102 protein-coding genes and 1 tRNA gene (2 of these 103 cut by a window edge) are annotated in these 112,502 nt (G+C 70.5%); 58 read left to right on the forward strand and 45 right to left on the reverse strand.

Features of this window, described 5'->3' with window-relative positions; translation table 11 throughout:
- A protein-coding gene (locus ACN4JJ_RS07245) for a low molecular weight protein-tyrosine-phosphatase (protein WP_440709238.1) crosses the window boundary here: on the reverse strand, window positions 1-54 show its beginning. Its footprint begins 504 nt before the window's first position; the window shows 54 of its 558 coding nt (coding positions 1-54); it begins with the start codon at window positions 52-54; its stop codon lies beyond the left edge, outside the window.
- 30 nt (window positions 55-84) lie between these two features.
- On the reverse strand, window positions 85-486 hold the full coding sequence (locus ACN4JJ_RS07250; protein ID WP_440709239.1) for a phage holin family protein: 402 nt from the start codon (window positions 484-486) through the stop codon (window positions 85-87).
- Between the two features lie 38 nt (window positions 487-524).
- On the opposite strand from ACN4JJ_RS07250, the gene ACN4JJ_RS07255 reads away from it, so the two are divergent.
- On the forward strand, window positions 525-1,151 hold the full coding sequence (locus ACN4JJ_RS07255) for a GNAT family N-acetyltransferase (RefSeq protein WP_440709240.1): 627 nt from the start codon (window positions 525-527) through the stop codon (window positions 1,149-1,151).
- Here the strand turns inward: ACN4JJ_RS07255 and secA2 are convergent.
- Window positions 1,128-3,464 carry an accessory Sec system translocase SecA2 gene (gene secA2, locus ACN4JJ_RS07260; protein ID WP_440709241.1) on the reverse strand — a complete coding sequence of 779 codons (2,337 nt, stop codon included), beginning with the start codon at window positions 3,462-3,464 and terminating at the stop codon, window positions 1,128-1,130. The genes ACN4JJ_RS07255 and secA2 overlap by 24 nt on opposite strands.
- Window positions 3,465-3,512: 48 nt before the next feature.
- Window positions 3,513-4,082, reverse strand: coding sequence for a GIY-YIG nuclease family protein (locus tag ACN4JJ_RS07265; protein ID WP_440709242.1), 570 nt, complete (start codon window positions 4,080-4,082; stop codon window positions 3,513-3,515).
- 147 nt (window positions 4,083-4,229) lie between these two features.
- On the opposite strand from ACN4JJ_RS07265, the gene ACN4JJ_RS07270 reads away from it, so the two are divergent.
- From ACN4JJ_RS07270 to ACN4JJ_RS07310, 9 genes are all read left to right on the forward strand, one after another.
- Window positions 4,230-5,105 (forward strand): putative endonuclease domain-containing protein, encoded by an 876-nt coding sequence (locus tag ACN4JJ_RS07270; RefSeq protein ID WP_440709243.1) that lies wholly within the window; start codon window positions 4,230-4,232, stop codon window positions 5,103-5,105.
- 100 nt (window positions 5,106-5,205) lie between these two features.
- Window positions 5,206-6,303 (forward strand): histidinol-phosphate transaminase, encoded by a 1,098-nt coding sequence (locus ACN4JJ_RS07275; RefSeq protein WP_440709244.1) that lies wholly within the window; start codon window positions 5,206-5,208, stop codon window positions 6,301-6,303.
- 4 nt (window positions 6,304-6,307) lie between these two features.
- Window positions 6,308-7,465 (forward strand): thiamine pyrophosphate-dependent enzyme, encoded by a 1,158-nt coding sequence (locus ACN4JJ_RS07280; RefSeq protein WP_440709245.1) that lies wholly within the window; start codon window positions 6,308-6,310, stop codon window positions 7,463-7,465.
- A gap of 92 nt (window positions 7,466-7,557) precedes the next feature.
- Window positions 7,558-8,517, forward strand: a complete 960-nt coding sequence (locus ACN4JJ_RS07285) for an alpha-ketoacid dehydrogenase subunit beta (RefSeq protein WP_440709565.1) — start codon at window positions 7,558-7,560, stop codon at window positions 8,515-8,517.
- 19 nt (window positions 8,518-8,536) lie between these two features.
- Window positions 8,537-9,967: a dihydrolipoamide acetyltransferase family protein gene (locus ACN4JJ_RS07290; protein ID WP_440709246.1), complete on the forward strand. Its 1,431-nt coding sequence runs from the start codon at window positions 8,537-8,539 to the stop codon at window positions 9,965-9,967.
- Window positions 9,968-10,056: 89 nt separating this feature from the next.
- Window positions 10,057-10,998: a metal ABC transporter solute-binding protein, Zn/Mn family gene (locus ACN4JJ_RS07295; RefSeq protein WP_440709247.1), complete on the forward strand. Its 942-nt coding sequence runs from the start codon at window positions 10,057-10,059 to the stop codon at window positions 10,996-10,998.
- 51 nt (window positions 10,999-11,049) lie between these two features.
- Window positions 11,050-11,934 (forward strand): metal ABC transporter ATP-binding protein, encoded by an 885-nt coding sequence (locus tag ACN4JJ_RS07300; RefSeq protein ID WP_440709566.1) that lies wholly within the window; start codon window positions 11,050-11,052, stop codon window positions 11,932-11,934.
- Complete coding sequence (locus ACN4JJ_RS07305) at window positions 11,931-12,809, forward strand: metal ABC transporter permease (protein ID WP_440709248.1); 879 nt, start codon at window positions 11,931-11,933, stop codon at window positions 12,807-12,809. The genes ACN4JJ_RS07300 and ACN4JJ_RS07305 overlap by 4 nt, the downstream gene beginning before the upstream one ends.
- 58 nt (window positions 12,810-12,867) lie before the next feature.
- Complete coding sequence (locus ACN4JJ_RS07310; RefSeq protein WP_440709249.1) at window positions 12,868-13,260, forward strand: Fur family transcriptional regulator; 393 nt, start codon at window positions 12,868-12,870, stop codon at window positions 13,258-13,260.
- Window positions 13,261-13,269: 9 nt separating this feature from the next.
- On the opposite strand, the gene ACN4JJ_RS07315 is transcribed toward ACN4JJ_RS07310, so the two are convergent.
- Together ACN4JJ_RS07315 and ACN4JJ_RS07320 are read right to left on the reverse strand one after the other, a co-directional pair.
- Window positions 13,270-14,550, reverse strand: coding sequence for a type II toxin-antitoxin system HipA family toxin (locus ACN4JJ_RS07315; protein WP_440709250.1), 1,281 nt, complete (start codon window positions 14,548-14,550; stop codon window positions 13,270-13,272).
- Complete coding sequence (locus ACN4JJ_RS07320) at window positions 14,547-14,810, reverse strand: helix-turn-helix domain-containing protein (RefSeq protein ID WP_440709251.1); 264 nt, start codon at window positions 14,808-14,810, stop codon at window positions 14,547-14,549. Before ACN4JJ_RS07320 ends, ACN4JJ_RS07315 begins: the two co-directional genes overlap by 4 nt.
- A gap of 255 nt (window positions 14,811-15,065) precedes the next feature.
- Between ACN4JJ_RS07320 and rpmB the strand changes: the two genes are divergently transcribed.
- The 13 genes from rpmB to ACN4JJ_RS07385 all read left to right on the forward strand — a co-directional run bounded on the left by rpmB (window position 15,066) and on the right by ACN4JJ_RS07385 (window position 26,576).
- Window positions 15,066-15,302 (forward strand): 50S ribosomal protein L28, encoded by a 237-nt coding sequence (rpmB, locus tag ACN4JJ_RS07325; RefSeq protein WP_259525652.1) that lies wholly within the window; start codon window positions 15,066-15,068, stop codon window positions 15,300-15,302.
- Window positions 15,302-15,469 (forward strand): 50S ribosomal protein L33, encoded by a 168-nt coding sequence (gene rpmG, locus ACN4JJ_RS07330; RefSeq protein WP_022897487.1) that lies wholly within the window; start codon window positions 15,302-15,304, stop codon window positions 15,467-15,469. Before rpmB ends, rpmG begins: the two co-directional genes overlap by 1 nt.
- A gap of 3 nt (window positions 15,470-15,472) precedes the next feature.
- Entirely contained in the window at window positions 15,473-15,778 is a 306-nt protein-coding gene (gene rpsN / locus ACN4JJ_RS07335; protein WP_440709252.1) for a 30S ribosomal protein S14, read from the forward strand.
- A gap of 104 nt (window positions 15,779-15,882) precedes the next feature.
- On the forward strand, window positions 15,883-16,170 hold the full coding sequence (locus ACN4JJ_RS07340) for an HU family DNA-binding protein (protein ID WP_066039861.1): 288 nt from the start codon (window positions 15,883-15,885) through the stop codon (window positions 16,168-16,170).
- Between the two features lie 119 nt (window positions 16,171-16,289).
- Window positions 16,290-18,275, forward strand: a complete 1,986-nt coding sequence (locus tag ACN4JJ_RS07345) for a bifunctional copper resistance protein CopD/cytochrome c oxidase assembly protein (protein WP_440709253.1) — start codon at window positions 16,290-16,292, stop codon at window positions 18,273-18,275.
- A 115-nt stretch (window positions 18,276-18,390) separates the two neighbouring features.
- Window positions 18,391-19,548, forward strand: a complete 1,158-nt coding sequence (locus tag ACN4JJ_RS07350) for an NAD-dependent epimerase/dehydratase family protein (RefSeq protein ID WP_440709254.1) — start codon at window positions 18,391-18,393, stop codon at window positions 19,546-19,548.
- On the forward strand, window positions 19,545-20,264 hold the full coding sequence (locus ACN4JJ_RS07355) for a glycosyltransferase family 2 protein (protein WP_440709255.1): 720 nt from the start codon (window positions 19,545-19,547) through the stop codon (window positions 20,262-20,264). Before ACN4JJ_RS07350 ends, ACN4JJ_RS07355 begins: the two co-directional genes overlap by 4 nt.
- Before the next feature lie 85 nt (window positions 20,265-20,349).
- On the forward strand, window positions 20,350-20,994 hold the full coding sequence (locus ACN4JJ_RS07360) for a TIGR04282 family arsenosugar biosynthesis glycosyltransferase (protein ID WP_440709256.1): 645 nt from the start codon (window positions 20,350-20,352) through the stop codon (window positions 20,992-20,994).
- 14 nt (window positions 20,995-21,008) lie between these two features.
- Entirely contained in the window at window positions 21,009-22,379 is a 1,371-nt protein-coding gene (locus ACN4JJ_RS07365; RefSeq protein WP_440709257.1) for a molybdopterin-dependent oxidoreductase, read from the forward strand.
- Window positions 22,379-22,843: a hypothetical protein gene (locus ACN4JJ_RS07370; RefSeq protein ID WP_440709258.1), complete on the forward strand. Its 465-nt coding sequence runs from the start codon at window positions 22,379-22,381 to the stop codon at window positions 22,841-22,843. The genes ACN4JJ_RS07365 and ACN4JJ_RS07370 overlap by 1 nt, the downstream gene beginning before the upstream one ends.
- Before the next feature lie 2 nt (window positions 22,844-22,845).
- Window positions 22,846-24,249, forward strand: a complete 1,404-nt coding sequence (locus tag ACN4JJ_RS07375) for a glycosyltransferase family 87 protein (protein ID WP_440709259.1) — start codon at window positions 22,846-22,848, stop codon at window positions 24,247-24,249.
- Window positions 24,250-24,328: 79 nt separating this feature from the next.
- Window positions 24,329-25,006 (forward strand): hypothetical protein, encoded by a 678-nt coding sequence (locus tag ACN4JJ_RS07380; protein WP_440709260.1) that lies wholly within the window; start codon window positions 24,329-24,331, stop codon window positions 25,004-25,006.
- A 130-nt stretch (window positions 25,007-25,136) separates the two neighbouring features.
- Window positions 25,137-26,576 (forward strand): anthranilate synthase component I family protein, encoded by a 1,440-nt coding sequence (locus ACN4JJ_RS07385; protein WP_440709261.1) that lies wholly within the window; start codon window positions 25,137-25,139, stop codon window positions 26,574-26,576.
- Here the strand turns inward: ACN4JJ_RS07385 and ACN4JJ_RS07390 are convergent.
- Entirely contained in the window at window positions 26,554-27,582 is a 1,029-nt protein-coding gene (locus ACN4JJ_RS07390; RefSeq protein ID WP_440709262.1) for a hypothetical protein, read from the reverse strand. The two genes, ACN4JJ_RS07385 and ACN4JJ_RS07390, sit on opposite strands and share 23 nt — an antisense overlap.
- A 58-nt stretch (window positions 27,583-27,640) precedes the next feature.
- On the opposite strand from ACN4JJ_RS07390, the gene ACN4JJ_RS07395 reads away from it, so the two are divergent.
- The 3 genes from ACN4JJ_RS07395 to ACN4JJ_RS07405 all read left to right on the forward strand — a co-directional run bounded on the left by ACN4JJ_RS07395 (window position 27,641) and on the right by ACN4JJ_RS07405 (window position 34,112).
- Window positions 27,641-28,930, forward strand: a complete 1,290-nt coding sequence (locus ACN4JJ_RS07395) for an ATP-dependent DNA helicase (RefSeq protein ID WP_440709263.1) — start codon at window positions 27,641-27,643, stop codon at window positions 28,928-28,930.
- Window positions 28,931-28,995: 65 nt separating this feature from the next.
- Window positions 28,996-32,058 (forward strand): MMPL family transporter, encoded by a 3,063-nt coding sequence (locus tag ACN4JJ_RS07400; protein WP_440709264.1) that lies wholly within the window; start codon window positions 28,996-28,998, stop codon window positions 32,056-32,058.
- Window positions 32,055-34,112, forward strand: coding sequence for a YhgE/Pip family protein (locus tag ACN4JJ_RS07405; protein WP_440709265.1), 2,058 nt, complete (start codon window positions 32,055-32,057; stop codon window positions 34,110-34,112). The genes ACN4JJ_RS07400 and ACN4JJ_RS07405 overlap by 4 nt, the downstream gene beginning before the upstream one ends.
- Window positions 34,113-34,114: 2 nt before the next feature.
- On the opposite strand, the gene ACN4JJ_RS07410 is transcribed toward ACN4JJ_RS07405, so the two are convergent.
- The 4 genes from ACN4JJ_RS07410 to hxlB all read right to left on the reverse strand — a co-directional run bounded on the left by ACN4JJ_RS07410 (window position 34,115) and on the right by hxlB (window position 36,458).
- Window positions 34,115-34,774, reverse strand: a complete 660-nt coding sequence (locus ACN4JJ_RS07410) for a biliverdin-producing heme oxygenase (RefSeq protein ID WP_440709266.1) — start codon at window positions 34,772-34,774, stop codon at window positions 34,115-34,117.
- Window positions 34,775-34,852: 78 nt separating this feature from the next.
- Window positions 34,853-35,155: a DUF2470 domain-containing protein gene (locus ACN4JJ_RS07415; RefSeq protein ID WP_440709267.1), complete on the reverse strand. Its 303-nt coding sequence runs from the start codon at window positions 35,153-35,155 to the stop codon at window positions 34,853-34,855.
- 18 nt (window positions 35,156-35,173) lie between these two features.
- Window positions 35,174-35,797 carry a 3-hexulose-6-phosphate synthase gene (gene hxlA / locus ACN4JJ_RS07420; protein ID WP_440709268.1) on the reverse strand — a complete coding sequence of 208 codons (624 nt, stop codon included), beginning with the start codon at window positions 35,795-35,797 and terminating at the stop codon, window positions 35,174-35,176.
- A gap of 82 nt (window positions 35,798-35,879) precedes the next feature.
- Window positions 35,880-36,458 (reverse strand): 6-phospho-3-hexuloisomerase, encoded by a 579-nt coding sequence (gene hxlB, locus ACN4JJ_RS07425; protein WP_440709269.1) that lies wholly within the window; start codon window positions 36,456-36,458, stop codon window positions 35,880-35,882.
- A 100-nt stretch (window positions 36,459-36,558) separates the two neighbouring features.
- Between hxlB and ACN4JJ_RS07430 the strand changes: the two genes are divergently transcribed.
- Complete coding sequence (locus ACN4JJ_RS07430; protein WP_440709270.1) at window positions 36,559-37,386, forward strand: helix-turn-helix transcriptional regulator; 828 nt, start codon at window positions 36,559-36,561, stop codon at window positions 37,384-37,386.
- A gap of 13 nt (window positions 37,387-37,399) precedes the next feature.
- Here ACN4JJ_RS07430 and ACN4JJ_RS07435 read toward each other — a convergent pair whose 3' ends face one another.
- The 5 genes from ACN4JJ_RS07435 to ACN4JJ_RS07455 form a co-directional block, all read right to left on the reverse strand.
- Window positions 37,400-38,047: a dienelactone hydrolase family protein gene (locus tag ACN4JJ_RS07435; protein WP_440709271.1), complete on the reverse strand. Its 648-nt coding sequence runs from the start codon at window positions 38,045-38,047 to the stop codon at window positions 37,400-37,402.
- Window positions 38,048-38,143: 96 nt separating this feature from the next.
- On the reverse strand, window positions 38,144-39,292 hold the full coding sequence (locus tag ACN4JJ_RS07440) for an MBL fold metallo-hydrolase (RefSeq protein WP_440709272.1): 1,149 nt from the start codon (window positions 39,290-39,292) through the stop codon (window positions 38,144-38,146).
- Window positions 39,289-40,293 carry a nucleoside hydrolase gene (locus tag ACN4JJ_RS07445; protein ID WP_440709273.1) on the reverse strand — a complete coding sequence of 335 codons (1,005 nt, stop codon included), beginning with the start codon at window positions 40,291-40,293 and terminating at the stop codon, window positions 39,289-39,291. The genes ACN4JJ_RS07440 and ACN4JJ_RS07445 overlap by 4 nt, the downstream gene beginning before the upstream one ends.
- A gap of 51 nt (window positions 40,294-40,344) precedes the next feature.
- Window positions 40,345-40,743, reverse strand: coding sequence for a DoxX family protein (locus ACN4JJ_RS07450; RefSeq protein ID WP_440709274.1), 399 nt, complete (start codon window positions 40,741-40,743; stop codon window positions 40,345-40,347).
- Between the two features lie 385 nt (window positions 40,744-41,128).
- A tRNA-Gly gene (locus ACN4JJ_RS07455) sits at window positions 41,129-41,202 on the reverse strand.
- A gap of 74 nt (window positions 41,203-41,276) precedes the next feature.
- Here ACN4JJ_RS07455 and dcd point away from each other — a divergent pair.
- Window positions 41,277-41,882: a dCTP deaminase gene (dcd, locus tag ACN4JJ_RS07460; protein ID WP_440709275.1), complete on the forward strand. Its 606-nt coding sequence runs from the start codon at window positions 41,277-41,279 to the stop codon at window positions 41,880-41,882.
- Between the two features lie 22 nt (window positions 41,883-41,904).
- On the opposite strand, the gene ACN4JJ_RS07465 is transcribed toward dcd, so the two are convergent.
- The 3 genes from ACN4JJ_RS07465 to idi form a co-directional block, all read right to left on the reverse strand.
- Complete coding sequence (locus ACN4JJ_RS07465) at window positions 41,905-43,335, reverse strand: alanine--tRNA ligase-related protein (protein ID WP_440709276.1); 1,431 nt, start codon at window positions 43,333-43,335, stop codon at window positions 41,905-41,907.
- 72 nt (window positions 43,336-43,407) lie between these two features.
- Window positions 43,408-44,595: a DUF8462 domain-containing protein gene (locus ACN4JJ_RS07470; protein WP_440709277.1), complete on the reverse strand. Its 1,188-nt coding sequence runs from the start codon at window positions 44,593-44,595 to the stop codon at window positions 43,408-43,410.
- 64 nt (window positions 44,596-44,659) lie between these two features.
- Window positions 44,660-45,208 (reverse strand): isopentenyl-diphosphate Delta-isomerase, encoded by a 549-nt coding sequence (idi, locus tag ACN4JJ_RS07475; protein WP_440709278.1) that lies wholly within the window; start codon window positions 45,206-45,208, stop codon window positions 44,660-44,662.
- A 45-nt stretch (window positions 45,209-45,253) separates the two neighbouring features.
- Between idi and ACN4JJ_RS07480 the strand changes: the two genes are divergently transcribed.
- From ACN4JJ_RS07480 to ACN4JJ_RS07505, 6 genes are all read left to right on the forward strand, one after another.
- The gene (locus tag ACN4JJ_RS07480) at window positions 45,254-46,324 is read left to right on the forward strand and encodes a polyprenyl synthetase family protein (protein WP_440709279.1); all 1,071 of its coding nucleotides are present in this window, start codon (window positions 45,254-45,256) and stop codon (window positions 46,322-46,324) included.
- Entirely contained in the window at window positions 46,321-47,202 is an 882-nt protein-coding gene (locus ACN4JJ_RS07485; RefSeq protein ID WP_440709280.1) for a phytoene/squalene synthase family protein, read from the forward strand. Before ACN4JJ_RS07480 ends, ACN4JJ_RS07485 begins: the two co-directional genes overlap by 4 nt.
- Before the next feature lie 85 nt (window positions 47,203-47,287).
- Window positions 47,288-49,123, forward strand: coding sequence for a phytoene desaturase family protein (crtI, locus tag ACN4JJ_RS07490; protein WP_440709281.1), 1,836 nt, complete (start codon window positions 47,288-47,290; stop codon window positions 49,121-49,123).
- Window positions 49,124-49,137: 14 nt separating this feature from the next.
- A complete protein-coding gene (locus tag ACN4JJ_RS07495; RefSeq protein ID WP_440709282.1) occupies window positions 49,138-49,470 on the forward strand; it encodes a lycopene cyclase domain-containing protein in 333 nt (110 codons plus the stop codon).
- On the forward strand, window positions 49,467-49,808 hold the full coding sequence (locus tag ACN4JJ_RS07500) for a lycopene cyclase domain-containing protein (protein ID WP_440709283.1): 342 nt from the start codon (window positions 49,467-49,469) through the stop codon (window positions 49,806-49,808). Before ACN4JJ_RS07495 ends, ACN4JJ_RS07500 begins: the two co-directional genes overlap by 4 nt.
- Complete coding sequence (locus tag ACN4JJ_RS07505) at window positions 49,805-50,665, forward strand: prenyltransferase (RefSeq protein ID WP_440709284.1); 861 nt, start codon at window positions 49,805-49,807, stop codon at window positions 50,663-50,665. Before ACN4JJ_RS07500 ends, ACN4JJ_RS07505 begins: the two co-directional genes overlap by 4 nt.
- Window positions 50,666-50,690: 25 nt before the next feature.
- On the opposite strand, the gene ACN4JJ_RS07510 is transcribed toward ACN4JJ_RS07505, so the two are convergent.
- From ACN4JJ_RS07510 to ACN4JJ_RS07540, 7 genes are all read right to left on the reverse strand, one after another.
- The gene (locus tag ACN4JJ_RS07510; protein ID WP_440709285.1) at window positions 50,691-52,592 is read right to left on the reverse strand and encodes a cell wall-binding repeat-containing protein; all 1,902 of its coding nucleotides are present in this window, start codon (window positions 52,590-52,592) and stop codon (window positions 50,691-50,693) included.
- Window positions 52,593-52,802: 210 nt separating this feature from the next.
- Entirely contained in the window at window positions 52,803-54,764 is a 1,962-nt protein-coding gene (locus tag ACN4JJ_RS07515; protein WP_440709286.1) for a cell wall-binding repeat-containing protein, read from the reverse strand.
- 88 nt (window positions 54,765-54,852) lie between these two features.
- Complete coding sequence (locus tag ACN4JJ_RS07520) at window positions 54,853-55,923, reverse strand: ATP-dependent DNA ligase (RefSeq protein ID WP_440709287.1); 1,071 nt, start codon at window positions 55,921-55,923, stop codon at window positions 54,853-54,855.
- An 18-nt stretch (window positions 55,924-55,941) separates the two neighbouring features.
- Complete coding sequence (locus ACN4JJ_RS07525) at window positions 55,942-57,333, reverse strand: DUF2252 domain-containing protein (protein WP_440709288.1); 1,392 nt, start codon at window positions 57,331-57,333, stop codon at window positions 55,942-55,944.
- A 203-nt stretch (window positions 57,334-57,536) separates the two neighbouring features.
- A complete protein-coding gene (locus ACN4JJ_RS07530) occupies window positions 57,537-59,717 on the reverse strand; it encodes a beta strand repeat-containing protein (RefSeq protein WP_440709289.1) in 2,181 nt (726 codons plus the stop codon).
- A 97-nt stretch (window positions 59,718-59,814) separates the two neighbouring features.
- Window positions 59,815-61,086 (reverse strand): hypothetical protein, encoded by a 1,272-nt coding sequence (locus tag ACN4JJ_RS07535; protein ID WP_440709290.1) that lies wholly within the window; start codon window positions 61,084-61,086, stop codon window positions 59,815-59,817.
- Between the two features lie 139 nt (window positions 61,087-61,225).
- Window positions 61,226-62,218, reverse strand: a complete 993-nt coding sequence (locus ACN4JJ_RS07540; RefSeq protein ID WP_440709291.1) for a sigma-70 family RNA polymerase sigma factor — start codon at window positions 62,216-62,218, stop codon at window positions 61,226-61,228.
- Between the two features lie 216 nt (window positions 62,219-62,434).
- Here ACN4JJ_RS07540 and ACN4JJ_RS07545 point away from each other — a divergent pair, with 216 nt between their 5' ends.
- The 5 genes from ACN4JJ_RS07545 to crcB all read left to right on the forward strand — a co-directional run bounded on the left by ACN4JJ_RS07545 (window position 62,435) and on the right by crcB (window position 66,198).
- The gene (locus ACN4JJ_RS07545) at window positions 62,435-63,283 is read left to right on the forward strand and encodes a hypothetical protein (protein ID WP_440709292.1); all 849 of its coding nucleotides are present in this window, start codon (window positions 62,435-62,437) and stop codon (window positions 63,281-63,283) included.
- Between the two features lie 116 nt (window positions 63,284-63,399).
- Window positions 63,400-64,278 (forward strand): YcnI family copper-binding membrane protein, encoded by an 879-nt coding sequence (locus ACN4JJ_RS07550; protein WP_440709293.1) that lies wholly within the window; start codon window positions 63,400-63,402, stop codon window positions 64,276-64,278.
- Window positions 64,275-64,934, forward strand: a complete 660-nt coding sequence (locus ACN4JJ_RS07555; protein WP_440709294.1) for a copper resistance CopC family protein — start codon at window positions 64,275-64,277, stop codon at window positions 64,932-64,934. Before ACN4JJ_RS07550 ends, ACN4JJ_RS07555 begins: the two co-directional genes overlap by 4 nt.
- 305 nt (window positions 64,935-65,239) lie before the next feature.
- A complete protein-coding gene (locus tag ACN4JJ_RS07560; RefSeq protein WP_440709295.1) occupies window positions 65,240-65,824 on the forward strand; it encodes a fluoride efflux transporter FluC in 585 nt (194 codons plus the stop codon).
- A complete protein-coding gene (gene crcB, locus ACN4JJ_RS07565; RefSeq protein ID WP_440709296.1) occupies window positions 65,821-66,198 on the forward strand; it encodes a fluoride efflux transporter CrcB in 378 nt (125 codons plus the stop codon). The genes ACN4JJ_RS07560 and crcB overlap by 4 nt, the downstream gene beginning before the upstream one ends.
- Before the next feature lie 10 nt (window positions 66,199-66,208).
- Here the strand turns inward: crcB and ACN4JJ_RS07570 are convergent, their stop codons facing one another.
- Window positions 66,209-67,618: an MFS transporter gene (locus tag ACN4JJ_RS07570; RefSeq protein ID WP_440709297.1), complete on the reverse strand. Its 1,410-nt coding sequence runs from the start codon at window positions 67,616-67,618 to the stop codon at window positions 66,209-66,211.
- Between the two features lie 151 nt (window positions 67,619-67,769).
- Between ACN4JJ_RS07570 and ACN4JJ_RS07575 the strand changes: the two genes are divergently transcribed.
- Complete coding sequence (locus tag ACN4JJ_RS07575; RefSeq protein WP_440709298.1) at window positions 67,770-69,077, forward strand: S1C family serine protease; 1,308 nt, start codon at window positions 67,770-67,772, stop codon at window positions 69,075-69,077.
- A gap of 24 nt (window positions 69,078-69,101) precedes the next feature.
- Here ACN4JJ_RS07575 and ACN4JJ_RS07580 read toward each other — a convergent pair whose 3' ends face one another.
- Window positions 69,102-69,695 (reverse strand): hypothetical protein, encoded by a 594-nt coding sequence (locus ACN4JJ_RS07580; RefSeq protein WP_440709299.1) that lies wholly within the window; start codon window positions 69,693-69,695, stop codon window positions 69,102-69,104.
- 183 nt (window positions 69,696-69,878) lie between these two features.
- Between ACN4JJ_RS07580 and dnaK the strand changes: the two genes are divergently transcribed.
- The 7 genes from dnaK to ACN4JJ_RS07615 all read left to right on the forward strand — a co-directional run bounded on the left by dnaK (window position 69,879) and on the right by ACN4JJ_RS07615 (window position 79,967).
- Window positions 69,879-71,750, forward strand: coding sequence for a molecular chaperone DnaK (gene dnaK, locus ACN4JJ_RS07585; protein WP_440709300.1), 1,872 nt, complete (start codon window positions 69,879-69,881; stop codon window positions 71,748-71,750).
- Between the two features lie 3 nt (window positions 71,751-71,753).
- Entirely contained in the window at window positions 71,754-72,356 is a 603-nt protein-coding gene (locus tag ACN4JJ_RS07590; protein WP_440709301.1) for a nucleotide exchange factor GrpE, read from the forward strand.
- A complete protein-coding gene (locus ACN4JJ_RS07595; RefSeq protein WP_440709302.1) occupies window positions 72,349-73,344 on the forward strand; it encodes a DnaJ C-terminal domain-containing protein in 996 nt (331 codons plus the stop codon). The genes ACN4JJ_RS07590 and ACN4JJ_RS07595 overlap by 8 nt, the downstream gene beginning before the upstream one ends.
- A gap of 181 nt (window positions 73,345-73,525) precedes the next feature.
- The gene (locus ACN4JJ_RS07600) at window positions 73,526-73,951 is read left to right on the forward strand and encodes a heat shock protein transcriptional repressor HspR (protein ID WP_440709303.1); all 426 of its coding nucleotides are present in this window, start codon (window positions 73,526-73,528) and stop codon (window positions 73,949-73,951) included.
- 103 nt (window positions 73,952-74,054) lie between these two features.
- The gene (locus tag ACN4JJ_RS07605) at window positions 74,055-74,708 is read left to right on the forward strand and encodes a hypothetical protein (protein WP_440709304.1); all 654 of its coding nucleotides are present in this window, start codon (window positions 74,055-74,057) and stop codon (window positions 74,706-74,708) included.
- A 29-nt stretch (window positions 74,709-74,737) separates the two neighbouring features.
- On the forward strand, window positions 74,738-75,943 hold the full coding sequence (locus tag ACN4JJ_RS07610) for a class I SAM-dependent methyltransferase (protein WP_440709305.1): 1,206 nt from the start codon (window positions 74,738-74,740) through the stop codon (window positions 75,941-75,943).
- 247 nt (window positions 75,944-76,190) lie between these two features.
- Window positions 76,191-79,967: a putative Ig domain-containing protein gene (locus ACN4JJ_RS07615; protein ID WP_440709306.1), complete on the forward strand. Its 3,777-nt coding sequence runs from the start codon at window positions 76,191-76,193 to the stop codon at window positions 79,965-79,967.
- A gap of 34 nt (window positions 79,968-80,001) precedes the next feature.
- Here ACN4JJ_RS07615 and mptB read toward each other — a convergent pair whose 3' ends face one another.
- Complete coding sequence (mptB, locus tag ACN4JJ_RS07620) at window positions 80,002-81,477, reverse strand: polyprenol phosphomannose-dependent alpha 1,6 mannosyltransferase MptB (RefSeq protein WP_440709307.1); 1,476 nt, start codon at window positions 81,475-81,477, stop codon at window positions 80,002-80,004.
- A 217-nt stretch (window positions 81,478-81,694) separates the two neighbouring features.
- Between mptB and ACN4JJ_RS07625 the strand changes: the two genes are divergently transcribed.
- Together ACN4JJ_RS07625 and ACN4JJ_RS07630 are read left to right on the forward strand one after the other, a co-directional pair.
- Window positions 81,695-83,845 (forward strand): ATP-dependent Clp protease ATP-binding subunit, encoded by a 2,151-nt coding sequence (locus ACN4JJ_RS07625; RefSeq protein WP_440709308.1) that lies wholly within the window; start codon window positions 81,695-81,697, stop codon window positions 83,843-83,845.
- A 137-nt stretch (window positions 83,846-83,982) separates the two neighbouring features.
- The gene (locus tag ACN4JJ_RS07630; protein ID WP_440709309.1) at window positions 83,983-85,953 is read left to right on the forward strand and encodes a cell wall-binding repeat-containing protein; all 1,971 of its coding nucleotides are present in this window, start codon (window positions 83,983-83,985) and stop codon (window positions 85,951-85,953) included.
- 6 nt (window positions 85,954-85,959) lie between these two features.
- On the opposite strand, the gene ACN4JJ_RS07635 is transcribed toward ACN4JJ_RS07630, so the two are convergent.
- Window positions 85,960-86,565, reverse strand: coding sequence for a nitroreductase family protein (locus ACN4JJ_RS07635; protein ID WP_440709310.1), 606 nt, complete (start codon window positions 86,563-86,565; stop codon window positions 85,960-85,962).
- A gap of 141 nt (window positions 86,566-86,706) precedes the next feature.
- Window positions 86,707-87,468 carry a DedA family protein gene (locus ACN4JJ_RS07640; protein ID WP_440709311.1) on the reverse strand — a complete coding sequence of 254 codons (762 nt, stop codon included), beginning with the start codon at window positions 87,466-87,468 and terminating at the stop codon, window positions 86,707-86,709.
- An 85-nt stretch (window positions 87,469-87,553) separates the two neighbouring features.
- On the opposite strand from ACN4JJ_RS07640, the gene ACN4JJ_RS07645 reads away from it, so the two are divergent.
- Entirely contained in the window at window positions 87,554-89,518 is a 1,965-nt protein-coding gene (locus ACN4JJ_RS07645; protein WP_440709312.1) for a cell wall-binding repeat-containing protein, read from the forward strand.
- 32 nt (window positions 89,519-89,550) lie between these two features.
- Here ACN4JJ_RS07645 and ACN4JJ_RS07650 read toward each other — a convergent pair whose 3' ends face one another.
- Window positions 89,551-91,863: an HAD-IC family P-type ATPase gene (locus ACN4JJ_RS07650; RefSeq protein WP_440709313.1), complete on the reverse strand. Its 2,313-nt coding sequence runs from the start codon at window positions 91,861-91,863 to the stop codon at window positions 89,551-89,553.
- A gap of 78 nt (window positions 91,864-91,941) precedes the next feature.
- Here ACN4JJ_RS07650 and ACN4JJ_RS07655 point away from each other — a divergent pair, with 78 nt between their 5' ends.
- A complete protein-coding gene (locus ACN4JJ_RS07655; RefSeq protein ID WP_440709314.1) occupies window positions 91,942-92,535 on the forward strand; it encodes a hypothetical protein in 594 nt (197 codons plus the stop codon).
- Here ACN4JJ_RS07655 and ACN4JJ_RS07660 read toward each other — a convergent pair.
- The 6 genes from ACN4JJ_RS07660 to ACN4JJ_RS07685 all read right to left on the reverse strand — a co-directional run bounded on the left by ACN4JJ_RS07660 (window position 92,532) and on the right by ACN4JJ_RS07685 (window position 98,477).
- A complete protein-coding gene (locus ACN4JJ_RS07660; RefSeq protein ID WP_440709315.1) occupies window positions 92,532-93,608 on the reverse strand; it encodes a threonine aldolase family protein in 1,077 nt (358 codons plus the stop codon). The genes ACN4JJ_RS07655 and ACN4JJ_RS07660 overlap by 4 nt on opposite strands.
- A gap of 91 nt (window positions 93,609-93,699) precedes the next feature.
- A complete protein-coding gene (locus tag ACN4JJ_RS07665; RefSeq protein ID WP_440709316.1) occupies window positions 93,700-94,785 on the reverse strand; it encodes an ABC transporter permease in 1,086 nt (361 codons plus the stop codon).
- Window positions 94,782-95,678 carry an ABC transporter ATP-binding protein gene (locus tag ACN4JJ_RS07670; RefSeq protein ID WP_440709317.1) on the reverse strand — a complete coding sequence of 299 codons (897 nt, stop codon included), beginning with the start codon at window positions 95,676-95,678 and terminating at the stop codon, window positions 94,782-94,784. The genes ACN4JJ_RS07665 and ACN4JJ_RS07670 overlap by 4 nt, the downstream gene beginning before the upstream one ends.
- Window positions 95,679-95,856: 178 nt before the next feature.
- On the reverse strand, window positions 95,857-96,450 hold the full coding sequence (locus tag ACN4JJ_RS07675; RefSeq protein WP_440709318.1) for an alpha/beta hydrolase: 594 nt from the start codon (window positions 96,448-96,450) through the stop codon (window positions 95,857-95,859).
- A complete protein-coding gene (locus ACN4JJ_RS07680; protein WP_440709319.1) occupies window positions 96,447-97,400 on the reverse strand; it encodes a dioxygenase family protein in 954 nt (317 codons plus the stop codon). Before ACN4JJ_RS07680 ends, ACN4JJ_RS07675 begins: the two co-directional genes overlap by 4 nt.
- A 3-nt stretch (window positions 97,401-97,403) precedes the next feature.
- Window positions 97,404-98,477: a maleylacetate reductase gene (locus ACN4JJ_RS07685; RefSeq protein WP_440709320.1), complete on the reverse strand. Its 1,074-nt coding sequence runs from the start codon at window positions 98,475-98,477 to the stop codon at window positions 97,404-97,406.
- 141 nt (window positions 98,478-98,618) lie between these two features.
- On the opposite strand from ACN4JJ_RS07685, the gene ACN4JJ_RS07690 reads away from it, so the two are divergent.
- Both ACN4JJ_RS07690 and ACN4JJ_RS07695 read left to right on the forward strand, forming a co-directional pair.
- Entirely contained in the window at window positions 98,619-99,572 is a 954-nt protein-coding gene (locus ACN4JJ_RS07690; RefSeq protein WP_291052931.1) for a VOC family protein, read from the forward strand.
- Between the two features lie 133 nt (window positions 99,573-99,705).
- On the forward strand, window positions 99,706-99,840 hold the full coding sequence (locus ACN4JJ_RS07695) for a hypothetical protein (RefSeq protein WP_440709321.1): 135 nt from the start codon (window positions 99,706-99,708) through the stop codon (window positions 99,838-99,840).
- A gap of 81 nt (window positions 99,841-99,921) precedes the next feature.
- Here the strand turns inward: ACN4JJ_RS07695 and ACN4JJ_RS07700 are convergent, their stop codons facing one another.
- The 4 genes from ACN4JJ_RS07700 to ACN4JJ_RS07715 form a co-directional block, all read right to left on the reverse strand.
- A complete protein-coding gene (locus ACN4JJ_RS07700; protein WP_440709322.1) occupies window positions 99,922-100,731 on the reverse strand; it encodes a response regulator in 810 nt (269 codons plus the stop codon).
- Window positions 100,728-102,101 carry a sensor histidine kinase gene (locus ACN4JJ_RS07705; protein WP_440709323.1) on the reverse strand — a complete coding sequence of 458 codons (1,374 nt, stop codon included), beginning with the start codon at window positions 102,099-102,101 and terminating at the stop codon, window positions 100,728-100,730. The genes ACN4JJ_RS07700 and ACN4JJ_RS07705 overlap by 4 nt, the downstream gene beginning before the upstream one ends.
- A 122-nt stretch (window positions 102,102-102,223) precedes the next feature.
- The gene (locus tag ACN4JJ_RS07710) at window positions 102,224-103,060 is read right to left on the reverse strand and encodes an SDR family NAD(P)-dependent oxidoreductase (RefSeq protein ID WP_440709324.1); all 837 of its coding nucleotides are present in this window, start codon (window positions 103,058-103,060) and stop codon (window positions 102,224-102,226) included.
- Window positions 103,053-104,555 (reverse strand): DUF6421 family protein, encoded by a 1,503-nt coding sequence (locus ACN4JJ_RS07715; protein WP_440709325.1) that lies wholly within the window; start codon window positions 104,553-104,555, stop codon window positions 103,053-103,055. Before ACN4JJ_RS07715 ends, ACN4JJ_RS07710 begins: the two co-directional genes overlap by 8 nt.
- 197 nt (window positions 104,556-104,752) lie before the next feature.
- Here ACN4JJ_RS07715 and ACN4JJ_RS07720 point away from each other — a divergent pair, with 197 nt between their 5' ends.
- The 3 genes from ACN4JJ_RS07720 to ACN4JJ_RS07730 all read left to right on the forward strand — a co-directional run bounded on the left by ACN4JJ_RS07720 (window position 104,753) and on the right by ACN4JJ_RS07730 (window position 109,234).
- Window positions 104,753-106,093, forward strand: a complete 1,341-nt coding sequence (locus ACN4JJ_RS07720; RefSeq protein ID WP_440709326.1) for a cell wall-binding repeat-containing protein — start codon at window positions 104,753-104,755, stop codon at window positions 106,091-106,093.
- Between the two features lie 74 nt (window positions 106,094-106,167).
- The gene (locus tag ACN4JJ_RS07725; RefSeq protein WP_440709327.1) at window positions 106,168-108,273 is read left to right on the forward strand and encodes an acyltransferase family protein; all 2,106 of its coding nucleotides are present in this window, start codon (window positions 106,168-106,170) and stop codon (window positions 108,271-108,273) included.
- Between the two features lie 37 nt (window positions 108,274-108,310).
- Window positions 108,311-109,234, forward strand: a complete 924-nt coding sequence (locus ACN4JJ_RS07730; protein WP_440709328.1) for an AEC family transporter — start codon at window positions 108,311-108,313, stop codon at window positions 109,232-109,234.
- A 31-nt stretch (window positions 109,235-109,265) separates the two neighbouring features.
- On the opposite strand, the gene ACN4JJ_RS07735 is transcribed toward ACN4JJ_RS07730, so the two are convergent.
- Window positions 109,266-110,255, reverse strand: coding sequence for a hypothetical protein (locus ACN4JJ_RS07735; protein ID WP_440709329.1), 990 nt, complete (start codon window positions 110,253-110,255; stop codon window positions 109,266-109,268).
- 180 nt (window positions 110,256-110,435) lie between these two features.
- On the opposite strand from ACN4JJ_RS07735, the gene ACN4JJ_RS07740 reads away from it, so the two are divergent.
- Entirely contained in the window at window positions 110,436-110,969 is a 534-nt protein-coding gene (locus ACN4JJ_RS07740; protein WP_440709330.1) for a DUF6328 family protein, read from the forward strand.
- Here the strand turns inward: ACN4JJ_RS07740 and ACN4JJ_RS07745 are convergent.
- Complete coding sequence (locus ACN4JJ_RS07745; RefSeq protein ID WP_440709331.1) at window positions 110,946-111,554, reverse strand: TetR/AcrR family transcriptional regulator; 609 nt, start codon at window positions 111,552-111,554, stop codon at window positions 110,946-110,948. The two genes, ACN4JJ_RS07740 and ACN4JJ_RS07745, sit on opposite strands and share 24 nt — an antisense overlap.
- A 102-nt stretch (window positions 111,555-111,656) precedes the next feature.
- Here ACN4JJ_RS07745 and ACN4JJ_RS07750 point away from each other — a divergent pair, with 102 nt between their 5' ends.
- Window positions 111,657-112,232, forward strand: a complete 576-nt coding sequence (locus tag ACN4JJ_RS07750; RefSeq protein ID WP_440709332.1) for an NAD(P)H-dependent oxidoreductase — start codon at window positions 111,657-111,659, stop codon at window positions 112,230-112,232.
- Between the two features lie 161 nt (window positions 112,233-112,393).
- On the opposite strand, the gene trxA is transcribed toward ACN4JJ_RS07750, so the two are convergent.
- Window positions 112,394-112,502, reverse strand: partial view of a thioredoxin gene (gene trxA, locus ACN4JJ_RS07755; RefSeq protein ID WP_440709333.1) — the 3' end only. 317 nt of this gene lie beyond the right edge of the window; only the last 109 of its 426 coding nucleotides appear in the window; its start codon lies off the right edge, out of view; it ends in the stop codon at window positions 112,394-112,396.

Raw genomic sequence — 112,502 nt, forward strand, 5'->3', positions numbered from 1 at the left:
GAAGTCGTCGTCAGTGGATTCCTCCGGAGTGGATTCCGCGGCGTGTCGGGGCATGCTGCCTATTCTCGCATCCGGTACCGCGGGTCAGCGGTTGCGGCGGCCGGCCAGCGGGCGCAGGATGGCGCCGATGATGGCCGAGAGGATGGCGAGCACCAGCGCGCCGAGCACGGTCCACCAGAAGCTCTCCAGCGTGAGGCCGAAGCCGAACCAGCCGGTGACCACCGAGACCAGCCACAGCAGCAGGGCGTTCACGAACAGCGAGATGATGCCGAGCGTGAGGATGTACAGCGGGAACGCCACCACCCGGATGACGGAGCCGACGAAGCCGTTGATGATGCCGAACACCAGCGCCACCAGCAGGTAGGTGATGACGGTCTCGAACGCTCCGCCGTCGCCGATCGGGTCGATCTTCACCCCGGCGACGATCAGCGTGGTGAGCCACAGGGCGATCGCATTGGCGATGAGGGAGACCAGGAATCTGCGCATGCCACCACTATCCCATCCGGATGCGGCAGAGTCGATGCATGGTCACCGTTCCCTGGGCTCCCGCGTACCCCGTCGTCACGCCGCGTCTGCGCCTGCGACCGCACCGGCTCGACGACCTCGACGACCTGCTGCGGTTCCACTGCGATCCGGAGGTGGTGCGGTACATCCCGTGGCCGGCGCGCACCCGTTCGCAGACCCAGGCGGCGCTCGAGGCGCGCACCCGGCAGGGCGTGGTGTTCGAGCCGGGGCAGTGGCTCGTGCTGGCGATGGAGCTGCCGGACGGCGGGTCGGGTGAGCACAGCGGGGAGGATGCCGGCGGCCGGGTGATCGGCGAGATGCTGCTGAAGTACGACAGCGAGACGGATGCCCGGGGAGAGCTCGGCTACGCGATGGCTGCCGACGTGGAGGGTCACGGCTACGCCACCGAGGCCGCCCGTGCGATGCTCGACCTCGCCTTCGGCCCGTTCGGCCTGCACCGCGTGGTGGCCCGCCTGGACGCCCGGAACGGGGCATCCGCTCGCCTCCTGACCCGCCTCGGGATGCGTCAGGAGGCGCACCTGCGCGAGGACGAGTACTTCAAGGGCGAGTGGACCGACACCCTCGTGTTCGGCATCCTGGCCGCGGAGTGGCCCACGCGCCCCTCAGCGCAGGAACCGCCGGAGTGAGGTCGACGCGCGGCGCCAGAGGCGCTTCTCCGGGGAGCCGAACGGGTCTTCGGTGACCATGTACGTCCAGGTGGAGCCGGGGCGGAGGAAGGCCGGCGGATCGCGGCGGATGTCGTGATCGGCGACCGCCCGGCCGATGGCCGCCTCCACCGCGCCGGCGACCTCGGGCAGGAACGACTCGAATTCCCGCTGGGCGATCTTGGTGTACTCGTCGAGCGGGTTGTCGCGTGCCAGGGACCGCAGGTGGATGCCCTCGCGGGCGTCGGCGAGGACGGCGGCGTGCCGGCACCAGGTCTCGTCGAGATGGAAGAGTGCGGTGCGGGTGGCGAAACGGTCCGCCGCCGCGGCGCCGAACTCCCCCTCGAGCTCGGCGAGGTGACGTGAGGCCGCGGCGCTCAGCAGCGGTTCGGCACCGGACGCGTGCCTCAGGCCTTGCTCGAGCACCGCGGTGCGCAGCCGCAGAACGGCGGCGCGCTGGCGGGCCGGCGCCTCGGAGAACCGCAGGGTGCTGGCGCGCAGCTGCTCGCGGGAGGCCTCGCCGATCCGCTGGGCGTGGTTCAGGATGCCGGCCGCGCGGTCGAGCCCGCCGGCCTCGAGCGCGGTCGAGTACTCGTCCGACACGAGGTCGAGCTGGGTGGTGACCACGGCATCCTCGAGGCTGGCGAAGAAGACGCTGGAGCCCGGATCACCCTGCCGGGAGGCCCGACCGCGCAGCTGGGCGTCGAGCCGTGCGTTGTCGTAGCGTTCGGCGCCGATGACGCTGAGGCCGCCGAGCGCGGCGACCCGCTCGCGATCGCTCTCGTCGGGACCGCCCAGACGGATGTCGGTTCCCCGGCCCGCCATCTGGGTCGAGATGGTGACCCGGCCGTATTCACCCGCCCGGGCGATGATGGCGGCCTCCTCGGCATCGTTCTTGGCGTTCAAGACCGCGGCCTCGATGCCCGAGGCGGAAAGGGCTTGTGCCAGCTGCTCCGACGCCGCGACGCTGGCGGTGCCGACGAGGATCGGCCGGCCGGTCGCGTGCTCGGTGCGGATGCGGTCGAGAAGGGCGGTGTGCTTCTCGGCGGGGGTGCGGAACAGGCGGTCGGGACGGTCGATTCGCCGCGAGGGCACGCGGGAGGCGACCTCGCCCGTGGTGAAGCCGTAGCCCTCGGCCAGCAGCGGGGCGACGGCCAGGGCCGTGCCGCTCATCCCGCAGACCGTGGCGTGCGACGACATCAGCGCGCGGACGGTGAGGGAGTCGAGCACCTCGCTGACGACGCTGGGGTGCAAGCCCTCCTTGACCTCGATCGCCTCCTGCAGGCCGTCGGGCCAGCGCTGGGCGGTGGTGACACGGCCGCGGGCGGCGCTGATCAGCTCGAGCCGGCCCTCGCGCACGAGGTAGTCGACGTCACGATGCACCAGGGTGCGTGCGTGCAGAGCGAGGTTGACCGCCGTGAGGTGGTCGTGGGATCCGGAGTCGAAGAGGTTGGCGATGCCGAGGTTCTGCTCGACGGCCGAGGTGCCCCGCTCGGTGAGGGAGACGTTGAGTCGATCGGCGTCGATCTCGAAGTGCTCGTGCTCTCTCAGGGTGGCCACCGCCGCGGCGATGCAGCGGGCGTCGGTGCCGTGCGAGCCCTCGGCGCTCGCCGAAGCGAGCACCAGCGGTGTGCTGGCCTCGTCGATCAGCACGGCGTCGACCTCGTCGACGAGGGCCACATCGGGTCGGACCATCGGGCCCGGCTCGGCCTCCACGTGGAAGCGGTCGCGCAGAACGTCGAAGCCGAGTTCGGAGGCCGAGACGTACACGACGTCGGCGGCGTAGGAGCGCCGCCGCTCATCCGGGGCCTGGTTCGCCGCGATCCAGCCGACCGCGACTCCGAAGGCCTCGAACAGCGGGCTCATCCACTCGGCGTCGCGCCGGGCGAGGTAGTCGTTCACCGAGATGACGTGGACGCGGCGGCCGTGGAGGGCGAAGGCGATCGCGGCGATCGCTCCGGCCAGCGTCTTTCCTTCGCCGGTGGCCAGTTGTACACCGTGACCGCGGAACAGCGCCAGAGCGGTGACCAGCTGCCCCGGGAAGGGACGCTGACCGAGGGTGCGGGTGGCGGCCGCGTGCGCGGTGACGCAGAAGGTACGAAGGTCGTCGTCGGTCCACGAGCGGCTGGCGGCCGAAAGACGGAGGTCGTCGATCGCGGCGAGCTCAGCGGCCACGGCGGCCGGGGTCGTCGGCCGCAACGGCGTCGAGGCGACCAGCCGCTCGAGGCGGTGGAAGCTCGCGAGACCGCCGATCCCCAAGAAGGCGCGCAGGCGGGTGAGCGGGCTACCTGACACTGCGTTTCCTTTCCTCCACCGTTTAGCGCAATATGAACTTTGTTCATCTTATCGGCCGCGGAGGGCCTCGGCCTCGCTGCGCCAGCGGGCGAGGAGCTGCCAGGGGTCGTCTCCGGATGCCGTGAGAGCGGCGACGTGGTCGGCCAAGTCGCCGGTGAGGGCGAACCATTCGCCGGTGAGGCGGTGCTCGGCGAACTGGGCATGGCGGGACTGCTCGCGGGCGCGGCCACCGCGTTCGAAGGCGAGAAGCTCTTCGTAGCGCAGCTGGGCGAGGCGGCTCCGCGGGTTCCCCGAGGTGCCGATCTTCAGCCGGTCGCCGAAGCGCAAGTAGTAGACGACCTCCACGAGCACCGGCGCCGATCCATCTTCCGGATGCTCGCCGTGCTGCCAGTCGCAGCGCGCGCAGAGCCAGCCGGAGGGGTAGCGCACGCCGAGCCGGGAGCCGCACGCGACGCAGGGCGAGGGCAGCACGTCGGTGACGCCCACCTCGCCCGCCATCCACTCGTAGGCCTCCTGCAGATGGCCCCGGCAGAGGGCGAGCGGCGACCCGGCCGGGCGGCCGTCGGCGCTGCACGGCGAGGCGGGATCGGCACCGGCCAGGGCGCAGGAGGTCGGCATGCTCGCACGCTACTCGTGGCGTCCGACATCCGGGGCGCTGGTCCGGAAGCGGGGCGCTCGGGAGGGATGTCGGAGGTGGTGGTTAGCGTCTCAGGAGACGGTCCGTGCCGAGTGGGGAAGTGCGTCCTGCGCGAGGAAGGAGGAGGGGTGCCCGAGAACGTGACCGCGTGGTGGGAGCGGCGGCAGCGGTCGAAAGGGTGCGAGACCCCCTACCCGGTGGGGCGCTACCGGGAGGCCTGGCGGCGGTACCCCGTGCTGGTGCGGCAGTACCATCCGGAGTTCAACGCCGGGCGCACCCTCAGCCAGATCCCGCCGGCGGCCGACGTGTACCTCACCTGGCAGTGCGACGCCGGGCACCTGTTCGTGGCGACGCCGAGCGAGCAGCGCAGCCGGCCGAGCGGAGGGAGGCGCCGGCGTTCGGTGTGGTGCCCGGTGTGCGCCGAGCTGGCCGTGCCGACCCGCGTGGTGGCCCAGCGCGGGCATCCGCTCGGCCAAGAGCCCGAGCGCGTCACGCCCAGCGCCGCGGTCGAACCGCCGGCGCCCACGCGCCGGGCCTCCGCCCAGGGCACCCTCGACGTGCGCCGTCCACCGGGGACGGCGTTCTGGAGTGCGCGGGCACCTCGACCGGCCTCCGCCGTCGAGGCCGGCCTGCGGCAGCGGCTCGGCGAGCACTTCGCCTTCGACCTCACCCCCAACGCGGTGGCGGTCGGCCGGCCGTTCTTCGGGCGCCACGAGGTGTGGCCCGACATCGTGATCGACGAACTGCGGATCGCGCTCGAGTACGACACCGTCGGCCGGTTCGGCCTCGAGCACGTCGGCCCGAGGGAGGACACCGATCGTCGCAAGGACCGCCTGCTGCGCGAAGCGGGCTGGGAGGTCGTGCGCATCCGGTGCCGCCCGCTGCTCGCGCTCGGGCCGCACGACCTGGTCGTGTCGGGGGTCACCGCGAAGCTCGTCGACGAGCTCGCAGCCGTGCTCGGAGCGCTTCGCGGCGAGCTCTTCGTCGAGGCGTACCGGCGCTGACCGGCCCGGCGTCCGGTGCGTTTCCACAGGCCGCTTCCCGGGTTGTCCACAGGCGAACATATTCCCGGGCCGCTTTCGCAGCGCGAACTAAGATGAACGAATGAGTTCCGGCCCCCTGGAAGCGCGTTCCGACGCTGCGTCGCCCCCCGTGAAGCTCCGCCCTGAGATCCTGGCGTTGCCCTCCTACAAGCAGGGCAAGGCGGCCGTGGGCGGTTTCAAGCTCTCCTCCAACGAGAACCCCTTCGATCCGCTGCCCGGCGTGCTCGAGGTGGTGGATGCCGCCGCCCGTCAGCTGCACCGCTACCCGAACGCCGGCGCCCCCGAGATCACCGCCCGGCTCGCCGCCGACTGGGGTGTCGAGCCCGAGGAGGTCATCGTGGCCGCCGGCTCGGTGGCCCTGCTCACCCACTTCACCCAGGCCGCCGCCGGCCCGGGCGACGAGGTCGTCTACTCCTGGCGTTCGTTCGAGGCCTACCCGTGGATGACGGTCATCCCGGGCGCCGTGCAGGTGCCGGTGCCCAACACCGCCGACCACCGCCACGACCTCGACGCGATGGCCGCCGCGATCACCGACCGCACGCGGCTCGTGATCGTCTGCACCCCCAACAACCCCACCTCCACGATCGTCACGAAGGCCGAGTTCGAGACCTTCATGGCGAAGGTTCCGAGCGACGTGCTGGTCATCCTCGACGAGGCCTACGCCGAGTTCGTCACCGATCCGGCCGCCGTGAACGGCCGGGAGCTGACCCACCGCTACCCGAACCTCGTCGTGCTGCGCACCTTCTCCAAGGCCTACGGGCTCGCCGGGCTGCGGATCGGCTACGGAATCGGCCCGGCCGCCGTGCTCGCCGCGGCCCGCACCACGATCATCCCGCTCAGCCTCACCGACCAGGCCCAGGTGGCCGCCGTCGCCTCGCTCGACCGCAGCGAGGAGCTGCGCGCGCGCGTCGCCGACATCACCGCCCGCCGCGACGCCGTCTACGACGCGCTGGTGGAGCTCGGGCACACCGACATCCCCCGACCGCACGGCAACTTCGTCTGGTTCCCCACGGGCGAGCGCAGCCAGGAGGCCGCCGAGACCTTCCTCCGGCACGGCATCGTCGCCCGTGCCTACCTGCCCGACGGTGTGCGGCTCACCATCGGCGAGCAGGAGTCGGTCGAGAACGTCCTGTCCGCCGCCGAAGAGATTGCGAGGTAACCGGATGGCCGACACCATCATCGCGAACCCCACCGCCGGGCCCGCCACCGAGGCCACGGTGCAGTTCCTGACCCCGGAAGGCGAGTTCGCGCCGAGCGAGAGCGCGGAGGAGTACGCCTCCTACCTCGATCGCCTCAGCCACGACGACCTGAGGCGGTTCTACCGCCACATGGCCGTGGTGCGCCGCTTCGATCACGAGGGCACCAACCTGCAGCGCCAGGGCCAGATGGCGCTCTGGGTGCCGAGCCACGGCCAGGAGGCCGCCCAGGTGGGCTCCGCCTTCGCCGCGAAGCCGCAAGACCACATCTTCCCCTCCTACCGCGAGCACGCGGTGGCCCATGTGCGCGGCATCGACCTGCTCTCGATCGTCGAGCTGCTGCGCGGCAACACGCACGGCGGCTGGGACCCGACCGACCCGGCCAACGGCAACTTCCACGGCTATTGCCTCGTCATCGGCTCGCACACGCTGCACGCCACCGGCTACGCCATGGGCATGCAGCGCGACGGCGTGGTGGGCACGGGCGACGACTCCGTGGATGCCGCCGTGCTCGCCTACTTCGGAGACGGCTCCACCTCGCAGGGCGACGTGAGCGAGGCCTTCGTGTTCTCGGCCTCGGCGCAGAGCCCGAACGTGTTCTTCCTGCAGAACAACCACTGGGCCATCTCGGTGCCGGTGTCGGTGCAGTCGCGCATCCCGCTCTACCTGCGCTCGCGCGGTTTCGGGGTGCCCAGCGTGCAGATCGACGGCAACGACGTGCTCGCGAGCTTCGCCGTCACCGCGAAGCACCTCGACGAGGCGCGCGCCGGGAACGGCCCGCAGTTCATCGAGGCGCTCACCTACCGCATCGGCGCGCACACCTCGTCCGACGACCCCAGCAAGTACCAGGATCAGGCGCTGTACGACTACTGGGTGGCGCGCGACCCCATCATCCGGTTCGAGAAGTACCTCCGTTCGCTCGGCGAGGGCGACGCGTTCTTCGCCGCGACCGCCGAGGAGGCCGACGACTTCGCGGCCGACATCCGGCACCGCACCCTGGCGCTCACCCCGCCGCCGGCCTCGATCATGTTCGACCACGTGTACTCCGAGCCGCACCCCGTGATGCAGGAGCAGAAGCTCTGGCTCGAACGGTACGAGGCTTCGTTCGAAGGGGACCAGGCATGAGCGTCACCGATCTGACCGGCACGGCCACGGCATCCGGGGCCGGCGCGCCCACGGCAGGCTCCTCCGGCTCCTCACGCGTGGAGGAGCTGCCGATGGCCAAGGCGCTGAACGCCGGGCTGCGCCAGGCGCTCGCCGACGACCCCAAGGTGCTGCTGATGGGAGAGGACATCGGCCGGCTCGGCGGCGTCTTCCGCGTCACCGAGGGCCTGCAGGCCGAGTTCGGCACGGATCGCGTCGTCGACACGCCCCTGGCGGAGTCCGGCATCGTCGGAACCGCGATCGGCCTCGCGCTCCGCGGCTACCGGCCGGTGTGCGAGATCCAGTTCGACGGCTTCATCTACCCGGGCTTCGACCAGATCACCAGCCAGCTGGCCAAGCTGACGAACCGCGGATCGGGCGCCTTCTCGATGCCGGTGGTCATCCGGGTGCCCTACGGCGGGCACATCGGAGCCGTCGAGCACCACCAGGAGAGCCCGGAGACGTACTTCGCGCACACCGCCGGCCTCCGCGTGGTGAGCCCGTCCACGCCGAACGACGCGTACTGGATGATCCAAGAGGCGATCGCCTCGAACGACCCGGTGATGTTCTTCGAGCCCAAGAGCCGCTACTGGCCCAAGGGGCCGGTCGACTTCGCCGGCACCGCGGCGCCGTTGCACGCCTCGCGCGTGGTGCGCACGGGAACGGATGTCACGCTGCTGGCCCACGGAGCCATGGTGAGCGTGCTGATGGCCGCCGCCGAGATCGCCGCCGAGGAGGGGGTGAGCGCCGAGGTCATCGACCTGCGCTCGCTCAGCCCGATCGACTACGGGCCGATCATCGAGTCGGTCACCAAGACCGGCCGTCTGGTCGTGGCGCAGGAGGCCCCCGGCTTCGTGAGCCTCGGCTCCGAGATCGCCGCCACCGTCTCGGAGCGCGCCTTCTACTCGCTGCAGGCTCCCGTGCTGCGGGTCTCCGGCTTCGACACCCCGTTCCCGCCCGCCAAGCTCGAGACGCTCTACCTCCCTGACGCCGACCGCGTCATGGAGGCCGTCGACCGGGTGATGGCCCACTAGGGCCAGGAGGAGACCTGCCATGACCAGCTCCCAGTTCCACCTCCCGGATGTCGGCGAGGGCCTCACCGAGGCCGAGATCGTCTCGTGGAAGGTCGCGCCCGGCGACACCATCGCGATCAATCAGGTGATCGTCGAGATCGAGACCGCCAAGTCACTCGTCGAGCTGCCCTCGCCCTTCGCAGGCACCGTCGAGGGCCTGCTCGTGGAGGAGGGCGCCACGGTCGACGTGGGCACGCCGATCATCACGGTGACGGCCACCGACGGCCAGGAGGCGCCGCCGGCGCCGGAGCCCGTCGACCGGCACGAGGCCGCCGCGTCCGGCGGTGCGGGTGTGGGCGGCGCGGCCGCTGCCGCATCCGTCTCCCCCGATCCCACCGCGGCCGCGACGCTCGCCGCCTCGGCGCAGTCGACGGCCGCCGCCGAAGAGAAGCCCGGAGCGGTTCTGGTCGGTTACGGCATCAAGGGGCATGTCTCGAGCCGGCGCACCGGCCGCAGCGGCGCCCGCGCCGCCATCCCGGCCATCGGTGAAGCGCCCGGCGCCGCCCGCCCGTCCACCCGTCCCGCGCGGGTGCCGCAGCCGATCGCGGGGCTGCCCGTCATCGCCAAGCCGCCCATCCGCAAGCTCGCCAAAGACCTGGGCGTCGATCTCAACGAGGTGGTCCCCACGGGCCTGATCGGCGACATCACGCGGGAGGACGTCATCCGGCACGCCGACCAGGCGAAGGTCTTCCACAACATCGAGACACCCCAGTGGGCGCCGGTGCGGGAGGAGCGGATCCCGGTCAAGGGCATGCGCAAGCAGATCGCCAAGGCGATGGTGGCGTCGAAGTTCACGGCGCCGCACGTCTCGCTCTTCGTCGACGTCGATGCCACGCGCACGATGGAGTACGTGAAGCGGCTGAAGACCTCGCCCGACTTCGTGGGCGTGAAGATCTCCCCGCTGCTCATCATGGCCAAGGCCATGATCTGGGCGGTGCGCCGGAACCCCATGGTCAACTCGGCCTGGACCGACAAAGAGATCGTCGTGCGCAACTACGTGAACCTCGGCATCGCCGCGGCCACGCCGCGCGGCCTGATCGTGCCGAACATCAAGGATGCGCAGGACATGTCGCTGCGCGAGCTCGCCGGCGCCCTGGAGCAGCTCACCATCACGGCGCGCGAGGGCCGCACCTCCCCCGCCGACATGGCCGACGGCACGATCACGGTCACCAACATCGGCGTGTTCGGGATGGACACCGGAACCCCCATCCTGAACCCCGGTGAGGTGGGGATCGTCGCGCTCGGAACCATCAAGCAGAAGCCCTGGGTGGTCGACGGCGAGGTGCGCCCCCGCTTCGTCACCACCATCGGCGCGAGCTTCGACCACCGCGTCGTCGACGGCGATGTGGCCAGCCGCTTCGTGGCCGACGTCGCCTCGATCATCGAGGAGCCCGCCCTCCTGCTCGACTGAGCCTCATTTCGCGGCGGTGCCGCACTGATTTTGAAAATCATTATCAATTAGCTACGGTGGAGCCGTCCCCGAAATAGACAGGCTCTTTCGTGAAATCACGCATTCTCCTCTCCGCCGCCGCCCTCGCCGCCTCGGCGCTCGTGCTGAGCGGCTGCGCGTCCGGCTCCTCGGCCGACGGTGCCGGCAGCAGCACCGGCGCGGCCTCCGCCAGCGGTGACGGCGTGCGCGTCGTCGCCTCCACCAACGTGTACGGCAGCCTCGCCGAGCTCGTGGGCGGCGACTTCGTCGACGTGACGAGCATCATCGACAGCCCCGACAAGGATCCGCACGAGTACCAGGCCGACGCGCAGAACCAGCTCGCGCTCTCGAAGGCGCAGATCGTGATCGAGAACGGCGGCGGCTACGACGACTTCATCGACACCATGCTCTCCGCCGCCGGCAACCCCGACGCGGTGGTGCTGAACGCCTCCGACCTCTCCGGCTACGACCAGGAGCCGGCCGAGGGGGAGTTCAACGAGCACGTCTGGTACGACTTCCCCACCGTGTCGAAGGTCGTCGACCAGCTGGTGGCCGAGCTCTCGGCGGCCGACCCGGCCGAAGCATCCGTGTTCCAGGCCAACGGCGAGAGCGTGCAGGCGCAGCTGGCGACCCTCGAGAGCACCGAGGCCGAGCTCAAGACCACCGCGGCCGGCACCGGAGTGGCCATCACCGAGCCGGTTCCGCTCTACCTGCTCGAGGCGATCGGTCTCGACAACAAGACTCCGGATGCCTTCAGCGAGGCCATCGAGGAAGACACCGACGTTCCCGCCATCGTGCTGCAGGACACGCTCGCCCTCTTCGACTCGAAGCAGGTCTCCCTGCTGGTCTACAACGCCCAGACCGGTGGCCCTCAGACCGACGCCCTGGTCGAGGCGGCCGACCAGAACGGCATCCCGGTCGTCGCCGTCACCGAGACCCTGCCCGACGGCGACGACTACTTCAGCTGGATGACGGCCAACCTGGATGCCATAGCCGAAGCGCTCGCCCAGTAGGGTTTCCCCGTGACCCGCAGCCCTCGACCCGAGTCGGCCGGTGCCCCCGTGGTGCCGGCCGATCCGGTGTTGTCGCTGCGCGGCGCCTCGCTCGCCTTCGGGGAGCGCACACTCTGGTCGGGGCTGGATCTCGACGTGCGGCCGGGCGAGTTCATCGCCGTGCTCGGGGCCAACGGATCGGGCAAATCGAGCCTCCTGAAGGTGATCCTCGGCCAGCAGCGGCTCTCCGGCGGCAGCATCCGGTTCCTCGGCGAACCGGGGCGGCGCGGCGACCGGCGGATCGGCTACGTGCCGCAGCAGAAGCTCGCCGACGACGGCACTCCGCTGCGCGCCCGCGACCTGGTCGCGCTCGGCCTGAGCGGCCATCGCTGGGGTATCCCCGTGCCCTCCACCGCCCGTCGTCGCGAGGTCGACGAGCTGCTCGCCGCGGTCGGCGCCACCGCCTACGCGAACGTCGGCGTCTCCACGCTCTCCGGCGGCGAGCAGCAGCGCATCCGGATCGGCCAGGCCCTGGCCGGATCGCCCCGCCTGCTGCTCTGCGACGAACCGCTGCTCTCTCTCGACCTCACGCATCAGCGTGCGGTGAGCGAGCTGATCGACCGGCAGCGCCGGGAGCGCGCGTTCGGCGTGCTGTTCGTGACGCACGACGTCAACCCGATCCTGAACATGGTCGACCGGGTGCTCTACCTGGCCGGCGGCGGTTTCCGCATCGGCACCCCCGACGAGGTGCTGCGCACCGAGGTGCTCAGCGAGCTCTACGGGTCGCGCGTCGACGTCATCCGCACCCACGGCCGCGTGATCGTGGTGGGCGCACCCGACCACGCGCACGTGCACGAAGACGAGCACGGGCCCGCGCACGGCCACGGCCTCTCCCACGAAAACGGCCACTCCTACGGGCTCGCCCCCGGCGCAGCCTCCGACGGGCGCCCCTCGTGAGCGGCGACTTCTGGTCGCAGATCTTCGACTTCACCGACTACGGCGAACTGCTCGTGCTGCTGCAGAACTCCATCATCGCGGGTGCCGTGCTCGGCGTCGTCGGCGGCCTGATCGGCGTCTTCGTGATGTCGCGGGACATGGCGTTCGCGGTGCACGGCATCAGCGAGCTCTCCTTCGCGGGCGCCGCGGCGGGCCTGCTTTTCGGCGTCGGCGTGGTGCAGGGTTCGATCATCGGATCGCTCGTGGCCGCGTCGATCATCGGCGTGCTGGGCTCCCGGGCGCGCGACCGCAACTCGATCATCGCCGTGCTGATGCCCTTCGGGCTGGGGCTCGGCATCCTGTGCCTGTCGCTGTATCCGGGGCGCTCGGCCAACAGGTTCGGCCTGCTGACCGGCCAGATCGTGGCCGTCGACGACCCCAAGCTCAACTCGCTGATCGCCATCTCGATCGTCGTGGTGCTGGGCCTGCTGCTGATCTGGCGGCCTCTCACCTTCGCGAGCGTGGATGCCGACGTCGCGTCCGCGCGCGGGGTGCCGGTGCGCGCCCTCTCCATCGTGTTCATGCTGTTGCTGGGGCTCGCGGTGGCGGTGTCGGTGCAGATCGTCGGATCGCTGCTGGTGCTGTCGATCCTCGTCACGCCGGCGGCGGCGGCGCTGCGCATCTCCTCGTCGCCGATCGCGGTACCGCTGCTCAGCACGCTGTTCGCGGTGGTGTCACTGGTGGGCGGCATCCTGCTGGCGCTCGGCGCCTCGGTGCCGATCAGCCCCTACGTCACCACCATCTCGTTCCTCATCTACCTCGTCTGCCGGCTGGTGTCGGCGGGCCGGCGTCGTCGCGGTCTCTCCGGACGGCGAGCGGATGCGGTGACCGCATGATCCCGGGCGGCATCCAGCCGTGCGGGCTAGCGTTGTACCGTTCGGGAAAGGGGTCGGCATGGTCGTGAAGCGCAACACCTGGCAGCGGGAGGCCGTGCGCTCGGCCCTCGGCACGCAGATGGGCTTCGTGAGCGCGCAGGGTCTGCACGCCTCGCTGGCGCAGGCCGGTTCGCATATCGGCCTGGCGACGGTCTACCGCGCGCTCGCCGACCTGGCGAACGAGGGCGAGGCCGACTCGCTGCAGTCGCCCGAGGGCGAGGCGCTCTACCGCGCCTGCTCGCTGGCGCACCACCACCACCTGATCTGCCGCAGCTGCGGCCTCACGGTCGAGATCGAGGCCGACGAGGTGGAGGAGTGGGCCCACCGCACCGCCACCCAGCACGGCTTCAGCCGCCCCGAGCACGTGGTCGACGTCTTCGGCTTCTGCTCGGCCTGCGTCCCCCCGCAGTAGTCCTGGCTCCTAAGCCAGCCGAGTGAGGCTCGGAAGCTTCGCGACGGCGTCGACGACTTCGTCGGCGATGCGTCGAGTGTCGGCATCGACATCCCCGAGTTCATCTCTGGCCTGTTCGAAAGCGCCCATCGCGTCATCGCGGATGCGTTCCAGTACTGCTTCTGCGTAGTCCGAATCGATGCCCAGCGTGCCCGCTGCCTTGACGATCTGCGTCAGTCCGATCGCCGAGAACCTGTACTCACCGCCGACCTGCATCGCCGAATAGGTCGTAGCCCCCGTGCGGTAGGGCGCGAACGTGAGCAGATCATAAAGCGGCGCCAGCAGTACTCGATCGCCCAGCAGGATGACCGAGTAGTTCTTGGCGTGAGCATCCGTGCACTCGAGTACGGTGTTGAAAACGAGCGCGTCGAAGAACGACCGAGCGGCCGCGGTGCGATCCGCGCTCACCGGAAGCGATCGGAACAGCGATGCGATCGCTCCGACCCCCGGGCCGCCATCGGATCGTTGGTACTTCTTCTGCGGAGGCACCGCCAGCGACTGGCACAGATCCTCTTGATGGATTCGCAGCCACCGGCCGTCGATGTACCTCCGATCGTATCGAGTGGTGACGAATGCGCGGCGCTCGCCGAAGGTGGCGAGCTCAGAGGTCGCGACTGTGAGCCCGAGGGCGGCTGCAGCTCTCATCGTGACGTGCTCGACGACATCGATACGCCGGAAGGACCCGGCCGCCGGCTTCAGAATGTGTGTGGTGGGCGTCGATCCGGATGGTCGCGCCCAGGATCCGTCGGGCATCCTGTGCAGTGCGATCTTGGGTTGGGCGCCTGCGAGGCTGAAGCGCTGGGTCAGTTCAGGCGACGGCAGTCCATCGCGATACTCCGAGACGACCGCATCGAGTTCCGCCTCGATCGCGGTTTCGTCCATCGGTTCGACCCCGCCGCGCGGCAGCACGGCGTCGGGGGCCGCTTCCCCCTCGGGCACCAGCTGAATCGCCCCGGCTACGTCGAGCCCGACGTTGCGCACCAGAGCGAACGGATTCTCGGGCGAGACGTCGAATTGCCGTCCGATCGCAGCCAGCGCTTCGTCGTTGTCGGGCAGCAGCCCGGAGAGGTAGGGGCGGATCGCGGAATTGCGGTGGTGAGCACGAGAGAGGGGCATCGAGAGCGATAGCGGCGTCGACGCGGTGTCATGACGATACGCCTCGTCGTAGTCGAAGCTCAGACCTCCACGTGCGGTCTGCTCGACCACTCCGCAGAACCGGCCATCCATGTAGACATCGAGTCGTTCGCTCATTCCGCACCCTCCTCGAAGAGGCGCCGCAGGAGGTCGTCGTTCGCGCCATCGCGCGCATCCGGGATGATGTCGATCGTCATGTCGAGCGCCGCCAAGACATCTAGCACACGGGCGAGGTCAACGTTCGGCTTTCCCTTCTCGAAGGCGACGAGCCACTCCCGCGATACGCCGGATCGTGCGGAGAGTTCGGCCTGGGTGAGTTCGCGCTCCAATCGGAGCTCGCGCACATAGCCACCGACTTGCCGGGCGGATTTGAACATGGGGCTCCTGTGGACGTTCGTGCACATCCGCGTATGTGGATGATCGTCCACATCGTAGCGTGTGGATGATCGTCCACACAAGAGCCCGCGCCCGACCTCGAGTTGCTGCAGGCGGCTGTCTGTCCTAAGCTACTCAGGTTGGGTGGAATCCTCCGCCCATTGCGAGCCTGCCCGGTTCGAGAGAATCGGTGGCGGGCTTGTCGACAAGTCATCTTGGGTGAGGCACTCGTCTCACGGTAACCAATGGAGGAAACAATGGCAGCAGTGTGCCAGGTGACTGGAGCCGTTCCCGGCTTCGGTCACAACATCTCGCACTCGCACCGTCGCACCAAGCGGCGCTTCGACCCGAACGTGCAGAAGAAGACGTACTACGTGCCGTCGCTTCGCCGTAACGTCACCCTGACCCTGTCCGCCAAGGGCATCAAGGTCATCGACGCTCGCGGCATCGAGTCCGTGGTCAAGGACATCCAGGCACGGGGGATCAAGCTCTAATGGCAAAGCAGCAGGACGTCCGTCCCATCATCAAGCTCCGCTCGACGGCGGGCACCGGTTACACCTACGTGACCAAGAAGAACCGTCGCAACGACCCCGACCGCCTCGTGCTGAAGAAGTACGACCCGGTCATCCGCAAGCACGTCGACTTCCGAGAGGAGCGGTAACACATGGCTAAGAAGAGCAAGATCGCCCGTAACGAACAGCGCAAGGTCATCGTGGAGCGCTACGCCGCGAAGCGCCTCGAGCTGAAGAAGGCTCTCGTGAGCCCCACGTCGACCGACGAGGAGCGCGAGACCGCTCGCCTCGGTCTGCAGAAGCTCCCCCGCAACGCCTCGCCGATCCGCGTGCGCAGCCGCGACGCCGTCGACGGACGCCCCCGCGGTGTGCTGACGAAGTTCGGAATCAGCCGTGTTCGCTTCCGCGACATGGCGCACCGTGGCGAATTGCCGGGCATTACGAAGTCCAGCTGGTAAATTACCCACGGTCGTACGACCAACAGCACTGGCCCTGGTGGCCGGGACCGTTCCTAGTAAACAGCTACAACTCGTAGCGAAAAGGTCCGAGGAGGACACCTTAAATGGCTGACAAGTCACTCAACAAGACCGAGCTCGTCGCAGCCGTCGCCGCCGCTTCCGGCCAGACGCAGGCTTCCGTCAACGAGGTTCTTGACGCTCTCTTCTCCACGCTGGCCGACTCGGTCGCTTCCGACACGAAGGTCACGATCCCGGGCTGGCTCGCTGTCGAGCGCACCTCGCGTGCCGCTCGTACCGGCCGCAACCCCCAGACCGGTGCCACCATCGAGATCCCCGCGGGCCACTCCGTGAAGATCTCGGCCGGCTCCAAGCTGAAGGCTGCCGCCAAGTAGTACTGCATTTCCGGAAGGGCGTCGACTTCGGTCGGCGCCCTTTCTGCATGCCGGGTGATGCCCGGGGCGACTTGCCGGCACCGGGCGGGGGTTCAGGATGCGGCGCGTAAAGTGGACGGGTGCTGAGAGTCGTGCGTGTCGCCGGGCCCGCCACCCTGGTGGCGGTGTCGGTCGTGGCACTGCTGGTGGCGCTGGCCATCGGCGGGGGCGCCGCACCCCAGCTGCTGGAAGACCCGGGTGCCGTCGTGCGCTTCGGACTGCCCATCTCGAGCATGCTCGTGAACATCTCGGCGGCCGGCATGATCGGCGCTCTCGGCCTGGTGCTGTTCGCGATCCCGCCGGGAAGCACGGCCTACGGTCGCGCGCTGGACGTGGCCGCCGGATCCGCGGCGCTGTTCACGGTGGCCGCCGCCCTCACCGGCTTCTTCAACTACCTCAGCGTCACCGCCCGCGCGCTCAGCTTCGACGACGCCTTCAGCCAGGGCCTCGGGCAGTTCCTCACCCAGATCGCGCTCGGCCAGGCCTGGCTGCAGACCACCCTGATCGGCGCGGTGCTCACCGTTCTCTGCTTCGCGGTGCGCAACCAGACGGCGCTCTTCTTCGTGGGCCTGCTCTCGGTGGTGGCGCTGATCCCGATGGCCCAGCAGGGCCACGCGGCCGGCGTCGACGGTCACGACGTGGCCATCACCGCCCTCGGCCTGCACCTCATCTTCGCCGCCGCCTGGCTCGGCGGCCTGCTCGTGATCGTGCTGCTCAGCCGTCAGCTCGACACCCCCCGCCTCGTAGATGTGGTGGCCCGCTATTCCAGCGTGGCGATCGTGTGCTTCGTGGTGGTCGCCGCATCCGGGTACGTCAGCGCCGAACTGCGGGTGGGCTCGCTCGACCGACTGACCACGCCCTACGGGCTGCTCGTGCTCGTCAAGGTGGGCGCGCTGATCGCGCTCGGCGTGTTCGGGGCGTTCCACCGGCGCTTCGTGATCCGGCGTCTGGAAGGCACCGGCAACCGTCGCCACTTCTGGTGGCTGGTCGTGGCCGAACTCGGCTTCATGGGCATCGCCACCGGTTTCGCGGCGGCGCTCGCCCGCACCGCGACGCCGGTGCCCGAGACCGTCGCCACCACGCAGACGGCCGCGCAGATCCTGACCGGATCGGTGCTGCCGCCCGAGCTGACGCCCGAGACGTTCCTGACGCAGTGGAACTTCGACCTGATCTGGGTGCTGGTGTGCGCCTTCGCGATCTTCTTCTACCTGGCCGGCGTCATCCGTCTGCACCGGCGTGGCGACCGGTGGCCGTGGTACCGCACGGTGCTCTGGATCGCAGGCATCCTGCTGCTGTTCTACGTGACCAACGGCGGCCTCAACGTCTACGAGAAGTTCCTGTTCAGCGTGCACATGGCCGGGCACATGACGCTCAGCATGATGGTGCCGCTGCTGCTCGTGCCCGCCGGGCCGGTGACGCTGGCTCTGCGGGCCGTCCGCAAGCGGAACGACGGCACGCGGGGCATCCGGGAGTGGATCTTGCTCGGGGTGCACTCGAAGGTGGCCACCGTGATCGCGAACCCGATCGTGGCCGGGGTGCTCTTCGCCACGAGCCTGGTGGCGTTCTACTACACGCCGCTGTTCCGCTGGGCGACCGAGAACCACATCGGGCACGAGTGGATGATCGTGCACTTCTTGATCGTCGGTTACCTGTTCGTGCAGGCGCTGATCGGCATCGATCCGGTGCCGTACAAGCTGCCGTATCCGTTCCGGTTGCTGCTGCTGCTGATCACGATGGCCTTCCACGCCTTCTTCGGGCTCGCGCTGATGGGCGGCAACGGGTTGCTGCTGGCCGACTGGTTCGGCGCCACCGGGCGCGACTGGGGACCGAGCGCGATCGTCGACCAGCAGAACGGCGGCGGGATCGCCTGGAGCATCGGCGAGGTGCCGACCTTCATCCTGGCGCTGATCGTCGCCGTGCAGTGGAGTCGCAGCGACAAGAAGGAGACCAAGCGCCGCGACCGCAACGCCGATCGCACGAACGAGGCCGAGCTCGGCGAGTACAACGCGATGCTCGAGCGCCTGGCCTCCCGCGACAGCACTGGAGCGCCCCCCGCCTCCCGCTGATCCCGGCTCGAGCCCGCCTCCCGGCAGGGCGGGGGTGCGGGCAGTCGGATGCGCGCGGCGCTCCGAATGCTCTGTGCCGGGCCCGCTTTCGGGCGGGCGGGAGGAGACTGGCGTCATGGGTTCTGAGGGAAAGACGGGCGCGCAGGCCGAATCGGTTCCGGATGCCCGGCCGGGCCGGCTCCTCGTGACGGGCGGCGCCGGTTTCATCGGATCCGAGATCGTGCGGCAGGCGCTCGACGCCGGCTGGGATGTGCGGGTGCTCGACAGCTTCCGCGACGACGTGCACGCCGACTGGGCGGACGCTTCTGCGATCGACCCGCGGGTGGACGTGGTGCGCGCCGACGTGCGCGACGCCGCGGCCGTGGCATCCGCTCTGCAGGGCGTCGACGCGGTGAGCCACCAGGCCGGCAAGGTGGGGCTCGGGGTCGACTTCTCGGATGCGCCCGACTACGTGGGGTCGAACGAGCTCGGCACGGCGGTGCTGCTGAACGAGATGGCCCGAGCCGGCGTCGACCGCCTTGTCTTCGCCTCGTCGATGGTGGTCTACGGCGAGGGACGCTACGTGAGTTCGCGTGGGGCCACCCGTCCGGCTCCGCGGCGACGGGCCGACCTCGACGCCGGGCGTTTCGATCCCCGTGACGAGCTCACCGGTGAGGCCCTCTATCCCGAGCTGATCGACGAGGGCTCGTCGCTGGATCCGCGCAACGTCTACGCCACCAGCAAGCTGGCGCAGGAGTTCCACTCCGCCGCCTGGGCCCGCAGCACGGGGGGCCGGGTGGTGGGGCTCCGGTACCACAACGTCTACGGCCCGGGGATGCCGCAGAACACCCCCTACGCCGGTGTGGCGTCCCTGTTCCGCTCGGCGCTCGAGCGTGGCGAAGCGCCGCGCGTGTTCGAGGACGGGCGCCAGCGCCGCGATTTCGTGCACGTGCGCGACGTGGCCTCGGCCAACCTCGCCGCGCTGGCCTGGACGGCCGATGCGTCGCCCGAACGCGTCGAGATGCTCAATGTGGGCAGCGGCGTCGTGCACACGATCGGCGACATGGCCGAAGCGCTCAGCCGGGCGTTCGGCGGGCTGGATCCCGTGGTGACGGGCGAATACCGCCTGGGCGACGTGCGGCACATCACCGCCTCGTCGGCGCGCATCCGTGAGCTGCTCGGCTGGTCGGCCACGGTCGACTTCGAGGCCGGTGTGCGCGGGTTCGCGGCCGCTCCCCTTCGGGCCGCGGTGTCGCCATCGCCCGAGGCTCTGCGAAGCCCGGTGCCGGCATGAGCGCGCCGCTGGTGGACGTGGTGCTGCCCTGCCTGAACGAAGAGGGCGCCCTGCCGTGGGTGATCGGGCGCCTGCCCGAGGGCTACCGGGCGATCGTGGTCGACAACGGATCGACCGATCGTTCGGCCGAGATCGCGCGCGCGGCCGGCGCGCTGGTGGTGACCGAGCCGACACGGGGGTTCGGCTCGGCCGCCCACGCGGGACTGCTGGCCGCGACCGCGCCGATCGTGGCGTTCTGCGACGCCGACGCCTCGATGGACCCCGCTGAACTCCCCCGTCTGGTGGCGCCGATCACCGCGGGCACCGCCGGGCTCGTGCTCGGCCGTCGCCGCCCCACCGCCCGCGGCGCCTGGCCGCTGCACGCCCGCTTCGCCAACCGGGCGCTGGCCTTCCTCATCCGCCGCCGCGCCGGCATCCGGGTGCACGATCTCGGCCCCATGCGCGCGGCACGACGCGAAGACCTGCTCGCTCTCGACCTGCAGGACCGCCGCAGCGGCTACCCGCTCGAGATGCTGCTCAAGGCGCACGCCGACGGCTGGACGGTGCGCGAGTACGACACCGCCTACAACCCGCGGGTGGGCCGCTCGAAGGTGACCGGCACCATCCGGGGCACCATCACGGCCGTGACGGACATGTCACGCCTGCTGCGCGACGTGCAGCGCCAGGACGGTTCCTCTGCGGCCGCAGAAGCGGTACGTTCGCTGAACGTCGTCTGAACAGAGCGATCCGATCCGACTCCCGCGCCGAATGCCCGGTACGACCTCGAAGTCGCACACAGCAGCACCGAACGAGGGACCCATCATGCTCACCATCGTCGTCATCGCCAAGGAATGCATCCCGGGCAAGGTCAAGACGCGTCTGCACCCGCCGTTGAGCTACGAGGAGGCCGCCGAGGTGGCATCCGCCAGCCTGACCGACACCCTCGAGACGGTGCGCTCGCTGCCCTTCACCCGCCTGGTGCTCGCTTTCGACGGCGAGAACGTGCCCGTCGAGGCCCACGGCTTCGAGGTGCTGCCGCAGATCGCCGGAACCCTCGACCAGCGGCTCGCCGCCATCTTCGACACGATCGAGGGACCGATGGTGCTGATCGGCATGGACACCCCGCAGGTGAGCCGTGCCTCGCTGGAGAGCGTGCTCACCGGATGGCGCCCGGATGTCGACGCCTGGATGGGCCCGGCCTCCGACGGCGGCTTCTGGGCCCTCGGGATGCGCGACCCCGACGGCTCGCTCATCCGGGGCGTCCCGATGTCGCGTGACGACACCGGCGCGCTGCAGCTCGAGCGCCTGCACTCCGCGGGCCTGACTGTGCGGCTGCTGCCCACGATCAACGACATCGACACGATCGACGACGCCCTGGACGTGGCCGAACTCGTGCCGACGAGCCGCTTCGGCCGCGCCTTCCGCGCGATCAGCCGCCGCCTCGTGGCCGAACACGCCACGAGCTGAGGCGGGGCTCGCTCATGCGGCGCCTGCTCTCGGAACTGCAGCGGGTCGTCGCCGCGCCCTCCCGCAACCCGCGGATGGCGGTGGTGCTCGGCCGGCTGCTGGCCATCGCCTTCCTGCTCTGCTTCGGCACCGGCCTGTACAGCCACTTCCTGCAGGAGCCGCTGCCCTGGATGCGGTTCCCCACCCGGCCCGAGGGGCTCTACCAGCTCACCCAGGGCATCCACATCACGGCCGGGATCGCCTGCTTCCCATTGATCCTGGGAAAGCTCTACACCGTCTTCCCGGAGCTGTTCCAGACGCCGCCGCTGAAGGGCTTCGCGCATCTGCTGGAGCGCGCCTCGATCGCAATCTTCGTGGGCGCCTCGCTCGTGCAGATCACGATCGGCCTGCTCAACACCTACCAGTGGTACCCGTGGCCGTTCGGCTTCCGCGAGGTTCACTTCGCGCTCTCGTTCGTGGTGATCGGCTCGCTCGCCATCCACATCGCGGTGAAGCTACCGGTGATCGCGCGGTTCTGGACGAAGCGCCGGGCCGAGTTCGCCTTCGCGGAGGATGCCGCCGGAGCCGGAGCCGGAGCCGGAGCCGGAGCCGGAGCCGGAGCCGGAGCCGGAGCCGGAGCCGGAGCCGGAGCCGGAGCCGGAGCCGGAGCCGGAGCCGGAGCCGGAGCCGGAGCCGAGACCGAGCCTGAGCCCGGGGCGCTCGCGGACAAGACGGCGACGGATGCCCGCCCCGTCGGGGGTGTGACCGGCCGCGTGCTGCGCTGGATCGACGACACCCCCGCCCCGGAGCCCGTCGCCTCACGCCGTGGCTTCCTCGGGGTGATCGGCTTCTCGACTCTGGCCGTGGTCGTGCTGACCGCCGGCCAGTCCTTCGCCTTCCTGCGCCCGTCGAACCTGTTCGCGCCCCGCGCCCAGGGCGTCGGCCCGCAGAACCTGCCGGTGAACCGCACGGCCGAGGCCGCCCAGGTGACCGTGTCGGCCGTCGCGCCGAACTGGCGGCTCTCGGTGCGCAACGGCGAGATGCAGCTCACCCTCACCCGCGACGAGCTGCTCGCCCTGCCGCAGACCGCGGTCGACCTGCCGATCGCCTGCGTGGAGGGCTGGAGCCAGACGGCGTCGTGGCGGGGCGTGCGGGTCAAGGATCTCGCGGCCGCCGTCGGGGCCTCCCAGGATCGCGCCCTGCGCATCACGAGCCTGGAGAAGGAGGGCGGCTACCGCGTGACCACGATGGGGCCCGAGTACGTCGGTGACGACAGCACCCTCGTGGCCCTCGAGCTGAACGGGGAGACCTTGGACCTCGACCACGGCTATCCGGCGCGCATCATCGCGCCCGGGCGCCCCGGGGTGCTGCAGACCAAGTGGCTGAGCTCGCTGGAGGTGCTGTGATGAGGATCATCCGCATCGTCCTGCTGGTCGTCGGCGTTCTCGGCCTGCTGCTCGGCGCGCTGGTGCTGCTGATGAAGCAGGATCCGGCGCAGATCGTGGGCGTGGGCGTCTGGATGATCGGTGCCATCGTGCTGCACGACGCCATCCTGTCGCCGCTCGTGGTGGGGGCCGGCATCCTCGTGCGCAAGACGGGGCGGCGGCTTCCCTACGGTCTCCTCGCGATCGTGCAGGCCGGAGTCGTGCTGGCCGCCATCCTGGGCCTGATCGTGGCCCCCGAGATCTACGCCAAGACGCTCGGCGTGGCGAACCCCACCGTGCTCCCGCTCGACTACACGCTCAACCTCGTGCTGACCTGGGCCGCGGTGGCGGTGCTCACGGTGGCCTGCTGCGTGCTGTACCTGGCCCGCGCACGGCGCCGGGCATCCGCAACCGCTCCCGCGCAGGCCGTGACGCGCGAGGATTAGGCGTGCGCATCATCCTCACCGCCGTGCTGCTGGCGGCGCTCGCCGTGCTGACCTGGCTCGGCGTGACCACGGTCGGCTTTCTCGACCCGTCCGACTCCGGCGGCCTGGTGTGGTTCGCCCTCGCCTCCTGGGCCGTGTTCGCGGCAGCGTTCCTCGCGCTGCGGGGGGTGCGCAGCGGCCGCTCCGCCGTGGTGCTCGTGCTGGCCGGCTCCCTAGCCCTGGGCGCCGCAGCCCTCGCAGGCCCGCCCACCACCAGCACCGACTCCGCCCGCTACGCCTGGGACGGCATCGTGCAGAGCGCGGGCCACTCCCCCTACGACCACACCCCCGCCGACCAGGCCTACGAGAGCCTGCGCCCCGACTGGCTCTACCCGGCGACGATCCCGGATGCCGAGGGCCGCCCCCAGTGCGCCGACGAGGGCGACCGCATCTCCCGCACCCTGAACGTGCCCGGCTTCACGGTGCTGTGCACCACCATCAACCGCCCTCAGGTGCCCACCATCTATCCGCCGGCCGCCGAGCTGTACTTCGCGGGCGTGCGCGCGGTCGTGCCGGCCGAGGCCGCGTACTGGCCCCTCCAGGCGTCGGGCCTCGTGCTCTCGCTGGGCGTGACCGGCCTGCTGCTGCTCGCCCTGCGCCGGCGCGGCCTGGATCCGCGGTGGGCCGCCCTCTGGGGCTGGTGCCCGTTCGTGCTCTCGGAGGCGGTCACCAACTCGCACGTCGACGTGCTGGCGGCCCTCCTGGTGCTCGCGGCGAGCATCCTGGTCGCCACCGGGCGCCGGCTGCGCGGCGGCATCGCCCTCGGCGCCGCCATCGCCGTGAAGCTGATCCCGGTGATCGCCGCGCCCGCTCTGCTGCGCAAACAGCCGTGGAAGGTCGTGGTCGGCGCCGTGCTCACCTTCGCCGTGCTTTACGTGCCGTACGTGCTGCTGAGCGGGGTCGGCGTGATCGGCTATCTGCCCGGCTACCTCTCCGAAGAGGGCTACGACGACGGATCGCGCTTCGCGCTCGTGTCGCTGCTGTTCCCGGGCGGCGCCGCACTCTGGGCGTCGGCGGTGCTGCTTCTCGCCGTGGCCGTCGTGGTGTGGCGGCGCACCGATCCGGAGTCGCCGTGGCGCGGGCAGCTGCTGATGATCGGGGCGACCCTGCTGATCGTCACCCCGCACTACTCCTGGTACGCGCTGCTGCTCGTACCCTTCGTGGTGATGACCGGGCGCTGGGAGTGGCTCGCCGTGCCGCTGGCCCTCACCCTGGGGCTGCTGCTGCCGGAATTGTGGATCGCGCGGCTCAGCCTGGTGGGCGCGATCGTCGTCATCGCGGGGTTCTGGATCGTGCGTCACCGCCTGCAGATCCGCGGAACCACGCGGAACGACCGGCGAAACCTGAGTTTCTCCTGGCAGCCGTGAAAATCGCACCCACCCAATTGCGGGGGTGCGCCGAACTCTTAGTGTCCAGCAAGCACACCAAACACTAAGGATCACGACCATGCGCAAGATCACGAAAGCAACCCTCGGCCTCGCCACTGCTGGCCTCCTCGCCTTCGGCCTCGGGGCCTGCGCGTCGGGCAGCAGCGACAGCGGTTCGTCCAGCTCCGAAACCTCCTCGTCGGCCAGCGCCACGCCCGAGCCCATCGCCTCGATCGCCAGCCTGACCGGCGTCGACACCGAGGTCACCGTCGACGCGGGCTTCCTCGACGCCCTCACCTCGCTCGGCCTCACCCCCGGCGTGGTCGGCACCGCCACCCTGACCGACGGCGTTCTGGCCTTCCCGATCACCGGCGGCAACGTCGACTACTACGACCCCGAGCAGAGCTACCGCCCGTACGTGCAGGGCAGCATCGAGCACGAGGGTTCCGGCCTGTCGCTGACCGCCGGCGGCACCACCGTCGAGCTGACCAACTTCACCATCGACCCCGGAACCTCCAAGCTCTACGGTGACGTCGCCGCCAACGGCGAGTCGGTCGTGAAGCAGGCCTTCCTGTTCGACCTCGACGGCTCGACCCTGAAGCCGCTGCAGACCGAGGGCGACACCGCCATCCTCGAGGGCACCACGGTTCACGTCTCGGCCGACGCCGCCGACCTGCTGAACGCCACCTACAAGACCGACGCGGTCAAGGAAGGCCTCCTCGTGGGCGTCGCCAAGATCACGGTCAACACCAAGTAACACCGGTACCCTGCAACACCGCTTCACCTGAAGCGCAGAAGGCCCGGCATCCTCGTGATGCCGGGCCTTCGCTGTGCCCGGCGCCGTGCCCCGGTGCGGCGGGCGGCGAGGCTGCGGCTACCATCGAGGGATGTCGTCGAGGCTGCTGTCGCTCCGGGTCGAGACGGACCTCACGGCGTCGGACGCGTTCGCGGCTCTCTACGGCGATCGCGGAGACGTGTTCTGGCTCGACGACCCGAGCGGCTGGAGCTACATCGGGTCGGGGGCGCCGTGGTCGCCCGAGGGGCCCGTCCTGCCGGCGCTGCGGGCAGAGCTCGAACGGCAGGCGTGGGGCGAGGGGTACGCGACCGGCGGCATCGGTGAGTCCGGTGACTCCGGTGATTCCGACGACCCCGCGCGGTCCGGGATGCCGGGCTTCCAGCTGGGGCTGATCGGCTGGCTGGGGTACGGCCTCGCCGCCGAGACGATGGGTCTTCCGGGGATGCCCCGGTCGCGGCATCCGGAGGCCGCCTTCCTGCGGGTCGACCGGGCCGTGGCGTTCGCACCCGACGGATCCGCGGTGCTCCTGGCCACCGGCGGCCCCCAGGCCACGAAGGAGCGCTGGGGCGCCGAGCCCGCGGCCTGGCGTGCGCACGTGCTCCGGGTGCTCGGCGGGCGGGCTCCCACGATCACCGTGCCGACCGAGGATGCACCACTCGCGGCCCGATGGCTCGACGACCGCGGCTCCTACCTCGCCAAGGTGCGCGCCTGCCAGGAGGCGATCGCCCGCGGTGACGCCTACGTGCTGAACCTCTCGACCGAGATCGCGGTGGACGCGGCTCCGGATGCGCTGGATCCGCTCGCGGTGCACCGGCGGTTGCGTGCGCTCTCGCCCAGCCATCACGCGGCCTACCTGCGGATCGGCGACGTGGCGCTGATCAGCTCCTCCCCCGAGACCTTCCTCGAGGTCGACCCGGCGGAGCGCGTCGCCCGCACGCACCCGGTGAAGGGCACCCGTCGGCGCTCGGCCGATCCGCTCACCGACGACCGGCTGCGCGACGAGCTGCTCGCCAGCGAGAAGGAGCGGGCCGAGAACGTGATGATCGTCGACCTGATGCGCAACGACCTGGCGCGGGTGGCCGAGCCGGGCGGCGTGGAGGTGGAGCGCTTGCTCTTCACCGAGACCTACCCGCAGGTGCATCAGCTCGTCAGTAGTGTGCGGGCGCGGCTGCGGCCGGAGACGGATGCGGCAGACCTGCTCGAGGCCGTGTTCCCGGCCGGCTCGATGACCGGGGCGCCCAAGCGGAGCGCGGTCGGCATCCTGAACGGGCTGGAGCAGCGCCCGCGCGGTCTCTATGCAGGCGCTTTCGGCACGTTCGGCCGGGACGGCCGGATCGACCTGGCGATGTCGATCCGCTCGATCGTGGTCGACGCCCAGGGCGCCACGATCGGCGTCGGCGGGGGGATCACGGCGCTGTCCATTCCCGAAGAGGAATACGACGAGGTGCAGCTGAAGGCCGGCGCCCTGCTCCGGGCGCTGGGCGCCGCATCCGCCCCGGTCGCCGACGCTACGTGCGCGGAGCGAATGTGATCGATCCGTCGGGCTGGATCGTGACGGTGAAGGTGACCGCGTAGGGGATCGATTCGTCGCGGGCCGAGACCGTGCCGTCGAAGAGCGAGCGCACCTGCACCGAGACATGGGCGCTGCCCGAGGCGTTCGGCACCACCCAGCTGTCCTGCCCGGCGATCAGGGTGAGCTGCGGGTAGCTCTCGATCGACCACTGCGGTTCGGTGGTGATGCGGTCGTTCACATCGAGACCGAAGGGGCAGCCGGGCGGGTACAGCAGCGGCTGGGCGGCGCAGTCGTCGAGGAAGCCGTCGACGGCATCCTGGACCGCCTGGAGGAACCCGGTGGTGGGCTGCACGTCGACGATGGCCGTGATCGAACTCGAGGCGGTGGTGGCGGTGAGGCTCACCGGCACGGCACCGAGGTACTCCGAGGAGTGTGAGAGCTCGGTGAGGCTCGGCACGAGCACCGTGTACGCCCCGCCCGAATGGAACGCCGAGGGGTCGTCGAGGGCGATCTGCGAGTCGCCGGCCGTGAACGAGGCCGCGTGCGACACCGTCACCGTGGCGGTCGCCGTGGGCGAGCGCTGGAACGACCACTGCGGGAAGACCAGCCAGCTGGAGCCGGTCTGCACCACGTCGAACTCGGACTGCGCGGGCACCTTGAGCCCGTTCGCGCCCTCGAGGAGGTAGGAGTAGACGATCCGGTGCCGGTCCGACGCGATCTCGGTGTCGCTGACCAGCTGGATGTCACGCAGGTCGCTCATCGCGGCCGTCGAGATCAGCGACGCGGATCCGGTGCCGGCCTCGTCGGGACCGATGTCCAGACCCGGTGTCGCCAGCACCGCGCCCAGATCGCGCTGCGCGAGCGCATCCAGGTAGATGCGCACGAAGGCCTGGGCGCTGTAGACCTCGCGGTTCAGGATGCCCACGGCCGAGATGAGGGCGGCGACCGTCAGCAGGAACAGGCCCGTCCAGATCACGATCGAACGATGCAGCGCCGTGCGCCTCTCGTCGTCGGCCGAGCTCATGTGCACAGTTTAGGCGGGAGGCCCGGGAAGGCCCCTGGCCGCCGGGTACATTGGGGTGGTGTCCCGTCCTCCGCTCTCCGCCGAACAGCAGCGGGTGTTCGAGCTGATCGAGGGCACGCGCAAGCACGTGTTCGTCACGGGTCGGGCCGGAACGGGCAAGTCGACCCTGCTGAACCACCTCTCCTGGAACACCGAGAAGCAGCTCGTGATCTCGGCTCCCACCGGCGTCGCCGCGCTGAACGTGGGCGGGCAGACCATCCACTCCCTCTTCCGGTTGCCGATCGGAGTGATCGCCGACCACGACATCGAGCAGAACGCCGAGGTGCGGAAGCTGCTCAACACCATCGACACGCTGGTGATCGACGAGGTCTCGATGGTGAACGCCGACCTGATGGACGCGATCGACCGCTCGCTGCGCAAGGCGAGGCAGCGGCGGGCCGAGCCCTTCGGCGGCGTGCAGGTGGTGCTGTTCGGCGATCCGTACCAGCTGGCGCCGGTTCCGGGCGACGGCGAGGAGCGGGCCTACTTCGCCGACCACTACCGCTCGATGTGGTTCTTCGACGCGAAGGTGTGGGAGGAGGCGGAGCTCAACATCGTCGAGCTCACCGAGATCCACCGGCAGAGTGACGACCAGTTCAAGTTCATGCTCAACGCGGTGCGCTTCGGCATGGTCACCAAGGAGATCGCCGACGTGCTGAACAGCACGGGTGCCCGTACGCCGCCGGACGACGGGCCGATCACGCTCGCCACCCGCAACGACGCCGTCAACCGCATCAACCAGACGGCCCTCAAGAAGCTCCCGGGCCGGATGCTCAGCGCCAAGGCCGAGATCAGCGGCGATTTCGGAGGGCGGGCCTATCCGGCCGACCTGAACCTCGAGCTGAAGGTGGGCGCGCAGGTGATGTTCCTGCGCAACGACGCCGACCAGCGCTGGGTGAACGGCACCGTCGGCACGGTCACGAAGATCGACTCCACGGTGTTCGTGGAGGTCGACGGCGAGGTGCACGAAGTGGATCCGGTGGCCTGGGAGAAGCACCGCTACTCCTACGCGCCCGAGTCGAAGCAGCTCTCCAAAGAGGTGATCGGCGAGTTCACGCAGTTCCCGCTGCGGCTGGCCTGGGCGGTCACCATCCACAAGTCGCAAGGTCAGACGTACGACTCGGCCGTGGTCGACCTCGGCGCGCGGGTGTTCAGCCCCGGCCAGACCTACGTGGCGCTCAGCCGGCTGACCTCCCTCGAAGGCCTCTACCTCACGCGCCCGCTGCGGCCCTCCGACATGATCGTCGACCAAGACGTGCTGAAGTTCATGAGTTCCAGGGCCCGCCGGCCCGCTCCGCCTGCCCCTTAAGGGGGGAACGCGCAGCCGGATCTCAGGGCTGGCCAGCCGATACCCTTCAACAGGGAAGGGGAGTCATGGCTACGCTGCTGTACCGGATCGGGCGGTTCGCCGCGCGGCGGAGCATCGCCGTCATCGTCGGCTGGATCGTGCTGATGGGCCTCGCCGTCACCGGCGCGGGCGCCCTGGGCGGCGTGATGACCTCGTCGTTCGCCATCCCCGGCACCGAGTCGCAGCAGGCGATCGACATGCTCGACCAGCGCTTCGCGGCGGCGTCCGGCGGCTCCGCCAAGGTGATCTACGTCGCGCCCGAGGGCACGACGGTCGACGACTTCCAGAGCCAGATCGCGGCATCCGTCACCGCCCTCACGCCGCTGGACCACGTCTCGGGCGTCACCAGCCCGTTCTCCTCCGACGCCACCGCGCAGATCAACGACGACCGCAGCATGGCCTACGCGACCCTGCAGTACGACGTGCCCACCACGACGCTCACCCAGGCCGAGAACGAGGAGGTCGTCACGGCCGGCGACACCGCGGCATCCGGGGGCCTGACGGTGTACTTCTCCGGCGTCACCGACGCACCCGAGGCGGCCGTCGACTACACCGAGGCCATCGGCCTGATCGTGGCGTTCATCGTGCTGCTGATCACCTTCGGCTCGCTGCTCGCGGCCGGCATGCCGCTGGTCACCTCGGTGATCGGCGTGGTCGTCACCTCCACGCTCATCACGATCGTCTCCGGCTTCGTCACGATCTCCTCCACCGCTCCCCTGCTGGCCACCATGCTGGGGCTCGCCGTCGGCATCGACTACGCGCTGTTCATCGTGGCCAGGCACCGCTCGCAGCTGATCCACGGCATGGATCCGAAGGAGTCGGCCGCCACCGCCGTGGCCACCGCCGGCAGCGCCGTGGTGTTCGCCGGGCTCACCGTCATCATCGCGCTGCTCGGGCTCTCGGTGGTGCAGATCCCGTTCCTCACCGTGATGGGCATCGGGGCCGCGATCTCCGTGGTGATCGCCGTTCTGGTGGCGCTCACGCTCGTGCCCGCCGTGCTGGGGCTGTTCGGGCGCGCGCTCATCCCGAAGCCCCGTTCGCGCGCCGCCCGCCGCGAGCTCGCCTCGGCCGATCCCACCTCCACCCGCCGCACGCTCGGGGCGCGTTGGGTGGCGCTCGCAACCGCAAAGCCCGTGATCACCGTGGCGGTGGTGGTGATCGGCCTGATCGTGGTGGCGCTGCCCGCGACGTCCCTTCGCCTGACGCTGCCGGATGCCGGCTACAACCCGCCGGGATCGATGTCGCGCGAGGGCTACGAGCAGCTCACCGACGGCTTCGGGCCCGGGTTCAACGGGCCGCTGCTGGTGACGGCCGATATCTCGACGATCACCGATCTGACCCCGGCACTCACCGCTCTGAAGAACCAGTTCGAGGGGCTCGACGACGTGGCCAGCGTGAGCCAGGTCATCCCGAACCCCACGCTGGACATGGCGATCGTGTCGATCATCCCCTCGAGCGCACCCGACAGCGTGCAGACCGAGAACCTCGTGCACACCATCCGCGACGCCGCGCCCGCCTTCGAGACGGCGAACGGGTTCACGTATCAGGTCACCGGGCAGACCGCGCTCGGTATCGACGTCTCGGCGCGACTGGCGGATGCGCTGCTGCCGTTCGCCGTGGTGGTGGTGGGGCTCTGCATCATCCTGCTGACGATCGTGTTCCGCTCGCTCGCGGTACCCATCTCGGCCACGATCGGCTACCTGCTCTCGGTGGGTGCCTCGTTCGGCATCGTCACCGCCGTGTTCGAGTGGGGGTGGCTGGCCGACGTGTTCGGGGTGGCGAAGGTGGGGCCGGTGATCAGCTTCTTCCCCATCCTGCTGATGGCCGTGCTGTTCGGTCTCGCCATGGACTACCAGGTGTTCCTGGTGTCGCGGATGCGCGAGGAGTTCGTGAAGACCGGCGACCCGCACTACGCGGTGAAACACGGCTTCATCGGTGCGGCGCGCGTGGTGACCGCGGCCGCCTGCATCATGTTCGCGGTCTTCGCGTCGTTCGTGCCGGGCGGCAACGCGGTGCTGCAGCCGATCGCACTGGGGCTCGCGGCGGGCGTGTTCATCGACGCCTTCCTGGTGCGGATGACGTTCATCCCGGCCGTCATGACGCTGCTCGGGCGGCTCGGCTGGGCGATGCCGCGCCAGCTCGGACGGGCGCTGCCGGACGTCGATCTCGAGGGCGAGGGCGTGCGCGAGATGCTCGACGCGGTGGCCTGGCGGCCGCTGCGGGGCGAGGCTCCGGCCGCTCTGGATGCCGTCGACGCTCCGGATGCCGCCCCTGCGGTCTCCCTGCCGAATGCGGACGCCCGTCCCTACGCCGTCGCCGCCGAGCACGCGATCGTGGAGTCCGCCGCCTCGGGCGGATTGGTGGCGCCGTTCTCGGTGCGGGCCGAGGCGGGATCGCTGGTGCTCGTCACGGGCGCCGCCGACACGCATCCGGAAGCCGTCGTGGCCGCCATCGCCGGCCGCCAGCGCCTGCTCGACGGGCACCTGCGCGTGCTCGACCAGCCGCTGCCCGTGCACGGCGCGGCGCTGCGCCGCCACACCCTGCTCGTGGCCCGCCCGGTGGAGGCCGACCTTCTGGCCGACCGCCTGCCGTTCGGAAAGCTGCCGCCCGGCGCGCTCAGCGTGCAGGAGCGCCTGCAGCGCGAGCTCGGCGAGGAGCTCGCGGAGCTGTGGGGCGGTGAGCTGGCCACGGAGTGGATCCGTCAGGTCGCCATCGCCACGGCGACCGCCGGGATCGTCTCGGGTCGGGGGTCGCGCGCGCATCCGCGGGTACGGCTGATCGCGCTCGACGGCACCGGCATCCCCACCGCGCACCTGCAGCACGCGCTCGGCGTGATCGACGCCGCACTGCCCCTGGAGACCACGCTCGTGGTGGCACACCACGGCGCCCGGCTCGAGGCCGGCGCCCGTGCGGTCAGCGTGATCGCGCTCGCCGCGGTCGAGCCGACCCCGCCCACTCCCCCGTCGCCGCCGGGGGTGACCACGGCACCGGACGACCCGGGCGCCTCCGATGGCCCTGAGGGGCCCGACGAACCGGACACTCCCGACAACCCGACCGCCCCGAATCCCCGAGAGGACGTGACCGCATGAGCAGCCTCCGCTCCCTCGTCCGCCGCGGTGACAGCGGCGGCCTCTCGCCGCTGGCCCGGCGAGTGGCCATCGTGCTGGCCGTGCTCACGCCCCTGCTGATCGCGGGCGTCGCGGTGACGGCGCTCCGGGCGAACGCTGATCCGGTCGCCTCCGGAGCCGGCGGTGGTGACTCCTCGGCCTCGGCGCCCGTGCTGCCGGCGGCCGTGGTGAACCTCGACCGGATCGTCTACCTGCAGGACGACGGCACCGTGGTGCCGGCCGATCCGTCGACGCCGAACCAGGCCGGCACACCCGTCGCCGCCGGCAAGCTGCTGGTGAGCGAACTGACCTCGGGCGACTCGGGTCAGGGCTTCTCCTGGACGGTGACGGATGCCGACACGGCCTCCGACGGCCTGACCGGCGGGCAGTACTCGGCCGTCGTCACGATTCCCGAGGACTTCTCGGCCGCGTACGTCTCCACCGCGACCAGCGCTCCCGTGCAGGCTCAGCTGCAGGTGCAGACCAACGGCGCCAACAGCTACGTCACCGAACTGCTGGCCAGCGCCCTGTCGGCGAATCTGCAGGCCGCTCTCTCGGACAAGGCCACGCAGGGCTTCGTCACCAACACCCTGGGTGCGTTCACGACGCTGAACACCAACCTCGCCAAGGCCGCCGACGGAGCGGGCAAGCTCGCCACGGGTGCGACGACCCTCGCCGGGTACCAGGGAGAACTCGCGAACGGGCTCGCCAAGGCCGCGCAGGGCGGGACGGATCTCGACACCTCCGTGCAGGCTCTGGCGGTGGGGATGCGGGCGATCGCCGACGGCACCGCCGATCTGCCCGACTACGCCGACAAGCTGTCGCAGGGTTCGGATCTGGTCAGCAAAGGCTCTGCGTACATCGGCACGGAGCTCGGCGCCCGCACCACCGAGAGCCAGGGCCTCACCGACGCCCAGGCCGCACTCGCGCAGAAGCTCACCGCGATCTACGACGGGATGCCCGACGATGATCCGAACAAGCAGGCCCTGGGCGATGCGGCGGCGGACGCGGGCGTGATCGCCGCCGGCCAGCAGGTGTTCACCGTCGCCCTCGGCATCAACTACGCCGAGGTCGACCGGCTGCTCGCTCCCGGTGCCGATCTCGTCAGCCGGGGCAACGCCGCGTTCGCGGAAGACCTGCCGCTGCTCACCACCACGCTCTCCGGGGTCGCCGACGGCACCGCGAAGCTGGCGGTGGGCACGAGCGGCTTGGCCAAGGGTCTCGGCGACCTCTCGACCGGCGCCTCGGGCATCGCCACGGGATCGAACGACCTCGCGACGAACATGGGTGGACTGGCCACCGGTCTCGGCGAGATCGTCGCCAACATCCCCACCTACACGACCGACCAGCAGAACACAATGGCGACCGTGGTGGCGCAGCCCGTCGTCACCACGCAGAGCGATGTCGACGCGCTCCCCTCCCCCGCCGCCGCCATCGCCGCGGTGGCCGTGCCGCTGGCGCTGTGGATCGGCGCCTTCGCCATCTACCTGCTGCTGCTGCCGTTCGGCCGCCGCGAGCTGGCGTCGACGGCGTCCACCTTCCGGGTCGTGGTCGGCTCGCTGGTGCCGGCGGCGATCCTCGGAGTGGTGCAGGCCGCCATCGTGGCGATCGTGCTGTTCGCGGTGGGCGCCCAGCCCGCCCTCGTGGCGGGCGGCATCCTGTTCTCGCTGGTGATGTCGCTGTCGTTCGTGATGCTGCACCAGGGGCTGGTGGCCCTGTTCGGTCAGGCGGGACGCCTGATCTCGCTCGCGCTGGTGGTCGTGCAGATCGCCGCGGCGGCCGTGATCGTGCCGAACGGGCTCAGTTCGCCGTTCTACACGGGCCTCGCGTCGTTGCTGCCGCTGTCGCATGCCATCACCGGCATGCAAGCCCTGATCGGGGGCGGATCGGCCGCGGTGGCGGCCCAGGAGGGGGCGCTGCTGATCGTCTTCGCCCTGATCGGGCTGGCACTCACGGTGATCGCGGTCGCCCGTGCGCGCTCCCGGAGCACCGTGGTGGTGCTGCCGATCGCAGCATCCGCGCCCAGACCGGCCTGAGGCTAGGCGACCTGCGTGGCCGAGGCCTTCGCGTCGGCGAGGTCGAGGAACAGCTCCGTGTTGAAGCGGTAGGCGACGAGCACCTCGTCGATCACGCGCTCACGCTCCGCGTCGTCCCAGCCGACGGCGTCGAGCTGGGTGCGGTAGGTCTCCTTGAACTCCTTGGGCTTCGCGATGTCGCCGAAGAGGTAGAAGCCGACGCCGTTGGTCTCGAAGCCGAACTGGCGCTGCATCAGCGTGCGGATGATCTGGCCGCCCGACAGGTCGCCGAGGTAGCGGGTGTAGTGGTGGGCGATGAAGCCGCCGTTCCAGGTGGCCGCGACCTCGTTGATCCGCTTCACGTAGCGTTCGGTGGTGGGCAACGGGGTGATCTGGTCTTTCCAGTCCTCGCCGATCAGGAAGCGCAGGTCTTCTTCGATGGCCGGCAGCCGGGTGAGCTTGGGCGAGATGAACTCGGCCGCCACCGGGTCGTTCTTCATCCGCTCGGCCGCGGCCTCGATGGCCTCGTAGATGAAGTAGTGCTGGGCGACGAGGGCGATGTAGTCGTCCTTCGTGCCCTTGCCGCTCATCAGGTCGGTCATGAAGCCGGCGCCTTCGCTGTCGCTGTGTCCGGTCCAGGTGCGCTCACGGAGCGCCTGCGAGAAGGGGATTACGGCAGCCATAGTCATTCCAAGCGGTCGAGTCGAGGTAAGTGTTACCTAACTTTAGCGGAGGAAGGGGCCCGGAAACCTAGGAATTCTTCAGGAATGAGGCCGCGGTTCGACGCCGAGGGCCGCGCACGCGCCGTCGTAGAGGGCCACGATCTCGCGTCGCACCTCGGCCCGCTCGGTTATCGGGCCGGCGGGCCAGGCGACCGTGGCGGTACTCGTCGCACCCGCCACGGTCACGTCCCACTGCCCGCCGTCGCCGTCGAGCCCGGTCATCACGGAGGCCTCCGCGGACGGATCCACGAAGGCCCGCGCGATGAGCAGGTTGTCGTCGGTGTGGTCGCCGTTCATGTGGCGCAGGATGGCGTCGGTGATGTCGGGGGAGAAAGTCGTCACGGCCCCCACGCTAACGGATCAGACGATCGCGGCGCGGAGTTCGGCCGCGGCGGCTCCCACGTCGGGGGCGCCGTAGATCGCGCCGCCGGCGACGGCGACCTGGGCGCCGGACTGCTGCACCGAGGCGATGGTGGAGGCGTTGATGCCGCCGGCGACCGAGAACGGTACTCCGGATGCTTCGCCGTCGCGCAGCAGGGTCGCGAACGTGAAGCCCTCCTCGGCCTGTTCGTCCAGGCCCGCGTGCATCTCGACGAAGTCGACACCGAGAGCCACGACCTCCTTGGCGCGCCCCGGCTTGTCGGCGACGCCGATCAGGTCGGCGACCACGCCCTTGCCGTGCTTCCGGGCGGCCTTGACGGCGCCGGCGATGGTGCTGTCGCCGGCCGAGCCGAGCACGGTCACCAGGTCGGCTCCGGCGGTGAAGGCGATGTCGGCCTCGAGCTCGCCGGCATCCATGGTCTTGAGGTCGGCGAAGACGATCTTGTCGGGGTGGGCGGCCTTGACGGCGGTGACGGCGGAGAGGCCGGCGCTCTTGATCAACGGAGTGCCGAGCTCGAGGATGTCGACGTGCGGCGCCGCAGCGGCGGCGAGCTCGAGGGCGGCTTCGGTGGTGAGGGTGTCCATGGCGAATTGCAGTTTCATCGGGTGTTCTCTCTGTTCGGGGTGGTTCGGGATCGTGCGGGGTGGTTCGGGATCGTGCGGGGTGCGGGGGAGGGGTGAGGCGTCATTCGATGTTCGCGTGACGCGGCCAGAGCTCGTCGGCGCTGGCGCCCGAACGCTGCCACAGGGCGTGGAAGAGGGCGTCGCCGAGCAGCACGACGGTCTGTTCGAAGAGGCTGCCGGCGTACTGCGCGGAGGCGGCGCCCGAGCGGTCGAGCTTGCCGGCGGCGGGCACCACGATGGTCGCGGCGGCGAGCTGGGCCAGGGGCGAGGTGGGGGCGGTGGTGATCGCGGCCACCCGGGCTCCCACCGAGACGGCGGTCTGCGCGGCCCGCACGATACCGCCGGTGGTGCCGGATCCGCTGGCGGTGAGCAGCAGGTCACCCGATCCGATGGCCGGCGCCGTCACCTCGCCGACCACGTGCACGTCGAGCCCCAGGTGCATCAGGCGCATGGCGGTCATCCGCAGCGCGAGCCCCGAGCGCCCGGCACCGAGCACGAACACGCGGGGCGCTTCGCCGATCAGGTCGGCGAAGACGGCGAGGGCCAGCGGGTCCTCGTGCACCAGCTGCTCGAGAACGGCGTCGAGCTCGCGGCCGATGCGGGTGAGCGAGTAGCCCACCCCGGTGTCCAGAACATCCATGCCTCCATGCTGGGCGAACGGATGCGGAGGAGCACCCACCCGACCGGCCGGTTCCACCCCTCCCAATGGGTAGCATCCGACGGGAGGGTAGGTTGGGCGCATGAGCATCGACGCCGAACTCCCGTCACCCGCCTCCCGCCGGCTGCTGGTGGAGCACGCCCGCACCGTCGCCGAGCAGGCCGACGGGCATGCGGTCACCCTCGAGTCGATGCTCGCGGTGCTGCGTTCGCCGCGGCTCGACGACCGGGCGGCCCGCACGATGGCGATCGACATCGCCGCCTCGGCTCTGGTGGGGCTGCGGATGGTGACCGACCAGCAGCGCAGCAGCATGCTCGAGCCGGTCGTCGGCGCGTTCGCGCGGCTGCGCACCGATCTGAGGCCGCTCGTGCGTTTCGGCGACCTCGATGTGCAGTTCGTCGAGCCACCCGCCACGGGGCGGGCCTTGCCGGGGGAAGTGGCGCACGCGGCCCGGGCCATCGTGCGGAGCGCCGTGCTCGCCTTCGTCGACGCGGGGGAGACCCGGCGGGTGCGCATCCAGTGGGACTGCGACGGGCTGAACCTGCTGATCGCCATCCGCGACGACGGCAAGGGGGATCTCACCGCCCACGACGACTCGCTGCGGCCGATCGCCGAGCGGGTCTCGGCGCTGGACGGGGCGCTCGCCGTGGAGTCGACGCCGGGCTGGGGCACGTCGCTGGACATCAGGCTCCCGCTGGATCCGCCGGCGGAGCCCGAACCGCTGGCCGACGCCGTTCCGCTGTCGCAGCGCGAGCGCGAGGTGCTGCGGCTGGTGGTGTCGGGGGCGCGCAACCACGCCATCGCCCAGCAGCTGGGCATCAGTGACAACACGGTGAAGTTCCACGTGTCGAACCTGCTGCGGAAGGCGGGCGCGAGCAGTCGCGCCGAGCTGGCGGCGCTCGCCCGGTGACCCCGGGTCGCGCTCAGTCCAGCAGCTGCGCCTGCAGGAAGTAGGTCGAGCGCGCGAAGGCCAGCGCGGCGGCGTTCTTGTCGAGCAGATCGAGCACCGTGGCGTTGGCGAAGCCGCCGGAGGCGCTCGCGTAGCTGTACTGGGTGACGGGGGTGCCGTGTTCCTTCAGGCGCCCGACGAACCCGTCCACGTCGATTCCGCCCGCCCAGGCCTGATCGTGCGCCCGGTGCAGCAGAACGGGGCAGGGGATGACCCCGCCGTCCTCGTCGCCGAGCACGGCGTAGTAGGCGACCACGGCATCCGCGGAGCCGCTCTGGGCGAGCTTCAGGGCGAGCCGGCCCCCGATGCCCAGGCCGATCACGCCCACCCGCGGGGCGCCGTGCCCGCGGCCGGTCGCCACGGCGTCGTCGAGCGTGGCGAGCGCGAATCCTTCGTCCATGCGGTCGACCAGCTCGGCGGCGCCCTCGGCCTGCACCGTGGCGAGGCCGTCGAACAGATCGGGCACCACCACGTGGAAACCCTGGTTCGCCAGCGCCGTGGCGTAGGCCTCGAGGTAGGGCAGACGGCCGTGGTCGTCGTGCACGATCACGATGGCCGGGCGGCCGGGCTCACCGAACTCCAGGGGCCATCCCGGAGACGGGATGTCGACGAATTCGGCCACATCACCCTCCGGTCGCTCGGCTCAATTCAACCACGGCGTCCGGCATCCGCCCGGTGCGCGCCCCGCACGGGTGCCGCGTCGTCAACCCGCGGCGGCTCACAAGTACTGCACGTGCATCTCGGTCTGGGCCAGCGCGGAGAAGAGGTAGAGACCGCTGAGATTCTGCCAGCCGGCGGTCCAGGTGACCTCGGAGGCGATCTGCCAGACCGTGGCCGCCGGATGCGTGCCGATGATCGCGGCGATCTCGTCGCTGCGGCGGAGATGGTGGCGCCGGGTCGTCGCGATCCGGCCGGGCAGGTCGGCGAAGCGGTAGCCGTGGCCGGGGTACACCTCGTGCCCGGCGAACCGCTCGAGCAGCTCGAGGGAGCGCAGGTAGTCGCCGATCGGATCGGCGGAGGGGCCGCCCAGCCCGATGCCGGGGAACATGGCGGGCAGCAGGGTGTCGCCGGTGAAGACGACCCGCTGCTCTTCGTGCACGACGCAGACGTGACCCCGGGTGTGGCCGGGGGTCAGCAGCACGCGCAGCGTGTGACCGGGTAGGTCGAGCAGCTGGTCGTGCTCGAGCAGCACGTCGGCGTGCACCAGGGGAGTGGATGCCGCGGACTCGCCGTTCAGGCGGGCGGCGGCGGTCTCGAGCTCGTCGATCCTCTCGGCCGGCACGCCCCACTCGGCGAAGCGGGTCGCCCGGGCGGCAGCGGCATCCATCACGGTCCGACCCGCGTCGTCGCCCGGGCTGTGGCTCGGCTCTCGCTCCCGCACGCGCTCGAGGAGCGCCTCCTGCTCGAGGCGGTGCATCGCGATCCAGGCTCCCGAGTCGCGCCGGAGCCGCTCGGCCATCCCGAGGTGATCGGGGTGCAGGTGGGTCACGACGATCGTGGCGAGGTCGGTGACGTCCGCGCCGATCTCGGCGAGCAGCCCGCCGAGGCGCGCACGGTTCTCGTCGGAGTCCCAGCCGGGATCGATGAGGTGCAGGGCCCCCTCGGTGTCGTGCAGCAGGTAGCTGAGGGTGAAGTGCGGCGGGTGCGCGGCCGGCATCGGCTGGGGGAGCACCCAGATACCGGGGCGGACCTGCGCCGGGCCGGGGAGGATGGCCTCGGCGCCGTCCGCCCCTCCGAGCGTGGCGCCGGCGCCGGCCAGTTCGGCGCGGTACTCGGCGAGGTCGAGGGGCTCGGGGAAGCCGGCGGGGAGCGGCGGCTCGAGCGGGATGCGGTCTGCCGGCGTCGCGGGGCCCGGCGCGGAACTCATGGCAGCGCGGCGATCGTGTCGAGGAACAGCCGGGCGTACCGGGGTGCGTCCACGTCGAGCGCCACGTCGATCGGCACCGCCGCGGGCAGGCCGCCCGCGCCGCCGCCCGCCGTCCCCCCGGCCGTGCCGTGCACGGTGTCCTCACCCACGCGGCCGCGCCGATCCACGATCGTCTGCCCGCGCCCGGAGCCGGCCAGGTCGACGCGCACCGGACGGTGCTCGATCCGCAGGGCGCCGGGGTCGACCAGCGCGCAGAGGGCACCCGCGTCGCCGATGTGGCCGCCGTAGGCCTGCGGATCGGGCTCCGTCCCCGGATGCTCCGCCTCGTCGGCCATCTGGTGCTGCAGCAGGGCGCCGGCCAGCCGCCCGGACGCCGAGGGTCCGGCCCGCAGCGCCACGGCATCCGCTTCGTCGATGCTCACCTGGTTGAACACATCGAGTCCGTACATGAAGGCGGGCACGCCCGAGTCGAGCACGATCGCGGCGGCCTCGGGGTCGTGCCACACGTTGAACTCGGCCACCGGTGTGGCGTTGCCGCCGCTCGCCGATCCGCCCATGAACAGGACGCGCTCGATCTTCGGAGCCACCTCGGGGTACTGCCGCAGCAGCAGGGCGAGGTTGGTCTGCGGGGCCAGCGCCACGATCGTCACCGGCTCGTCGGAGGCGAGCAGGATGTCTCGGGCGAAGTCGACGGCGTGGCGCGGGTCGACCTGACGGCCGCTCGTCGGCAGCCCGGTGTCGCCCAGACCGTCGGCGCCGTGCACATGGGAGGAGCGCACCGGCTCGATCAACGGACGCCGCGCCCCGGCGGCGACCGGCACCGGGGGAGCGCCGGCGGTGTCGAGCACCTTCAGCGTGTTGGCGACCACGTTCTCGAGAGACGTATTCCCGGCGACGCATGTGATGCCCGCGAGCTCGATCTGCGGATGCGCCACCGCGAACAGGATGGCGAGGGCGTCGTCCACCCCGGTGTCGACGTCGAGCAGCACGCGATAGGTCATCGCTTCAATCTACCGGCGGCGAAAGGAGGTCACGCGGCCCGGGACGCCCGCCTACTTCTTGGGCCGGGTCGACCAGAGGGCCCAGGCCACGAGCAGGGGCTGGAACAGCAGCCGCACGGCGCGCTTGCGGTCGGTGTCGAGCCCGAAGGCGTCGCGCTCGTGCAGCCACTGCGAGATGTTGCCGGGGAAGATCGCCGTGAAGAACGCCGCGGCGAGTCCGCCGACGGCCTTCTGCCTGCCGGGGAGCGCGATCAGCGCGGCGCCGAGCGTGATCTCGGCCACACCGGAGGCGAGCACCACGGTGTCGTCGTCCAGCGGCACCCAGTCGGGCACCTGGGCCTGGAAGTCCTTGCGGGCGAAGGTGAGGTGCGAGGTCCCGGCGAACACGAGTGCGGCACCGAGGGCGACCCGGCCGATCGTGCGGGCGAGGGAACGAGAGGAATCAGCCATCCCGCCATCCTCTCCCGGATGCGCACCGCGCGGAAGAGCGGCCTGCATGCGGGGCCGCATCTGGCAAGCCCCTGGGCAAGCCCTAGCTGGGAGCGATCCGTCACCGTAGGTTCAGTGGGTCGGACCCGATGACGTCTACGGTTTGATGGCCCTCGACCCGACATGCGGTACCCCAATACCGCGGGAAGACCGGTCTCGGGCTTCCCGTCAGTCCGGCCCCAAACGGGCTGACGGGGAGTCGCCGGCGACCAGGCCGGACGCGATAAGGCCGAGGGGAGCTGCCGGCCCCAACCAGCGTCTCGACCCTCGGCCCGAACGGGACAGCGGTGACGGTGCCCCGTTGAGTCGATCCTCGCACCCCGCGGCTCGGATCGCATCGCCTGACTGGAGCGGATGACGGGAATCGAACCCGCGCTATCAGCTTGGGAAGCTGAAGTTCTACCATTGAACTACATCCGCGCATCCGGAAACCGGACGTCTCGAGGATAGCAGGCCCGCCCTCGACGGGGGTGTCGCGCCGTTACACTGACTGCGTGCTCCTCTCCGACCGCGACATCCGCACCCAGATCCGTGAGAACCGCGTCAGCCTCGAGCCCTACGAGCCGGCGATGCTGCAGCCCTCGTCCATCGACGTGCGGCTCGACCGGTACTTCCGGTTGTTCGACAACCACAAGTACCCGTTCATCGATCCGGCCGAAGACCAGCCCGAGCTCACCCGGCTGATCGAGACCAAGCCCGACGAGCCGTTCATCCTGCACCCCGGCGAGTTTGTGCTGGGCAGCACCTTCGAGCGGGTCAGCCTGCCCGACGACATCGCAGCCCGCCTCGAAGGCAAGAGCTCGCTCGGCCGCCTGGGGCTGCTGACGCATTCCACCGCCGGATTCATCGACCCCGGGTTCTCGGGGCACGTCACCCTCGAACTGTCGAACGTGGCGACGCTGCCGATCAAGCTCTGGCCGGGGATGAAGATCGGGCAGATGTGCTTCTTCCAGCTCTCCAGCCCCGCGGAGCGGCCCTACGGATCGAGCGAGTACTCCTCGCGCTACCAGGGTCAGCGCGGCCCGACGGCCTCGCGCTCGCACCTCAACTTCCACCGGAGCGACGTCTCCGCCGTCACCGACGGCAGCCTCGGCGGCTGATCACCGCGCCCCGCCGGGCCGGTCAGGCGGTGGCGCCGCCCGGCAGGCCGGCCGCGCCCAGGCGCGTGGCGCCGCGCGAACGGGCGCGCTGCTCCTCGAGCGCCTCGGCGAACTCCGCCTCCCAGTCGGCGGCCACCTCGATGCCGAGGCGTCGTGCCTCCTCCACCGAGAGCTCCTTCGGGAACCCGTGCGTGTCCGACAGGCGGAACACGTCCACCCCCGTCAGCGTGCGCCCCTCGTACTCGGCCAGTGCCACCAGTCCGCCCTCGAGCGTGCGGCGGAACGAGTTCTCCTCCTTCACCAGCACGGCGATCACCTCGTCGCGCGAGGCGGCCACCTCGGGGTAGTCGTTCGCGTACAGGTCGGCGATCACGGGCACGACCGACGAGAAGAAGTTCTCGGTGAGCCCGAGCGACAGTGCCAGTCGGATCGCGCGCCGCAGCAGCCGCCGCATCACGTAACCCTGCTCCTTGTTGGAAGGCCGCACACCGTCGACGGCCAGGAAGGTCGCGCCGCGCAGGTGGTCGGCGATGATCCGCATCGCCTCGGTCTCGTCGTCGTAGGAGCGGCCGGTCAGCGACTGCAGCGCCTCGATGATCGGCCAGAGCAGGGAGATGCGGAAGACGTCGTCCGAGCCGATCGAGGCGGCCGCGATCCGCTCCAGTCCGCCGCCGAAGTCGACGTTCCGGCGGGCGAGCTCCTCGAAGCTCCCGTCCTCCAGGCGCCGGTACTGCATGAACACCTGGTTGCCGATCTCCATGAACTGGCCGCCGTCGCTGGCCGGATGCGCGAGCCCGTAGGCGGCATCCTGATGCGCGGGACCGAAGTCGTAGAACACCTCGCTGTCGGGACCGCACGGGTCACCGATCGGCGTCGCCTCCAGCGATCCGCCGCGCGACCACCAGTTCTCGCCGCCGTCGTAGAAGAAGATGCGCTCGCCCTCGCGGATGCCGCGGGCGTCGCCGTCCGCCTGCGACCCGATCTCGGCGATGCCGTTCGACACCCCGCGCTCGGCGAACACGGCGGCCCAGATCGAGGCGGCCTCGTCGTCGCGCGGGATGCCGTTGGCCGGGTCGCCGATGAAGCAGGTCACGTAGATGTGGTTCGGGTCGAGCCCCACGACGTCGACCAGGAAGCCGAAGAACTGCCGGATCTGCGCGTCTTTGAAGTAGTCGCCGAGCGACCAGTTGCCGAGCATCTCGAAGAAGGTGGTGTGCCGGTTGTCGCCCACGTCGTCGATGTCCTGCGCGCGCACGCAGGGCTGGCTGTCGGTGAGGCGCTTGCCCGCGGGGTGCTCCTCGCCCAGCAGGTACGGGAGCAGCGACTGCATCCCGCTCCCGTTGAACAGCGTGCTCGTGTCGCCGCGCGGCACCAAGGGCGCTCGCGGGATGACCGCGTGGCCGTTCGCTTCGAGCAGGGCGAGGTACGAATTGCGGATCTCGTGGGCGTCCATGCACTCAGCATGCCAGAGCACAGCGCGCCGGTGGAGCCCCGTTCGGGGCGGGAGCGTGCGAGCTGCACTTCGCTAGTCCGTTGCGTCGTCCGAATCCATCTGACGAAGAATGAACGCATCCATGTTCGGAACGGTGAAGCTCACGAACCCGCGGCGCTCGGCGAAGATGATCCCCTTATCGATCAGTGACTGGCGCGCCGGACTGAGCGCGGCCGGGGCGACGCCGAGCCGGTCGGCGATATCCGACGTGCTGGCAGTACTTCCGCCGACCGAGACGATCGTCTGCAGGTAGAGGCGTTCAGACGGAGTTGTCCGATCCCACCGAGCCGGGAAGAACCCCTGGTCCAAATCGGCGTTGCCCTCTGCGATGCCTGACTCCGCGACGAGGGCGTCGATATAGCGGTCAGGGGCGATATCCCAGACGGCCTTTCCATAGGTCTGCAAGAAGAATGGGTAGCCGTTGGCTGCGTCGATGATCATTTCTATCGCGGCATCGTCGAATCGGGCACCAAGGTCCGTCGCCGGCTTGAGGATGGCTTCCATGGCTGCTTCCCGAGGAAGAGCACCGACTTCGCGGAGTCGGAAGCGTTCTGAGTAGGAGCGGGACTCAGCCAGCATCCGTCGGAGCGTCGACAGGCCGGCGCCGATCACATAAAAGGGCCATTCGTTCTGAGAGGCGCGATGCTGGACGGCGAGGAGTGCCGTCAGGAGATCGGGATCCAGGTCTTGCATCTCATCCACGAAGATCGCCAGTGCGCTCTGATTTCTCCGCAATGGCTCCGCGAGATCTGCGACGAGTTCTTCCAGGTCGACCTCGAGAATTCCGGAATTGGCCCGATGATCGGATGGCTTGATGCCGACGCTGACGCCGGAACCGGCGATCGTCAGCGAGAAGGACGCGACCGAGCTGAGCGCCGCCAGCATTTCAGCCGGTGCCTGTCGGAATCCGCGCATCTTGCGCGCCGCCATGGCGATGCCGCGGGCCAAAGATTGACGCGATGCACGCACGCCGGCCTCGCCTGGTCGGGCTTCGAGTTGAACGGTGACCCATCCGGCGCGCTCGACGACGTTCTGAAGCCGTGACAGCAGCACGGTCTTTCCGACCCCCCGGAGCCCGTACAGGACAAGTCCACCGTCGTTACGATTGCGACGACTGTGAGCGACGATCAGGTCCATCAGGTCGATCTCTGCCTGACGCCCTACGAGCTCGGGGGGACGAACGCCGGCGCCCGGCCGAAACGGATTGATGATCGGATCCATCGACCCATTCTACAGAAATCTAAGGCTATCTAATATTTTTGATAGATTGGAATGAACTGCTTGATCAGGCCGGCTGCAGCGGCTGCAGCTGCGGCAGTTGCAGGGCCAGCCAGGGGCTGAACGCCCAGGGCGTCAGCGACACCGCGAGCTGCAGTTCGGCGGCCTCGGCCCAGCGCCATTCGGCCACCTCGTCGGGGTTCGGCTCCACCGGTCCCGCCGCGCGCGCGGTGTACACGGGGCAGATCTCGTTCTCCACGATCCCGGAGGCGTCGATCGCGAGATAGCGGAAGTCGGGCAGGGCCAACGCCAGGTCGGCCAGCTCGAGCCCCAGCTCGGTCCGGGCGCGCCGTCGTACGGCATCCTGCAGGTCTTCCCCGGGAGCCGGGTGACCGCAGAACGAGTTCGTCCACACCCCCGGCCAGGTGAGCTTCGAGAGCGCCCGCCGGGTCACCAGGATGCGGCCGGCCTCGTCGAACACATGGCACGAGAACGCGAGATGCAGGGGGGTGTCGTCGGTGTGGACCGTGCGCTTGTCGGCCACCCCGATGGGCTCCCCCTCGTCGGACAGCAGGATCACCTGTTCGCTCGGGAGGGGCTCGGTGCGGACGGTCATTTCACTATTGTCCTTTATTACTTGGTAACCATGTAAATTGAGTTCATGGACACGCACGATCTGGTCGCGGTGTCGGAGCGCCGACAGAAGCACGTCGAGCGGGTGCTCTCGGGGTTCTTCAGTGACTCCCACTATCGTGCGAAAGCTCTCGGCGCGCCCTATGTCACCCTCTGGGAGACGCTCGAGCGCAACACCGTCGGCGGAAAGCGGTTCCGCCCCCGGATGGTGATGGCGGCCTACGAGGCGCTCGGCGGGGCCGATCTCGATGCGGCCGCCCACGTCGGCGCCGCCTTCGAGCTGCTGCACACGGCGCTGATCGTGCACGACGACGTGATCGACCGCGACTTCGTGCGCCGTGGCGGCCCGAATGTCTCGGGCAGCTACCGCGACATCGCCACCACGGCGGGAATCCCGCTGCCCGTGGCCGAGCACCGTGGCATGTCGGTGGCGATCATCGCGGGCGACCTGGCCCTGTTCAACTCCTACCGCCTGATCGACCGTTCGGGCGTCGACGGCATCCTGCGCACGCGGCTGCACGACATCCTCGACGAGTCGATGTTCACGGCCGCGGCGGGCGAGCTCTACGACGTCGACTTCTCCATCCGCACCGAGCTGCCGACGGTCGACGAGATCGTCGAGATGGAGCGGCTGAAGACCGCCGGCTACTCGTTCGAGGGCCCACTGATCGCCGGTGCCGTGCTGGCGGGTGCCAGCCAGGCGGCGACGGATGCCCTGGGGACGTTCGGCCGTGACATCGGCATCGCCTACCAGATCGTCGACGATCTGCTGGGGGTGTTCGGCGACGAGGACGCCACCGGCAAGACCACGCTCGGCGACCTGCGCGAGGGCAAGCGCACGGTGCTGCTGGCGCACGCGGTCACGCAGCCGCAGTGGAGCGAGGTCAGCGCTCTCTTCGGCTCGCCCACCCTCGACGCCGAGGAGGCCGAGCGCATCCGTGCCGTGCTGGAGACCGCCGGATCGCGCCGTTTCGCCGAGGCCCTCGCCCGCGATTTCGCGAACCGCGCCTGGGAGGCGCTCACCGACGACGCCCTTCCGGATGCCGTCCGCGACGAGTTCCGCCCGATCGTCGCCACCGTGCTGGGGCGGGTGCGATGAGCGACCCCGCCGTGGCCACGAGCCTCTACGACCGGGTGGCGATGGAGGCGGCATCCGTCGTCATCCGCCGGTACTCGACCTCGTTCGGGCTCGCGTCGCGCCTGCTCGAGAAAGAGGTGCGGCAGGACGTCGAGAACATCTACGCGCTCGTGCGGCTGGCCGACGAGGTGGTGGACGGCGTGGCGGCTGACGCCCAGCTGCCCGAGGCCGCCATCCGCGACCGGATCGACGCCCTCGAGCGGGAGACGTGCGCGGCGATGGAGTGCGGCTACAGCACCAACCTGATCGTGCACGCCTTCGGCTGGACGGCCCGGCGGGTGGGCATCACCGACGAGCTGACCGCTCCCTTCTTCCGCTCGATGCGCGCCGACCTCTCGGCCACGCAGCACACGCCCGAGTCGTTCGACGACTACGTCTACGGATCGGCCGAGGTGGTGGGCCTGATGTGCCTGGCAGCCTTCCTGCACGGCACGCAGACGAGCGAGCGCGCCCGCGACGGCCTCACCGACGGCGCCCGGCACCTCGGGGCGGCGTTCCAGAAGATCAACTTCCTGCGCGATCTGGCCGCCGACTTCGGCACCCTCGGCCGCAGCTACTTCCCCGGCATCGAGGTGAGCACCTTCACCGAGGCCGAGAAGGAGCGCATCATCGCCGACATCGACGACGACCTGCGGATCGCCCGGGCCAGCCTTCCGGGCCTGCCCGCCTCCAGCCGCCGGGCCGTCGCCCTGGCCCAGGGACTGTTCGAAGAGCTGACGGATCGGCTACGCGTCACCCCCGCATCCGTTCTCGCCACGGCGCGCGTCCGCGTTCCGAACCCGGTCAAGGCGAGAATAGCTGCGGGGGCCGCGCTCGGGCGGCTGCCCAGGGCCCGATGACGGCCCGCGCGCTCGCAACGCCCCGTACGCCCCGAAAGCCCCGCACGCCCCGCACGCCCCGCACCAACAAGGGAGACCCGATCCAGTGACGGCAGACGCAGCACAGACGCCCGCCAACAAGGCGATCGTGATCGGCGGTGGCATCAGCGGACTGGCCAGTGCCGCGCTGCTCGCGCACGAGGGCTGGTCGGTGACGCTGCTGGAGAAGAACGCGCAGCTCGGCGGCCGGGCGGGATCGTGGGAGCACTTCGGCTTCCGCTTCGACACCGGTCCCTCCTGGTACCTCATGCCCGAGGTCTTCGACCACTTCTTCCGGCTGCTGGGCACGAGCGCCGAGGCCGAGCTCGACCTCGTGAAGCTCGACCCGGGCTATCGCGTGTACTTCGAGGGCGAGTTCGCCCCGGTCGACCTGGCCGACAACCGCGAGGACAACCTCGAGCTGTTCGAGTCGCTCGAGCCGGGATCCGGCGTGCGGATGGCCGGCTACCTCGATTCCGCGGCCGAGACCTACGAGCTGGCCAAGGAGTACTTCCTCTACTCGACCTTCGAGAAGATCAGCCCGCTGCTCGCCGGCCCGGTGCTGAAGCGCCTGCCGCGCCTCGTGCGGCTCTTGACCGAGCCGCTGGCCGGCTTCGCAGCGCGCACGGTGAAGGATCCGCGGCTCGCGCAGGTACTCGGCTACCCGGCGGTCTTCCTCGGTTCCTCGCCATATTCCGCTCCGAGCATGTATCACCTGATGAGTCACCTCGACCTCGACGAGGGCGTGCTCTACCCGCGCGGCGGCTTCACCTCCGTCATCGCCGCGATCGAGCGCCTGGCGCGCGATGCGGGGGTCGAGATCGTCACCGGGGCGGATGTGGCGCGCATCACCGTGGAGGTCGAGGGGGCCGCGCTCGTGGTGCCCGAGCCGGTCGACGTGTACGACTATGAGACCACCGAGTTCGACACCAACGTGATCGACCGCGACGAGTTGCGACGGGTGCTGGCGGGCGAGGTGTCGACGGCACCGGTTCCCGAGCCGGAGGCCGTGCAGGCCCCCTCGAAGGTCAAGCCGCGGGTCGGCGGCGTGCACTACACCGACCCGGAGGGGCGGGCGCACTCCCTCGAGGGAGAGCTGGTCGTCTCGACGGCCGACCTGTGGCACACCGAGACCTCCCTGCTGCTCCCGGAGCTGCAGACCTATCCCGAGAGCTACTGGGAGAAGAAGGTCGCCGGCCCGAGCGCGCTGCTGATCATGCTGGGCGTGCGCGGTGAGCTGCCCGAGCTGGAGCACCACACGCTGTTCTTCGCGAAGGACTGGAAGACCAACTTCGGCGACATCTTCGGGGCCGCCCCGCGCATCCCGGAGCCCGCCTCGCTCTACGTCTGCAAGCCCAGCGCCACGGATGACGGTGTCGCTCCCGAGGGGCACGAGAACCTCTTCGTGCTCGTGCCCATCCCGGCCGACCCGGGCATCGGCGCCGGGGGCATCGACGGCGCCGGAGACCAGCGGGTCGAAGAACTCGCCGACACCGTGATCGCGCAGATCTCGGAGTGGGCCGGTATCCCGGATCTCGCCGAGCGGATCGTGCTGCGCCGCACCGTGGGGCCCGCCGACTTCGCCTCCGACCTCAACTCGTGGAAGGGCAGTGCGCTCGGGCCGGCGCACACCCTCCGGCAGAGCGCGATGTTCCGCGCGCGCAACGTGAGCGCCAAGGTCGACGGTCTGTACTACGCGGGCGGGTCGACGACACCCGGCATCGGGCTTCCGATGTGCCTGATCAGCGCGGAGCTCGTCGTGAAGCGGCTGCGCGGAGACACGAGCACGACCGCGCTGCCCGAGCCGCTGTTGGCAGTGCCTGCAGCGCCCGCGGCGCCCGCTGCGGATGCCGTGCCGGACGCGGGAGCGGATGCGTCGCGCGCTCTCGGCGACGCGGACTGACCTCGAACCCGGTCATGGGCATCCTGTACCTTCTCGCACTGCTGGTGTCGCTCGGCGGCATGGTGATGCTCGACCGTCGGTTCCGGCTGTTCTTCTTCGACCGGGCGGGTCGGGCATCCGTCGTTCTCGTGGTGGGGGTGCTGTTCTTCCTGGTGTGGGATCTGGCGGGGATCGGGCTGGGGATCTTCTTCCGGGGCGAGACGGCCTTCATGACGGGCATCCTGATCGCTCCCGAGCTGCCACTGGAGGAAGTGTTCTTCTTGACGCTGCTCTGCTACCTCACGATGAACGTCTTCCGGGGCGCCGTGAAGATTCTCCAGCGAGGGCGACGGGAGCCGGTGTCGTGAGCTACTGGGCGTTGAACGCGATCTTCCTCGTGGCGGTTGCGGTGGTGCTCGTCGTCGCCGCGCTCGTGGTGGTGCGGCGCACGCGGGCCTCCGGATCGGCGGGAGCGGGCCGGCGACGGCACCTCCTCGGCGCCCTCGGCATCACGATGGCGCTGCTGCTGGTGCTGACGGCCGTGTTCGACAACGTGATGATCGCCGTCGGACTCGTCGGGTACGATCCCGGCCTGATCTCGGGAGCGTTCGTGGGCATCGCGCCCTTGGAGGACTTCGCCTACGCGATCGCCGCGGCACTGCTGCTGCCCTCGCTCTGGCTGCTGTTCGAACGGAGGGAATCGTGATCCGCCAGCTGCTGCTGTCGTCCCGCCCGCTGTCGTGGGTGAACACCGCGTTCCCGTTCGCGGCCGGGTACCTCATGACCACGCGCGAGGTCGACCTCGTGTTCGTGCTCGGCACGCTGTACTTCCTGATCCCGTACAACCTGGCGATGTACGGCATCAACGACGTCTTCGACTACGAGTCGGACCTGCGCAACCCCCGCAAGGGCGGCGTGGAAGGTGCGGTGCTCGACCGCTCGCTGCACCGGCCGACGATCATCGCGGTGCTCGTCACGAACATCCCGTTCCTGGTGTATCTCGTGGCGGTGGGCTCGCCGCTGTCGTGGCTGGTGCTCGCGATCAGCGTCTTCGCGGTGATCGCCTACAGCGCCCCGAAGCTCCGCTTCAAGGAGCGGCCGTTCATCGACTCGCTCACCTCCAGCACGCACTTCGTCAGCCCTGCGGTCTACGGCCTGGTTCTGGCCGGGGCGGTGTTCACGCCGGGCTTGTGGGCGCTGCTCGGCGCCTTCTTCCTCTGGGGGATCGCGAGCCACGCCTTCGGTGCGGTTCAGGACATCGTGGCCGACCGCGAGGGCGGCATCGGTTCGATCGCCACCGTGATCGGCGGCCCGGCCACCGTGCGGTTCTCGTTCGCGGCCTACCTTCTGGCCGGCGTGCTGCTGCTGTTCACGCCCTGGCCGGGCCCGCTCGCCGCCGTGCTCGCCCTGCCCTACGCCGTGAGCATCCTGCCGTTCTGGTCGGTGAGCGATGCCGATGCCGAGGGCGCGAACGCCGGCTGGCGCCGGTTCCTCTGGCTCAACTTCTTCGCCGGCTTCCTGATCACCCTCCTCCTCATCTGGACCTGGATCCTGACCCCGTAGTGGGCAGCAGGCAGCAGGCAGCAGGTCAGGGACAGCGGGTCAGGTTCTCCACGGCGGGGCTCAACGTTGCGGTCCCGCCGAGCAGGGTCACCCGCCCCACCGACGGTGCGAGGGCACCCTGGGCGACTCCGGCGGGGATGCAGGTCTGCCGGGACAGGTACATCGGAACCTGCGCGATGCCGGCGGCGACCGCTCCGGACAGAGCATCGGCGAACGCGCCCCCGCTGGCGAGATAGACCCGGGACGGGCGATGGAACACCTTGGCGTTGAGATTCTGCGACACCTCGAAGCGGTCTGCGCCGCCGTTCCGGACGACCTTCCGGACGGTCTCGATCTGCGCTTCGATCGCTGCGCTCACCGAGTTCGGGCCGCCGACGAGTTCGACCATGCCGTTCGTGGTCACGAGGCTCCGGATGAGGACGAGCTCGTCGGGTGACAGCGCCGTCGCAGCCCCGTTCACGAGAAGCACGCCGCCTCCGTCGATGGCAGCCGCCGGGCCGCTGGACAGGGCGTCGGGGAAGTCGGAGCCGTTCGCGATGAAGAGGGTCGAGGTGGAACGGGGAGCGAAGCTGCCGGAGAGGAGGGCGCGGGATACCGCGTACCGGTCCGGACCATCGGTGCGGCTGATCACAGCCCGGGGTGCGATCGCCCTGATCGCGGTCTCGACGTCTGCTCCCACCGAGTTCAGCCCGCCGACGATCTGCACGCGACCGGGAGCCAGACGGGTCAGTTCGGCCGCGACCGAGGAGGGCAATGCGCCGCGGGACGTCAGAAGCAGAGGTGCATCGGCCTGCGCCGCGAGCGGGGCGACGCTGAGGGCGTCGGCGAACCCCTCACCGCTGGCGATGAACACAGTCGAAGCTCCCTCGGGGAACGTCGAGGCGGATACCCGAGCGGACACCTCGAACCTGTCTGCACCGCCGACGCGCTCGACGGTGCGCTGCGCCTGCAGATCGAGCCTGTTCAGCATGGACGTGCCGACACCTCCCGTCCAGACGTACCGCCCCTCGGTGATCGCCACGCCTGAGAGGCCTCCTCCCAGGCGTGGTGCGGCGTACTCCCGGAGGTCGCCGTTCTTGTAGAACAGGAGCGAGCCCGTGCCGGAGTCCGTCACCCAGACTCCTCCGTCGTACGCCTCCATGGCGGTGAGTGACTTTCGACCGCTGACCAGCTCCACCGGAGCCGTCGCTGTCATCTGACTGAAGTACAGGAGCGAGGTCTTGGTCGACGCGATGCCCTCCACACCGCCGCCGACTGAGGCCAGGAGCTGGATGTCGGTGATCCCGAACGACTCACTGCTGGTGACGAGAGTGCCGTCGGTGCCCAGAACCCAGATGCGACCGGCTCCGGGATCGGTGACCCAGATGGTGTGGTGCGAGCCGTCCGCGTCAGCGATCCCCGTGATGGCGGTGGGCGCAACGGCCCCGGGAATCGGGAAGTCGATGATGCCTCCCGTGACCTGATCGATACGGCCGAGTCGACCCGCGGACTTTTCCACGAAGTACACATAGCCGCCGCTGTCGTAGGCGGCGACGGGCGAGCTGTCGGCGGTCGGTGCCGTCCAGGTCTGGGTGGTGTCGTCGCGGTCGATGTGCATCACCTCGTTCGACGTGGGCATCGTCACCCACACGCCGCCTTCGCCGTCGCCGGCGAGCGCGTTCGGGATCCCGGTCGCGTGGGCGAGGTCCTTCCCCCCTCCCCGGTGATCGACCGTTCCGGGGCCGAGGCCGCCGACCGAGGCGATCCAGATCGACCCGCCATCGCCCTCGGTGACGTCGACCGGAACGCCCCGGGTCGCCGTCTGCGTCAGCGCGAATCCGGGATCGATGACCACCGGAGGCACGGTCACGGCGTGGGCGGACCCACCAGGAACCACTCCGACGGAGACGGCGATCCCTGCCACCAGCGTCGCCGCCAATCCCGCCACCCATGCACCTGGTCGCCGGTGCGGATGGTGGCCGTGAGCGAACGAGATCACCGTCGGTCGTTGTGGCATGGCACCCTCTTTTCGTCGCGGGAGTCCTCATTGTCTCGTCGTCAAGGTCGGGGCCTGACCAGGTAATTTCTACTCAGATCGTGACGTCGCCGAGTCGGGGCGGTCGTACGGCGCCGCCGATGTGCGCGACACGCGCTGCTCTCACGCGCAGACGGTGAGATTCTCCACCGCCGTACTCAGGGTGGCCGGGCCACCGAGCAGCGTGACCTTCCCTACGGGCGGTGCCAGCACGCCGCCGGTCACCACTCGCGGGATGCAACCCGGCCGCGACAGGTAGAGCGGTGCGCGGGTGACACCGGCGGCCACCCCGCCGGCCAAGGCGTCGGCGAAGGCGGAGCCGCTGGCCACGAAAGCGGTCGAGGGGCGGGTGAAGACCTCGGCATTGATTGCGCTCGAGACCTCGTAGCGGTCGGCGCCGCCGATGCGCTCCACACCTCGGACGGCGCGGATCTGCCTCTCGATGGCGGCGCTCACCGAGTTCGGGCCCCCCGCGATCCGCACGGTCCCGCCGGCGCCGACGAAGCCGCGGATCACCTCCAGCTCGTGCGGGGAGAGAGTGGGTGCCGTTCCATTCACCAGCAGCACTCCGGTCGATGCGTAAGTCGCGGCCGGACCGCTGGAGAGCGCATCCGGGAAGTTCGCTCCGTTCGCGACATAGAGAACTCGAGCGGATGACGGAGCGTAGGAGCTCGACAGGAGGGCTTGCGAGACGGCATAGCGGTCTGCGCCGTCGATCCGCTGGATGCGGGCGCCCGGCGCGCTCGCGGCGATGGCCGCCTCGGTCGCCTTCGAGACCGAGGCCACTCCGCCCACGATGACCACCTGTCCCGGACCGAGGCGTTTCAACTCGCTCGCGACAGACGGCGGCAGGGTGTCGCGGGCGGTGAGCAGCAGCGGCGATTTCGCACGCGCGGCCAGTGGCCCGACGCTCAGGGCGTCGGCGAACCCCTCACCGCTGGCGATGAACACGGTGTCCGCACCGCCCGAGAACGACTTCGCCGACACGTTGGCGGAGACCTCGAACCGATCGGTGCCCCCGATGCGGTCGACCGACCGTTCCGCCTGCAGATCGAGGCGGATCAGCCGTTCACCGCTCGAATTCGTGCCCCACACATACCGGCCTCCCGAGATGGCGAACCCGGAGAAGCTCGGCGCGTCGGGCGAGTGGTACTCGGTGAGGGAGCCGTCTTTGAAGAACAGGAACGAGCCCGTGCCGGAATCCGTCGCCCAGACACCCCCTTGGTACGCCTCGATCGCCGACAGCGCGACGCGACCGCCCATCAACTCGACGACCGGCGTCACTCCCGGCTTCTGTTTGAAGTAGACGACGGAGGTGCTGGTCGACGCTATGCCCTCGACCAGCCCACCGGACGACGCGAGCAACTGGATGTCTTTCACGGTGCCCAGCGCCTCGATGCTTCCGAGCAGAGCGCCGTCGGTGCCGAGGACCCAGACGCGGGCGGCGCCGGGATCGGTGACCCAGACGGTGTGGTGACCACCATCCGGATCGGCGATCCCGTCGATCGCGCTCGGCGACACCGCTCCTGGGATGGGATAGTCGGTGATCGCCCCTGTGACCTGATCGATCCGGCCCAGCTTGTGAGCGTCCCGTTCCAGGAAGTACACGTATCCGCCACTGTCGTAGGCCGCGTCGGGGTAGCTGTTCGCCGTCGGCGCATCCCAGACCCGGGATTGACCCTCACGATCGATGTGCTGAACTTGGTTTGTTTCGGGCATCGTTGCCCAGACCCCGCCTTCGTCGTCGCTCACGAGCGCATTGGGTATCGCCGTGGAGAGGCCCGATCCAACGCCCGTGGGTTTCAGGTGGTAGATCGTCCCATCAGGACCTGTCGTGTCGCGCGAGGCGACCCAGATCGATTCGTCATCCCCGGCGACCACGTCGACCGGAACTCCGTTGACGTCCAGCTGCGTCAGGGCGAAACCGGGATCGATCACTGCGGTGCTGGCGGCGGCGGCCGAAGCTGCGGCGCCGGAGCCGACCACGCCGCCCAGAGCGAGCGCGAACACAACGGCGGATGCAGAAGCCGCACGCCGACGAAACCGGGATCGCGCGCGGCCGGTGAGCAGCGATTCTCGCTTCATGGGGCCTTCTTCCGGGGCAGGAGACTCCGATTGTCTCCTCCCCGCACTCAGCAGGCGCCTGGGTACTTTCTACTCAGCGACGCAACGCTCAGAGCAGCACGTCGCCGAGGTCGTAGGCGGCGGGGACGTCGAGCTGCTCGAAGGTGCAGGAGAGCGGGTCGCGGTCGGGGCGCCAGCGCTCGAACTGGGCCGTGTGGCGGAAGCGCGATCCCTCCATCTGGTCGTAGCGCACCTCGGCCACGCGCTCGGGCCGCAGCCGCACGAACGAGACGTCCTTCGACGACGAGAAGCGGTTGCGCTCGCCCTCGCCGCGCACGGCGTCGCCCGCGTCGTCGCGCTCCACCAGCGGCGCGAGCTCGTCGACCAGTTCTCGCCGGCGCACGTCGCTGAACGCCGAGATGCCGCCGACGCCGCGCAGCTCGGGTGCGGCATCCGCGTCGCCAGAGCCGTCGGAGTCGTAGAGCCCCACCAGCAGCGAGCCCACCCCGGTTCCGCTCTTGTGCACGCGGTAGCCGAGCAGCACCACGTCGGCCGTGCGGTGGTGCTTGATCTTGAACAGGGTGCGCTTGCCCGGCGCGTACGGCGCCGCGAGGGGCTTCGCCACGACCCCGTCGAGCCCCGCGCCCTCGAACTCGTCGAGCCAGCGCCGCGCCTGCCCGACGTCACGCGTGGTGCGGGTGATCTGCAGCGCTCCCCCCAGCCCTCCCGCGAACTCCTCGAGCGCGGCACGCCGCGCCTCGAACGGCTCGTCGAGCAGGTCGCGCTCACCCAAGCGCAGCAGGTCGAAGGCCACGAACAGCGCGGGTGTCTCCTCGGCCAGCTTCCGGATGCGCGAGTCGGCCGGGTGGATGCGCTGGGAGAGCGCCTCCCAGTCCAGCCGGCGGCGCCCGTCGATCTCCCGCGGCACCACGACCTCGCCGTCCAGCACGCAGGGGCCGGGGAGCAGGCCGGCCAGAGCATCCGTCAGCTCGGGGAAGTAGCGGGTGAGGGGTTTCGCGCCGCGACTGCCGATCTCGACCGTCTCGCCGTCGTACGACACGATGCCGCGGAAGCCGTCCCACTTGGGCTCGTACAGCAGTCCACCCTCGACCTTCCCGGGGTCGGGCACGGCGTCGAGCGCCTTGGCGAGCATCGGGGCGGGCAGGTCGGGGTGCGTCATGACTCGATCATCCTCCGGCTATGCGGTCGCCGCGCCCCCCGGGCTCGCTCGGAGGGCCTCGAAATCGGCCAGCGACTGCTCGGCGTAGGCGAACGACCAGTCCACAACGGCCTCGTCGAACTCGCTCGAGCGGCCGAGGTAGCCGCTGATCGCGGGTGCCTCGAAGCTCTGCGCGTGCGCCCGGGCGAGGACCGTGCCGCAGGCCGATCCGTAGCTCGCGAACGCCGTGAAGGAGAGCGCCGCCGTCTCGATCGAGCCCTTCATGTCGCGGAACTGACGCACGTAGAAGTCACGGCCGCCGAACTGCAGGTGCCCGAGGAAGGGGTCGGAGACGGCCTGCAGGATGCGCTGCTTGTCGACCACGCGCTGCCCCTCCGAGACGTACGGCCGGGCCGCCGAGGGTGTGCTGCCGGCCCCCATCGGCACCACGCCGCCGAACGTCTCGTACACGGAGGGCTGCGCCTCCTTCACCTGCAGCACCAGTGGCTCGCCCGAGGGTCCGGTGAGGATGAGGATGTAGCAGCGTGTGCCGACGCTGCCTACCCCGACCACGCGCATGGCCACGTCGGTGAGGGTGAAGTGCGAGAGCAGCTCCGCGATGTCGGCGGGAACCGTGCCGCGGTAGAGCTCGAACAGCTCCTCGATCTCGTCTTCCTGCGAGGTGGCGAGGTGGGTGAGCACCGGCGGATCCTCGACGATCAGCAGCGTGCCGTCGGCGGCCCGGGTGCTGACCTTCTCGACGAACGCCGCGGAGGTGCGCCGGCGGGCCTGACGCACCGCCTTGTCGAGCACTTTCTGGGCGGCACTGCCGAGCTCGGCGCGGGGGGCATCCGTGTCGATGCGCGCGAAGTAGCGGCCGAGGGCGTCGAGCCGCATCATCTCGCGCAGGCCCTCGCGGTAGGCGGCAGCGGTCGTCAGGGCCAGAGAACGGATGCGCGGCTCGTCGAATCCCGCCTCGCGCGCGCCGATCACCACGCTCGTCACGAGCCGCTTCACGTCCCACTCCCAGGGGCCGGTGGCGGCCTCGTCGAAGTCGTTGAGGTCGAACACGAGCGTGCGCTGGGGCGAGGCGAACAGGCCGAAGTTCGAGAGGTGGGCGTCGCCGCAGCCGACCACCTGGAGGCCCGTCACCGGTTCGCGCTCGAGATCGGCGGCCATGATGCCGGCGGTGCCGCGGTAGAAGGTGAAGGGGGTGGCGAGCATCCGCTCGGTGCGCAGGGGCACGAGGTGGGGGAGGCGGGTCTCGTTCTGCGCCTCGAGGACGGCGAGTGGATCGCGCGGCCCGCCGCTGCGCTCGCGGTGGGCGGTGCGCGGCAGCTCGCGGCGCAGGGCCTTGCCGGCACGGCGGGACTCGTCGAGCGTGGGATGCGGCGCGCGGCTGTGCTGCAGGCGGCTGAGGTGGGTGGGCACGGCACCACGCTAGTGCCCGGAAGCCTGCGCCCATCCGAATTCGGCGGGCGCCGCTGCGGCTGCGGCTGCGGCGCGGGTGGAACGGGCGCGGTGGGCAGTGCGCAGCGCGGGTGCGGCTCCGGGTGCCGCCGGGCAGGGGTGTGTGGGGCGCCGCACGGTGGCGGCGCCCCACGGATGTGGTCGTCAGGGACGACCGGCGCGGGTCACTCGGCGGAACGGTTCCGTCGGGCGATCAGCAGCATCAGTGTGCCGAGCATCAGCAGCAGGGCGAGACCGCCCAGCAGCAGTCCGGGGGTCGCGCCGGTGAGGGCGAGGCTTCCGGATCCGCCGACGGCTCCCGCCGCCTGCGAGTGCCCACCGAGACCGGCCGTCACCGAGGTGCCCGTGCCCGGGCCTGTGCCCGTCCCGGGCACCGCGGGGGTGCCGGGCGTGACCGGCGTTCCGGGGTCACCGGGGGTAGTCGGCGTGACGGGGTTCGTCGGCGAGGTGGGGTCGATCGGGTCCGTAGGATCGGTCGGATCGGTGGGGTCCGTGGGATCGGTGGGATCGGTCGGATCGGTGGGGTCCGTGGGATCGGTCGGATCCGTCGGAGTCACCGTGGAGCCGCCGGTCGTGCAGTCGCCGATCACGCAGACGGCGTTTCCGCCGACCGTCACGGGCAGCCCGATCACCGGGATGATCTGGTTGCCGCCGAGGATGCCGTCGTCGCCGCCGGTCACCGGATCGCCCGATCCGCCGCCCGTCGAGGTGGTCACCTCGGAGTCGGTGGTTTCGGTGTCGCCGACGACGGAGACGGCGTTGCCGCCGGCGGTGATGGGGAAGCCGATCACGGGGGTGATCTGGTGTCCGCCGCCGATGCCGTCGTCGCCGTTGGTGGTGGCGCCGTCACCGGTACCGCTGCCGCCGCCGGTGGCGGTGGTGACGTCGGAGGCGGTGGTTTCGACGGCGCCGATGACGGAGGCGGCGTTGCCGCCGGCGGTGAGGGGTATGCCGACCACGGGGGTGATCTGGTTTCCGCCGCCGATGCCGTCGTCGCCGCTGGTGGTGGCGCCGTCACCGGTGCCGCTGCCGCCGCCGGTGGCGGTGGTGACGTCGGAGTCGGTGGTTTCGGCGTCGCCGATGACGGCGATGGCGTTGCCTCCGACGGTGGTGGGGAGGCCGATCACGGGGGTAATCTGGTTTCCGCCGCCGATGCCGCCGTCGCCGTTGGTGGTGGCGCCGCCGCCGGTGCCGTTGCCGCCGTCGGTGGTGGTGGTGCCCTCGGAGTCGGTGGTTTCGGTGGCGCCAACGACGGGGGCGGCGTTGTCGCCGGCGGGGATTGGGGTGCCGATCACGGGGGTGATCTGGTGTCCGCCGCCGATGCCGTCGTCGCCGTTGGTGGTGGCGCCGTCGCCGGTGCCGCTGCCGCCGTCGGTGGTGGTGGTGACCTCGGAGTCGGTGGTTTCGGCGTCGCCGATGACGGAGATGGCGTTGCCTCCGACGGTGATGGGGAGGCCGATCACGGGGGTGATCTGGTTTCCGCCGCCGATGCCGTCGTCGCCGCTGGTAGCGACGCCGCCCACACTGCCGCCACCACAGTACACGTTAGTAGTGACCTCGGAGTCGGTGGTTTCGGCGTCGCCGACGACGGAGATGGCGTTGCCGCCGGCGGTGATGGGGAGGCCGATCACGGGGGTGATCTGGTTTCCGCCGAGGATGCCGTCGTCGCCGCTGGTGGCGCCGGGGGCGGCATCGGTCGCGGCACCGGTGGCGCCGGTGGTGCCGGTGGCGGGGGCGCCCGAGGTCACCTCTGACCCGCTGGAGTCGGCGTCGCCGATCACGGCGATGCCGTTGCCGCCGATGGTGATCGGGGCGGCCACGTCGATCGGCAGCTGGTTGCCGCCGGCGATGCTGTCGTCGCCCGAGGTGACGGGAGAGGACGGGGCCGTCGAGCCCTGGTCGGCATCGGCCGATCCGGAGCCCTCCGAGCCGTCGGATGCCCCGATCGAGGAGTCGCTCGACGAGGAGTCGCCGACCACCGAGACGGCGTTGCCGCCGATCGTGATCGGCACATCCACGTCGATCACGGCCTGGCCGCCGCCGAGCAGCGAGTCGTCGCCACCCGTCGACAGCTCGACCGGAGCCGGGGCCGGGGCAGGGGCCGGTGCGGGCTCCTCCGACGGGGCGGCATCGTTCTCGGCCCCCGACGACACCGCGTCGCCGACGACGGCGATCGCGTTGCCCGACACGTCGATTGGCAACTCCACCTGCACGATCGCCTGGTTGCCGGATGCCGCGCCGTCGTCGCCGCTGGTCTCGGCTGCCTGGGCGACACCGGCGCCGAGAACGCACAGGCCCCCGGTGATGAGGACTGTCCACAGTCCCCGTGACACATATCTGTTCATGATGATCTCTCCTGAGAGGTCTAGAGGGTGACCGCTCCGCGGATGCGCGGGGCGGGTGGATCCGTGGGCCCGGCCGGAACGGCGGGCGGGATCCCCTCTAGTCGGGAGAGGTGTCGGTGTCGAACACCGGTGACGAGGGCAGATCCTCGTCGGCCGGTGCACCGGTCGAGCCGATGGAGACGGCGGGCAGGATGCCGGCGCTCGTCGCGTTCGTGATGGCGGCCCCGGCCGAGCCGGAACCGCCGTTGCCGGCGCCCGAGCCGGCGCTGCCGGACGAGGTCGGGAGACCGCCGCCAGCGGGTCCCGCCGGGCCACCGGGGAAGGGGAAGGGAAGGGGGAGACCGCCGTCGGGCGCGCCGCTCCCGGAGCCGGCGCGTGCGGCCGATCCGGAACCGACTGCGTCGGCCCCGCTGTCAGCACCCGGAACGGCACGGTCCGGATCCACCCCCGCGGATCCGGCCGTGCCGCCTGACGCCCCCCGGCTCATGGCTCCGGGAATCACGCCGGCACCGGGTGCGGCCGCGACCAGGGGGGAGGCCGGGTCGTCGGGGGATGCCGCTTCGGTGCCGGCGTGCCCGGGTGCGGTCCCGTCGACGGGACCGTCGGTTCCGGGGATCGCCGGGATCCCGGGAACGTTCGGATGCGTCCCGCCGACGGCTTCGCCGATCGACGTGACGGGGCCGGTGACCTGTTCGGCGACGGACTCGACGGCAGGGAGCACGATGGCGGCTGCACCGCCGATGGCCGAGTCGGCCAGGTCGGCGACCGGGGTGAGAACCGTGCCGACCGGGGAGGACCCGACCACTCCGGTCACCAGGGGGACCTCGGCGGCGATGCCACCCACGATCTCGTCCGCAGCTCCGGCCACCGGATCGACCAGCCCGGCCACGGGCTCGGCCTCCGCGAGGTCGCCCGCGGTCTCGACAGCGCTTCCGACCGCAGCATCCGTGGTCTCGGGAACGGCCTCGACGACCGCACCCACGGCATCCGTCACCGGCGCGGGCAGCGCCTCGGCCACGGGCTCGATCACATCGGCGACCGGCTCGGCCACCTGGCTGTCGACCGCGTCGGCGACCGGCTGCACCGCAGCATCCGAAACCCCGCTGACGACCTCGTCGAGCGTTCCGGTGACCGCGTCGAGCGCGGGGTCGAGCGACGGCACGGTCGAGCCGACCGCCCCGAGGAGCGAGGTCGAGCTGCCGTTGTCGGCCGAGGGTGCGTCCGCGGCGGATGCGGACGCGGACGGCGATCCGAAGACCGCCCCGAGCACGATCCAGCCGGCCGCGAGACCGACGGCGCCGAGGCCGATCCGGAGGGCGTGCGAGCGCGCGAGGAACCGCGTCGGCATCGCCTCGTCAGTCGTCTCCACGCTCGTCACCACCCTCCATCGGGAAGTCAGGTGATGCCGACTCTCGTCCTGTCCCGGGCAGAACACAACGAGGTGCCCCCCTTTATGGGGGACACCTCGGTAGTTTCCCGGTAGCCCGGGATGCGCAGGGCGCGGGCGCTTACGCGATCAGGTAGTCGTGCAGCGACTCGTCGCGCAGCATCCCGAGCGCACGGCGCTGGATCTGGCGGGCACGCTCACGCGAAACACCCAGCACGTCGCCGATCTGGTCGAACGACATGGGGTCTTCGCCGTCGAGACCGAAGCGCATGCACACCACGCGCGCCTCGCGGGCGGGCAGGGTGGCGAGGGCCACGGCCAGGTCGTGGTGCTGCAGCGACGAGGCGGCAGCGTCGAAGGGGTTGGGCTGCGTCGAGTCCTCGATCAGGTCGCCGAGCTCGGCGTCGTCGTCACCGACGGGGGTGTGGATCGACACCGTGTCGCGACCGTGGCGGATGAGCTCCTGCACCTTCTGCACGGGCAGGTCGACGGCCGAGGCCACCTCGTCCATGGAGGGTTCGCGGCCCAGCTCGATCATCAGCCGGCGCTGCATGCGGGTGATCGCCGAGATCTTCTCGGAGGTGTGCACGGGGATGCGGATGATGCGGCCGCTGTCGGCCAGCGCACGGTTGATCGACTGCTTGATCCACCACGACCCGTAGGTCGAGAACTTGAAGCCGGCCTGGTAGTCGAACTTCTCGACGGCCCGCACGAGGCCGATGTTGCCCTCCTGGATCAGGTCGAGGAAGGGCAGGCCGCGCTCGAGGTAGCGCTTGGCGATCGACACCACGAGGCGGAGGTTGGCCTGGATGAGCTGACGCTTGGCGGCCTGACCGTCGCGGTTCAGCCATTCCAGCTCGCGGCGGAGGGTGGCATCCAGGGCCGGGGACTCGGCGAGCTTCGCACCGGCGAGCACGCCGACCTCGATGCGGCGGCCGAGGTCGACCTCGTCTTCGGCGGAGAGGAGGGCGGTGCGGCCGATCTGGCGGAGGTAGTCCTTGACCGGATCCTCCGAGGCGCCGCGGATCTCGCTGAAGCGGTCCTGCGGTTCGCTCTCGTCGATCTCCGTGGAAACCGTGGCGGTGGCCGTTGTTGCTGCTGCTGATCGTGACATCTTCATCTCCGTTACTACATCGACTTCGTCTATCCCGGTTCCGGCAGGCTATCCCCCGAATGTGTGTCCCCCATAATGGGGTGAGTGGGGGTTGACAACCCCTGCCGGATGGTGCGAGTTCCGCTTTCAGGTGGCTCACAGGGACCGGAATCCCGCTTAAGCTGGACTCGTCTGCAGCAGTTCGGAGCGGACTCCGGGATCGACGGGAAGGCGCACATGGGCACGAGGTGGACGCGTGTCGCCCGCGGCCTCGCCGCCGCCGCGATCGCCACCTTCGTCGCCGCCTTCTCGCACGCCGCCGCCGGGGGAGGGGCGCCGGGAGGCGCGGGTCTCGCGCTGGCCGTCGCCTTCGCCGTGATGGTGTGCGTGCTGTTCACCCGGCGTTCGCCGTCGTTGCCGCTGCTGTCGGCATCCGTGGTGCTCAGCCAGCTGGCGTTCCACCTGCTCTTCGCCGTGGGGGCGGGGGCGGATGCGGTGGCCGGTTCCGCGCTGGGATCGACCCTCGGGCAGACGGGCCACGCGGGTCACGGGGGCCACGCGGGTCATGGGGCGGAAGCCGGGCAGGCGGCTCTCGGAGCTCATGCGTCTTTCCCGTCTCCCGGGTCGGGCCTGCTCTCCACCGGCGCGCCGTCGTCGGGGCTGCTGTCGACGGGCACCGCTCCGGATGCCGTGGCCGGCTCGGGCGCGCACCTGCACGACTCCGGGTGGATGTGGCTCGCCCACGCGGTGGCCGCGGTCGCCACCATCCTGCTGCTGCGGCGCGGTGAGCACGTGCTCCGCCGTCTCGTCGAGCTCGGCCGCATCCGGGGTTCCGAGGTGGCCGCGCAGATCGACCTCCGTGTGACCTCGGCGCTGCGTGCGCTCGCACTGGTAACCACGGCGCTCTCCCGGGCCGCGGCCGAGACCGCCGCCGCGAAAGCGCTCGCACTTCGGGCGCGGATGCTGCGCCGGGGCGCGGCTGCGGGGGCGGCATCCGATCGCCTGCGCGATCTGGGAGTGGTGTTCGCGGCGCTCAGGCATCGCGGGCCGCCGCGGGGGCTGCCCGCCGCGTACCTCTTGGCCTGACCGGTTCGATGCCGGCCGGGTGTCGGTGCGCGGTGTCCGCCCGCTGGCGCGGCCCTTCCCCGGGCTGACGTGGCGGGACGGAACGACCTCTTCGTACCGACCAGGAAAGCCCCATCATGACCTCTCGTTCTTTCGCGCGCGCCACAACCATCGGTGCCGCCTCCCTCGTCGTCGCCGGCGCGGTGCTGTTCGCCGCCCCGCTGGCCGCGAGCGCGCACGTGCACGTCGAGCCCGGCTCGGCCGAGCCCGGCAGCTACAGCGTGCTCACCTTCCGGGTGCCCAACGAGTCCGCGAGCGCCGTCACCACCTCGGTGACCGTGCAGCTCCCCGCGGACACCCCGTTCTCCAGCGTCTCGTACGAGCCCGTTCCCGGCTGGACCGCCCAGGTGGTGACGGGGGCGCTGCCCTCGCCCGTGGTCGTCGGCGACGCCACGCTCACCGAGGCCCCGCTCACGGTGGTGTGGACCGCCGACGCCGGCTCCGGGATCGCCGCCGGGCAGTTCCAGGAGTTCCCGATCGTGGCAGGGCCCGTGCCGGCGACCGGCAGCATCGAGCTGCCGACCAGCCAGGGGTACTCCGACGGCACCGTCGTCGACTGGGACGAGTCGACCCCGGCCTCGGGCGAGGAGCCGGAGCACCCGGCGCCGACGCTGTACGTGCAGGATGCGGCGCCGGGCGACGAGCACGGGGGATCGGGGGCGGATGCCGGCGTGAGCGCGACACCCGCCGCGGGTTCTTCTGACGGATCGGCGTCGGCTGCGGCGTCGGGCGACACCGCCTCGGCGGGGCTCGGCTTCGGGATCGGCGGGTTCGCCCTCGGCGCGATCGCGCTCGTGGTGGCCGTGGTGGCGCTGTTCCGCCGCCCGTCGGCTGCGGTGACGGGCGCGGGTGCGGGTGCGGGTGCGGCGGCGGGGTCGGGATCGGGCCCGGCTGCGGGATCGGGTTCTGCGACGGGATCCGCTTCGGCGGACGAGACCTCCGGCGGTGCCGCGTGAGGCGGCGGCTGGCGGCCGGCCTCGCGGGCCTGCTGGTGACCGCGGGAGCGGCCACGGCGCTGGTTCTCGGAACCGCGGGGGCGGCATCCGCTCACGACTTCCTGGTCTCCACCGACCCGGCGGCCGACTCGACCGTGAGCGAGCCGCTCAGCACGGTCTCGCTCGTCTTCAACGAGCCGCCGCTGGCGGAGCTCGGCGCGGGCATCGCGATCGAGGTGCGGGATGCGGGCGGCACGAACGTGGCGTCCGGAGCGGTCTCGATCGTGAACAGCACGTTGAGCATCGCAGTGGCGCCCTCCAGCCAGGGCGCCTACACCGTGCTCTGGCAGACGGTCTCCTCCGACGGCCACGCGGTCTCGGGCGAGTACGCGTTCACCTACGCGGGCCCGGTGGCGCAGGCGACGGCAGCGCCCGGCTCGCCGGAACCCACGACGCCGACGGGGGCTCCGGATGACACGACCGCGGTGGCCACGGAGCCGCCGGCCGCGACATCCACCCCGCCGGCCACACCCACCCCGGCAGCGACGGATGCCTCCGCCGAGTCATCGGCCGCCCCGTCCCCCGCGATCTTCGTGGGGATCGCGGCGGCCGCGGTGGTGGTGATCGCCGCGGTGGTGCTGGGCGTGGTGCTCAGCCGCCGACGCCGCTCGGCCTAGCCCCCGGAGGTCGCCGCCCTGCGACCTCGAACCCGAACCCGAACGGATGGAGCCCACGCCCTGAGAAGGACTCAGGCTCCATCCGTTCGGAGTGGGTTCGGGAGCGCGGGCGACGAGCAGCAGGTCCGGGGGATTCGGCGGCGGGGGCGCGGTGAACGGGCGGGCGGGGCGCGCGGGCGTATTCTGGGGGTGGCGGCCTCGGGCGCCACGGTGGTGGGGCTCACCGTTCTCCAACCTCGGCGTGCCGACGACAGTCCCTATCTCGAACGATCGGCGCCGCCGTGCGCCCGGGATAGGAGTCCACCGTGACGCAGAACACACCGAACCAGAGCGCCGCCCCCGTGCGCGCGGCGCATCTGCGGCCGGGGCCGATCGCGCTGGTGGCCGCCGGGGGAGTGATCGGCACCGCCGCCCGTGCCGCCATCGCGCTCGCCGTGAGTCCGATCGGGCAGTTCCCGGTGGCGATCTTCGGCATCAACGTGGTGGGCGCGTTCGTGCTCGGGGTGCTGCTCCAGGCGCTCGCGCTGCGCGGCCCCGACACCGGCGTGCGGCACACCCTCCGCCTCTTCGTCGGCACAGGCGTGCTCGGCGGCTTCACCACTTACAGCGCGCTCTCCGCCGACAGCGCCGAGCTGCTCACCGACGGCGGGCTCGGTCTCGCGCTGGTCTACGGCGTGGCGACCGTCGTGGTCGGCGCCCTCGCGAGCGCCGCCGGCATCCTGCTCGGAGCCCGCCTCGGCCGCCCCGCATCCGCGTCGGCCCTCCCCATCGACCCCGATGCCGATCCCGGCGCGGCCCCGGGCGTCGTCGGCCCTGCCCCCGACCAAGGCCCCGGCCACGCCGCCGGCCCCGGCGCGGCCCCGGGCACCGGACCGGAGGGCGGCCGATGACCCCGCTCGTGTTCGTCGCGCTCGCCCTCGCCGGCGGGCTCGGGGCCGCGGCCCGCTTCGTGATCGACGGCCTCGTGCGCACGCGCATCCGCTCGAGCTACCCGGTCGGCATCACGGTGATCAACGTCTCCGGATCGCTTCTGCTCGGCCTGCTCACGGGCCTCGCGCTCTCGCACGTAGTGTCGGAGCAGTGGCTGCTCATCCTCGGCACCGGCTTCCTCGGCGGCTACACGACCTTCAGCACGGCGAGCTTCGAGACCGTGCGCCTGCTGCAGACCGGTCGCGCGGCCGCCGCGTTCCTCAACGGTTTCGGGATGCTCGTGGCCTCGGTCGCGGCCGCCGCGCTCGGCCTGTGGCTCGGCTCGCTGGCCTGACCCGCGGAACTCAGCGAGCGCTGGGCGTCGGTGCGGCGGCGGCCCGCCCGTCGAGGCTCCCGCCGCGCTCGGCCAGCGCTCCCACGCCGCCCGACTTCACCGGCAGGAGCAGCAGCAGACCCGCGAGCAGCACCAGCACGATGCCCAGGATGCCCCAGTACTGCACGTTCGCCCCGGGGCCGGCGATCGCGGCTCCGATGCCGATGAACACCGTGAACATCAGCGGTGACAGGAACGTCGCCGCCTTGCCCGTGGTGGCGTAGAGCCCGAAGATCTCGCCGTCGCGCCCCGCCGGGATGCGCCGCGCCAGGAACGAGCGGCTCGCCGACTGCGCAGGCCCCACGAAGGCGCAGAGCGCGAGCCCGAAGATCCAGAACACCGTCTGCCCGCCGTCGTGCAGGAAGAACACGGCCGACCCGCAGACCACGAGCCCCACCAGCGCGGTGACGATCACGGGCTTCGCGCCGAAGCGGTCGTCCAGCAGTCCCACCAGGATCGTGGATGCCCCGGCCACGATGTTCGCGGCGATGGCGAAGATGATCACCTGCCCCGACGAGAAGCCGAACGAGCCCGCCGCCAGCACGCCGCCGAAGGTGAACACCCCCGTCAGCCCGTCGCGGAACACCGCGCTCGCCACCAGGAAGTACACCGTCTGCCGGCTCTCCCGGAAGAGCGTGCGGATGTCGCGGAAGAGCACTCCGTACGAGGCGAAGAAGCCCACGCGGGGCCCGCGGGCGGCCGCATCCGTCGACGGCGCGTTGTACTCGGGCACCGAGAGCAGCACCGGCAGCGCGAACAGCCCGAACCAGATCGCCGACACCAGCACGGTGACCCGGATCGGCAGGCCATCCGTCGCCGGCACCCCGAACAGAGCCGTGCCGCCGATCGGCTCGATGAACCCGAAGTAGACGAACAGCAGCAGCACGATGCCGCCCACGTAGCCCATGCCCCAGCCGAAGCCGGACACCTTGCCGATGGTCTTGGGGGTCGAGACCTGCCACATCATGGCGTTGTAGTTCACGCTCGCGAACTCGAAGAAGATGGTGCCGGCCGCTAGGAGGAACAGGCCGAGCCAGAGATAGCCGGGATCCGGTGCCACGAAGAACATCAGCGCCGACAGCCCCACCACGATGTAGGTGTTGACCGCGAGCCAGAGCTTGCGGCGGCCGCGCCGGTCGGAGCGCTGACCCGTGATCGGCGCGAGCAGCGCCACGAGCACGCCCGCGATCGTCATGGCGATGCCGAGCTGCGCCGAGACGGCGGTCTCGCCGCCGAACGAGTCGCTCGTGAGGTACACCGTGAACACGAAGGTGGTGATGACCGCATTGAACGAGGCGGATCCCCAGTCCCAGAGGCCCCAGGCGAGCACGTGGCGGAAGCGGGGGGCTGCGCTGGCAGCCGGCGTGGAGCCGTCGGTCATGCAGTCACAGTACTGCTCACCGGTGAACAGCGGTCGACGAGTCATAGCCGGCTCATAGCGCGGCCCCAGCAGACGTGTGGACAGGCGGGATGAACTGGGTTCCGCACCGCACCGGAGCCCCCCACTTCCCTGAATCAGACTCGAGGACACCATGAACTACTCCATCACGACCCTGCCCGACCCGCGCGCCACCCGCCGCTCCCGTCGCCGCCAAGCCGGCCTCATCGCGGGCGCCACGGCGCTCGGACTCGTCGGCCTGCTCGGCACCGGGGGCACCGCGGTCGCTCTCGGCCAGGCCCTCGTGACGCAGGCCACGGCCGGCAGCTCGACCGCAGCGGTCATCGAGCCCGGAACCACCGCGACCGGCCCCGGCTCGTCGTTCGGGCTGGTCTCGCCGTACGGCAGCGGCACGGGCACGGGCTCCGGCGGCAGCAGCAACGGGTACGGGTACGGGTACAACTCCGGTTCGGGCTCCAGCGGTTACGGCAACGGCTACGGCTCCGGAACGGGAACCGGCTCCACCTCCACCCAGACGGATGCGGTCGCCGCGTCGGCCGAGCAGACCGCGGGCGTCGTCACCATCGTCTCCGATCTCAGCTACCAGGGCGGGCAGGCGGCCGGCACGGGGATCGTGCTCACCTCCGACGGCCTCATCCTCACCAACAACCACGTGGTCGAGGGGTCGACCGCGGTGGAGGTCACCGACGAGGAGACCGGCGAGAGCTACTCGGCCTCGGTCGTGGGCGTCGACCCGACGAACGACATCGCGGTGCTGCAGCTGGCCGGGGCGAGCGGGCTTTCCACCAAGGCGCTCGCCACCGACTCGAACGCGGCCGCCGTGGGCGACGCCGTCACCGCCGTGGGCAACGCGGAGGGAACCGGCGACCTCGTCGCCGCATCCGGAACCGTCACGGCCTTGGAGCAGAGCATCACCACGCAGAGCGAGTCGGGGGTCTCCAGCGAAGACCTCACCGGTCTCATCCAGGTCGACGCCGACATCGTCTCCGGCGACTCGGGCGGTCCGCTGCTGAACGCCGACGGCGCCGTGGTGGGCATCGACACCGCCGCTTCCTCGGGCTCGGCCGAGATCACCGGCTTCGCCATCCCGATCTCCACCGCACTCGACATCGCCTCGCAGATCGTGTCGGGTGACGAGAGCGGCACCGTGCAGATCGGGGCGAACGGCTTCCTCGGTATCGGCCTGTCGCAGTCGGCGACCGGTTCGGCCGCCGGCGCGCTCGTCGCGGGCGTGTACGAGAACACCCCCGCCGCGGAGGCCGGGCTCGCTGCGGGTGACACGATCACCGCCGTGAACGGCACCGCCGTGGCATCCGGAACCGCCCTGTCGGCCGCGATCGCCCAGCTGGAGCCGGGAGACTCGGTGACCCTCAGCTGGACGACCGCCGCCGGCGCCGCCCAGTCGGCCACCGTGACGCTGATCGCGGGCCCCACCGCCTGATCGGCGGGCGCTCGCGGAACCGGTCTAGCGGTCGCGGTAGGGGAGGAGGTCGTCGAAGCTCTCGACGCCATGGGTCTCGAAGACCTCGTCCCCGGTCACCAGGATGAAGCTGCCAGGGAGCACGGGGTCGATGTAGACGATGCCGCGGTCCCGCACCTCGGCGGCGTAGCCCGCGGCCGTGAGCTCCGACTCCAGGAGCGCCGACTGCTGCGGGGTGGTGGGCGCGTAGGAGTAGATCCGCACGTTGTCGGTGTTCGGCTTGCCCCACCGGCAGGTGACGCCACCGAACTCGGTGAACCGCTGATGCCGGGTGCCGTAGAGCTCGGTCTGATCGGGCCAGAGCGGATCGGCCTCGAGGCCGGCGGCCAGGAGCGGATCGAGCACCGCCGGGTCGACGAGCTGATCGCAGGTGAGTGCCGTGGCAGCGGGTGTGGATGTGGGTGTGGACGCTGCTGCCGTGGGCGTCGCAACCGGCGCTGCGGGCGCCGTGGTGTGCACGGCCGTCCCGGCGGGGGTGCTCCCCGGCGCCGACGGGAGCGGGGTTCCCGCCGCGCAACCGCTCAGCGAGACTCCGGCCACGACCGCCACGGCGATGCCCCACCTCGATGATCGACTCATGTCGGAAAGGCTAAGGGATGGAGGGCGATTCTGGGGGGATGCTGAGAGTTGAGCCGCAGCGACTCAAGTTTGGCCCGGCCGACTTGACGTGGCTGGGCGTACCTGGAAAACTTGAGGTCACAAGGCTCAGGTCTTGAACAGACTTTCGACACGACAGCATCGCAACAGAAGGAGAACAGCCACATGGCTCGTGCAGTAGGCATCGACCTCGGAACCACCAACTCGGTGGTCGCCGTGCTCGAAGGTGGAGAGCCCACCGTCATCGCGAACGCGGAAGGCTTCCGCACCACCCCGTCCGTGGTCGCATTCACGAAGGACGGCGAGGTGCTCGTCGGCGAGACCGCGAAGCGCCAGGCGGTCACCAACGTCGACCGCACCATCTCCAGCGTGAAGCGCCACATCGGCACCGACTGGAAGGCCGACATCGACGGCAAGAAGCTCACGCCGCAGGAGATCTCGGCCCGCATCCTGGCCAAGCTCAAGCGCGACGCCGAGTCGTACCTGGGCGACACGGTGACGGATGCCGTCATCACCGTTCCCGCGTACTTCAACGACGCCGAGCGCCAGGCCACGAAGGAGGCCGGAGAGATCGCGGGCCTCAACGTGCTGCGCATCATCAACGAGCCCACCGCGGCCGCGCTCGCCTACGGCCTCGACAAGGGCAAGGAAGACGAGCTCATCCTGGTCTTCGACCTCGGTGGCGGAACCTTCGACGTGTCGCTGCTCGAGGTGGGCAAGGACGACGACTTCAGCACCATCCAGGTGCGCGCCACCTCGGGTGACAACCGCCTCGGTGGAGACGACTGGGACCAGCGGATCGTCGACTACCTGATCAAGCAGTTCAAGGACACCACCGGCGTCGACGTCTCCAACGACAAGATCGCCAAGCAGCGCCTCAAAGAGGCCGCGGAGCAGGCCAAGAAGGAGCTCTCCTCGGGCATGTCGGCCAGCATCACGCTGCCCTACCTCTCGCTCACCGAGAACGGCCCGGCCAACCTCGACGCCACGCTCACCCGCGCCAAGTTCGAGGAACTCACCAGCGATCTGCTGGCCCGCACCGAGAAGCCCTTCAAAGACGTGATCGCCGAAGCCGGCGTCTCGGTCAACGACATCGCCCACGTGGTGCTCGTCGGTGGCTCGACCCGCATGCCCGCCGTGGTGGAGCTGGTCAAGAAGCTCACCGGTGGCAAAGACCCCAACAAGGGCGTGAACCCGGATGAGGTCGTCGCCGTCGGCGCCGCCCTGCAGGCCGGCGTGCTGAAGGGTGAGCGCAAGGACGTGCTGCTCATCGACGTCACCCCCCTGAGCCTCGGTATCGAGACCAAGGGCGGCATCATGACCAAGCTCATCGAGCGCAACACGGCCATCCCCACCAAGCGCAGCGAGACCTTCACCACGGCCGACGACAACCAGCCGTCCGTGGCGATCCAGGTGTTCCAGGGCGAGCGCGAGTTCACCCGGGACAACAAGAACCTGGGCACCTTCGAGCTCACCGGCATCGCGCCGGCGCCCCGTGGCATCCCGCAGGTCGAGGTCACCTTCGACATCGACGCCAACGGCATCGTGCACGTGTCCGCGAAGGACAAGGGCACCGGCAAGGAGCAGTCGATGACCATCACCGGCGGTTCGTCGCTGGCGAAGGAAGACATCGAGCGCATGGTGCGCGAGGCCGAGGAGCACGCCGCCGAAGACAAGGCGCGCCGCGAGGCCGCCGAGGTGCGCAACCAGGCCGAGACGCTCGCGTACTCGACCGACAAGCTCATCAAGGAGAACGACGACAAGCTGCCCGACGACGTCAAGACCGAGGTCCAGGCCGACGTCGACGCGCTGAAGTCGGCCCTCGCGGGTGAGGACGACGCGGCCGTGAAGACCGCGTTCGACAAGCTCAACGAGAGCCAGCAGAAGCTCGGCCAGGCCATCTATGCTTCTGCTCAGGCCGACGCATCCGCTCCGGCGGGCGAACAGGGCGAGCCCACCGAGTCCTCCGCCAAGGAGGATGACGACGTGGTCGACGCCGAGGTCGTCGAAGACGAAGACGAGCCGAAGGACAAGTAATCCATGACTGACGACACCACCAACGGTCGTCAGCCCGATGACGAGTCGGGCGCCTCCTCCGAAGGGGAGACGCCCGACTCGACCTCTGCACAGGGTGCGGAGTTCATCGAGGCTGAGGGACCGGACATCGAGACCTCCCTCTCGGATGCCGACCTGTCGTTCCTGTCGGGTCAGACATCCGCCGACGAGCTGGCCGCCGAGCGGCTGGCCGACCTCCAGCGGGTGACGGCCGAATACGCCAACTACCGCAAGCGCACCGAGGCGAACCGTGAGGTGGAGCGCGAGCGCGCCACCGGCGACGTCGTGAAGGTGCTCATCCCGGTGCTCGACGACCTCGATCGGGCCGCCAAGCACGGCGACCTCGAAGAGGGCGGCCCGTTCACCGCGATCGCCAACAAGCTGCGCTCGAGCGTGGAGCGGGTGGGCCTCAAGCCCTTCGCGGCGGTCGGGGAGGAATTCGACCCCCAGCTGCACGAGGCGATCTTCCAGCAGCCCAGCGACGACGTCACCACCCCCACGATCGCCGACGTGGTCGAGTCGGGGTACTACCTCGGCTCCACGCTGCTGCGCGCCGCCAAGGTCGTGGTGGCGGTGCCCAATGGCTAGCCAGGACTGGTTCGACAAAGACTTCTACAAGGTGCTCGGGGTGTCGAAAGACATCTCCGACGCCGAGTTGAAGAAGGCGTACCGCAAGCTCGCCCGTCAGTACCATCCCGACTCCAATCAGGGCGACGTCAAGGCCGAGGCCCGGTTCAAAGAGATCTCCGAGGCCTACTCGGTGCTCTCGGACGCCGAGCAGCGCAAGGAGTACGACCAGATCCGCGCCATGGGCTCCGGCGCTCGCTTCACCGCGGGTGGCGGGGGTCAGGGCGGCGGCTTCGAAGACGTCTTCGGCGGTATGTTCGGCCAGGGCGGAGGCGGTGCCCGCGGGCAGTCGTACAGCTACCAGCAGTCGCCGGGCGGCTTCGACGACATCCTGGGTGGGATGTTCGGCGGCGGTGCGCGCGGGGGTCGCGGTGGCTTCGGCGGCGCCTACGGTCCCACCCGGGGCCGCGACGTCACGGCGCGCACCACGATCGACTTCGTCACCGCGGTCAAGGGCGACACCATCAAGCTGCAGACGGCGGATGGCAAGCCGATCACGGTGAAGATCCCGGCCGGCGTGGCCGACCAGCAGAAGATCAAGCTGCGCGGCAAGGGCGAGCCCTCGCCCGACGGCGGTGAGCCCGGCGACATCGTGCTCACGGTCTCGGTGCGCAAGCATCCGGTGTTCGAGCGTGACGGGCTGAACCTGCGCGTGAACGTGCCGGTCACCTTTGTCGAGGCCACCCTCGGTGCCACCATCGAGGTGCCGACGCTCGGCGGTGCGCCGGTGAAGCTCAAGGTCGCGGCGGGAACTCCGTCGGGCCGGGTGCTGCGCGTCAAGGGCCGTGGCGTGGAGTCGGCCAAGGGCAAGGGCGACCTGCTCGCGGTCGTGCAGGTCGCGGTGCCCGCGCACCTCACGGCGGCGCAGCGCGAGGCCCTCGAGGCGTTCCACGCGGTGGAGCCCGCCGAGAACCCGCGCACCGAGCTCCTCGCGAAAGCGCAGGACTGAGGATGCCGCGGGTCGGCCTGCCCCGTTCGGTGGCAGGCCGGCCCGCGCTCTCCTCCCGTACCTCTTCTGCCCGCACGATGACAGCGGATGTGGCATCTCGCGTGTCGAACCCGCAACCACCGTCATCTCGGCCCGCACATCCGTACTCGAGTCACACTGATCTCTCTGAGGGAGGAATCGCATGAACGACGTCGATGAGAACTCTCCGTTGTTCGCGATCGCCGTGGCGGCCGAGCTCGCCGGCATGCATCCGCAGACCCTCCGGCAATACGACCGGCTCGGGCTGGTGAGTCCCACCCGCACGGCCGGCAAGTCGCGCCGCTACTCGATGCGTGACGTGGTGCAGCTGCGCGAGGTGGCGCGCCTGTCGTCCGAGGGTGTCTCGCTCGAGGGGATCGCGCGCATCCTGCAGCTCGAGAACCAGGTCTCCGCGCTGAGTGCCCGCGTGCGCGAACTCGAGGGCGCGCTCGCCGACGAGCTGCTCAACCGCCCCGGCCGCCGCGTCTTCGCCGCCGGTGTGGAGGGCGAGGTCATCTCGCTGAAGCACGGCACCCGCACCCAGCGCCGCACCGAGCTCGTGGTCTGGCGCCCCGGCCGCGACGAGTAGCGGGCCGACAGAGAACTTTCCGGTCGCCTGCGCTCAGGTCGGTCTTCGGCCATCCGCCTCAGGTCACCTTGACTCCAGGCCGGCGAGCGAGGATGCTCGTGCCGTGACGTATTCTCAGTTTCAGGGCCCCGGCCCCGGCCCCGACCCCGGCTCTGTGGCGCGTCCGGTCGCGCCACCGCGTCCGGCGCTGACCGCTCGGCAGAAGCGCGGTGCGACGCTCGGAGGGCTGGCGCTGGGAGCTGTCGTCGCGTGCTTCGCAGTCGGGCTCGGTGCGGCGGTGCTGATCGCCGGGTGGACGATGGACGTGGATGCGGCCGTGCAGTCCGCGGCTCCGGTGCTTGTCGCCGCCACGCTCGTGCTGCTCGGCGGGGCGTGGGCCGCCTCGTGGGGCCTGCTGCGACGTCACGGCGTGGCGCATCCGGTCGCCGTCACGGGCTGGTCGCTCGCGATCGTGGTCGTCGTCGCGGTGCTCTCAGCGGTGCTGGCGGGGTTGCTGGCGGTCGTCTTCGGGGCGCTGTCGTTCGTGTTCACGATGAGCGGGCAGGCGATCGGGCCGATCGTCGTGGTGGCCGCGCTGGCTGCGGCGGTGCCTCCGCTCCTGGCGGGCTGGCTGTCCGTGGCGGGACTGTCGCGTGCCTACCGCCCTGCCGGGACGGCGGTTCCCGCCGCGCCCTTCGTGCTGCCCGCCGGCGCATCGCCGCCCGCCACGCCCCCGGGGGCCGGCGAAGCGGGCCCGCATCCGCTCGTCCGCATCTGAAGCACCCGGGCACCGCGTACGGTTGAACGGTGACAGAGTTCTCGTTCGACGCCCTCCGCCGCCACCCCGACATCGAGGCCGACAATCTGTTCGCGGTCGATGCGAGTGACCGGCTGATCCTCGACGAGGCGGATGCGGCCATCCAGTCGACCCGGGGCGAACCGGGACAGGTGGTCGTGATCGGCGACAACTACGGCGCGCTCACGCTGGCCACCGCCGGAGTGCTCGAGATCCACGGCATCCGGGTGCACCAGGACGCCCGCTCGGGTGAGCTCGCGCTCGCCGAGAACGCCCGGCGCGTGCTCGATGTCGACCTCGGCGGCCGTTTCCGCAGCCTGCCGCTCGGCCCCGAGCTGCTCGAGGGGGCGACCGTGGTGCTGCTCCAGCTGCCGCGCAGCCTGGCCGCGCTCGACGAGTTCGCGCGGGCGATCGCCGCGTACGCCGATCCCTCGGTCGTGGTGTTCGCGGGTGGGCGCGTCAAGCACATGACGCCGGCCATGAACGAGGTGCTCGCCGCCTCCTTCGGCGAGGTCACGGCCACGCTGGCGCGCCAGAAGTCCCGCGTGCTGATCGCCCGCTCACCGCTGCCCGAGGTCGCGCCGGCCGAGGTGCGCCGCGAGTTCCACGCCGACCACGACCTGTGGGTCTGCGCCACCGGCGGAGCGTTCGCGGGCACGAAGATCGACATCGGCACCCGCCTGCTGCTCGACCACCTGAGCGAGATGAAGCCGGATGCCCGACTCGCCATCGACCTCGGCTGCGGCACCGGGTTGCTCGCCTCGGCGCTGGCCCGCTCGCGTGCGGACTCGGGCTCGAGTTCGGTTTCGGACGCGGACGCGGACGCGGACCCGGCCGAGTCCGCGCATCCGCCCCTCCGCGTGATCGCCACCGACCAGTCCGCCGCGGCGATCGAGTCCACCCGAGCCACCCTCGAGGCGAACGGCCTCACCGGCCGCGTCGAGGCGGTGCGCGACGACGCCCTCGCCGGCTTCGACGACGCCAGCGCCGACCTCATCCTGCTGAACCCGCCCTTCCACGTCGGATCCACGGTCCACGCCGGCATCGCGCTCAAGCTCTTCGAGGCGGCCGGCCGCGTGCTGGCCCCCGGCGGCGAGCTCTGGACCGTCTTCAACTCGCACCTCTCCTACCGCGCGGCGCTGCAGCGCACCGTCGGTGCCACGCGTCAGGTCGACCGCACCCCGAAGTTCACCGTGATGGTCTCGGTCAAGCGCTGAGCCCTGCGCGTCGAGTGCCAGGGGCTGCTGAAGTCCTTGCGATTGTCGAATTCCCCGATCTCGAGTATGGGCGTCCGCGCGTCCGCGCCGGCGCACGCATCCAGCGCGCCGAACCACCTCACCAACCGGGCCGTGGGGCGGCGGATCCGAGAAAGAGGGGTCTTGTTTTATGAGAATGTATCAACTAAGACTGAACTAGTCGACAGTTGTGATGTCGTTTTGCCGACCGGTAACCCTTAGGACCCTCATGCGCACCGAGATGAAGTCGCTCCACACCGTCCGTCTCTCCCTGAGCGCGGGGATTATCGCCCTGCTCCTGACAGGGATGCCTCTCGCCGTGCACGCCGATGAGCTGACCCCCGCAGAGCCGCCCACAGCGACAGCCGATGCTCTCCCCGTCGACGCGGAAGGCTCGTCGACGACCGAGGATGCGCCCGCAGAATCTGCACCCGCCGAGGCAGACTCCGTCGAGTCGACGCCGGCCGAACCCGTGCCGGCCGAACCCGCGGTGCCTGCAGAGGCCGCCGACGGCGACGAGATGGCAGCAGAAGACGCTCCTGCGGTAGACGCACCGGCACCGGCCGTCGATACCCCTGACGCAGAGGCCCCGGCGGCGGGGGAGACCTTTCCCGAGGATGCCCCAGCAGAAGCCCCCGCACCCGCCGCAGAGCTGGCGGCGGCCGTGACGCCGGTGGTGACGTCCGGTGCGCTTTCGGCCGGGACGGTCGGTGCCGCGTACTCGTTCCAGCTCACCTCGAACGTCTCGCCGGTGACCTTCTCGGTGACAGGACTACCAGACGGGCTGCAGGCCGACGCCCAGTCGGGTCTCATCAACGGGACTCCCGCGATCGACGGCGAGTTCACGGTGCGTCTCGAAGCGATCGGCACCGAACCCAGCGACACCACTCAGGTGCGCTACGACACCCTCGTGATCGACCCCGCCCCGGTCATCACCCCGGTGATCACCTCGACGGCCCCACCCAGTGGCACCGTTGGAGTGCCGTACAGCTTTCAGGTGACCTCGAACGTGTCCCCGGTGACGTTCTCCATCACCGGCCTACCGGATGGTCTGACCGCGGATGCACAGTCCGGACTGATTTCGGGGACCCCGACGACGCCGGGCGAATCCACGGTGAAGCTCCAGGCGGTCGGCTCCACGCCCTCGAGCGGATCCTCCCAGGTGGTCTACGCCACCGTACTCATCGAGGCGGCACCCGTCATCGTCCCGGTCATCACATCCGGGCCCCTGCCCGACGGCACCGCCGGGGTGCCGTACAGCTTCCAGGTGACCTCGAACGTGTCCCCGGTCACGTTCTCCATCACCGGCCTGCCCGACGGCCTGACTGCAGACGCGCAGACCGGCCTCATCCAGGGAACACCAACGGTCTACGGCGAGTTCACCGTGCGGGTCCAAGCGATCAGCGACCCGGCGGGCGACGTCTCCCAGACCGCCTACTACACGGTCGTGATCGAGCCGAGCACCGGTGTGGCACCGATCATCACGGCCGGGACCCCGCCCGCAGCCACCACCGGTGAAAGCTACGGCTTCCGCATCACCGCCACCGGCGACAACCTCACCTACAGCGCTACCGGCCTCCCCGCGGGGCTCACGATCGACGCGCAGACCGGCTTCATCGGCGGAACGCCGGCCGACGCCGGAACCTACGAGGTCGCTCTTCGCGTCGTCGACGCTGCAGGACGAATCGGCACTGCGCAAATCGCTCTCATCGTCGATCCCGCTCTCATTCCGGCGCCGGTCATCACAACCTCTTCGCTGCCCGCCGCGACCGTCGGCACCGCCTACCGATTCCAGATCACAGCCACCGGCGACAACCTCCGATACTCCGCGCGCGGCCTGCCGCTCGGCATGAACATCGACCGGGTCAGCGGCATCATCATGGGCACCCCGACCTCCTCGGGCCAGTTCACCGTGCTGGTAGAAGCCGAAGACGCCGGCGGCCAGACGGCCACGAAGCAGCTGCTCCTGCAGGTCGACCCTGCGGCGGTCCCGGTGATCACCACCAACTCGCTACCGGATGCCACCGTCGGTACCGCCTACCGATTCCAAGTCACCGCCACGGGCGAGGAGCTCGAGTACTCCGCACGCGGCCTGCCCCTTGGCCTCGGCATCGATCTGGCCACGGGGCTGATCACGGGCACCCCCATCTCGGAAGGGATGGCCACCGTGCTGCTGCAAGTCGACGATGCCCTGGGGCAGGCGGTCACGAAGCAGCTGTTCTTGCAGGTCGACCCGGCAGCCGTGCCCGTGATCACCACGAGCTCACTTCCGGATGCCACTGCGGGGACCGGGTATCGATTCCAGGTCACCGCGACCGGTGACGGGCTCGAGTATTCCGCCCGGGGGCTGCCGCAAGGCCTCGGCATCGACACGGCCACCGGCCTGATCACCGGCACGCCGGTGTCAGCCGGCCCGGCTACGGTGCTCCTCCAGGTCGACGATGTTCTCGGCCAGACGGCCACGAAGCAGATCGTCATGCAGGTCGAGCCTGCGGTGGCGCCGATGATCACCACCGGTTCACTTCCGGATGCCACGGTTGGCGTCGCCTACCGGTTCCAGGTGACCGCCACGGGCGACGGCCTGTCGTACTCCGCTCGAGGCCTCCCTCGAGGATTGAACATCGACCTGGTGAGCGGCATCATCATGGGCACACCCATGACGGCGGGACCAGCCACCGTGATCTTGCAGGTCGAGGATGCGCTGGGCCAGGAAGCCACGAAGCAGCTCATCCTGCAGGTGAACGCCCCCGCTGCACCCACGATCACGACATCGGCTCTGCCGGCCGCCAGGGTGGGCGCGGTCTACAACCTCCTGGTGACCGCGACCGGTGACGAGCTCGTCTACTCCGCTCGAGGCCTTCCCCTGGGGCTCCGCATCGATTCGGCCACCGGCCTGATCACCGGCACCCCGACCACCGCCGGTTCCGCCACGGTGATCCTGCAGGTCGACGACGCATACGGGCAGACCGCCACCAAGCAGCTGCCCCTCCAAGTGGCGGAAGGAGCGGTCCCCGTGATCACCACCCGAGCGCTTCCCGATGCGGCCGTCGGTGATGCTTACCGTTTCCAGGTCACCGCGACCGGTAGTGGCCTCGAATACTCGGCTCGCGGCCTTCCTCGTGGACTCACCATCGATGCATCCACCGGTCTGATCACCGGCACCCCGACCACCGCCGGTTCCGCCACGGTGATCCTGCAGGTCGACGACGCGCTCGGTCAGACCGCCGCGAAGCAGCTCACCTTGAAGGTGAACGCGAGCAGACCGCCAACCATCACATCCGGGCCGCTGCCGGCCGGCACCGTCGGTTCGGCATACCGTTTCCAGGTCACCGCCACCGCTGACGGTCCGAAGTACTCCGCCCAGGGCCTGCCGGCCGGTCTGGACATCGACCCGAGCAGTGGACTGATCACGGGCACCCCAACGACCGAAGGAGTGGCCACGGTGCTGCTGCAGGTCGATGACGCATTCGGTCGGACCGCCACGAAGCAGGAGACGCTGCGCATCACAGCTGCGGGTGTTCCGCCTCTCGCACCGCCCGTCCTCACGTCGGCACCGCCGTCGGATGGAACGGTCGGCACCGGCTTCAGCTACACACCCATCGTGACAAGCGCCACCCCGGTCACGTTCACGCTCGACGGTTCCGTGCCCGGCCTCGTCTTCGACCCGGCCACCGGCAGCCTCACCGGCACCCCGACGACCGCCGGGAGCTTCCGGCTGGTGATCACCGCCACCAACGGCGCACCCGACTCGGCGACCCAGAGCTTCACTCTCACAGTGTCGCCTGCGGCAGCTCCGCCGGCGCCGCCGAGCGATGCCTCGCCTGTGGCCCCCGTGGCTCACGGCCCCGCATCCGCGACCGCGGCGGAGACGTCAGCCGGCCTCGCGAACACGGGTGCCTCCGGCTCGAGCATCATCATCGAGATCGGCGCCGGCGTCTTGTTCCTCGCCGTGGGGATCGTCATCGCCACGAAGCGGCGCCGAGAGAGCCTGTCGGGACGCCCCTGAGCGCTTCGGCGGAATGCTCGCCTGAGCGGGCCTCTCAGCCGTCGACGGGCTGCCGGACGAGCCCCGGCACCAGGGTGCGGCGCCGAACCACCAGTTCGGTCGCCACCAGCACGCCCACGGCGCCGAGGAACGCCGTGCCGATGACGAGCACCGGGATCGCGGTGTCGCCGTCGAGACGGGGCACGAGGTCGAGCGGTTCCGCCAGGCCGATCAGCATGAAGAACACGGTGGCGTAGACGACCGTGCGGATGCGCCAGAGCTTCTGCAGCCCCGCGATGGCGAAGAAGGTGATCAGCCAGAGCCCGTACCAGGGGTGGATGACCGGCGAGGCCAGGGCGATCACCGCGAAGCAGCCGGCCAGCAGCCAGACCGGATCGGCCCGGCGACGCGAGATCAGCAGGAAGGCGGCGGCCACGCAGCCGAGAGCCAGCACCGCCAGCTTCACGAGGGTCTGCACGAGGTCGCCGTCGAGCCCCACGCCGTTCGCGAGACCGCCGACGCTGACACCCAGGATGTTCGCCGGGGCGTACCAGGACGAGATCGACACCGGGGTCGCGAGCGCCGCGATCCAGCCGACGCCGACTCCCATGCCCCAGCCCATCAGCACGATGCCGCCGAGGGCGATCCCCGACACCGCGAGCCAGCGCCGGATGATGGCGCCCCAGCCCGCGTTCGAACCGGCCCAGATCAGGCCGATGATCGGCAGCGCGATGACCGCGATCGGCTTGACCCCGATGGCCAGCGCCACGAAGACCGTGCCGAGCACCGGCCGATCTTTGAGGGCGTAGTAGACGCCGCCGACGATCAGGCCGAGCATCAGGGAGTCGTTGTGCCCCGCCACCACGAAGTTCATCAGGACGAGCGGGCTGGCGGCCACGACCCAGAGCACGCCGGCCTCGTTGAGGCCGCGCAGGCGCGCGATCCGCCACACGTAGTAGGCGAGCATGGCGAGCCCGGCGGCGGCCAGGAGGCGGAAGGCGAACACGGCGACCTCGGTGGGCAGCGCATCCGTCGACATCACGACGACCCGCTCGAGCCACACGAAGACGGGGCCGTACGGGGTCTGGGTGTCGGCCCAGAGCGGGTCGACACCGATGCCGTACCAGCCGGGGAGGTCGGCCATGCCGGTGGTGTACGGGTTGAGCCCGGCGGCCATCAGCCGGCCCTGGCCGACGTAGGCGAACATGTCGCGGCTGAACATCGGGATGGTCGCGAGCAGCGGCGCACCCCAGGCAGCGGCCGACACCACGACCTGCCGCAGCTGCGAGGCGCGGGTGGCGGTGTTCGCGCGCCGGCCGAGCAGCGACAGGCCCAGCGCGAGCCAGGCGACGAGCAGCATCAGGGCGCCGAAGACCACCAGCATCGCGCAGATGCCGACCCCGGCGCGGGTGTTGCGCAGCACCTCGAACAGCGGCCACGCGTTGAGCGCGGAGGCGGGCCCGATCCAGCCGACGCCCAGCGAACCGACGGCGATGAACACGGAGCCGGCGATTCCGAGCGGCAGACGCACGCGGGAAGGGAGGACATGCACGGTTCCGTCTTACCATGCCAGGATGCGCTGACGCCGGGAGAGGGGCCGCTGCGACGCATCCGTTATACGACGTTCACTAGCGCTGAGCGCCGGGCTGCGGTAAACTTGAGTCACATCAACTCAACTTTGCATCCGGAGTGAGCGGCCGAGGGCCGGGTTCCGGATGCGCACACGCAGAAAGAGGAACACCCCGACCATGCCCACACAGGCAGGTGCGAGCGGCGACGAGCAGAAGAGCGCCCTCGAGCAGTACGGCGTCAACCTGACGGAGATCGCGGCGAGCGGCAAGCTCGACCCCGTGATCGGCCGGGATGCGGAGATCCGCCGGGTCAGCCAGGTTCTGACCCGGCGCACCAAGAACAACCCGGTGCTCATCGGCGAGCCCGGCGTCGGCAAGACGGCCGTCGTCGAGGGGCTCGCGCAGCGCATCGTGGCGGGCGACGTGGCCGATTCCCTGAAGGGCAAGCAGCTGGTGTCGCTCGACCTGGCGGCCCTGGTGGCCGGCGCCAAGTACCGGGGCGAGTTCGAGGAGCGGTTGAAGGCCGTGCTCAAGGAGATCAACGAGGCCGACGGTCAGATCATCACGTTCATCGACGAGCTGCACACGCTGATGGGCGCAGGCGGCGGTGAGGGCTCGGTGGCGGCGTCGAACATGCTGAAGCCGATGCTCGCGCGCGGCGAGCTGCGCCTGATCGGTGCCACGACGCTCGACGAGTACCGCGAGTTCATCGAGAAGGACGCCGCCATGGAGCGCCGCTTCCAGCAGGTGTTCGTGGGCGAGCCCTCGGTGGAGGACACGATCGCGATCCTGCGCGGGCTGAAGGAGCGCTACGAGGCGCACCACAAGGTGGCGATCGCCGACTCGGCGCTGGTGGCCGCGGCATCCCTCTCCAACCGGTACATCCCGGGGCGTCAGCTGCCCGACAAGGCGATCGACCTGATCGACGAGGCGGCCTCGCGGCTGCGCATGGAGATCGACTCGGCTCCGGTCGAGATCGACGAGCTGCGCCGCGGCGTCGACCGTCTGAAGCTCGAAGAGCTCGCCTTGAAGAAGGAGAAGGACGACGCCTCGAAGGAGCGCCTGGCCGCCCTGCGCACGCAGCTGGCCACGCGCGAGGCGACGCTGGCCGCCCTGCAGGAACGGTGGGACCGCGAGCGCGCGGCCCTCAACCGCGTCGGCTCGCTCAAGGAGCAGCTCGACCGTGCCCGGATGAAGGCCGAGCGGGCCCAGCGCGAGGGCAATCTCGAGCAGGCCTCGCGGCTGCTCTACGGTGAGATCCCGGTGCTCGAGCGCACGCTCGCCGAGGCCGAGGCGGCCGAAGTGGCGGCCGACGGCGAAGAGCGCATGGTCAACGACCAGGTGGGCTCGGATGACATCGCCGCGGTGATCGCCGCGTGGACGGGCATCCCGGTCGACCGCCTCACCCAGGGCGAGACCGAGAAGCTGCTGCACCTGGAAGCCGAACTCGGCCGCCGGCTGATCGGCCAGAAGGAGGCCGTGAAGGCGGTGGCGGATGCCGTGCGACGTTACCGCGCCGGCATCGCGGATGCGGACCGGCCGACCGGCTCCTTCCTCTTCCTCGGCCCGACCGGCGTCGGCAAGACCGAGCTGGCCAAGGCGCTCGCCGAGTTCCTGTTCGACGACGAGAAGGCGCTCGTGCGCATCGACATGTCGGAGTACGGCGAGAAGCACTCGGTCGCCCGGCTGCTCGGCGCCCCTCCCGGGTACATCGGCTACGAGCAGGGCGGTCAGCTCACCGAGGCCGTGCGTCGCCGGCCGTATTCGGTGGTGCTGATGGACGAGGTGGAGAAGGCGCACCCGGAGGTCTTCGACGTGCTGCTGCAGGTGCTCGACGACGGGCGGCTGACCGATGGTCAGGGGCGCACGGTCGACTTCCGCAACACCATCCTGATCCTCACCTCGAACCTCGGGTCGTCGTTCCTGACGGATGCGGGGCTGACGCCGTCGCAGCGTCTCGAGGCCGTGAACCTCACGGTGCAGCAGGCCTTCAAGCCGGAGTTCATCAACCGGCTCGACGACATCGTGGTGTTCCAGGCGCTCTCGCACGACGACCTGGCGCAGATCGTGTCGCTCTACGTCGACCGCCTGTCGGTGCGTCTCGCGTCGCGGCGTCTGTCGCTGGCGGTGACCCCGGATGCCCGGGGCTGGCTCGCCGAGCGCGGTTACGACCCCCTGTACGGGGCCCGGCCGCTGCGCCGCTTGATGCAGCGCGAAATCGACGACCGGCTGGCGATGGCGCTGCTCGCGGGAGCGATCCGTGACGGCGACACGGTGCGCGTCGGCGTCGCGCCCTCCGGCGAGGGCCTCACGGTCGCGGCGGAGTAGCGCGGTCTGCGGCGGCGCGTCGCCGTCCCCCGGCCCGGTGCCGCATGAGTAGAAATTGCTCATGCGGCACCTCTGCGTTTGTGGCGCATTCTCGAAAGTGACCCTTGCTCTGGGGGGTCGCGACGAGAGGACCTCTCATGCCCCGATCGACCCGACTGCGCGCCACCCGTCTCCGCGCGCTGGCCGCCTTGACGACGGTCGCAGCGATCGCCGCGGTCGGTCTGGTCTCGGCGGGCCCGGCCTCCGCCGACGCCGATCCCGACCCCGCCACCACGCCGGACGCGTTCTTGACGTCGGCGCCGGTCGATCCGGGTACTCGTCTGACGGAGTTCGCGCTGCCGAACCCGTCGAGCCTGCCGAACGACGTCGTCGCGGGAGCCGACGGCTCGGTCTGGGTCTCGACCTTCGCCGACAAGCAGGTGCTCCGTCTCTCGCGGGACGGCGTCGTCACTACGACCGCCCAGCTCACGGGCGGCCCCTCGAGCCTCGCCACCGACGGAGAGGGCGGCGCCTGGGCGGCGGAGTACGCCTCGAACGCCATCGCCCACGTCTCGGCGGCGGGCGTCGTCACGGAATACCCCGTCCCCACGGCGAACTCATTCCCCGCCCACATCTACGACGCCGGCGACCTCGTCTTCTTCACAGAATCCAACACCGGCAACCTCGGCCGCCTCACCCAGTCCACCGGCGCCATGGTCGAGTACCCCGTCGCCGGCGCGACGACGCTCTGGGCAATCGATGGCGTCGACGATCGATTGTTCGTTTCAGACACCGGCGCGAATGGCGTGCGTCAGCTCGGCCTCGACGGCGCGGTGATCCGGGAGAACCCGTTCATGGGCTACCACATCACTCAGATCACGGGCCTCAGCAACGGCGTCAGCGGATACGGGGGGTTCGTGACCACGGGAGACGGAATCAAGAGGTTCACGTGGGGCGCTGCGTTCAATCTCGACTCGATCATGGGCGACGGTCGGTCCGGGATGACCGGCGGGTCGCGGCAAGGCAACCGTGCCTGGGGTGTCGACTCGGCATCCCGGACGTTCTCCACGTCCGGAACGGACGGGGTGACAGCGGACTATACGGTTCGGGCGACAGGAACGCTGTCAGAACCTGCTCTGACGGAAGGTCGGTACCTGTGGTCCGCGGATCAGGGGTCAGGACGTGTCGTGCGGTTGGATACGTTCGTTGCGCTCAGCGTGATCCGTCATGGGGGCGCAGACCGCTACGAACTGACGTCCGATCTGGTGCACCAACGGTACCCGGCTGGTTCCGACACACTGTTCGTCGCTAGCGGGGAGAAGTTCGCCGATGCCTTGAGCGTCGGTCCGATCGCCGGCCGTCTCGATGCGCCGCTTCTTCTGACGCCGGCTAGTGCGCTGCCGCACTCCGTCACGAACGAGATCCGGGCGCAGCACCCGCGCCATATCTTCGTTGTGGGCGGAGCGACATCGGTCTCGGACTCGACGCTGAACGAGATCGCCGCACTCGTGCCCGGTGCGACTACAGAGCGCATCGGAGGTGCGGATCGGTATGCAGTATCGCGCGCGCTTCTCACCCGAGGTCTGCTTCCCGTGCCGGTCAGTCCCGACAGGCTTTACGTCGCCGACGGTCGGAATTTTCCCGACGCGCTTTCCGCTGTTCCCAACGCGGCGACCGCAGAGACATCCATTCTGCTCGTCGATGGGGCGCTCCGAACCTTGGGTGCCGATGATGTTTCTCTGGTGAAGCAGTCCCACCGCGTGGACATCGCGGGAGGCCCTGTCTCCGTGAGTCAGGGCATTGAGAATCAGATCGACTCGCTCGTCGCCGGTGGGGCCGTGCGGCGCGGTGGCGTAGACCGATTCGAGGTGTCTGATGCCCTCGCCGCAGATTTCTCGGACGGCACCGCCTCCACGGCATACCTGGCGAGTGGGTTCGCCTTCGCTGATGCGTTAGCAGGAGGGGCTGTCGCGGGTAGTGTTCATGCGCCCCTTCTGCTCGCCCATCAGGACTGCGTGCCATCGGCCGCGCTTCTTCGGATCGTGGCCATGGGTGCACGGACCGTCCAGCTGCTCGGCGGCGAGAACACTCTCAGCTCCGACGTGTTCCGTCTCCAGGAGTGCCCCTAGCCAGGGCTACTCGCTGACGAGGACGATTTCGGCGAGGGGGCGACGGGCTCGGGGGGCCGTCTCGCGGGAGCGGAGCGCCTCGTCGGGGAGAGCATCCGGAGTGCCGAGGATGCCGAGCGCGGCCACCGTGATCGGGACCTGGTTGGCGGGGAGGTCGAACGCGGCCGACAGGGCCGCAGCGTCGATGCCGCCCATCTGGTGCACGTGCAGGCCGTCGAGCTGGGCCTGCACGGTGAGGTGGGCCAGCGCCTGACCGAGGTCGTACTCCGCGAAGCGGCGGGGCGTGCCCTCGTCGTCGCTGGTCTCGGCGATGCCGACGACGAGGGCGGCGGCCGATCCGGCCCAGACCTGGTTGAAGCCGAGCAGGTTCGCCACGATGGTGTCGAACACGGCCGAACCGCGGCGGCCCACGATGAAACGGGCGGGCTGCGAGTTGTTGGCCGAGGGCGCCCAGCGGGCCGCCTCGAGGGCGGCGGTGAGGGCGGTCTCGTCGATCGGCTCCGTCGTCACGAAGGAGCGCGGGCTCCAGCGCCCGGCGAGGGCGGGGTGGATGGGCGTGCTCGTCTCGGCGAAGCGCGAGGTGAGGGCGGGGGCGGGGGCGGTGCTGGTCATGATGTCTCCCAAGGCGAAAGAAAGTGTGCACGCCGTCGGGCACGGATAGCGGATCAAGCGGACCCTGGTCCGTTTTGAGACAACGACGCTCAGAGCGCTGTTATTCCTCGATTCCGGATCGCCGATTCACCCGCGCCATCGTCAGCCTTCTGCACCCTCGGGCCGCCCCTGGCGCTCCCGGCGGCGGCGCAGCCGGCCGACGACGAACCAGGCCACGGCACCGAGGATCGCCGCGATGATGACCCACTGCAGCACATCGGCGTAGGGCTCGACCAGATGCCACTGCTCGCCCAGCCAGAAGCCGGCGAGGATGAAGGCGGTGTTCCAGATCAGGCTGCCCGAGGTCGTCAGCAGCGCGAACTTCCACAGCGGCATCCGTTCGATGCCCGCCGGAATCGAGATGAAGCTGCGGAACAGCGGCAGCATCCGGCCGAAGAAGACCGCCTTCGTGCCGTGGCGGAGGAACCACGCCTCGGTCTTGTCGACGTCTTCCACGTCGATCAGCGGGAGGTGGACGGCGAGGCGGCGCATCCGGTCGCGTCCGAGCCAGGCGCCGAGTCCGTAGAGCGCGAGGGCGCCCACGAGCGAGCCGATCGTGGTGAACACGATCGCCGCCACCAGGTCGAGGTCGCCGCGGCTCGCCGCGAAACCGGCCAAAGGCAGGATGACCTCGCTCGGGATCGGCGGGAACAGGTTCTCGATGGCCACCGCGAGTCCCGCGCCCGGGGCGCCGAGGGTCTCCATCAGGCCGACGACCCCGTCGGTGATGGCGGAGAACCCGCCGGAGGACTCCTGCCCCTCGGCGGCGGCAGGGTGAGCCGCGGCGGCCAGAGGGGAGGCGTCGGCTTCGATGCGGAACGGGGATGGGAGGTCGGTCGATGGGTCGGCAAGGGCCAGGCTCATGCCCCCAGGCTACGGAGGTCGGCTGAGGTCCGGCTGAGCAGCGAAGGCTTCTTCCCAATCATAATTAATGAGATATGCTCGGATAATGAACAGCCGTCACGAGAACCGTTACCGGTTCCCCTCCCGACTTCTCGCGGTGCTCGCTGTGACGCTGGCGGCGGTGGGCGGGGTGCTGAGCTGCGGCCCGACCGCTTCCGCCGTGGCACCGCGCACCGTGTCGATGACGCAGACGGCGTCGACCGTACTGTCCGGGGCGACGGGGTGTGGGGGCATGGTCGTCGATTCGGTGCGTCAGCGTGCATACATCCTCTCGTACCCCGCATCCACTCTCGAGGTGTTCGATGTCTCGGGGGCGAGTCCGGTGCATCTCGCCTCGATCGGGCCCATCGTGGGAGCCCGGCAGGTGGCGGTCAGTGCCCGCACGAACGAAGTCGTCGTGGCCGGCGGGACGTCGTCGGGGGTCCTCTCCGTGATCGACACCGACCCGTCCTCACCGACGAACAATCGGGTCGTCGCGAGCATCCCTACCGACGGTTCGATGGGAGCCTCCTACGTCGATGTGTCACCGGACGGCATCGCTTTCGTGGGGCACTCCTTCGTGAACGCCCTCGCCGTGGTCGATCTGAAGACGCGCGGGGTGAAGACGATGACGACGCCGAACGGGCTGAGCGATGTCGAGGTCGACCAGCAGACGGGCGTCGCCTACCTCGCGAACTTCTACGATCAGAGCATCTCCGCCGTGCGCTCGGACGGCACGATCTCCACGACCTCCATCGCGCCCGACACCCCCCGGGCGATCGCCGCAGCCCGGGGGCTGGTGATGGTGGCGGTCGAAGCTCCCGACCGCCACAACTTCGTGGAGAGTTTCGATTCGCAGACGTGGACCCACGTGGCGAGCTCGCCGGATGTCGGTTCAACGACCCAGAACCTCGAGGTCGACCCCGACCTCCGTCTGCTCTACATCGCCGCCTTCACGAAGAGCGACCCCGCGGTGCGAGCCTTGCGGCTCGGCACGCTCGAGCCGCAATTCGCTTCACCGGCGGTCAGCAGCGACACCCGCATCGCTGTCGACCGGCGAACCCATCGTGTCTTCGTGAGCCAGGCGCTCGCGACGGTGACGACCAACACGATCGACGTCGCACCTCAGCGTGGCGTCGCCAGGATCGGGGGTGCAGACAGGTTCGAGGTGTCGGCGGACGTGTCCGCCGATTCATCCGCCCCAGGCGTGCCCGTCGCCTATCTGGCATCGGGGCTCGTGTTCCCCGATGCCCTCTCGGGCTCGGCGGCGGCGGGTGCGGTGGGAGGGCCGGTGCTGCTCACGGGTCGGGATTCGGTGCCTCCGGAGATCCTGCGGGAGCTGATCCGGCTCCAGCCGCAGCGGATCGTGGTGCTCGGAGGACCGGCGTCCATCTCTGAGACCGTCATCGACACCGTGAGCGCCGTCGCGTCCACGACTCGGATTGCGGGAGCCGACCGGTTCGAGGTGTCGGCCGCGGTCTCGTCGGCGACCTTCGCTCCAGGGCCCGCCGTCGCCTACGTGGCATCGGGTCTGGTCTTCGCGGATGCCCTGTCGGGTTCGGCCGCAGCCGGTCGCGAGGGGGCCCCCGTCCTTCTCACGCTGAAAGACGCACTTCCCGAATCGATCGGAGCCGAACTGCGTCGGCTCCATCCGGCCGCGATCGTGGTGCTCGGCGGCGTCAACAGTGTCTCCGAGGCGGTGGTCGGTGCTCTCGGGTCGATCGCACCCACCACGCGCATCGCCGGGGCCGATCGGTTCGATGTGTCGGCGGCGGTGTCTGCGGCCACCTTCGGTGACGGCGCCCGTACCGTCTACGTGGCCTCAGGTGGAGTCTTCCCCGACGCCCTCTCCGGATCGGCGGCAGCAGTCGAGAACCGCGCGCCGGTTCTGCTGACGACGCGCGATGCGGTGCCGTCGGCGGTTCTTTCCGAGATCGATCGGCTCAAGCCGACACGCATCGTGCTGCTCGGTGGTCCGAACTCCGTGTCCGATGCCGTGAATGCGATCCTGGCAAGCCATCTGGGTCCCTGACGCGTTCCTTCAGGCGACAGCCCGGTGCGGTGCTACGCCCTCGGGCGGAGGTCGAGACGGCGCAGGAGCTGCGCGTTCGCCGCGACGATGATCGTGGAGAGCGACATCAGAACGGCGCCGACGGCCATGGGCAGGATGAAACCGACCGGCGCGAGCACCCCGGCCGCGAGCGGCACCGAGAGCAGGTTGTAGCCGGCGGCCCACCAGAGGTTCTGGGCCATCTTGCGGTAGCTCGCGCGTGACAGCTCGATCACCGAGGCGACCGCACGCGGATCCGAGCCGGCGAGCACCACGCCCGCCGAAGCGATGGCCACGTCGGTGCCGGCACCGATCGCGATGCCGACGTCGGCCCTGGCCAGCGCCGGGGCATCGTTCACGCCGTCGCCGACCATCGCCACCGTTCGGCCCTCGCCCTGCAGCTCGGCGACCTTGTCCGACTTGTCGCCCGGCTTCACTCCAGCGGAGAAGCGCTCGATGCCCAGCTCGGCCGCCACCGCACGAGCCACCGGCTCGGCGTCGCCCGTGATCATCACGACTTCGACGCCCCGCGAGCGGAGGGCATCCACCGCCGCCCTCGACTCGGGACGCAGGGCATCCGCCAGCTCGATCCGGCCGATCACGGCGTCGTCGCGTAGCACGTGCAGCACCGTACGGCTTGCGGATACCGCGGGGGTCGCAGGCCCTGCCGTGCCGGAGGCGGTTCCGGCCACCGAAACGCCACCGGCGCCTGCGGCCCCCGAGATGCCACCGGCGCCTGCAGCCGCCGAGATGCCACCGGCGCTCAGTGATCCCGGATCTCCCGTGACGCCGTTCACTCCAGCGAGCCCGCGGCCGACCTCCGGCGCAGAGGCGGTGCCCGGGTTGCTCGCCCGAGCAGCTGCGTCCGCGGCGATCCCCCGCTGCTCGAGCAGGCGCGGGCCACCCACACGGATGGTCGCGCCGGCGACGGTCGCCGAGACCCCCACCGCCGTCGACGCCTCGAAATCGGCGGCGACCGGCACCGCGAGCCCGCGCGAGTGCGCCGCCTCGACGATGGCCCGGGCGAGTGGATGCTCGCTGTCGGCCTCCGCGGCCGCGGCCAGCGCGAGCACCTCGGCCTCGTCGTGCCCTCCGGCCGCGAGCACGGCGATGACCGCCGGCTCGCCCCTCGTGAGTGTGCCGGTCTTGTCGAAGAGCACGGTATCCACGGTGCGCATCGTCTCCAGCGCGAGCCGGTCGGTGATCAGGATGCCGGCCTTCGCGGCGCGCTCGGTGGCGATCGACACCACCAGCGGGATCGCCAGGCCGAGCGCGTGCGGGCACGCGATGACGAGCACCGTGATCGTGCGGATGACCGCGTCGTCGGGACTGCCGACCAGCGTCCAGACCACCGCCGTGATCACCGCCGCCGCCAGCGCGAACCAGAACAGCCAGCCGGCCGCCACGTCGGCGATCCGCTGCGCCCGCGAACTCGAGTTCTGCGCCTGCGTCACCAGGCGACGGATGCCGGCCAGCGCCGTGTCCTCGCCCACCGCGGTGATCCGCACCCGCAGTGCCGTGTCGGTGGCCACCGTGCCCGCGACCACGCGGTCGTCCGGGCCGCGCCGCACGGGCACGGACTCGCCCGTGATCATCGACTCGTCGACATCGGCCGTCCCCTCGACGACCTCGCCGTCGGCCGGCACCCGGGCGCCGGGACGCACGATCACGAGATCGCCGATCCGCAGCTCGGACGGGGCGACCGCGGTGATCGACGTGATCGCCGGGGACGTCGCATCCGGTGCCGTGACGTCGATCCGCTCGGCTTCGTCGGGGAGCAGCGCCGCGAGGGAGTCGAGTGCGCTGGTGGTCTGCGCGAGCGAGCGCATCTCGATCCAGTGGCCGAGCAGCATGATCACGATCAGCAGGGCGAGCTCCCACCAGAAGTCGAGCTGGTGGTCCAGGATGCCGAGGGTCGCGCCCCACGAGGCCAGGAAGGCGACCGTGATGGCGAGCGCGATCAGCAGCATCATGCCGGGCCGGCGGGCGCGCAGCTCACCGGCGGCACCGGAGAGGAACGGACGGCCGCCGAGCAGGAACATGATCGTGCCGAGGACGGGGGAGATCCACGTCGTCCAGCCGTCGGCCGGCAGCGGATAGCCGAGGATCATCGCGAACATCGAGCTGAAGCCCACCACGGGCAACCCGAGCACGAGCATCACCCAGAACAGCCGCCGGAACTGCCCGGCGTGGTCGCCGTGCCCCGCGTGGTCGTGCCCGGCGTGCCCGGAGTGGTCGTGCCCGGCGGCGGTGTGCACTCCGTGATCGTGGTCGCCGCGCTCCGTGTGCTCGTGCGGTGCCCGTCCGGTGTGCAGTTCGCTGTCCATGCCTCGAAGCTATACCCCCTAGGGGTATTGCGCAACACGCTCTGCCACGGCGAACCGCGCGGTGCTACCGTGAGGCTCGTGTCAGGGTCCGAGCCGTCCGCACCTGCCGCGCGAGCATCCGACCCTCGCGCGCCGCACGCTCGCGCCGACGCCTCGTCGCGCATCACCGGCGTGATCGTGGTCGGCATGAGCGTGGCGGTGTGGTGGCCCGCCTTCACGCTCGGCGCCTGGGGCGACTTCTTCTTCGATCAGATGCTCACGGTGTGGGCGGCCGCGACCGGTGCGCTGATCGTGGTGCTCATCCAGCCGCGGGGGGTGCCCCGGATCGGCCGGGCGCTCGCCCTGCTCATCCCGAGCCTGTGGCTGGCGCTGTCGTTCACGCAGTGGGAGGACGACAGCAACCTGGCGGCGATCATCGTCACCACGATCGGCATCCTCGTGGGCATCCTGGCGCTGCCGACGACGATCTGGGTGCTCGCCCGCATCATCTGGCCCGAGTTCGGCGATGCCATCTCCTGGGGTCGCCGCTTCGTCGTGATCGGCGCGGTGCTGCTGATCGCGCTGGCGTCGTTCTTGCTGGGGCTCAACCAGTCGCGCTTCCTCACCTGCGGCGACTTCAGCATCAGCGGCAACTCCGAGCCACCGGGCTGTACGCCCGGCGACCCGGGTTAGTCGGCCGGTACAGCCTCGAGCTCGCGGCGCACGGCGGCGGCGAAGGCGTCGACGTCATCCGGAGTCGTGTCGAAGGCGCACATCCAGCGCACCTCGCCGGTGGCCGGGTTCCAGTCGTAGAAGCGGAACGACTCGCGCAGGCGGTCGGCCACGCCCGCCGGGAGGGTGACGAACACGGCGTTCGCCTGGGTGTCCTGCGTGAACGCGAGCCCCGGCAGGCCGTCGACCGCTGAGCGCAGTCGGGCGGCCATCGCGTTGGCGTGCGTCGCCGAGCGCAGCCACAGGTCGGAACCGTACAGCGCCATCAGCTGGGCCGACACGAAGCGCATCTTCGAGGCCAGCTGCATGTCGAGCTTGCGCAGGAACGGGATGCCGTCGACCGCCGCCGGGTTCAGCACCACGACGGCCTCGCCGTAGAGCAGGCCGTTCTTGGTGCCGCCGAGCGAGAGCACGTCGACGCCGGCGTCCGTGGTGAACGCCCGCAGCGGCACACCGAGCGACGCCGCCGCGTTCGAGATGCGCGAACCGTCGAGGTGCACCCGCATGCCGAGCGAGTGCGCGTGGTCGGCGATGGCCGCGACCTCGTCGACCGTGTAGGCGGTGCCGAGCTCGGTGGTCTGCGTGATCGAGACCACCAGCGGCTGGGCGCGGTGCTCGTCGCCCCAGCCCCAGGCCTCGACGTCGATCAGTTCGGGCGTGAGTTTGCCGTCGGGCGTGGGCACGGTGAGCAGCTTGAGGCCGGCGACCCGCTCGGGGGCGGCGTTCTCGTCGGTGTGGATGTGTGCGGTGGTGGAGCAGACGACGGCCCCCCAGCGCGGCAGCATCGACTGCAGGCCCACCACGTTCGCCCCGGTGCCGTTGAACACCGGGAAGGCCTCGGCGGCGTCGCCGAAGTGGCCGCGGATCACCGACTGCAGCTCCGCCGTGTAGACGTCTTCGCCGTACGCGACCTGGTGGCCGCCGTTGGCCGCCGCGATCGCCGCGAGCACCTCCGGATGCGCGCCCGCGTAGTTGTCCGAGGCGAAGCCGCGGTAGCCGGTGTCGTGCAGGGTGGTCACGCTGTTCTCGCTCACCCTTCCAGTCTGCCAAACGGGTGAGGGGGGATCCGCGCTCGCATCGCGCGAATCCCCCCTCAGCACGCTCGAGTCGTGCGTGCCGTGCCGCTCAGCCGCGCAGCGCCTCGCTCAGCTTCACGCGGGTACCGGTGCGCAGCAGCGAGTTCGCGTAGATGCGCGAGCCGATCGCGATCACCAGCAGCGTGGTGGCGAGCAGGATGGCCAGCGCCACCAGCGGCTCCCACCACTGCGCGTCGCCCAGGAACAACCGCAGCGGCATCCCGATCGGCGCCGAGAACGGCACGTACGACATCACGGCCATCACGCTCTCGTTGGAGTTGAAGAAGATCACCAAGAAGTACGGGATCATCACGAGCATCGTTACCGGCGAGGTGACCGAGCCCACGTCCTCCTGCCGCGACACCAGCGCCGCCGTGGCCGCGTAGAGCGCGGCGATCAGCACGAAGCCGAACACGAAGAACACCACGAACCAGGCGATCGCCGCCCCGAGCGCCCCGAGCAACGCCGATTGCCCGGTGATGGTCAGGCCCAGCGCCGAGATCACGGCGATCAGCGCGATCTGCCCGAACGCCAGGATGCTGTTGCCGAGCACCTTGCCGGCCATCAGCTGCCGGGCGGTGATGGTCGACAGCAGGATCTCCACCACGCGGGTCTGCTTCTCCTCCACCACGCTCTGCGCGATCGTGCTGCCGAAGGTGACCGCCGACATGAAGAACACCACGCCGAACGCGATGCCGATCAGGTAGGTGAGGAAGCCGTCGTTGGAACTCGGATCGAGCAACTGCACGGGCGGCGCGACGCTCAAGAGCTGCACCACACCGGTGGGCGCGGCATCTAGGGCCACGATCTCGTAACCCAGGGGGCCGGATGCGGGAACCACGGCCGCGTCGACGGTGCCGTCGCGCACGAGCTGCTCGGCATCCTGAACCGAGGTGGCGGTCGTGAGCTCGAGCGCGCCCGACGTGCCGAGGGACGACACCGCCGAGGAGGTCTCCGACACCACGGCCACTTTGGGCGCCGACGCCGAGGCGCTGAGGATGCCGCCGGCGATGATCGAGGCGAGGATGGCCAGCATCAGGATGCCCGTGGAGATCAGGAAGGCCTTGCTGCGCAGGCGCATGCTGATCTCGCGTCCGGCGACGAGCCGGACGGCCTGGGGTGCGGCGATGCTCATTTCACGACCTCCTTGAAGATCTGGGCGAGGGTGGGGCGTACGGGGGCGAAGCGGCTGACGGCGCCGGCGGCGAGGGCGCGCTGCAGCACGGACTGAGCCGCCTGCTCGCCCACGCTGCCGTGCTCGACCTCGAAGAGGGCGTAGCGGCCGTCGAGCTCGATCACGCTCACGCCGGGCTGCTCGCGCACCCAGCCGGCGTCGCCGGAGAGCTCGATCTCGTAGCGCGGTTCGGAGTGGCTCTCGCGCAGCTGCTCGCGCGATCCGCCGGCCCGGATGCGGCCGTCGGCGATCACCACGAGGTCGTCGCAGAGCCTCTCGACGATGTCGAGCTGGTGCGAGGAGAAGAGCACGGGCGCGCCCTTGGCGGCGTGCTCGGAGAGCACCGCCTGCACGACCTCGACGGCCATCGGGTCCAGGCCCGAGAACGGCTCGTCGAGCACGAGCACCTCCGGGTCGTGCACCAGCGCGGCGGCGATCTGGGCGCGCTGCTGGTTGCCGAGCGAGAGGCTCTCGACGGTCGCCGAGGCCCGTTCCTCGAGGCCGAGCCGCTCGAGCAGAGTGGTGGTGCTCGCGGTGGCGGCGGCCTGGCTCATGCCGTGCAGGCGGCCGAGGTAGACGATCTGCTCGGCCACCTTCATCTTGGGGTAGAGGCCGCGCTCCTCCGGCATGTAGCCGAACAGCGCGCGATCGGCGGGGGTGAGCCGCCGCCCGTCGAGCTCCACGTGCCCCGAGTCGCTGGAGAGCACCCCGAGGATGATGCGCATCGTGGTGGTCTTGCCGGCTCCGTTGCCGCCGACGAAGCCGGTCATCCGGCCGTCGCCGACCGTGAAGCTGACGCCGTCGAGCACCTTCCTGGTGCCGAACGAGCGGGAGATGTCGTGCACGTCGAGCATGATGTCCCTTTCCCTCCGAGGCCGAGCTGGTGGGCCTGAGTCCACGCTAGGCCGGGGCGGTCGGCGAGGGCATCCGCCGCGAGGATGGTCGCGCGGAGCCGCGCTCCGCCGCGCGGTGGAGGCGCAGGCCGAGCGACCGGATGCCACCGGACCGCGCCACACCGGGCGAGCCTCGGGACTAGGGGAAGAGGGGGGCGAGCACCTCGTCGGCCAGCCGGATGGCGGCATCCGTCACCTCGTGCACGTCGCCCGGCTCGACCAGCAGGCGCGCGCTCGCTCCGGCCGAACCGGCCACGGCGATCGATTCCAGCGTGCGGGACAGCGGAACCCAAGGGTCGTCGGTGTGCGTGGCGAACGCGAACGGCATGCCCTCGAGCCCGGCGGGCCGCGGAATCGACGTGCCGACGGGGCCGATGAAACCGCCGGTGAGCGCGATCACGGCGGCGTAGCGCCGGGGACGGGTGAGCGCCGAGTGGGTGAGCAGGCAGGCGCCCTGCGAGAAACCGAGCAGCACGATCCGCTCGAGCGGCACGCCGGTGGCCAGTGCCTCCTCCACACAGGCGTCGACCCGGTCGAGCGCGATGTCGAGGAACGGCTGGTTCTCCTCCACCGGGGCGAGGAACGGTTTCGGGTACCAGGAGCGGCCTTCCGCCGCGGGGGCGATCACGGTGAGGGACGAGCCGATCGCGAGGCGGTCGACGACGCCGCGGATGAACTCCGGGTCCTGGGTGCGGCCGTGCACCGCCACGACGGCGCCGCGGGGCGCGCTCACGAGGCACCGCCCGGCGCCAGCACGATGTCGAACACGCCCTCGCTCCAGCCGCTCGCGGTGGCCCGCGGGTGCGGGGCGGCTTCGCCCGGCGGATGCTCGGTGAACGGCACGATCAGGCTCTCCCGCACGCCGAACACGGCATCGTCGCCGAGCCACTCGTCGCCCGCCACGAACAGGTGCGTGACGAGCGTCTCGTAACCGGGCGCCGACACCAGGAAGTGCACGTGCGCCGGCCGCATCGGGCTCCGCCCGGCGGCCTTCAGCAGATCGCCCACCGGCCCGTCGTCGGGGATGGGGTAGGCCGCGGGCTGCGCCGTCCAGAAGTCGTAGCCGCCGTCGTCGTCGGTGAACAGGTGCGCCCGGCCCGACATCGGGCCTCCGGCGTACTGCACGTCGTAGAAGCCGTCGTCGTCGGCCGCCCAGACCTCCACCCGCGCACCGGCCACCGGCTCGCCGTCCGTGCCGGTGACCCGCCCGTGCAGGTGGCAGGCGCGGCCCTTCACGTCTTCGCCGATGTCGTCGCCGTTGTGGATGAGGGGCGCGTCCTGCACGAAGAACGGCCCGAACACGGTCGACTCGGTGGCCGTGGAGACGGCGGGGGAGTTCACCGTGACGGTCATCATCGAGGCACCCAGCACGTCGGAGAGCAGGATGAACTCCTGCCGGGTGTCGTCGGTGATGTGCCCGGCGCGGGTGAGGAAGGCGATCGCCGTGTCCCACTCCGCCTGGGTGAGCCGCACCTCCCGGATGAAGGCGTGCAGATGGCGCACCAGGCTCTGCATCACCTGGCCCGAGCGGGCGTCGGCCGATCCGTCGAAGCCGGCCACCACCTCAGCGGTGAGGGCGTCTTCGCGGGCCGCCTGCTCGCGGGCGTCGCGCGCGTCGCGCGCGTCGCTCTCGTCGTCGGCGCGGCCGGCCCCGTCGGCGTCGCGCGTCTCATCGGTCGCCACGGCTCAGGCCTCCGGCCCGTAGGCGGCGGTGAGGATGGCGGCCACGTCGTCCGGCGTCACCGGCCGGGGGTTCGGGATCGGCAGGCGGGCCGCCACGATCTGGATGCCCTCCGCCAGCTGCGCACGCGTGAGTCCGAGCTCGGCCAGCGTGCTCGGCGCATCGATCTCGGCGTAGAGCCGGCGCAGGCCGGTCACGGCGTCGTCGGCGTCGAGGGCCCGCGCCATCGCCTGCGCGTCGGAGTCGCCGAGCCCCGGAGCGTTGAAAGCCAGCACGTGCGGCAGCACCACGGCGTGAGTCTGCGCGTGGGGCAGGTCGAAGGCGCCGCCGAGCGCGTGGCAGATCTTGTGATGGAGTCCGGATCCCGCGACCGCGAACGAACTGCCGGCGAGGTAGGCGCCGTACAGCAACGAGTCCTCACCGTCCGCTGCGGCCGCGCCCTCGGCTCCGCCGGCGCGAGCGCGCATGCCCGCTGCCAGGGCGCGTATTCCTGCAGCGGCATGCAACGAGGTGACGGGGTTCGCGCCGGGCCCCCAGAACGCCTCGACGCAGTGCGCCATCGCGTTCAGTCCCGAGGCGACAGCCATGCCGGCGGGCAGGGTCTGGGTGAGAGCGGGGTCGTAGACCACGGATGCCGGCAGCACGCGCAGGTCTGTACCGGTCTCCTTACGGGCATCCGTCGTCAGGCCCCAGACCGGGGTCATCTCCGATCCGGCGTAGGTGGTGGGCACGGCCACGATCGGGAGGCCAGACGTGAGTGCGACGATCTTGGCGGTGCCGGTGGTGGAGCCGCCGCCGATCGAGAGCAGGCCGTCGGCGCCGGCCGAGGCCGCCGCCGCGCGGGCGCTCTCCGCCACCGCGTTCGGCACATGCATCCGCACGCCGTCGAACACCGTCACGATGCGATGCCGCACCCCGGCCGTGAGCCGCTCGGCCAGGGCCGCTTCGCCCTCGCCGGCCACGAGCATCACGCGCTCGAGACCGAGGCGCTCGAGCTCGGAGGCGATCAGATCGGCCGCTCGGTCACGGCCGAAGGCCACGCGGCCGGGGAGTGCGGTGTAGGAGAAGTCCAGCGTCATTGCGGAACGCCCTTTCCAGGGTCGAGGTGTCACCGTCCATTTTCATGCTTGCGCATCGAAACAGGCGGTCTACTATGAGTAGTCAGTCCTATCGTATGACAATCTGACTGCCGAACAAGCACTGATCAAAGGAGATCACCCATGACCTACGTCGCCGGCTCGCACCACGTCACCCTGTCGGTGGGCCACGCCCAGGAAGACGTCGACTTCCACACCAAGGTGCTCGGGATGCGCTTCATCAAGAAGACCGTGCTCTACGACGGCTCCGCGCCCGTCTACCACCTGTACTACTCCAACGCCAACGGCGATCCCTCGGCCGTCATCACCACCTTCCCCTGGGCGCAGGCCGGCCTCTACGGCACCCGCGGCACCAACCAGGCGCGCGAGGTGCTGCTCTCGGTGCCCGTCGGCTCGCTCGAGTTCTGGTCGAAGCGTCTCACCGAGCACGGCATCGACAACGGCTTCGCCGACGGCTTCGGTGCCCGCCGCCTCAACCTGGCGCACCCCTGCGGCATCGAGTACGTGCTGGTGGAGAACGCCGACGACCCGCGCGAGGGGTTCACCGGCAACGGCGTGGGCATCGAGAACGCGGTGCACGGAATCCACGGCGTGGGCATCCACGTCTACGACCACAACCGGATGGTGGACTTCGGCCAGGAGGCCTTCTTCGCCACCGGCGACATCCTGGAGGAGGGCGACCGCGCCCGCTTCCAGGTCGGCGAGGCCGCCTTCGGCAACTTCATCGAGCTCACCGGCAACCGCACCGACGAGCAGGGCACCTGGCGCTACGGCGCCGGCGCGTACCACCACTTCGCCTGGAACATGGACACGCTGGAGAACCAGAACGAGGTCAAGTTCGACATCGAGGGCGCCGGCTACACCGACATCTCCGAGCTGAAGGACCGCACGTACTTCAAGTCGCACTATGTGCGCACCCCCGGAGGAGCGCTGTTCGAGCTCGCCGTGACGCACAACGAGGGCGGCTGGGACTGCGACGAGTCGCCCGAGGAGCTCGGCCGCGCGTTCATGCTGCCGCCGCAGTTCGAGACCGAGCGCGACTCGATCATGGCGAAGCTGGAGCCGATCGAGGCCTGAGCCGCGACGGACCGAGCCTGGCAGGGGTGCCGATTCGCTGGCAATGTCGCGAATCGGCACCGGCCGGTCCACCGGGGGCATACCCTTCGAACACCGGGCCACCGTGGCTCCGTCTGTCCGTATGGAGGATCACATGGCCGAGAAGACCCAGCGCAAGGCCGTCGCCAAACCTGCCGCACGCTCCCTCAAGGAGAAGCGCGCCGACAAGAAGGCCAAGAGCGACAAGCAGGACCACTCCGACGCGGTTTCCAACGTCAAGAAGAAGTAGCTCCCCGAGCCCCCGTCGACCCGTCAGTCCGTCCCGTTATCCACCTGCCAGAACGGGACCAACTGACGGGTCGACGTCGTCTCAGCCTCGGCCCGGGACTGCCACGCCGTTCTCGTAGGCGAACACGACGGCCTGGATGCGGTCGCGGAGGCCGAGCTTCTGCAGGATCTTCGACACGTGCGTCTTCACCGTGGCCTCGCCCACGTACAGCTCCGTCGCGATCTCGGCGTTCGAGCGGCCGGCGGCCAGCAGCTGCAGCACCTCGCGCTCGCGTTCGGTGAGGTCGTCGAGCGCCGCCGAGGCCGCGCGGCGCGATCCGCCCCCGGCGGCTCCGGCTCCGGCTCCGGATGCCCCCGGCCCGGGTGATCCGGGCGATCCGGAGGTTCCGGATGCCCCGGACCCGGCGCCCGACGCGACGAACCGCTCGATCACCCGCCGCGTCACATCCGGCGACAGCAGCGCATCGCCCCGCGCCACCACCTGCACCGCCGCCACGAGGTCTTCGGGCGAGGAGTTCTTCAGCACGAAGCCGCTCGCCCCGGCCGAGAGCGCCTCGAAGAGGTAGTCGTCGCGGTCGAAGGTGGTGAGCACGAGGATGCCGGTGCGCACTCCGGCGGCGATCAGTTCGCGGGTGGCGGCGAGGCCGTCGAGCTCGGGCATCTGCACGTCCATGCAGACCACGTCGGGGGCCAGCCGGGTCACCAGCTCGACCGCCTGCCGCCCGGTGGCCGCCTCGCCCACCACCTCGATGCCGTCTTCGGACTCCAGGATGATGCGCAGCCCCACCCGCACGAGGTCTTGGTCGTCGGCCAGCACCACCCGGATGGTGGCGCTGCCGGTGGTGCTGCCGAGGGCGGCGCCGGAGTCGTCGGTATCGGTGTCGTCGGTCATGCTCGATCTCCGTGGTCCGGCCGCCGGCGCACGGCGGGGTCGAGGGGGAGGCGGGCCCGCACGCGGTAGCCGCCGCGGGACTTCGGGCCCAGCTCGATCTCGCCGCCCACGGCGGCAACCCGCTCGCGCATGCCGACCTGGCCGAGGCCTCCGCCGCCCGCGCCCGAGGTGCGGCCGGCTGCCGCGGAGCCCACTCCGGTGTCGCTGATCTCCACTTCGATGCCCGAGTCGAGGTAGCGCAGCCGCAGATCGGCCGAGGCGCGCGGGCCACCGTGCTTGCGCACGTTCGTGAGCGCCTCCTGGCTGATCCGGTACACGCTGAGCCCGATCACCGGCGGAACGGGCAGCGGCTGCCCGATGGTGGAGAACTCCACCGGGAGCCCGGCCGCCCGGGCGGAGGCCACGAGTTCGTCGAGCTGCGCGATCCCGCGGGTGGAGGCGGCGCCGGCCGGCTCCGACACGGCGGCGTCGGCACCGTCGCGGGTGCGCTCGCCGACTCCGTCGCCGTCGCCGTCGCCCTCGCGCAGGGCGCCGAGCATCCGGTGCAGCTCGTCGACGGCATCGCGCGCGTTCGACTCCACGGCCTCCAGTGACTCGCGGATGCGCGGGTCGGCCGCTCCCTCGGGCATGGCCTTCGCGAGCATCCGCCGGGCCGCCCCGGCCTGCAGCCCCATCACCGACACGTGGTGCGCCACCACGTCGTGCAGTTCGCGCGCGATCCGCACCCGCTCGAGGGCCACGGCCTGGCGGCCGCTCACCTCGCGCTGCAGCTCGAGCTCGCGGGTGCGTTCGATCAGGGCCTCGCGCTGCCGGGCCGAGTTCCACGAGGCGTTGCCGAACACGAAGGAGGCGCCGAAGTAGAGCACGTTGATGAGCAGCGAGATCAGCCCGAGCGCCATGAACTGCGACAGCGGGCCCTCGTGCGACACCTCCGGCCCGTTCGCCGGGTTGAGCGCCTGATAGATCAGCACGCCGATCAGCCACAGCACCATGCCGGTGCCGATCACGATGCGCTCGGCCGTGGCGAGCATCCGGTTCCGGCCCCAGGCGCCCACCGAGTACAGGGCGAGGAAGAGGCAGATGTTGGCGAACAGCGTCTCGGTGATGCCGGAGTACTGGCCGACGACGAAGGTGACGGAGATGACGAGCGCGACGATCTCGGGGAGGCGCCGGCGGAACGCCAACGAGCCCGCCATCAGCACCGACCAGCCCAGCGCGAGCGGCCAGGGGGCGTGGCCCGTGTTGTAGGCACCGGCGTAGAGCATCGTGCTGCCGAAGGCCGCGACCGTGAGCACCGCGGCCACGATGGCATCGCGCCGGTAGCCGGCGCCGTCGGGGCGCGGGCGCATCCACTCGTCGGTGCGGCTCATGCTTCAACGCTACTCACGCCGGGGGTCCGTGCCATCCGTCGCGCGGCGGATGCAGGTGGGTCAGCCGGATCCGGCGCGGGAGGGTCAGGATCATCGGGCCGGCGACGGATGCTTCGCGCGGGTCAGAGACGGATGCGGGCGCCGTTCAGGTCGGCGGCCGGTCGCTGCCAGAGGCCCAGCACGGCGGTGGCGAGGGCGCTCACGTCGGTGAAGCCCGGAAAGGTCTTCTCGGGGGAGTCCGCGCGCATCCGCTCGTCGACCAGGGCCTTCACGACGAAGATCGTGGCGGCGGCCTGTGGGGGCGCGTCGTCGCTCGGAGCGGCGCGGCGGAAGCCGTCGGCGACCGAGCGCATCCACGATTCGGAGGCCGCCTTGGCCGCGGTGTAGCTGGCTCCGGATGCCGTGGGCGCCTCGACCGAGACCGAGGAGACGAACGCCACCCGGCCCGCCGGCGCCGCCAGAAGGGCCGGGTAGAACGCGCGGGTGGTGTTGCGCAGCGTGCGGAACGAGCGTTCCATCGCCTCCCAGCCCTCGTCGCTCTGGCCCGGGATGCCGGTGCCGCCGACCCAGCCGCCGACCAGATGCACGAGGCCGTCGACCCCGCGGCCGCCGTCTCCGAGCCGAGCGGCCAGGGCGTCGACCGCGGCACTGTCGGCGAGGTCGCACACCTCCGGCACGATGCCCGGCGCCTGGAGCTCGAGGGCGGCCAGGCGGCCGGCGTCCGAACCGACGGTCACCACCTCGGCACCGGCTGTGCGCAGGGCCGCGCAGACCGCCGTTCCGGAGGCGCTGGTCGCGCCCGCCACCACGATCCGGCGTCCGGCGACGCCGGGGGCGCCGGGGGAGTTCGCCCCTGCCGCCGCCGCATCCGTTCCGCCGCGGGCATCCACACCGCCCGCCCCCGCGCCGCCCGCCCCCGCATTGCCCGCCCCCGCGCCGCCGGCGCTCACGTCAGTCACGGCCGGTGATCCCGGCGGTGGACTCGATCACGGGGCGCATCTTCTTCTCCAGCGCCTCGTAGAACATCGAGAGCGGGAACTCGTCGTCGAGCACGGCGTCGGTGAGCCCGCGCGGCGGCCCGTCCAGCGGCAGCGCGTCGACTCCGCGGGCCCACACGCTCGCGGGGTTCGGCGTGACCGTGCTCGTCACCAGCGCGTAGGCGGCCAGCCAGTGCGCGGTCTTCGGGCGGTCGATCGAGCGCCAGTACAGCTCGTCGATGGCGTCGCTCAGCGCGAGCACGGCGTCCGCCACCTCGGGCCAGTCGATGCGCAGCTTGGTGTCGGTCCAGTGCAGCACGCCGCGCTGGTGCAGCCAGGCGAACAGCAGCTGACCGCCGAGGCCGTCGTAGTTGCGCACGCGCGATCCGGTGATCGCGAAGCGGAAGATGCGGTCGAACAGCACCGCGTACTGCACGAGCTTCGCGTGGTCGAGCAGCTCGGCGTCGGCCGGGGTGCGCTCCGGGTCGCTGCCGGGCGTGGCATCCGCCCCACCAGGAGCATCCGCCCCACCTGGAGCATCCGGGGTGCTCAGCCGGCGCTCGATGCGCACGGCCTCGCGGAACGCCGTGAGGTCGCAGCGCAGCTCTTCGAGCGAGTACAGGAAGTAGGGCATCCGCTGCTTGATCATGAACGGGTCGAACGGCAGGTCGCCGCGCATGTGCGTGCGGTCGTGGATGAGATCCCACATCACGAAGGTGCGCTCGGTGAGTTGCTGGCTCTCCAGCAGGCGCACCGCGTCGTCGGGCAACTCGAGGCGGGTGACGGATGCCGCCTCCCGCAGCACGCGGCGGAACCGCGCCGCCTCGCGGTCGGCGAAGATGGCGCCCCAGGTGTAGGCCGGGATGCTGGAGGTGGCCACCGACTCGGGGAACAGCACGGCGGAGTTGGTGTCGTAGCCGGCGGTGAAGTCGAGGAAGCGGATGGGCACGAAGAGCGCGTTCGAATAGTCGCCGGCCTCCAGGCCCGCGATGAAGTCGGGCCAGATGACCTCCACCAGCACCGCCTCGACGTGCCGGTCGGTGCTGCCGTTCTGGGTGTACATCGGGAACAGCACGAGGTGCTGCATCCCGTCGGCGCGGTGCGACTCGGGGTGGAAGGCCACGAGCGAGGCCAGGAAGTCGGGGATGCCGAAGTCGCCGTCGGCCCAGCGCGCGAGGTCGTCGCGCACGGCGTCGAGGTAGTCGCGGTCGTGCGGGAAGCGTGGGGCGAGGGCGCGGACGGCCGCGGCGATCGTGGCGACGTGCTCGCGGGCGGCCGGGTGGTCGACGGGGTCGGGAACCGAGCCGTCTTTCACCTGGAGGGGCTGGAGGGCGGCGACGGCGCCTTTGAGGGCGAGCCAGTGCGGCGACTCTTCCACGGCACCGGCGATCGCGGCAGCGTCTTCGACGACCTCGGGTTCTCCGATGATGGACTCGGCGCGGGCGGCGTGAGTGCTGGTGCGGGGGTGTGCGGACATGGTGGAACCTCCAATCGGTCGTCCCTTCCAGGCTAGGTGCAAGGGATTCGCGCTTCTTTGACCTGTGCGGTGTTCTCGTGCGTCTTGTCCCGATCCCCGCGCAGATTCCCGGCGCCCATTTGGCCCTAGCGCATCCGGCGGCCGGGGTGCATTGTTAATGAGCAAGTCTCACCTACCACGTTCGAAGGAGATCGATCATGCTTCATGCCCCACGCCGATCCGCCCCCGGGTTCCGCTCCCGTGCCGCGACGATCGCGACGGCCGCGGCCGTCGCAGCCGGTCTCGTGCTCGTCCCCTCCGCCGCGCACGCGGAGACCCCCACCGCCGCGAACGACGCCTATTCGGTGGGCGCCGATTCGGTCTTCACCACGGCCGCCGGTCTCGGCGTGCTGGCGAACGACCTCGGCCTCGACGTCTCGGCTCTCGTGCAGGTGCAGGGTGCCCCCGCGCACGGCACGCTCGGCACGATCGGAGCCGGAGGGGCCTTCACCTACACGCCCGCCGCCGGCTACCTGGGGGTCGATGTCTTCACCTACTGCATCGCCCTGCCCGTGATCGGCTGCGTGAGCGCGAACGCCACGGTCACGCTCACCGTCACCGGCACGGTCGAGCGCATCGGCGGTGCCGACCGCTACGCCGTCTCGGCCAACGTCTCGGCCGCGAAATTCGCGCCGAACGTGCCCGTCGTCTACATCGCGTCGGGCGAGGTGTTCCCGGATGCGCTCTCGGCCTCGGCGTCGGCCGGGGCGAAGGGCGGCCCGGTGCTGCTGGTCTCCAAGGGCGCGATCTCCGATGTCGTGGGTCTCGAGCTCACGCGGCTGAAGCCGCAGAAGATCGTCGTGATCGGCGGCCCGAACACCATCGACCCCTCCGTCGAGGCGGCGCTGCAGGGCTACGCACCCGCCGGCGCCGTCTCGCGCATCGGCGGCATCGACCGCTATGCCGTGTCCGCGGGCATCTCCCAAGCCACCTACAGCGGCGCGACCGATCCCGGAGTGCCGGTCGCCTACGTCGCGTCCGGCGAGGTGTTCCCGGATGCGCTGTCCGGTTCCGCCGCGGCCGGCCTCAGGGGCGGCCCCGTGCTGCTGGCGTCGAAGGACGTGCTCCCCGCGGTCGTGGCGGCCGAGCTGGCGCGCATCGCACCCGCCAAGATCGTGATGCTGGGCGGCACGAACAGCCTCGCGGCCACGGTCGAGACATCGCTGAAGGCGATCGCGCCGACCACGCGCATCGCGGGCGCCGACCGCTTCGACGTCTCGGCCGCCGTCTCGGCCAGCGCGTTCCCGGTTCCGGGCACGCGCACGGTGTACGTGGCCTCGGGGGCGGTGTTCCCGGATGCCCTCTCCGGCTCCGCTGCGGCGATCAAGGGTCAGTCCCCCGTGCTGCTGGTCACCAAGGATGCGATCCCGACCGTGGTCGGCACCGAACTCGACCGCATCGCCCCCACGCGCATCGTGGTGCTCGGCGGTGCCAACACGATCTCCGATGCCATGATCGAGCTGCTGCGGGCACACCTGCAGACCAAGCTCACGCGGTAGGCCGCGCCACCGCTCCGGCCGGGCCCGCGCGGCCCGGCCGGAGCTCCCGGGATCCCCCGGGTACCATGGAGCCGATGGAGAAGCAGACGGCGGCGCCGACCACGAGCAAGGCGGCCCGGCCCGACCACTTCCTCCCGCACCTGCAGGGCCTCCGCGCGATCGCCGTGCTGCTGGTGGTCGTCTACCACTTCTGGCCCGGCCGGCTCACCGGCGGCTACATCGGCGTGGACGTGTTCTTCGTGATCTCGGGCTTTCTGATCACGCAGCAGCTCACCCGCCAGCTCGAGCGCACCGACCGCATCGCGCTGCCGAGCTTCTACGCCAAGCGCGCCCGGCGACTCCTGCCGGCCGCGCTGGTCGTGCTGGTCTTCGCCAGCCTCGCGACGCTGTTCATCATGCCGCTCTCGGCGCTCACCGAGAACGTGCGCGAGATCCTCGCCTCCACCTTCTACGTCGAGAACTGGGTGCTGGCGGCCAACTCGGTCGACTACCTCGCCGCCGCCAACGAGGCCAGCCTCGTGCAGCACTACTGGTCGCTGTCGCTGGAGGAGCAGTTCTACCTCTTCTGGCCGGTGCTGCTGCTCGGGGCATCCGTCTTCGCCGTCCGTGTGCTGCGAAAGCGCAAGTGGGTCGGCCTGATCGCCGTGCTCGCGATCGTGGGCGTGGTGTCGTTCGTGCTGTCGATCGTGTTCACCGCCACCGACCCGGCCGCCGCCTACTTCGTGACCTACACCCGGGTGTGGGAGTTCGCGGTGGGCGGTGCTCTCGCGCTGCTGCCGCGGTTGCGGCCGGTGCGGGCCTGGCAATCGAACCTGCTCGGCTACGGCGGCATCGTCGTCGTGCTGGCCTGCGGCTACTTCTTCACCGCCTCGACGCCGTTCCCGGGCTACATGGCCGCCATCCCGGTGCTCGGTACCGCCGCCATCATCGTGGCGCACCACCGGGAGAAGCCGTGGGACGCGGGCCGGGTGCTGAGCGTGCGCCCGGTGAGCTTCGTCGGTGACATCTCGTACTCGCTCTACCTCTGGCACTGGCCGCTGATCGTGATCGCGCCCTACATCCCGGGCTGGGGGCTCTCCACGGCGCACCGCCTGGCGCTGTTCGCGTTCTGCTTCGTGATCGCCTGGCTCACCAAGCGCTTCATCGAAGACCCCGCGCGCCAGTGGCGCTTCTTCACCGTGCGCCGGCCCCGCACGACCCTGCTGGCTGTGGTCGCCGCGATGGCCGTCTCGACGCTGTTCGTCGGCACCGCCTGGGCCGTGCAGCAGCCCAAGTACGACGCCGAGGCGAGCCAGCTGGCCTCGACGCTCGCGGATCCGCCGGCCTGCTTCGGCGCCGCCTCCGGACCGACCGACGGGCTCGCACCGATCGACCCGCTCTGCGTGAACCCCGCGCTCGCCGGGGAGATCATCCCGAGTCCCGGGTTCGGCAACGCCGACCGCCCCGAGCATCCGGAGTGCCTGTCGACCCTGAACGACGCCAGTGTGCGCGACTGCGGGTTCGGCAGCGAGGAGGCGGATGCTCCGCAGATCGCGCTGATCGGCGACAGCCACGCCTACGCGCTGATGGATCCGTTCATCGCGATGGCCGAGCAGAACGGCTGGCACCTCACGACCTACCTCAAGGGCGGCTGCCCGTGGACGACCGCGCCGCTCGCCGCGCGCGACGCCTTCGCGGTGTCGTGCGACACCTGGCGCGCCTCGCTGACCGCCGAGCTCGCCGCGCACGAGCCCTTCGACGCCGTGTTCACCGCGGCGCTGACCGACCGGGACGTGCCGGGAACGCCCGACGACGAGGATGCCGCGGCCCAGGGCTACAGCGCGGCCTGGGCCCAGGTGCTCGACGCCGGGACCCCGATCGTGACGGTGGTCGACAACCCCGCGTGGGAGGACGACCCGAACAAGTGCCTGCGCATCTCGGACGCCGCCGACTGCACCGAGCCGCGCGCGGAGGGGCTCGCCGAGTCGGATCCGATCGCCCGCGCCGCCACGGCCGCCCAGGCGGAGGGTCTGGACGTGACGCTCCTCGACTTCAGCGACACCTACTGCACGGCCACCGAGTGCTCGGCGGTCGTCGGCGGCGCCAACGTGTACCGCGATCCCGACCACCTCACGCGCACCTTCGCGTTCACGCTGCAGCCGTTCCTGGAGCGGGCGATGAGCGCCGCTCTCACCCGATGACCCTGCGCGGCACGCCCGTGCTGCCGAGGGGGTGCGGATGCTCGGGGTGCTGATCGGGTTCGGCATCATCGGGTTCGTCATCCTGGTGGGGTACGTGGTGCAGCGCACCGGGCTCCTGCCTCCGGATGCGCGGCTGGTGCTGAACCGGGTGGCGTTCTTCGTGGCGACGCCGGCCCTGCTGTTCACGGTGCTGGCCCGCTCGCATCCCTCGGTGGTGTTCTCGGCGCCGATGCTGGTGACCCTGTGCTCGGTGGTGGTGTCGGTCGGGCTGTTCGTGCTGGTCTCGCGCATCTGGTTCCGGCGCGGGGTGGCCGACACCACGGTGGGCGCGGCGGCCTCGGCCTACGTCAACGCGAACAACATCGGGCTCCCGGTGGCCAGCTATGTGCTCGGCAACCCGCAGCTCGTGGTGCCGGTGCTGCTGCTGCAACTGGTGGTGCTGGCGCCGATCGTGCTGACGACGCTCGACATCTCGACGCACGGCAAGGCCTCCGTGGGGTCGATCCTGAGCCAGCCGTTGCGCAATCCGATGATCATCGCCTCCCTGACGGGGCTCGTGATCGCCCTGCTGGGCGTCACGGTGCCCGATCCGGTGATGGCGCCGTTCGAGCTGATCGGCGGTGCCGCGGTGCCGCTCGTGCTGCTGGCGTTCGGCATGTCGCTCGTGGGTCAGCGGCCCCTGCAGGCCGGGAGCGGACGGATCGACATCGTGGTGGCGACCGCGATCAAGCTCGCGGTGATGCCGCTCGTGGCGTACCTGCTGGCCCGCTTCGTGTTCGTGCTGCCGGCCGAGGACGTGTTCGGCGTGGTGGCGCTCGCGGCGCTGCCGACCGCCCAGAACATCTACAACTTCGCCTCGCGCTACCAGCGCGGCGTGGTGCTCGCGCGCGACACCGTGCTGCTCACCACGATCGGCTCGGTGCCCATCCTCGTGCTCATCGCCGCCCTCCTAGCGGTCTAACCCCCCCCCGCTCGCGAGGAGGGGGAGGGGTTCAGGGGAGGCGGTCGAGGGACTGGCGGGCGCGGGTGGCGGCGCGACGGGCGGCGTCGGAGGCGCGCACGGCGGCCTGACGCTCACGGCGCAGGGCGGCTCCGGCGGTCTTGGCCTCGGTGACCGCGTCCTGCAGCTCGTCGAGCTCGCGGCGGAGGCGGCGCAGGTCGCCCGTGAGGCGCTCGTGGTCGTCGTGGTTGTCCCGGATGCGCGCCTCGAGGCCGGCGAGCTCGGCCGCGGCGGCGTCGGCCTGCTGCTGAGCGTCCTCGGCCTCGCGCCGGGCCGCTTCGCGCGCGCGTTCCCGCTCCTGCTCGCGTTCCCGGGCCCGCTCCCGGGCTCGGTCGTCGGCGCCCGGCCGGGTGGGTGCCGACGTCGATCCCGCGCCCCGTTTCGTGCGGCTTCGGTCGGCCGATCCGGAGCTCCCGTCGGTGTCGCCCGCGCCGGAGCCGTCGGAGCCGCCGGAGCCGAGCGGCGGCAGGGCGGCGACGGCGATCGCCATCGAGCCGGCCAGTTCCGCCGGGTCGATACCGTCGGCCGCCAGGGTGCGCACGAGCAGTCCGCTGCGCACGGCGGCGGCGGCCGAGGGGTCGGAGACCGCGGCCTGGAAGGTGGTCTGCACCGCGGTCGCGGCGGCTTCGGAGACGGCCACCTCCACCTCGTCGCCCACCTCCCGGGCGGCCCGCGCGATGCCGGACAGGAGTCGTTGCCGTTCGCGGCCGAGGGTCTGCAGTGCCTCGCGGTCGAGGTCGGCGGTGGCCTCGCGCATCCGCTCGCCGAGGTGCAGCAGGGCGTCCACCTCGTCGGGGCGTTCGCGCACCAGGGCGTTCACGGCCCACGCCGCCACCGTGGGTTTGCGCAGGCTCCGGATGCGCGTGGCCAGCGTGCGATCACCCTGATCGAGGGCGGCGGCCGCCTCCGCACCGCGTGCGTCGAGGAATTCGGCCGGGGTCACCCCGTACAGGGCTCTCGCCACGTCGCCGAGCGATCGCATCCGCACCCTCCGTCCACGGGCCACCGCCCATCACCCGCCGTGCCACGAGCCTACGACGACCGGGCGCGCGACCGCCGGTCCGGGCCGCCGGCGCAGGCACCCGGCGCTGGCCGCCGACTCAGGGCACCGCCGGTGGCGAGGCGGGACGTCGCGGTGGGGCGATCGTGGTACCAAGGTCTCATGAGCCACGCCGATCCCGCGCCGCAGTCCGATCGCATCGACATCGCCCCGGGCGACGGGCGCGACGAGACCGAGAACGAGCGCCTCGACCGCAACTGGAACGAGCTGCTGCAGGAGCTGCGGGTGATCCAGACCGGAACGCAGATCCTCACCGGATTCCTGCTCGCCGCGGTGTTCCAGTCCCGCTTCGACCAGCTCGACGACTACCAGCACACGGTGTACCTCTGCCTCGTGGTGGCGTCGATCCTCACCACCGTCTTCGGTCTGGCGCCGGTGAGCCTGCACCGGGCGCTGTTCCGCAAACGGGCGAAGGCGCAGGTGGTGCGGGTGACCGACACCATCCTGGCCGCCACGATGGTGGGCGTTGCCCTCACCCTCGCCGGAACCGCGCTGCTGATCTTCGACTTCGTGCTGGGGCGCACCGGCGGGATCGTGGTGGGCGCGGTCATCCTGGTGGCCGTCGTGGCGCTGTGGGTGGTGCTGCCGAGGGTCGTGCGCGGTAGCCGGGTGTCAGCGGAACAGCCGCAGGACTAGGTCTTCCCAGCCGTCGGCGAAGCGTTCGATGCGGGACCCGGTGGCGAATCCCGGCGGCATCAGCAGGATGCCCTCGAGTACCGACAGCAGGTTGAAGGCCAGCACGCGCAGGTCGCCGGTGGCACCGGCCTCGCGCAGCAGCGTGACGAGGTGCAGCTCGACCACCTTGCGGGCCGGCACCTCGAAGTGGCGCTCGGTGGTCACCTCGGCCGCTCGCAGCAGCGCGCCCTGCTGCCAGAGCGTGTCGATGCGCGCGCGCCCGAACGCGACCAGCCGATCGAGCGCCGGGGCACCCGGGCCGAGCGGGGGCGGGCCGCTGAGGAAGTGGCCCTGGAAGTCGCGCTCCACGTCGTCGAGCAGCGTCTGGCAGAGCCCCGCCCGGGAGCCGAAGCGCCGGAAGACGGTGCCCTTGCCGACTCCGGCCTCGGCGGCCAGGCGATCCATCGTGAGCCCCTCGACGCCGTCGAGGTCGATGATCCGCCGCGCGGTCTCGATCAGCTTCGCCCGGTTGCGGGCCGCATCCGAACGCTCGGTCGCTTGCGGGCCGACCGTGGGATGGAGGGGCAGAGCCCCCAGCGGATCCATGCGTGGACTGTAGCACGGGAATAAACGGACCACAGTCCGGTTGAACCAGCTGAACACTGCCTCCACCGGGCCTCCGGTGGGCCACCCGTACACAGGAGAAACATGACCGAGAAGACCGTGCTCGTGCTCGTCGGCAGCCTTCGCGCCGCCTCGACCAACCGCCAGCTCGCCGAGGCCGCCGTGGCGCTCGCACCCACCGGAACCGCGTTCGAGCTGTTCGAGGGCCACCACGCGCTGCCCCTCTACAACGAAGACGTCGACGTCGAGGGCCAGCTGCCCGAGAGCGTCGTGGCCTACCGTCAGGCGATCGCCGACGCCGACGCCGTGCTGGTCGTCACCCCCGAGCACAACGGCACCATCCCGGCCAACCTCAAGAACGCCATCGACTGGTCGTCGCGCCCGTACGGCTCGAGCTCGATCTCCGGCAAGCCCGTCGCCGTGATCGGCACCGCGTTCGCGCAGTTCGGCGGCGTCTGGGCCCAGGACGAGGCGCGCAAGTCGTTCGGCATCGCCGGCGCCCGCGTGATCGACGCCACCACACTGGCCGTGCCGAACTCGGTCGTGCGCTTCGCCGAGACGCACCCGAAGGACGACGCCGAGATCGTCGAGCAGCTCTCTGCGTTCATCACGGAGTTCCTCGGCAAGCTCGAGGACGAGAACGAGTCCGAAGCCGCCTGATCGGTTCAGACTTGACGAAATAACGAGGACCGACGCCGTATAGGGCGTCGGTCCTCGTTATTTCTGCAGTTTCGAACCGTGCGGGCCCGGGCAGCTCTGGCTCGGGTGGGTCGGGCTCGGGTGGGTCGGGCCCGGGCAGCTCTGGCTCGGGCGGGTCGGGCTCAGACGGCGTCGGGCGACGGCGCCGAGGCGTCGGGAGCACCCGCTGCCGACTCGCCGGACTGCTGCTTCGCCACGGCGTCGGCGTAGTCCTTCTTCACCGTCTCCATG

It is taken from the genome of Herbiconiux dendrobii, from assembly GCF_052048175.1.
GTDB lineage: Bacteria > Actinomycetota > Actinomycetes > Actinomycetales > Microbacteriaceae > Herbiconiux.

Excerpts from the sequence above, each read along its gene's own strand:
- ACN4JJ_RS07595 (WP_440709302.1), top strand. The coding sequence starts at position 72,349 with ATGGCTAGCCAGGACTGGTTCGACAAAGACTTCTACAAGGTGCTCGGG.
- rpmB (WP_259525652.1), top strand. The coding sequence starts at position 15,066 with ATGGCAGCAGTGTGCCAGGTGACTGGAGCCGTTCCCGGCTTCGGTCAC.
- ACN4JJ_RS07745 (WP_440709331.1), bottom strand. The coding sequence starts at position 111,554 with ATGGATCCGCTGGGGGCTCTGCCCCTCCATCCCACGGTCGGCCCGCAA.
- ACN4JJ_RS07635 (WP_440709310.1), bottom strand. The coding sequence starts at position 86,565 with ATGACCAGCACCGCCCCCGCCCCCGCCCTCACCTCGCGCTTCGCCGAG.
- ACN4JJ_RS07470 (WP_440709277.1), bottom strand. The coding sequence starts at position 44,595 with ATGGATCCGATCATCAATCCGTTTCGGCCGGGCGCCGGCGTTCGTCCC.
- ACN4JJ_RS07280 (WP_440709245.1), top strand. The coding sequence starts at position 6,308 with ATGGCCGACACCATCATCGCGAACCCCACCGCCGGGCCCGCCACCGAG.
- ACN4JJ_RS07265 (WP_440709242.1), bottom strand. The coding sequence starts at position 4,082 with ATGCCGACCTCCTGCGCCCTGGCCGGTGCCGATCCCGCCTCGCCGTGC.
- ACN4JJ_RS07590 (WP_440709301.1), top strand. The coding sequence starts at position 71,754 with ATGACTGACGACACCACCAACGGTCGTCAGCCCGATGACGAGTCGGGC.
- ACN4JJ_RS07550 (WP_440709293.1), top strand. The coding sequence starts at position 63,400 with ATGACCTCTCGTTCTTTCGCGCGCGCCACAACCATCGGTGCCGCCTCC.
- ACN4JJ_RS07250 (WP_440709239.1), bottom strand. The coding sequence starts at position 486 with ATGCGCAGATTCCTGGTCTCCCTCATCGCCAATGCGATCGCCCTGTGG.
- ACN4JJ_RS07750 (WP_440709332.1), top strand. The coding sequence starts at position 111,657 with ATGACCGAGAAGACCGTGCTCGTGCTCGTCGGCAGCCTTCGCGCCGCC.
- ACN4JJ_RS07685 (WP_440709320.1), bottom strand. The coding sequence starts at position 98,477 with ATGACGCTGGACTTCTCCTACACCGCACTCCCCGGCCGCGTGGCCTTC.
- ACN4JJ_RS07645 (WP_440709312.1), top strand. The coding sequence starts at position 87,554 with ATGAACAGCCGTCACGAGAACCGTTACCGGTTCCCCTCCCGACTTCTC.
- ACN4JJ_RS07575 (WP_440709298.1), top strand. The coding sequence starts at position 67,770 with ATGAACTACTCCATCACGACCCTGCCCGACCCGCGCGCCACCCGCCGC.
- ACN4JJ_RS07670 (WP_440709317.1), bottom strand. The coding sequence starts at position 95,678 with ATGCTCGACGTGCACGACATCTCCCGCTCGTTCGGCACCAGGAAGGTG.
- ACN4JJ_RS07630 (WP_440709309.1), top strand. The coding sequence starts at position 83,983 with ATGCCCCGATCGACCCGACTGCGCGCCACCCGTCTCCGCGCGCTGGCC.
- ACN4JJ_RS07385 (WP_440709261.1), top strand. The coding sequence starts at position 25,137 with ATGTCGTCGAGGCTGCTGTCGCTCCGGGTCGAGACGGACCTCACGGCG.
- ACN4JJ_RS07285 (WP_440709565.1), top strand. The coding sequence starts at position 7,558 with ATGGCCAAGGCGCTGAACGCCGGGCTGCGCCAGGCGCTCGCCGACGAC.
- ACN4JJ_RS07725 (WP_440709327.1), top strand. The coding sequence starts at position 106,168 with ATGGAGAAGCAGACGGCGGCGCCGACCACGAGCAAGGCGGCCCGGCCC.
- dnaK (WP_440709300.1), top strand. The coding sequence starts at position 69,879 with ATGGCTCGTGCAGTAGGCATCGACCTCGGAACCACCAACTCGGTGGTC.
- ACN4JJ_RS07410 (WP_440709266.1), bottom strand. The coding sequence starts at position 34,774 with ATGGCTGCCGTAATCCCCTTCTCGCAGGCGCTCCGTGAGCGCACCTGG.
- ACN4JJ_RS07350 (WP_440709254.1), top strand. The coding sequence starts at position 18,391 with ATGGGTTCTGAGGGAAAGACGGGCGCGCAGGCCGAATCGGTTCCGGAT.
- idi (WP_440709278.1), bottom strand. The coding sequence starts at position 45,208 with ATGACCGTCCGCACCGAGCCCCTCCCGAGCGAACAGGTGATCCTGCTG.
- ACN4JJ_RS07695 (WP_440709321.1), top strand. The coding sequence starts at position 99,706 with ATGGCCGAGAAGACCCAGCGCAAGGCCGTCGCCAAACCTGCCGCACGC.
- ACN4JJ_RS07700 (WP_440709322.1), bottom strand. The coding sequence starts at position 100,731 with ATGACCGACGACACCGATACCGACGACTCCGGCGCCGCCCTCGGCAGC.
- ACN4JJ_RS07445 (WP_440709273.1), bottom strand. The coding sequence starts at position 40,293 with ATGACCTATCGCGTGCTGCTCGACGTCGACACCGGGGTGGACGACGCC.
- ACN4JJ_RS07530 (WP_440709289.1), bottom strand. The coding sequence starts at position 59,717 with ATGAACAGATATGTGTCACGGGGACTGTGGACAGTCCTCATCACCGGG.
- ACN4JJ_RS07365 (WP_440709257.1), top strand. The coding sequence starts at position 21,009 with ATGCGGCGCCTGCTCTCGGAACTGCAGCGGGTCGTCGCCGCGCCCTCC.
- ACN4JJ_RS07570 (WP_440709297.1), bottom strand. The coding sequence starts at position 67,618 with ATGACCGACGGCTCCACGCCGGCTGCCAGCGCAGCCCCCCGCTTCCGC.
- ACN4JJ_RS07545 (WP_440709292.1), top strand. The coding sequence starts at position 62,435 with ATGGGCACGAGGTGGACGCGTGTCGCCCGCGGCCTCGCCGCCGCCGCG.
- ACN4JJ_RS07465 (WP_440709276.1), bottom strand. The coding sequence starts at position 43,335 with ATGGACGCCCACGAGATCCGCAATTCGTACCTCGCCCTGCTCGAAGCG.
- ACN4JJ_RS07515 (WP_440709286.1), bottom strand. The coding sequence starts at position 54,764 with ATGAAGCGAGAATCGCTGCTCACCGGCCGCGCGCGATCCCGGTTTCGT.
- ACN4JJ_RS07405 (WP_440709265.1), top strand. The coding sequence starts at position 32,055 with ATGAGCAGCCTCCGCTCCCTCGTCCGCCGCGGTGACAGCGGCGGCCTC.
- rpsN (WP_440709252.1), top strand. The coding sequence starts at position 15,473 with ATGGCTAAGAAGAGCAAGATCGCCCGTAACGAACAGCGCAAGGTCATC.
- ACN4JJ_RS07625 (WP_440709308.1), top strand. The coding sequence starts at position 81,695 with ATGCCCACACAGGCAGGTGCGAGCGGCGACGAGCAGAAGAGCGCCCTC.
- ACN4JJ_RS07615 (WP_440709306.1), top strand. The coding sequence starts at position 76,191 with ATGCGCACCGAGATGAAGTCGCTCCACACCGTCCGTCTCTCCCTGAGC.
- ACN4JJ_RS07360 (WP_440709256.1), top strand. The coding sequence starts at position 20,350 with ATGCTCACCATCGTCGTCATCGCCAAGGAATGCATCCCGGGCAAGGTC.
- ACN4JJ_RS07275 (WP_440709244.1), top strand. The coding sequence starts at position 5,206 with ATGAGTTCCGGCCCCCTGGAAGCGCGTTCCGACGCTGCGTCGCCCCCC.
- ACN4JJ_RS07355 (WP_440709255.1), top strand. The coding sequence starts at position 19,545 with ATGAGCGCGCCGCTGGTGGACGTGGTGCTGCCCTGCCTGAACGAAGAG.
- ACN4JJ_RS07480 (WP_440709279.1), top strand. The coding sequence starts at position 45,254 with ATGGACACGCACGATCTGGTCGCGGTGTCGGAGCGCCGACAGAAGCAC.
- hxlB (WP_440709269.1), bottom strand. The coding sequence starts at position 36,458 with ATGGATGTTCTGGACACCGGGGTGGGCTACTCGCTCACCCGCATCGGC.
- ACN4JJ_RS07730 (WP_440709328.1), top strand. The coding sequence starts at position 108,311 with ATGCTCGGGGTGCTGATCGGGTTCGGCATCATCGGGTTCGTCATCCTG.
- ACN4JJ_RS07600 (WP_440709303.1), top strand. The coding sequence starts at position 73,526 with ATGAACGACGTCGATGAGAACTCTCCGTTGTTCGCGATCGCCGTGGCG.
- ACN4JJ_RS07650 (WP_440709313.1), bottom strand. The coding sequence starts at position 91,863 with ATGGACAGCGAACTGCACACCGGACGGGCACCGCACGAGCACACGGAG.
- ACN4JJ_RS07705 (WP_440709323.1), bottom strand. The coding sequence starts at position 102,101 with ATGAGCCGCACCGACGAGTGGATGCGCCCGCGCCCCGACGGCGCCGGC.
- ACN4JJ_RS07315 (WP_440709250.1), bottom strand. The coding sequence starts at position 14,550 with ATGAGCGAACGACTCGATGTCTACATGGATGGCCGGTTCTGCGGAGTG.
- ACN4JJ_RS07440 (WP_440709272.1), bottom strand. The coding sequence starts at position 39,292 with ATGAGTTCCGCGCCGGGCCCCGCGACGCCGGCAGACCGCATCCCGCTC.
- ACN4JJ_RS07400 (WP_440709264.1), top strand. The coding sequence starts at position 28,996 with ATGGCTACGCTGCTGTACCGGATCGGGCGGTTCGCCGCGCGGCGGAGC.
- ACN4JJ_RS07380 (WP_440709260.1), top strand. The coding sequence starts at position 24,329 with ATGCGCAAGATCACGAAAGCAACCCTCGGCCTCGCCACTGCTGGCCTC.
- ACN4JJ_RS07310 (WP_440709249.1), top strand. The coding sequence starts at position 12,868 with ATGGTCGTGAAGCGCAACACCTGGCAGCGGGAGGCCGTGCGCTCGGCC.
- ACN4JJ_RS07740 (WP_440709330.1), top strand. The coding sequence starts at position 110,436 with ATGAGCCACGCCGATCCCGCGCCGCAGTCCGATCGCATCGACATCGCC.
- ACN4JJ_RS07495 (WP_440709282.1), top strand. The coding sequence starts at position 49,138 with ATGGGCATCCTGTACCTTCTCGCACTGCTGGTGTCGCTCGGCGGCATG.
- ACN4JJ_RS07370 (WP_440709258.1), top strand. The coding sequence starts at position 22,379 with ATGAGGATCATCCGCATCGTCCTGCTGGTCGTCGGCGTTCTCGGCCTG.
- ACN4JJ_RS07450 (WP_440709274.1), bottom strand. The coding sequence starts at position 40,743 with ATGGCTGATTCCTCTCGTTCCCTCGCCCGCACGATCGGCCGGGTCGCC.
- ACN4JJ_RS07580 (WP_440709299.1), bottom strand. The coding sequence starts at position 69,695 with ATGAGTCGATCATCGAGGTGGGGCATCGCCGTGGCGGTCGTGGCCGGA.
- ACN4JJ_RS07255 (WP_440709240.1), top strand. The coding sequence starts at position 525 with ATGGTCACCGTTCCCTGGGCTCCCGCGTACCCCGTCGTCACGCCGCGT.
- hxlA (WP_440709268.1), bottom strand. The coding sequence starts at position 35,797 with ATGAAACTGCAATTCGCCATGGACACCCTCACCACCGAAGCCGCCCTC.
- ACN4JJ_RS07640 (WP_440709311.1), bottom strand. The coding sequence starts at position 87,468 with ATGAGCCTGGCCCTTGCCGACCCATCGACCGACCTCCCATCCCCGTTC.
- ACN4JJ_RS07735 (WP_440709329.1), bottom strand. The coding sequence starts at position 110,255 with ATGCGATCGCTCGGCGACGTGGCGAGAGCCCTGTACGGGGTGACCCCG.
- ACN4JJ_RS07290 (WP_440709246.1), top strand. The coding sequence starts at position 8,537 with ATGACCAGCTCCCAGTTCCACCTCCCGGATGTCGGCGAGGGCCTCACC.
- crcB (WP_440709296.1), top strand. The coding sequence starts at position 65,821 with ATGACCCCGCTCGTGTTCGTCGCGCTCGCCCTCGCCGGCGGGCTCGGG.
- ACN4JJ_RS07320 (WP_440709251.1), bottom strand. The coding sequence starts at position 14,810 with ATGTTCAAATCCGCCCGGCAAGTCGGTGGCTATGTGCGCGAGCTCCGA.
- ACN4JJ_RS07715 (WP_440709325.1), bottom strand. The coding sequence starts at position 104,555 with ATGTCCGCACACCCCCGCACCAGCACTCACGCCGCCCGCGCCGAGTCC.
- ACN4JJ_RS07390 (WP_440709262.1), bottom strand. The coding sequence starts at position 27,582 with ATGAGCTCGGCCGACGACGAGAGGCGCACGGCGCTGCATCGTTCGATC.
- ACN4JJ_RS07690 (WP_291052931.1), top strand. The coding sequence starts at position 98,619 with ATGACCTACGTCGCCGGCTCGCACCACGTCACCCTGTCGGTGGGCCAC.
- ACN4JJ_RS07665 (WP_440709316.1), bottom strand. The coding sequence starts at position 94,785 with ATGAGCATCGCCGCACCCCAGGCCGTCCGGCTCGTCGCCGGACGCGAG.
- ACN4JJ_RS07485 (WP_440709280.1), top strand. The coding sequence starts at position 46,321 with ATGAGCGACCCCGCCGTGGCCACGAGCCTCTACGACCGGGTGGCGATG.
- rpmG (WP_022897487.1), top strand. The coding sequence starts at position 15,302 with ATGGCAAAGCAGCAGGACGTCCGTCCCATCATCAAGCTCCGCTCGACG.
- ACN4JJ_RS07340 (WP_066039861.1), top strand. The coding sequence starts at position 15,883 with ATGGCTGACAAGTCACTCAACAAGACCGAGCTCGTCGCAGCCGTCGCC.
- ACN4JJ_RS07520 (WP_440709287.1), bottom strand. The coding sequence starts at position 55,923 with ATGACGCACCCCGACCTGCCCGCCCCGATGCTCGCCAAGGCGCTCGAC.
- ACN4JJ_RS07430 (WP_440709270.1), top strand. The coding sequence starts at position 36,559 with ATGAGCATCGACGCCGAACTCCCGTCACCCGCCTCCCGCCGGCTGCTG.
- ACN4JJ_RS07540 (WP_440709291.1), bottom strand. The coding sequence starts at position 62,218 with ATGTCACGATCAGCAGCAGCAACAACGGCCACCGCCACGGTTTCCACG.
- ACN4JJ_RS07720 (WP_440709326.1), top strand. The coding sequence starts at position 104,753 with ATGCTTCATGCCCCACGCCGATCCGCCCCCGGGTTCCGCTCCCGTGCC.